This is a genomic window from Streptomyces sp. NPDC002054, assembly GCF_040296685.1.
Classification (GTDB): Bacteria; Actinomycetota; Actinomycetes; order Streptomycetales; family Streptomycetaceae; genus Streptomyces.
The window spans coordinates 1-101201 of the sequence record NZ_JBEOXT010000033.1; the positions used below are offsets into that span (position 1 = coordinate 1).

The 101201-nt window shown below is 68.8% G+C and carries 96 protein-coding genes and 10 pseudogenes; 53 read left to right on the plus strand and 53 right to left on the minus strand.

Annotation, left to right across the window (positions count from 1 at the left end; translation table 11 throughout):
- Window positions 1-759: 759 nt before the first annotated feature.
- The 4 genes from ABT123_RS27215 to ABT123_RS27230 form a co-directional block, all read right to left on the minus strand.
- A complete protein-coding gene (locus tag ABT123_RS27215; RefSeq protein ID WP_351319339.1) occupies window positions 760-1380 on the minus strand; it encodes a lamin tail domain-containing protein in 621 nt (206 codons plus the stop codon).
- 232 nt (window positions 1381-1612) lie between these two features.
- The gene (locus tag ABT123_RS27220; RefSeq protein ID WP_351319341.1) at window positions 1613-3049 is read right to left on the minus strand and encodes a DHA2 family efflux MFS transporter permease subunit; all 1437 of its coding nucleotides are present in this window, start codon (window positions 3047-3049) and stop codon (window positions 1613-1615) included.
- A gap of 273 nt (window positions 3050-3322) precedes the next feature.
- Window positions 3323-4654, minus strand: coding sequence for an alpha/beta hydrolase (locus ABT123_RS27225; protein WP_351319343.1), 1332 nt, complete (start codon window positions 4652-4654; stop codon window positions 3323-3325).
- 506 nt (window positions 4655-5160) lie between these two features.
- Window positions 5161-5733, minus strand: coding sequence for an LSm family protein (locus ABT123_RS27230; RefSeq protein WP_351319345.1), 573 nt, complete (start codon window positions 5731-5733; stop codon window positions 5161-5163).
- Between the two features lie 264 nt (window positions 5734-5997).
- On the opposite strand from ABT123_RS27230, the gene ABT123_RS27235 reads away from it, so the two are divergent.
- From ABT123_RS27235 to ABT123_RS27255, 5 genes are all read left to right on the plus strand, one after another.
- A complete protein-coding gene (locus tag ABT123_RS27235) occupies window positions 5998-6954 on the plus strand; it encodes a HAMP domain-containing sensor histidine kinase (RefSeq protein ID WP_351319347.1) in 957 nt (318 codons plus the stop codon).
- The gene (locus ABT123_RS27240) at window positions 6951-7607 is read left to right on the plus strand and encodes a response regulator transcription factor (protein WP_351319349.1); all 657 of its coding nucleotides are present in this window, start codon (window positions 6951-6953) and stop codon (window positions 7605-7607) included. Before ABT123_RS27235 ends, ABT123_RS27240 begins: the two co-directional genes overlap by 4 nt.
- Window positions 7608-7895: 288 nt before the next feature.
- The gene (locus ABT123_RS27245) at window positions 7896-14102 is read left to right on the plus strand and encodes a DNRLRE domain-containing protein (protein ID WP_351319351.1); all 6207 of its coding nucleotides are present in this window, start codon (window positions 7896-7898) and stop codon (window positions 14100-14102) included.
- 117 nt (window positions 14103-14219) lie between these two features.
- Window positions 14220-14411, plus strand: a complete 192-nt coding sequence (locus ABT123_RS27250) for a hypothetical protein (protein ID WP_351319353.1) — start codon at window positions 14220-14222, stop codon at window positions 14409-14411.
- Window positions 14412-14557: 146 nt separating this feature from the next.
- On the plus strand, window positions 14558-14740 hold the full coding sequence (locus ABT123_RS27255) for a hypothetical protein (protein WP_351319355.1): 183 nt from the start codon (window positions 14558-14560) through the stop codon (window positions 14738-14740).
- A gap of 485 nt (window positions 14741-15225) precedes the next feature.
- On the opposite strand, the gene ABT123_RS27260 is transcribed toward ABT123_RS27255, so the two are convergent.
- Window positions 15226-15843 (minus strand): hypothetical protein, encoded by a 618-nt coding sequence (locus ABT123_RS27260; protein WP_351319357.1) that lies wholly within the window; start codon window positions 15841-15843, stop codon window positions 15226-15228.
- Between the two features lie 162 nt (window positions 15844-16005).
- Here ABT123_RS27260 and ABT123_RS27265 point away from each other — a divergent pair.
- A pseudogene (locus tag ABT123_RS27265) lies at window positions 16006-16707 on the plus strand (IS701 family transposase); the annotation flags it as partial.
- Window position 16708: 1 nt separating this feature from the next.
- On the opposite strand, the pseudogene ABT123_RS27270 reads toward ABT123_RS27265, so the two are convergent.
- The 5 genes and pseudogenes from ABT123_RS27270 to ABT123_RS27290 all read right to left on the minus strand — a co-directional run.
- Window positions 16709-17704: pseudogene (locus ABT123_RS27270) on the minus strand (IS481 family transposase); the annotation flags it as partial.
- Complete coding sequence (locus ABT123_RS27275; RefSeq protein ID WP_351319361.1) at window positions 17701-18210, minus strand: hypothetical protein; 510 nt, start codon at window positions 18208-18210, stop codon at window positions 17701-17703. The gene ABT123_RS27275 and the pseudogene ABT123_RS27270, both read right to left, overlap by 4 nt.
- Before the next feature lie 22 nt (window positions 18211-18232).
- Entirely contained in the window at window positions 18233-19303 is a 1071-nt protein-coding gene (locus ABT123_RS27280) for a DNA polymerase III subunit beta family protein (protein ID WP_351319363.1), read from the minus strand.
- Between the two features lie 192 nt (window positions 19304-19495).
- Window positions 19496-19834 carry a DUF4190 domain-containing protein gene (locus ABT123_RS27285; RefSeq protein WP_351319365.1) on the minus strand — a complete coding sequence of 113 codons (339 nt, stop codon included), beginning with the start codon at window positions 19832-19834 and terminating at the stop codon, window positions 19496-19498.
- On the minus strand, window positions 19831-20184 hold the full coding sequence (locus ABT123_RS27290) for a hypothetical protein (protein ID WP_351319367.1): 354 nt from the start codon (window positions 20182-20184) through the stop codon (window positions 19831-19833). Before ABT123_RS27290 ends, ABT123_RS27285 begins: the two co-directional genes overlap by 4 nt.
- Before the next feature lie 764 nt (window positions 20185-20948).
- Here ABT123_RS27290 and ABT123_RS27295 point away from each other — a divergent pair.
- Together ABT123_RS27295 and ABT123_RS27300 are read left to right on the plus strand one after the other, a co-directional pair.
- A pseudogene (locus tag ABT123_RS27295) lies at window positions 20949-21410 on the plus strand (IS110 family transposase); the annotation flags it as partial.
- 31 nt (window positions 21411-21441) lie between these two features.
- On the plus strand, window positions 21442-22065 hold the full coding sequence (locus ABT123_RS27300) for a Tn3 family transposase (RefSeq protein ID WP_502971071.1): 624 nt from the start codon (window positions 21442-21444) through the stop codon (window positions 22063-22065).
- Here ABT123_RS27300 and ABT123_RS27305 read toward each other — a convergent pair.
- A complete protein-coding gene (locus ABT123_RS27305) occupies window positions 22062-22637 on the minus strand; it encodes a TetR/AcrR family transcriptional regulator (RefSeq protein WP_351319371.1) in 576 nt (191 codons plus the stop codon). The two genes, ABT123_RS27300 and ABT123_RS27305, sit on opposite strands and share 4 nt — an antisense overlap.
- Before the next feature lie 205 nt (window positions 22638-22842).
- On the opposite strand from ABT123_RS27305, the gene ABT123_RS27310 reads away from it, so the two are divergent.
- The 3 genes from ABT123_RS27310 to ABT123_RS27320 all read left to right on the plus strand — a co-directional run bounded on the left by ABT123_RS27310 (window position 22843) and on the right by ABT123_RS27320 (window position 25429).
- Window positions 22843-23991: an FAD-dependent oxidoreductase gene (locus ABT123_RS27310; RefSeq protein WP_351319373.1), complete on the plus strand. Its 1149-nt coding sequence runs from the start codon at window positions 22843-22845 to the stop codon at window positions 23989-23991.
- Window positions 23992-24607: 616 nt separating this feature from the next.
- Entirely contained in the window at window positions 24608-24964 is a 357-nt protein-coding gene (locus tag ABT123_RS27315) for a hypothetical protein (protein WP_351319375.1), read from the plus strand.
- Window positions 24965-25033: 69 nt separating this feature from the next.
- Window positions 25034-25429 (plus strand): hypothetical protein, encoded by a 396-nt coding sequence (locus ABT123_RS27320; protein WP_351319377.1) that lies wholly within the window; start codon window positions 25034-25036, stop codon window positions 25427-25429.
- A gap of 11 nt (window positions 25430-25440) precedes the next feature.
- Here ABT123_RS27320 and ABT123_RS27325 read toward each other — a convergent pair.
- A protein-coding gene (locus ABT123_RS27325; protein WP_351319379.1) for an IS5 family transposase occupies window positions 25441-26326 on the minus strand; the annotation gives its coding sequence in 2 pieces (ribosomal slippage) (window positions 25441-25701 and window positions 25703-26326; 885 coding nt in all).
- Between the two features lie 118 nt (window positions 26327-26444).
- Here ABT123_RS27325 and ABT123_RS27330 point away from each other — a divergent pair.
- Entirely contained in the window at window positions 26445-27674 is a 1230-nt protein-coding gene (locus ABT123_RS27330) for an IS110 family RNA-guided transposase (protein WP_351319381.1), read from the plus strand.
- Between the two features lie 77 nt (window positions 27675-27751).
- On the opposite strand, the gene ABT123_RS27335 is transcribed toward ABT123_RS27330, so the two are convergent.
- Entirely contained in the window at window positions 27752-28300 is a 549-nt protein-coding gene (locus tag ABT123_RS27335) for a putative immunity protein (protein WP_351319383.1), read from the minus strand.
- A 326-nt stretch (window positions 28301-28626) separates the two neighbouring features.
- A complete protein-coding gene (locus tag ABT123_RS27340; RefSeq protein ID WP_351319385.1) occupies window positions 28627-28770 on the minus strand; it encodes a hypothetical protein in 144 nt (47 codons plus the stop codon).
- Window positions 28771-29049: 279 nt separating this feature from the next.
- Between ABT123_RS27340 and ABT123_RS27345 the strand changes: the two genes are divergently transcribed.
- Window positions 29050-29460 (plus strand): RidA family protein, encoded by a 411-nt coding sequence (locus ABT123_RS27345; protein ID WP_351319387.1) that lies wholly within the window; start codon window positions 29050-29052, stop codon window positions 29458-29460.
- Between the two features lie 476 nt (window positions 29461-29936).
- Here ABT123_RS27345 and ABT123_RS27350 read toward each other — a convergent pair whose 3' ends face one another.
- From ABT123_RS27350 to ABT123_RS27370, 5 genes are all read right to left on the minus strand, one after another.
- Entirely contained in the window at window positions 29937-30134 is a 198-nt protein-coding gene (locus tag ABT123_RS27350; RefSeq protein WP_351319389.1) for a hypothetical protein, read from the minus strand.
- Between the two features lie 40 nt (window positions 30135-30174).
- The gene (locus ABT123_RS27355; RefSeq protein ID WP_351319391.1) at window positions 30175-30396 is read right to left on the minus strand and encodes a hypothetical protein; all 222 of its coding nucleotides are present in this window, start codon (window positions 30394-30396) and stop codon (window positions 30175-30177) included.
- A 42-nt stretch (window positions 30397-30438) separates the two neighbouring features.
- Window positions 30439-31374 (minus strand): AraC family transcriptional regulator, encoded by a 936-nt coding sequence (locus ABT123_RS27360; protein ID WP_351319393.1) that lies wholly within the window; start codon window positions 31372-31374, stop codon window positions 30439-30441.
- A 207-nt stretch (window positions 31375-31581) separates the two neighbouring features.
- Window positions 31582-31845 carry an SDR family oxidoreductase gene (locus ABT123_RS27365; RefSeq protein WP_351319395.1) on the minus strand — a complete coding sequence of 88 codons (264 nt, stop codon included), beginning with the start codon at window positions 31843-31845 and terminating at the stop codon, window positions 31582-31584.
- Window positions 31842-32387: an SDR family NAD(P)-dependent oxidoreductase gene (locus tag ABT123_RS27370; protein ID WP_351319517.1), complete on the minus strand. Its 546-nt coding sequence runs from the start codon at window positions 32385-32387 to the stop codon at window positions 31842-31844. Before ABT123_RS27370 ends, ABT123_RS27365 begins: the two co-directional genes overlap by 4 nt.
- A gap of 401 nt (window positions 32388-32788) precedes the next feature.
- On the opposite strand from ABT123_RS27370, the gene ABT123_RS27375 reads away from it, so the two are divergent.
- From ABT123_RS27375 to ABT123_RS27395, 5 genes are all read left to right on the plus strand, one after another.
- Complete coding sequence (locus ABT123_RS27375) at window positions 32789-33751, plus strand: oxidoreductase (protein WP_351319397.1); 963 nt, start codon at window positions 32789-32791, stop codon at window positions 33749-33751.
- A 173-nt stretch (window positions 33752-33924) separates the two neighbouring features.
- On the plus strand, window positions 33925-34794 hold the full coding sequence (locus ABT123_RS27380) for an SDR family oxidoreductase (RefSeq protein WP_351319399.1): 870 nt from the start codon (window positions 33925-33927) through the stop codon (window positions 34792-34794).
- A 137-nt stretch (window positions 34795-34931) separates the two neighbouring features.
- Complete coding sequence (locus ABT123_RS27385; RefSeq protein ID WP_351319401.1) at window positions 34932-35942, plus strand: type 1 glutamine amidotransferase family protein; 1011 nt, start codon at window positions 34932-34934, stop codon at window positions 35940-35942.
- Window positions 35943-36119: 177 nt separating this feature from the next.
- The gene (locus tag ABT123_RS27390) at window positions 36120-37517 is read left to right on the plus strand and encodes an aldehyde dehydrogenase family protein (protein WP_351319403.1); all 1398 of its coding nucleotides are present in this window, start codon (window positions 36120-36122) and stop codon (window positions 37515-37517) included.
- A 220-nt stretch (window positions 37518-37737) separates the two neighbouring features.
- Window positions 37738-37875 (plus strand): hypothetical protein, encoded by a 138-nt coding sequence (locus ABT123_RS27395; protein ID WP_351319405.1) that lies wholly within the window; start codon window positions 37738-37740, stop codon window positions 37873-37875.
- Between the two features lie 791 nt (window positions 37876-38666).
- Here the strand turns inward: ABT123_RS27395 and ABT123_RS27405 are convergent.
- Together ABT123_RS27405 and ABT123_RS27410 are read right to left on the minus strand one after the other, a co-directional pair.
- The gene (locus ABT123_RS27405) at window positions 38667-39212 is read right to left on the minus strand and encodes an EF-hand domain-containing protein (protein ID WP_351319407.1); all 546 of its coding nucleotides are present in this window, start codon (window positions 39210-39212) and stop codon (window positions 38667-38669) included.
- 101 nt (window positions 39213-39313) lie between these two features.
- The gene (locus ABT123_RS27410; protein WP_351319409.1) at window positions 39314-40345 is read right to left on the minus strand and encodes an L-histidine N(alpha)-methyltransferase; all 1032 of its coding nucleotides are present in this window, start codon (window positions 40343-40345) and stop codon (window positions 39314-39316) included.
- Window positions 40346-40401: 56 nt separating this feature from the next.
- Between ABT123_RS27410 and ABT123_RS27415 the strand changes: the two genes are divergently transcribed.
- Window positions 40402-41220: a class I SAM-dependent methyltransferase gene (locus tag ABT123_RS27415; RefSeq protein WP_351319411.1), complete on the plus strand. Its 819-nt coding sequence runs from the start codon at window positions 40402-40404 to the stop codon at window positions 41218-41220.
- 114 nt (window positions 41221-41334) lie between these two features.
- Here ABT123_RS27415 and ABT123_RS27420 read toward each other — a convergent pair whose 3' ends face one another.
- From ABT123_RS27420 to ABT123_RS27435, 5 genes are all read right to left on the minus strand, one after another.
- Window positions 41335-41490: a hypothetical protein gene (locus ABT123_RS27420; RefSeq protein WP_351319413.1), complete on the minus strand. Its 156-nt coding sequence runs from the start codon at window positions 41488-41490 to the stop codon at window positions 41335-41337.
- A 253-nt stretch (window positions 41491-41743) separates the two neighbouring features.
- The gene (locus tag ABT123_RS36775) at window positions 41744-42274 is read right to left on the minus strand and encodes a transposase family protein (protein WP_502971067.1); all 531 of its coding nucleotides are present in this window, start codon (window positions 42272-42274) and stop codon (window positions 41744-41746) included.
- 202 nt (window positions 42275-42476) lie between these two features.
- Entirely contained in the window at window positions 42477-43748 is a 1272-nt protein-coding gene (locus tag ABT123_RS27425) for a hypothetical protein (RefSeq protein WP_351319415.1), read from the minus strand.
- 136 nt (window positions 43749-43884) lie between these two features.
- A complete protein-coding gene (locus tag ABT123_RS27430) occupies window positions 43885-44193 on the minus strand; it encodes a DoxX family protein (protein WP_502971068.1) in 309 nt (102 codons plus the stop codon).
- A 26-nt stretch (window positions 44194-44219) separates the two neighbouring features.
- Window positions 44220-44714, minus strand: a complete 495-nt coding sequence (locus ABT123_RS27435) for a cupin domain-containing protein (RefSeq protein ID WP_351319417.1) — start codon at window positions 44712-44714, stop codon at window positions 44220-44222.
- A 96-nt stretch (window positions 44715-44810) separates the two neighbouring features.
- Here ABT123_RS27435 and ABT123_RS27440 point away from each other — a divergent pair.
- From ABT123_RS27440 to ABT123_RS27460, 5 genes and pseudogenes are all read left to right on the plus strand, one after another.
- Window positions 44811-45646 (plus strand): annotated as a pseudogene (locus ABT123_RS27440) (LysR family transcriptional regulator).
- Between the two features lie 627 nt (window positions 45647-46273).
- Complete coding sequence (locus ABT123_RS27445; protein WP_351319419.1) at window positions 46274-48607, plus strand: tetratricopeptide repeat protein; 2334 nt, start codon at window positions 46274-46276, stop codon at window positions 48605-48607.
- 727 nt (window positions 48608-49334) lie between these two features.
- Window positions 49335-50828 carry an FAD-binding oxidoreductase gene (locus ABT123_RS27450; protein ID WP_351319421.1) on the plus strand — a complete coding sequence of 498 codons (1494 nt, stop codon included), beginning with the start codon at window positions 49335-49337 and terminating at the stop codon, window positions 50826-50828.
- 423 nt (window positions 50829-51251) lie between these two features.
- A complete protein-coding gene (locus ABT123_RS27455; protein ID WP_351319423.1) occupies window positions 51252-52739 on the plus strand; it encodes a vanadium-dependent haloperoxidase in 1488 nt (495 codons plus the stop codon).
- 135 nt (window positions 52740-52874) lie between these two features.
- Window positions 52875-53388, plus strand: a pseudogene (locus ABT123_RS27460) (transposase).
- A gap of 132 nt (window positions 53389-53520) precedes the next feature.
- Here the strand turns inward: ABT123_RS27460 and ABT123_RS27465 are convergent.
- Complete coding sequence (locus tag ABT123_RS27465) at window positions 53521-53922, minus strand: hypothetical protein (RefSeq protein ID WP_351319425.1); 402 nt, start codon at window positions 53920-53922, stop codon at window positions 53521-53523.
- A 301-nt stretch (window positions 53923-54223) separates the two neighbouring features.
- On the opposite strand from ABT123_RS27465, the gene ABT123_RS27470 reads away from it, so the two are divergent.
- The 8 genes and pseudogenes from ABT123_RS27470 (at window position 54224) to ABT123_RS27500 (ending at window position 60303) form a co-directional block, all read left to right on the plus strand.
- The gene (locus tag ABT123_RS27470) at window positions 54224-55555 is read left to right on the plus strand and encodes a sensor histidine kinase (RefSeq protein ID WP_351319427.1); all 1332 of its coding nucleotides are present in this window, start codon (window positions 54224-54226) and stop codon (window positions 55553-55555) included.
- Between the two features lie 4 nt (window positions 55556-55559).
- Complete coding sequence (locus tag ABT123_RS27475) at window positions 55560-56255, plus strand: response regulator (RefSeq protein WP_351319429.1); 696 nt, start codon at window positions 55560-55562, stop codon at window positions 56253-56255.
- A gap of 117 nt (window positions 56256-56372) precedes the next feature.
- Entirely contained in the window at window positions 56373-56564 is a 192-nt protein-coding gene (locus ABT123_RS27480) for a hypothetical protein (RefSeq protein ID WP_351319523.1), read from the plus strand.
- Window positions 56534-56650, plus strand: a pseudogene (locus tag ABT123_RS36780) (helix-turn-helix domain-containing protein); the annotation flags it as partial. The gene ABT123_RS27480 and the pseudogene ABT123_RS36780, both read left to right, overlap by 31 nt.
- A 68-nt stretch (window positions 56651-56718) precedes the next feature.
- Complete coding sequence (locus ABT123_RS27485) at window positions 56719-57480, plus strand: IS30 family transposase (protein WP_502971072.1); 762 nt, start codon at window positions 56719-56721, stop codon at window positions 57478-57480.
- A 156-nt stretch (window positions 57481-57636) separates the two neighbouring features.
- On the plus strand, window positions 57637-58482 hold the full coding sequence (locus ABT123_RS27490; protein ID WP_351319431.1) for a recombinase family protein: 846 nt from the start codon (window positions 57637-57639) through the stop codon (window positions 58480-58482).
- A 77-nt stretch (window positions 58483-58559) separates the two neighbouring features.
- Window positions 58560-59471 (plus strand): hypothetical protein, encoded by a 912-nt coding sequence (locus ABT123_RS27495; RefSeq protein ID WP_351319433.1) that lies wholly within the window; start codon window positions 58560-58562, stop codon window positions 59469-59471.
- 361 nt (window positions 59472-59832) lie between these two features.
- Complete coding sequence (locus ABT123_RS27500) at window positions 59833-60303, plus strand: GNAT family N-acetyltransferase (RefSeq protein ID WP_351319435.1); 471 nt, start codon at window positions 59833-59835, stop codon at window positions 60301-60303.
- A 69-nt stretch (window positions 60304-60372) separates the two neighbouring features.
- On the opposite strand, the gene ABT123_RS27505 is transcribed toward ABT123_RS27500, so the two are convergent.
- The 3 genes from ABT123_RS27505 to ABT123_RS27515 form a co-directional block, all read right to left on the minus strand.
- Window positions 60373-61302 carry a hypothetical protein gene (locus ABT123_RS27505; protein WP_351319437.1) on the minus strand — a complete coding sequence of 310 codons (930 nt, stop codon included), beginning with the start codon at window positions 61300-61302 and terminating at the stop codon, window positions 60373-60375.
- Window positions 61299-61520 (minus strand): hypothetical protein, encoded by a 222-nt coding sequence (locus tag ABT123_RS27510; protein WP_351319438.1) that lies wholly within the window; start codon window positions 61518-61520, stop codon window positions 61299-61301. Before ABT123_RS27510 ends, ABT123_RS27505 begins: the two co-directional genes overlap by 4 nt.
- A 398-nt stretch (window positions 61521-61918) precedes the next feature.
- Window positions 61919-62752 carry a PIG-L family deacetylase gene (locus ABT123_RS27515; protein WP_351319440.1) on the minus strand — a complete coding sequence of 278 codons (834 nt, stop codon included), beginning with the start codon at window positions 62750-62752 and terminating at the stop codon, window positions 61919-61921.
- A 1114-nt stretch (window positions 62753-63866) separates the two neighbouring features.
- Between ABT123_RS27515 and ABT123_RS27520 the strand changes: the two are divergent.
- Both ABT123_RS27520 and ABT123_RS27525 read left to right on the plus strand, forming a co-directional pair.
- Window positions 63867-64055 (plus strand): annotated as a pseudogene (locus tag ABT123_RS27520) (NF041680 family putative transposase); the annotation flags it as partial.
- Between the two features lie 7 nt (window positions 64056-64062).
- Window positions 64063-64623 (plus strand): AAA domain-containing protein, encoded by a 561-nt coding sequence (locus tag ABT123_RS27525; protein ID WP_351319519.1) that lies wholly within the window; start codon window positions 64063-64065, stop codon window positions 64621-64623.
- Between the two features lie 197 nt (window positions 64624-64820).
- Here ABT123_RS27525 and ABT123_RS27530 read toward each other — a convergent pair whose 3' ends face one another.
- The 3 genes from ABT123_RS27530 to ABT123_RS27540 all read right to left on the minus strand — a co-directional run bounded on the left by ABT123_RS27530 (window position 64821) and on the right by ABT123_RS27540 (window position 66731).
- Entirely contained in the window at window positions 64821-65030 is a 210-nt protein-coding gene (locus ABT123_RS27530; protein ID WP_351319442.1) for a hypothetical protein, read from the minus strand.
- 304 nt (window positions 65031-65334) lie between these two features.
- A complete protein-coding gene (locus tag ABT123_RS27535; protein WP_351319444.1) occupies window positions 65335-65568 on the minus strand; it encodes a DUF6087 family protein in 234 nt (77 codons plus the stop codon).
- A gap of 14 nt (window positions 65569-65582) precedes the next feature.
- Window positions 65583-66731: a methyltransferase domain-containing protein gene (locus tag ABT123_RS27540; protein ID WP_351319446.1), complete on the minus strand. Its 1149-nt coding sequence runs from the start codon at window positions 66729-66731 to the stop codon at window positions 65583-65585.
- Window positions 66732-67703: 972 nt separating this feature from the next.
- On the opposite strand from ABT123_RS27540, the gene ABT123_RS27545 reads away from it, so the two are divergent.
- Together ABT123_RS27545 and ABT123_RS27550 are read left to right on the plus strand one after the other, a co-directional pair.
- Window positions 67704-68972, plus strand: a complete 1269-nt coding sequence (locus ABT123_RS27545; RefSeq protein WP_502971070.1) for an NsdA family TPR-like regulatory protein — start codon at window positions 67704-67706, stop codon at window positions 68970-68972.
- Entirely contained in the window at window positions 68969-69520 is a 552-nt protein-coding gene (locus ABT123_RS27550; RefSeq protein ID WP_351319450.1) for a GNAT family N-acetyltransferase, read from the plus strand. Before ABT123_RS27545 ends, ABT123_RS27550 begins: the two co-directional genes overlap by 4 nt.
- Window positions 69521-70100: 580 nt before the next feature.
- On the opposite strand, the gene ABT123_RS27555 is transcribed toward ABT123_RS27550, so the two are convergent.
- Both ABT123_RS27555 and ABT123_RS27560 read right to left on the minus strand, forming a co-directional pair.
- Window positions 70101-70943, minus strand: a complete 843-nt coding sequence (locus ABT123_RS27555) for an SDR family NAD(P)-dependent oxidoreductase (RefSeq protein WP_351319452.1) — start codon at window positions 70941-70943, stop codon at window positions 70101-70103.
- Window positions 70944-71001: 58 nt separating this feature from the next.
- Window positions 71002-71361, minus strand: a complete 360-nt coding sequence (locus ABT123_RS27560; protein WP_351319454.1) for a nuclear transport factor 2 family protein — start codon at window positions 71359-71361, stop codon at window positions 71002-71004.
- Window positions 71362-71479: 118 nt separating this feature from the next.
- Between ABT123_RS27560 and ABT123_RS27565 the strand changes: the two genes are divergently transcribed.
- Window positions 71480-72007 (plus strand): winged helix-turn-helix transcriptional regulator, encoded by a 528-nt coding sequence (locus ABT123_RS27565; RefSeq protein ID WP_351319456.1) that lies wholly within the window; start codon window positions 71480-71482, stop codon window positions 72005-72007.
- 204 nt (window positions 72008-72211) lie between these two features.
- Here ABT123_RS27565 and ABT123_RS27570 read toward each other — a convergent pair whose 3' ends face one another.
- On the minus strand, window positions 72212-72661 hold the full coding sequence (locus ABT123_RS27570) for a Clp protease N-terminal domain-containing protein (RefSeq protein ID WP_351319458.1): 450 nt from the start codon (window positions 72659-72661) through the stop codon (window positions 72212-72214).
- 6 nt (window positions 72662-72667) lie between these two features.
- Window positions 72668-72871 (minus strand): helix-turn-helix domain-containing protein, encoded by a 204-nt coding sequence (locus ABT123_RS27575; RefSeq protein ID WP_351319460.1) that lies wholly within the window; start codon window positions 72869-72871, stop codon window positions 72668-72670.
- Window positions 72872-73057: 186 nt separating this feature from the next.
- Between ABT123_RS27575 and ABT123_RS27580 the strand changes: the two genes are divergently transcribed.
- The 5 genes from ABT123_RS27580 to ABT123_RS27600 all read left to right on the plus strand — a co-directional run bounded on the left by ABT123_RS27580 (window position 73058) and on the right by ABT123_RS27600 (window position 76685).
- On the plus strand, window positions 73058-73777 hold the full coding sequence (locus ABT123_RS27580; protein WP_351319462.1) for a DUF998 domain-containing protein: 720 nt from the start codon (window positions 73058-73060) through the stop codon (window positions 73775-73777).
- Window positions 73774-74121, plus strand: a complete 348-nt coding sequence (locus ABT123_RS27585; protein WP_351319464.1) for a hypothetical protein — start codon at window positions 73774-73776, stop codon at window positions 74119-74121. The genes ABT123_RS27580 and ABT123_RS27585 overlap by 4 nt, the downstream gene beginning before the upstream one ends.
- A 218-nt stretch (window positions 74122-74339) precedes the next feature.
- Entirely contained in the window at window positions 74340-74753 is a 414-nt protein-coding gene (locus tag ABT123_RS27590; RefSeq protein WP_351319466.1) for an SgcJ/EcaC family oxidoreductase, read from the plus strand.
- A 330-nt stretch (window positions 74754-75083) separates the two neighbouring features.
- Complete coding sequence (locus ABT123_RS27595; RefSeq protein WP_351319468.1) at window positions 75084-76217, plus strand: ISL3 family transposase; 1134 nt, start codon at window positions 75084-75086, stop codon at window positions 76215-76217.
- 36 nt (window positions 76218-76253) lie between these two features.
- Window positions 76254-76685: a transposase gene (locus ABT123_RS27600; protein ID WP_351319470.1), complete on the plus strand. Its 432-nt coding sequence runs from the start codon at window positions 76254-76256 to the stop codon at window positions 76683-76685.
- A gap of 8 nt (window positions 76686-76693) precedes the next feature.
- On the opposite strand, the gene ABT123_RS27605 is transcribed toward ABT123_RS27600, so the two are convergent.
- From ABT123_RS27605 to ABT123_RS27620, 4 genes are all read right to left on the minus strand, one after another.
- Window positions 76694-76969, minus strand: coding sequence for an HAD family hydrolase (locus ABT123_RS27605; RefSeq protein WP_351319472.1), 276 nt, complete (start codon window positions 76967-76969; stop codon window positions 76694-76696).
- 386 nt (window positions 76970-77355) lie between these two features.
- Window positions 77356-77781: a hypothetical protein gene (locus ABT123_RS27610; protein WP_351319474.1), complete on the minus strand. Its 426-nt coding sequence runs from the start codon at window positions 77779-77781 to the stop codon at window positions 77356-77358.
- A gap of 617 nt (window positions 77782-78398) precedes the next feature.
- The gene (locus ABT123_RS27615; protein WP_351319476.1) at window positions 78399-78980 is read right to left on the minus strand and encodes a dihydrofolate reductase family protein; all 582 of its coding nucleotides are present in this window, start codon (window positions 78978-78980) and stop codon (window positions 78399-78401) included.
- Between the two features lie 31 nt (window positions 78981-79011).
- The gene (locus tag ABT123_RS27620) at window positions 79012-79320 is read right to left on the minus strand and encodes a helix-turn-helix domain-containing protein (RefSeq protein ID WP_351319478.1); all 309 of its coding nucleotides are present in this window, start codon (window positions 79318-79320) and stop codon (window positions 79012-79014) included.
- A gap of 19 nt (window positions 79321-79339) precedes the next feature.
- Between ABT123_RS27620 and ABT123_RS27625 the strand changes: the two genes are divergently transcribed.
- From ABT123_RS27625 to ABT123_RS27645, 5 genes are all read left to right on the plus strand, one after another.
- Window positions 79340-79936, plus strand: a complete 597-nt coding sequence (locus ABT123_RS27625) for a hypothetical protein (protein ID WP_351319480.1) — start codon at window positions 79340-79342, stop codon at window positions 79934-79936.
- A 68-nt stretch (window positions 79937-80004) separates the two neighbouring features.
- Entirely contained in the window at window positions 80005-81105 is a 1101-nt protein-coding gene (locus tag ABT123_RS27630) for a tyrosine-type recombinase/integrase (RefSeq protein WP_502971073.1), read from the plus strand.
- Window positions 81106-81122: 17 nt separating this feature from the next.
- Entirely contained in the window at window positions 81123-81467 is a 345-nt protein-coding gene (locus ABT123_RS27635) for a helix-turn-helix domain-containing protein (RefSeq protein ID WP_351319484.1), read from the plus strand.
- 37 nt (window positions 81468-81504) lie between these two features.
- The gene (locus ABT123_RS27640; protein WP_351319486.1) at window positions 81505-83364 is read left to right on the plus strand and encodes a site-specific integrase; all 1860 of its coding nucleotides are present in this window, start codon (window positions 81505-81507) and stop codon (window positions 83362-83364) included.
- A 618-nt stretch (window positions 83365-83982) separates the two neighbouring features.
- Window positions 83983-86772, plus strand: coding sequence for a glycoside hydrolase family 2 protein (locus ABT123_RS27645; protein WP_351319521.1), 2790 nt, complete (start codon window positions 83983-83985; stop codon window positions 86770-86772).
- A 43-nt stretch (window positions 86773-86815) separates the two neighbouring features.
- Here the strand turns inward: ABT123_RS27645 and ABT123_RS27650 are convergent, their stop codons facing one another.
- The 5 genes from ABT123_RS27650 to ABT123_RS27670 form a co-directional block, all read right to left on the minus strand.
- Entirely contained in the window at window positions 86816-87685 is an 870-nt protein-coding gene (locus ABT123_RS27650) for a carbohydrate ABC transporter permease (RefSeq protein ID WP_351319488.1), read from the minus strand.
- Window positions 87682-88644, minus strand: coding sequence for a carbohydrate ABC transporter permease (locus tag ABT123_RS27655; RefSeq protein WP_351319490.1), 963 nt, complete (start codon window positions 88642-88644; stop codon window positions 87682-87684). Before ABT123_RS27655 ends, ABT123_RS27650 begins: the two co-directional genes overlap by 4 nt.
- A complete protein-coding gene (locus ABT123_RS27660; protein ID WP_351319492.1) occupies window positions 88638-89987 on the minus strand; it encodes an ABC transporter substrate-binding protein in 1350 nt (449 codons plus the stop codon). The genes ABT123_RS27655 and ABT123_RS27660 overlap by 7 nt, the downstream gene beginning before the upstream one ends.
- A complete protein-coding gene (locus ABT123_RS27665) occupies window positions 89984-90964 on the minus strand; it encodes a GNAT family N-acetyltransferase (RefSeq protein ID WP_351319494.1) in 981 nt (326 codons plus the stop codon). Before ABT123_RS27665 ends, ABT123_RS27660 begins: the two co-directional genes overlap by 4 nt.
- 76 nt (window positions 90965-91040) lie before the next feature.
- A complete protein-coding gene (locus ABT123_RS27670) occupies window positions 91041-92237 on the minus strand; it encodes an exo-beta-N-acetylmuramidase NamZ family protein (RefSeq protein WP_351319496.1) in 1197 nt (398 codons plus the stop codon).
- A 165-nt stretch (window positions 92238-92402) separates the two neighbouring features.
- On the opposite strand from ABT123_RS27670, the gene ABT123_RS27675 reads away from it, so the two are divergent.
- On the plus strand, window positions 92403-92543 hold the full coding sequence (locus ABT123_RS27675) for a hypothetical protein (protein WP_351319498.1): 141 nt from the start codon (window positions 92403-92405) through the stop codon (window positions 92541-92543).
- Between the two features lie 78 nt (window positions 92544-92621).
- Here ABT123_RS27675 and ABT123_RS27680 read toward each other — a convergent pair whose 3' ends face one another.
- From ABT123_RS27680 to ABT123_RS27695, 4 genes are all read right to left on the minus strand, one after another.
- Window positions 92622-93317 carry a ribonuclease H family protein gene (locus ABT123_RS27680; RefSeq protein ID WP_351319499.1) on the minus strand — a complete coding sequence of 232 codons (696 nt, stop codon included), beginning with the start codon at window positions 93315-93317 and terminating at the stop codon, window positions 92622-92624.
- Between the two features lie 166 nt (window positions 93318-93483).
- Window positions 93484-94410 (minus strand): glycosyltransferase family 2 protein, encoded by a 927-nt coding sequence (locus ABT123_RS27685; RefSeq protein WP_351319501.1) that lies wholly within the window; start codon window positions 94408-94410, stop codon window positions 93484-93486.
- A complete protein-coding gene (locus tag ABT123_RS27690; protein WP_351319503.1) occupies window positions 94407-95147 on the minus strand; it encodes a hypothetical protein in 741 nt (246 codons plus the stop codon). Before ABT123_RS27690 ends, ABT123_RS27685 begins: the two co-directional genes overlap by 4 nt.
- A complete protein-coding gene (locus tag ABT123_RS27695; RefSeq protein WP_351319505.1) occupies window positions 95144-95770 on the minus strand; it encodes a 2OG-Fe(II) oxygenase in 627 nt (208 codons plus the stop codon). Before ABT123_RS27695 ends, ABT123_RS27690 begins: the two co-directional genes overlap by 4 nt.
- A gap of 112 nt (window positions 95771-95882) precedes the next feature.
- On the opposite strand from ABT123_RS27695, the pseudogene ABT123_RS27700 reads away from it, so the two are divergent.
- Window positions 95883-96310: pseudogene (locus ABT123_RS27700) on the plus strand (YciI family protein).
- A gap of 503 nt (window positions 96311-96813) precedes the next feature.
- Here ABT123_RS27700 and ABT123_RS27705 read toward each other — a convergent pair.
- Window positions 96814-97110 (minus strand): ArsR/SmtB family transcription factor, encoded by a 297-nt coding sequence (locus ABT123_RS27705; protein ID WP_351319507.1) that lies wholly within the window; start codon window positions 97108-97110, stop codon window positions 96814-96816.
- A gap of 83 nt (window positions 97111-97193) precedes the next feature.
- Here ABT123_RS27705 and ABT123_RS27710 point away from each other — a divergent pair, with 83 nt between their 5' ends.
- Together ABT123_RS27710 and ABT123_RS27715 are read left to right on the plus strand one after the other, a co-directional pair.
- Complete coding sequence (locus ABT123_RS27710) at window positions 97194-97571, plus strand: hypothetical protein (protein WP_351319509.1); 378 nt, start codon at window positions 97194-97196, stop codon at window positions 97569-97571.
- Between the two features lie 603 nt (window positions 97572-98174).
- Window positions 98175-98915 carry a class I SAM-dependent DNA methyltransferase gene (locus ABT123_RS27715; protein WP_351319511.1) on the plus strand — a complete coding sequence of 247 codons (741 nt, stop codon included), beginning with the start codon at window positions 98175-98177 and terminating at the stop codon, window positions 98913-98915.
- Here ABT123_RS27715 and ABT123_RS27720 read toward each other — a convergent pair.
- A pseudogene (locus ABT123_RS27720) lies at window positions 98866-99480 on the minus strand (IS5 family transposase); the annotation flags it as partial. The gene ABT123_RS27715 and the pseudogene ABT123_RS27720 overlap by 50 nt on opposite strands.
- Window positions 99481-99774: 294 nt before the next feature.
- Between ABT123_RS27720 and ABT123_RS27725 the strand changes: the two are divergent.
- Window positions 99775-100164, plus strand: coding sequence for a hypothetical protein (locus tag ABT123_RS27725; protein ID WP_351319513.1), 390 nt, complete (start codon window positions 99775-99777; stop codon window positions 100162-100164).
- A 202-nt stretch (window positions 100165-100366) separates the two neighbouring features.
- Here ABT123_RS27725 and ABT123_RS27730 read toward each other — a convergent pair.
- A pseudogene (locus ABT123_RS27730) lies at window positions 100367-100606 on the minus strand (helix-turn-helix domain-containing protein); the annotation flags it as partial.
- Between the two features lie 95 nt (window positions 100607-100701).
- On the opposite strand from ABT123_RS27730, the gene ABT123_RS27735 reads away from it, so the two are divergent.
- Window positions 100702-101082, plus strand: a complete 381-nt coding sequence (locus ABT123_RS27735; RefSeq protein WP_351319515.1) for a DUF6221 family protein — start codon at window positions 100702-100704, stop codon at window positions 101080-101082.
- The last annotated feature ends 119 nt before the right edge of the window (window positions 101083-101201 follow it).

A 101201-nucleotide genomic window follows, 5' to 3' on the forward strand; every position in this document is an offset into this window, starting at 1 on the left:
CGTCCAATCCCCGCCGCCGCGCCGACGCCGAGAGCAACTCGGATGTCGAGGTGTACTGCGGCGCCAACGCCAGGAAACCATGCTTCGTCACAATCCCTGACAATGCCAGCGATCCAGCCGGACGGTCTACCGCATTCGGGCCCACACCTCGGAGTCAACCAGCCGACCGAAGCGACTCACTGACGCTCGGTCCACCCAAAGCAGTGATCACCGGCCGTTGGTGTCAGGCTCTTGGATCCGGTGGCATCTATCGCGACTCATCACAGCCATTGATCATGAAGCAGGTTCTACCGGCCTCCCGGCCCCCGGCCGAGACCCACTCCGGCCAACTCACCCCACAGGGCGAGCCCGTTCACCGAAGAAACGCCACTTCCACACCCCGATACCGGCCAGGTGTCGTCCATCCGGGGTGCGGTGGGGCCGTCAGAGGCGGTCTCGGGCCCGGGCACGGCACCGTGACAGCCATGCGCCGCTGGTCCCTGCCCCTGCTGCTCCTCGCCGCCCGAAGGATGCATCACCGTCCACCCCACCCCGTGCCGGCCCGCCGACACCCGTGCCGCCCCGGCACCGGCGGACCACAGGCCCCCGGCCCGCGCGGCTCGACTCGAGACGAGCACAACCCGTGAACAAAGCCGGCCGAGCCTACCCGGTCACAGGCACAGGTATGTGCCGGGCAGCCTTCCCAGCCACCCGGCACACCCTCCCCCACAACCAGCCCCTGCTACCGCTCAACGGCGGCGGCCGGCCCGGTCACCCCGTTCAGCGGTGGCGGCGGCCCCAGGACTCGGTGTCAACGACCCGGCCGCGGTCATTGCGCAGGGTCGCGGTGTCGGAGCGGTTGTCCCAGACGTGGTCGTTGCGGTCCTGGAAGAGGTCGGTGCGGGTGTCGCGGCCGTGGCCGGTGTGGATGCGGATGGTGTCACGGCCGCCCAGGCGCACGTCCTTGAACCGGTAGCGGTTGCCGTCCTCGTCCCGCAGCGTCCACCCCTTCAGATTGACCGCGTGGCGGGTGGTGTTGGTGATCTCCACCCACTCCCCGTTCACGGACCGGATCGAACGGTCGTCACGCCCGGGACTGTCAGCCTGGACACGGCTGATCTCAACCTGCGGCCTCTGGTGATGCCGGCCGCCGTCGGCGGAAGCCGGCACAGCGACCGCGCCGACAACGGCGCCAGCCGCGAGCACAGTGGCAGCGATACGGCGGATGGACGATGCAGCAATCATGTGATGCTCCCTCAAGAACAGGTCTCCACCCGCCGATACAAGGTGTGCAGCGGTCCGGGTGCCCGACCCCTCTGGGTGGGGCCGAGGAGGCAAACTCTCGACCCCGGCAGGCACCGGCTGTAGTGCCCCACCAGGGTCGTTGCCGGACACGGACATTTCCGTCACCCTCGCCTGCACACTGCACCCAACCTGCCTGTACGTGACCCTGCCATCCAGTGACCGGTACACCCACCCGGCCCCGGGATGGCCCCCGCAATCACCACGCCCCGGCGCACCACCCGGCGCACACACCCACCCCCTCCACCATCCGGAGCAGTTGAATCCGTAACAAGCGTTCTGCGCGCTTCTTCGCACATACGAACCGAAACCGCCTGGTTGTCCGGTGCGCTCAGCCAGTCTGCGTAGGAGGAGCCGGGCGGACGACGGTGCAGCATGCGAGGCCGATCAGGAGCATGGCTGTGGGGAAGGCCAGGGCGGCCTGGGTGGCGGTGGTGGGGGTGTGTCCGAGGTGGGCTTGGAGGAGGACTCCGGTGGCGGCGCTGCCGAGGGCTCCGCCGAGCTGGCGGGTGGTGTTGAAGACCCCTGATGCCGCGCCGACCAGGGAAGGCTCCAGGGTCCGGGTGGCGATCCCGGCGAGCGGGGCCGATACCAGGCCGATCCCGATACCGGCCACGAGGAGCGACGGCATCAGCGCCCAGAGGCTGATGCCCGGGTACAGCAGCAAGGCGAGAGAGCCGATACCCACGATCAGCAGGGCGAAGCCCAGGGCTGCGAGCGTCCGGGGGCTGGTGGTGTCGGACCACTTGCCTGCCAGGCGCGCGCACAGCGAGGACAGGGCGAACAGGGGGACCGTGGCAGCTCCTGCGGCCAGGGGGGTGTAGCCGAGGTCGCTCTGCATGTAGATCATCAGGGGCAGGAACAGGCCGCCCATGGCGGCTCCCATGGCACCGCCGGCGGTGGCGGCGGCGGAGAAGTTCCGGTTGTGGAAGAGCCGGAGCGGCAGCAGCGGCTCGCGGGGGTTGCGGTGCTGCCACCACACGAACACTCCCAGACACAGGACGCTGAAGGTGAGGATCGTGGGGATCGTGACGGGGCCGGCAACCGTGCCCCAGTCGTAGGCTTCGCCGCTCTGTACGCCGAAGATCAGTGCGGTCAGGCCGAGGGCGCTGAGCGCGATGCCCCACAGGTCGAGGCGGTGTTCCTTGGCGGGCCGCCAGTCGGGCAGCAGCCGGGCTGCGGCGATCCAGCCTGCGATTCCGACGGGGATGTTGACCAGGAAGATGCCGCGCCATCCGGTCCAGGTGATCAGGAGACCGCCGATCACGGGGCCGGCGGCCATGGCCGCGCCGCCGACGGCTCCCCATATGCCCAGGGCCCTGCCGCGGCGCCCGGCGGGGAAGAGGTGGACGATCAGCGACATCGTCTGGGGTGCAATCAGCGCGGCTGCCAGACCCTGGATCGCTCGGGCGGCGATCAGTACCGAAGCGCTCGGGGCGAGCGCGCAGGCCAGCGAGGCCGCGGTGAAGCCGGCCAGGCCGGTGAGGAAGATCCGCTTGGGGCCGTAGCGGTCGCCGAGGCGGCCCGCGAGGATGAGAGGGACGGCGTAGCACAGGGCGTAGGCGCTGTTGACCCAGACGGCCTCGTCGAGGGACGCGCCCAGGGATGCGCGGATGTCGGGGACAGCCACGTTCACGACCGTGGCGTCCAGACAGATCATGAAGAAGCTGACGCACAGCGCGTACAGCGCCGCCTGGGGACCCGCGGGCGAACCGGAAGACGTGAGGTTACGAAACAGGCGTTGCAATTCCAGTCGATTCCTTGGCATGCCCACCCCGGCCACACCACGTGGCGCAGAAAGCCGAAGCGGGGAACGGAAGCCCGTCGTGGGCGATGGCGTTCACACGCACTTCGATTCGCACAACAAACTCCAAAGAAGTCGACAATACGCAGAATGCCTCGATCGGCACTCTTGATCATCGCAGTTGACGCGGCTCAAGACCACAGCCCCAGCCCGGCGTCCGGTCAGGCGGCAACGGCTCAATCCGCGCCCACTCTCGGTCTGCGGAGCAGCCGGCGTGGTCGTCGACCGCTCGGCGTGCTAGTTGCTGTGGTCGGCCGTGGGTTGTGGCGGGGTGTCCGATGCTTGGCATGTCACATCGCCGGCGGGGAGTCGGCCGGTGGTGAGATAGGCGGTGACTGCCTGGTCCACGCACGGCGGGTGCGGGTTGGCGTAGACGCCGTGTCCCTCGCCTCCGGCGACTGTCACCATCCGCGCGCCTTTCATGGCCTTGCGCAGGCCCATGGCACCGGCCAGCGGGGTGGAGTCGTCCCACTCGTACTGGAGGATGAGCGCAGGTGTGTCGTTGTCGACCACGGTGCGCGGTTCGCTGCCCTTGGTCCAGAAAGCGCAGGGCGTGATACCGGCGGTCAGATCACCCACGAGCGGATACCGGGCTTTGTCCCGCGCCGCATCGCGGCGGTACTGCTCGGGGTCACGCGGCCACGTGTCCGCATCGCCGCACTCGATGGACCAATAGCCGGCCGATGACTGGTCGGCCGGTGCCTGGCTGTCCGTGGCGGGCGGGGGTGTGGTGGGGGCTGTGTCGCCGGCGGCATTCTTCCACCGGACGATGTTCTCGGCCGCCTCACGGACCATGGAGAACCCGGCGAAATTGCGGATGTCGGCGCCTGTATAGGTTTGCCCGTCGTCGTCCTTGATGGGTGTGCGGTCGGCCTGGGCCACCAGGTCCCAGAAAGCCTTGCGGACCTTGGCCGGGGTGTCACCGAGGTGATAGGCCGCATCGCGCTGTGCGGTCCATTCACTCCACCGCCGGAACGCGCGTTCAGCGTGGGGTGCTTCGAGGCGATTGTATTCCCGCCAGACACGGTTCGGGTCGACCGCGCTGTCGAGGATAAACCGGTCGGTGCGGTCCGGGAACATCTGCGTGTAGACGGCACCGAGATAGGTTCCGTAGGAGACACCCAAGTAGGAGATCTTCTTCTCTCCGAGCACGGAGCGGATCACATCCATGTCGCGGGCAGTGTTGCGGGTGGTGATGTGGGGAAGCCTGGCGCCGTGTTTGGTCCGGCACTTCTCTGCCACCGTGCGCGCCCATGCGACATTCTGGGCGAACGTCTGCGGATCATAAGGGTGTCTGCGCTTGGCCTCCGCCTCGGTCAGCCCGCAGTGCACGGGGGCGCTGCTCCACATGCCGCGGGGATCGAACCCGATCAGGTCGAACCGGTCACGCACCGAATCGGGCAGCTCCAAGGGCATGAATCTGCCTGAGTCGCCGGGCCCGCCAGGGTTCATCAGCAGCACACCGTGCCGCTTGCCCGGGTCCCGTGCCTTCATCCGGGAGACCGCCAGCTCGATGGTCTCCCCGCCAGGACGCCCGTAGTCGAGCGGCACCTTGATCTTCGCGCACACCAAGTCCTCCGGCGCGCGGTCATCGCATCGCTGCCACGCAGGCGTCTGCTGAGCATATTGGTCCAGAGGAGATGCATCAGAAGCACTCGCAGAGGGAAGGCTCGCTGCTGTCATAACGATCGCGGTCCCGCCCAGAAGGGCACCTATCCATTTGCTTTGCACAGTCCGGTCCTTGTCCTTGGCGCGGTTCTCGGCAGGCAGCAAGGAATACTTCCCGACACCAGTCAACGGAGCATCGGCCCACAGGGCGACTTTCCGTCAGACCCTGGAGGTACACCCAGCGGCGCAATCCCCCCTACGGCGGAGCTCTAGCAAAGTCACGCCTCCGCGAACGCTGCCCTCCGGACGTCATCAGGCAGCAGACTCACCTCACGGCCTTCGTCGTGATCACGTGCATTCCTTGGTCGGAGCACATGATCAGACGAAGGCCGCCCGTACATCCGGCGAATGCCCAGGTGAGCTACGCAGTTCGAGACTTCGTTCGAGACCGGAAGACACAGAACAAGCTAAGGCTGGGCCAGCTTCCGGAAGAGCGCGCCGATCTCCGCCCGGTCGGCGACCAGCGGAAGGGTGTCGAAGTACAACTCCCACTCACCGCCCGGACCGAAGCGCTCCACGATCCCGAACGGGATGTCCTTGCCCTTCGGTCCGGAGACCGTGCCGTGCCACTCCACGTAGGTCGTGGTCCTGCCGAAGGCGACCTGGCCGGCCTTGAAGCGGACGTCCGCCGTGCCGAAGAACCGCTGGAGGTAGGCCCGCTTGCCGGCCTCCGTCCGCAGCGGAGCGTCCAGCCCCGGCCCCGACAGCCGTGCGTTTCCCATCCGGGCGAGTAGGGCGTCGACGTCCTCCCCGTTCCATGCCGCCAGGCGGTCCGGGATCTCCGCAGCCCTCAAGCGCTCAGGCGCCGGGCCCCGGGAGGGAGTCGGGCCGGAGTCCGCGATCCCGTCGAACAGGCCCTCGGGCGCCAGCTCCGGGACCGTGTCCCGGAACAGGGCGTAGCGGTCGTAATAGCGGCGGGCCTGGAGGGTCTTGCCGTCGTCCGCTCCCGCGGGGAGGGCGGTGACACGCCGCGTCGCCACCCAGGGTGTCAAGCCGAATCGGCAGGTCAGCATCAGGTTGGCTTTCCAGGCACGTGGGGCATGTGACCGTATCGTCGGGGTCGCCCTGAAGTGATCGATCTACCCAGCCGCCTGCGCGCTTCCCGGCGGGTGAAAATGGGTGTCAGCATGTATGGACGGTCCGAGCATGATCGCCCAGACTCCCTCTTGATCACCGTCGCAGTACCCGCCAACGATGGGGTGACTGAGCGGATGGATCCACGGGAGCTGAGGGGGAGGACCGCGGTGTCGTTGTTCTGGCGGATCTTCGCGATGAATGCCTTCCTCCTCATTGTGGCCACTGCGCTTCTGCTGAGTCCGTGGGTCACGGTCTCTTACCCCGTTCTCTTCGACGAAGCCGTGGTGGTGATCGCCGGGGTGCTGGCCATGCTCGTGGCCAATGGTCTTCTCTTCCGGCACGGGTTGGCTCCGCTCGAGCGGCTGTCCCGCGCGATGGCGAGGGCAGATCTTCTGAACCCCGGCACGCGGCCGAAGGCCACGGGGCAGCACGAAATGGCAGAGCTGGTTTACACGTTCAACGCGATGCTCGACCGCCTGGAGAACGAGCGCGCCACCAGCAGCGCCCGGGTAGCGGCGGCTCAGGAGGCCGAGCGGCGGCATCTCGCCCGGGAACTGCACGATGAGGTCGGCCAAGCCCTGACAGCCGTACTCCTCCAGTTGAAGTGGCTGGCGGATCAGGCTCCCACGGAGTTGCGGAAAGGTCTACACGGGGCGCAGGAGACGACCCGGGAAAGCCTGGACGAACTGAGGCGCATCGCCCGCCGACTGCGCCCCGGGGTGCTGGAAGACCTGGGACTGGCGAGTGCCCTGCGGGCGCTCACGGCCGACTTCACCACGGCAGGAGTCACGGTGCGGCACGACCTCGACGCGGGGCTTCCGGGCATGACGCCCGAGGTGGAGCTGGCGATCTACCGGGTGGCCCAGGAGGCCCTGGCCAACGCAGCGCGTCACTCGCATGCCGACCGCATCGACCTGGAGCTAAGACACCGGACGCCGGGAGTCGTGGACCTCGTCATCCGTGACAACGGGCACGGTCGTCGAGACGCCGCGGAAGGATCTGGCATCCGTGGCATGCGTGAACGCGCGCTGATGATCGGGGCGGAGTTCTCCATCGGGACCTCACGGGAGGGTGGAACGGCGGTGCGCCTGCGGGTACCGACGGCAGAGGGGGCCGAGCAGTGACCACACCTTCAACTCGCATCCTGCTTGCCGACGATCACGCGCTGGTTCGTCGCGGCGTGCGGCTGATCCTGGACGCCGAACCGGACTTGTGCGTCGTGGCCGAAGCCGGCGACGGGGCCGAGGCTGTCACTGTGGCGCGCCAGATGCCGATTGACCTGGCAATCCTGGACATCGCCATGCCCCGGCTGACCGGCCTGCAAGCCGCACGTGAGCTCTCGCGAGCGCATCCGGGCCTTCGCATCCTGATCCTCACCATGTACGACAGCGATCAGTACTTCTTCGAGGCCCTGCGGGTCGGAGCCAGCGGGTACGTACTGAAGTCCGTGGCGGACCGCGACCTGGTCGACGCGTGCCGTGCGGCCATGCGCGGGGAGCCGTTCCTCTATCCCGGTGCCGAGTCCACTGTCATCCGCAAGTACCTCGACCTGGCAGAGCAGGGCAGAACGCTTCCGGAGAAGGCGATCAGCGACCGCGAGGAAGAGATCCTCAAGCTGGTTGCCGAGGGCCACACCTCGAAGGAGATCGGCGACCTTCTGGTCATCAGCGCCAAGACGGTGGAACGCCACCGGGCGAATCTTCTGCAGAAGCTCGGACTCCGCGACCGTGTCGAACTCACCCGTTATGCCATCAGGACCGGCTTGATCGAGCCGTAACAACAACTCTGCCGCCAAGCCCCCGGCCCCGCTGGCCGGGAGGCGGCCCCGGCATGCCGCCGTCCAATGACAGCGCTGGCGGCCGCCCGATGGACCGCGTCGTCTCACCCCTGGTGGGACGTACGGCGGGACCGGAATCTCACGCCGGCCCCAACGCCATCACCCACAACACATACAGGGAGAAACGTGACAAGCCAGATACCGGAGCCCTCATCCGGGTTCCGCTACCGGCCAAGACTCGACCAACACAGGGGTATCCGCACCACCGCTGTCGGAGTGGCCCTGCTCATGTCGGTGTCGACGATCTACGGCGCCGAAGCCGCCATCGCCGCACCCAGCAGTCCGCGGACGGCCGAGTCCCAGCAGCCGCCCGCTGCGACGTCGGCCGCCGACATCTCCTCCGCCCGTGTGGCGGCACGGCTGTCGGGCAAGCGTGTCGAGGCGTTGTCGGAGCGGACCGAGTCGTCGACGACGTGGGTGAACAAGGACGGTTCGCTCACGACTGAGCTGTCCGCCGGACCTATCCGCTTCCAGGACCCGACCACGGGCGACTGGCGCGATGTCGATGTCGAGCTGGCCGCTGCCTCGGACGGCTCTGTCGTGTCGAAGGCACACCCGCGCGGGCTGAAGCTCGCGGGTAAGTCCGGCACCAAGGCCGCCTCGCTACGCGCCGCGCAGTCTGCACCTGCCACGGATCTGGTGACCCTGGGCAGCGGTGACGAGGCAATCACCTTGCAGTGGCGCGGCGGTCTGCCCGTGCCAAAGCTGGACAGAACCCGTGCCACGTATCAGGATGCGGTGCCGGGTGCGGATGTGGTCGTGGAGGCCACGCGTACCGGCTTCGAGCAGTTCGTCGAGGTCAAGGCCAAGCCTGCAGAAGACTTCTCCTACACGCTGCCGCTGAAGACCAAGGGCCTGAAGGTTGAGCAACAGCCGGACGGCAGCGTGCTCTTCACGGACAGGAAGTCCAAGAAGAGCGCCGTCATGCCCGCCCCCGTCATGTGGGACGCCACCGTCGACAAGGTCTCCGGTGAGCACACCCGCCGGGCCAAGGTCGGCATGAAGGTCGTCAAGACCAAGGGCGGCGTCGACCTGCTCCTCACCCCGGACGCGGCCTTCCTGGCCGACCCGGCGACGAAGTACCCGGTGACCGTCGACCCCTCGACGTCCGCGCTGGGCAATCTCTTCGACACCTACGTCCAGCAAGGTGAGACGGTCGACTGGTCGGCCGACACCGAGCTGGACCTGGGCAACCCTGGCACGAAGAATGCCGACGGCACCTACCGCATCGCGCGTTCCTTCATCACGTGGAACACCGCGCCGGTCGCGGACGCGCTGGTCTCCAGCGCCTCCCTGTCGCTGTGGAACTTCCACTCAGGGAACACCGACTGCACCGCCCAGCCGTGGGAGGTGTGGACGGCGAACAACGCCTCCACGTCCTCGCGGTGGACAAACCAGCCCGCGATGGTCACCAAGATGGCCACCTCCACCCAGACCAAGGGCAACCCGTCCTGCACCGCCGACGGGTGGATCAGCGCGGACGTCACGAACCTGGTGCAGCACTGGGCGAACAACAAGTGGTCCCACGCCGGCATGGGTCTTCGTGCCACGGACGAGAACGACATCAAGGAGTGGAAGCGGGTCAACTCCGCCAACGCCGCCTCGAACGTTCCGAAGCTGACCGTCACGTACAACTACCGACCTCGCACGGGAACGAAGCAGGAGGCGGGCGCTCCGTTCTTCTCCTACGGCGGCGCGTACGTGGTCAACACCACGACGCCGATCCTCCGTGACACGTTCGTCGACGCCAACGGCGACAAGGTCAACGGCACGTTCCAGATCTTCGACTCCGCCACCAACACCCAGGTCGGCAACGTCATCGTGTCCCCCTGGGTGAACTCCGGGCAGGTCGCCTCCGTGACCGTCCCCGCCGGGGTCCTCACAAACGGCAAGACGTACAAGTTCCGTACGTCACCGTACGACGGCACGCACTACAACCTTGGCTGGTCGGCGTGGAAGACCTTCACGGTCGACACCACCGCCCCCTCCGCTCCCACCGGCATCACGTCGACGGACTACCCGTCCACCTCGTGGGTCAAGGGTGCCGGGCAGGCCGGCACCTTCAACGTGACCCCGCCGTCCGGAACGGACCACAACTGGCTTGAGTGGTCCCTGGATGGTGTGACCTGGACCAAGGTCGCCACTGGTGGCGCCTCGGGTGCCAAGGCCATCTCGGTCACCCCGCCCAAGGACGGCACCCACACCCTCCAGGTCCGCGCAGTCGACAAGGCGGACAACAAGTCCGAGGCCATCGACTACACCTTCCACGCGGGCCCCGGCGGCTTCGTCCAGCCGGCCGACGGCGAGCGCACCGCACGCCGCCTTCCGCTCGTCGCCGAGGCCGACGGCGCCAAGTACGACAAGGTGTCCTTCTCCTGGCGCCGCTCCGAGGCTGACGCCTGGGTGCAGATCCCGGCTGGGCAGGTGACCTCCGGTGGTACGCCGCTGACCGCGTGGCCGGTCTCGATGACGGGCGGCAAGAACGCCCCCCTGGTCTGGAACTCAACTGACACCGTCAATCCGGACGGCACGGTCCAGATCAAGGCCGACTTCACCGGTCCCGGTGGGAACGGCGCCACCCAGCCCCTCTCCGTCGTCGTCGACCGCAACGCCAGCGGTGCGGCTGTCGACGAGGTGGGACCCGGTTCGCTGAATCTGCTCACCGGTGACTACTCGCTGTCTGCCGACGACGCCTCCGCCTTCGGGTTGTCCGTGACCCGCACAGCTTCCTCCCGCACCCCGGACAAGGGTGCCAAGCAGGAGGGGCAGGCGCCGATCTTCGGTAAGGAGTGGGTCTCCGGCACCGTTGCCGAGGCCACCGATTCGGACTACTCCCATATCAGGCGGATCTCCGACACGGCCGTCGCCGTCGTCGACTCAGAGGGTGAGGACACACACTTCACGGCGAACGCCGCTAGAACAGGCTGGGTTCCTGAGACGGGCTCCGAGTTCCTGACCCTCACGGGCAGTGTGTCCGGTTCCTTCACGCTCACCGACACCGAGGGGACGGTGACCGAGTTCACCAAGCCCGACGCGGCCGCCGCCACCTGGCAGGTCTCCTCCACGCTGCTGGACGGCCTTGCCAGCACCACCACCACGGTCGTCTCCGAGACGGTGACCGTGGACACCAAGAAACTGGCCCGGCCCAAGCGGGTCGTCGCCCCGACCTCTGCCGCGTCCGCGGCGACGTGTACGGCGACCCCGGCCACCAAGGGCTGCCGGGCGCTGGAGTTCGTCTACGCCACCGCCACCACGGGCACCGACACCGCCTTCGGTGACTTCGCCGGCCAGGTGAAGGAGATCCGACTGTGGTCCACCGAGCCCGGTGCCGCCGCGGCCACCTCCAAGGCCGTGCAGACGTACACCTACGACGCGTCCGGCCGACTGCGCCAGGCATGGAACCCGCAGATCAGCCCCTCCCTGAAGACCGAGTACTCCTACGACGCGGCGGGCCGGGTCACCGGTCTGACCCCTCCTGGGGAACTGCCCTGGACCTTCACCTACGGTAAGGCCGGCAATGCCGCCACCGCCGGTGATGGCATGCTCCTCAAGGCGTCCCGTTCCGGCCTCCAGCAGGGCACCAAGGACGTCGAGTCCGGCACCGCGTCCACCTCGGTCGTGTACGACGTGCCTCTGACCGGCACCACCGCCCCCTACCAGATGGGTGCGGCGGACGTGAAGGCATGGGGGCAGCTGGACGCCCCGACCGACGCGACCGCCGTCTTCCCGGCCGACGCCGTACCCGCCTCCCACGACGGCAGCGCACTGACCTCCGGCTCGTACACCCGCGCCGAGGTCGCATACATGGGCGCCTCCGGTCGTTCGGTCAACAACGCCACGCCCGGCGGGCACATCACCACCACGGAGTACGACCGCTTCGGCAACACCGTCCGCGAACTGTCCGCCGGCAACCGCGCCATTGCCCTGGGCATCGGCGCTGCCGACAAGGCCGCCCAGTCCGAGCTCGGCATCGGCCTGCTCACCAGCGCCGACCGGGCCGACCTGCTGGCCACCAAGTCGGTCTACAACGACACCGGCATGCGCGAACTGGAGGAGCTCGGCCCGCTGCGCCGGATCGAGCTCACCGCCGACCTGAAGTCCGGAACGACGACCCTCGTCTCATCCGGCACGTCGGTGACCGCCCGCTCCCGGAAGGTCAACGAGTACGATGCCGGACGTCCCACCGACGGCACGGCCAAGGTCAAGGACCAGATCACCAAGGTCACCACCGGAGCGGAGGTGCGTGAGTACCCCGGCATCCACGGTGAGACCCGCGTCACCCAGACCGTGTACGACTGGGCCAAGGGCATGCCTACCCAGACGGTCAAGGACCCGGGCGGTCTCTCGATCACCGAGACCACCGAGTACGACGCCCAGGGCCGCGTCATCAAGCAGCGACTGCCCGGAGCCACCGGCACCGACGCGGGCACCCGCGTGACCACGTACTGGTCAGCGACCGGCACCGGCACCTGCCAGGGCCGCCCCGAGTGGGCCGACCTGGTCTGCTCCACCGGACCGGCCGGGGCCATCACCGGCGGCGGCTCCAACCCCACACAGCTGCCGACCGCCACCACCGAGTACAGCTGGTGGGGCGGCCCCGCCAAGGTCTCCGAGACCGCCAACGGCAGCACCCGCACCACCACGACCACCTACGACAATGCCGGCCGCGCCACCAAGGTCGCCGTCACCGGCGGGATCGGCCAGGCGGTTCCGGAGTCGACCAACGAGTACGACCCGGCGACAGGGCGTGCTGTCAAGACGGTTTCCCCGACCGGGGGCACGATCACCAAGGCGTACGACAAGCTCGGCCGCCAGACGTCCTACACGGACGCCGACGGCGGTGTGACCACCACCGAGTACGACCTGCTGGACCGGCCCGTGAAGGTCACGGACAACGCGCCCTCGACCATGACCCACACCTACGATCACGCAGCCGAGCCGCGCGGTCTGGCTACGAAGACCACGGACTCCATTGCCGGCGTCTTCCAGGCAACCTATGACGCGGACGGCTCCGTCGCGACGGAGAAGCTGCCCGGCGGCTACACCCTCACCAGCACCGAGGACACCACCGGCAGCCAGCTCAAGCGCACCTACACGCGTGACAGCGACGGCGCGATCGTCTACGCGGACACCGTGACCGAGTCCGTCCACGGTCAGGTCACCACCCATGCGGGCTGGTCCGACCAGAAGTACGGCTACGACGCCACCGGCCGCCTGACCACCATCGAAGACACCGCAGACACCATCTGCACCAAGCGGACCTACGCCTTCGACAACCGGACCAACCGCAAGTCCCTCACGCGCGCAACGGGCACCCCTGGCGCTGACTGCCCCACGGCCGGGGGCACCACCACCAGCCACACCTACGACAGCGCCGACCGCCTCGTCGACACCGGCTACGTCTACGACGCGTTCGGTCGGACCGCCTCGGTCCCCGGCAACGGGACGGTCGGCTACTACGCCAACGACCTCGCCTACCAGCAGACCGCCAACGGCACGCGGCGGACCTGGCAGCTCGACGCCGCCCACCGCTTCCGCTCCTTCACAACCGAGACGGGCAGCGGCAGCGCCTGGACCCAGACGGGCTCCAAGCTGAACCACTACGACGGCGACGGCGACAACCCCCGCTGGATCGTGGAGGATACCGCCACCGGCGCCCTCACGCGCAACGTCGAATCCGCCTCGGGCGACCTCGCCGCCACCACCAGCAAGACCGGCGACACCGTCCTCCAGCTCACCACCATCCACGGAGACGTGGCCCTCCAGCTCCCGCTGGACACCAGCCAGGCACCCGTCGCCCTCGACAGCGACGAGTACGGCAACCCCCGCACAGGCCAGCCCGCCACGCGCTACAACTGGCTCGGCGCCAAGCAGCGCTCCACGGAGACTCTTACCGGCCTCACCCTCATGGGCGTCCGTCTCTACAACCCGGCCACCGGCCGCTTCCTCTCCCTCGACCCCGTCTACGGCGGGAACGCAAACGCCTACGACTACGTCCACGCGGACCCGCTCAACAGCTACGACCTCGACGGCAAGTGGGGCTGGTTCAAGAAGAAGTGGAATCGCTTCAAGCGCAGCGGCGTCGGACGCTGGGTCAAGAGGAACCGCGTCTGGATCGCGGGTGGCTTGGCCGGCGTCGGCTGTGGCCTCGTGACCTTCGGAACAGCCGCTGCCGCATGCGCGGTCATCGCTGGCGGAGCCGCCAGCGCAGGCGCTCAGTGGGCGGGAAACCGTAGGTCCACCCGAAGCGAGATCATGTGGGCCGGCATCTCTGGTGCCGCGGGCTTCGGCGGAGGCGGCGCGGCTCTCGGTGCCATTGGCAGATGGGGACTCAAGTCGGGGCTGCGACGATGGCTCCCGGGAAGCGGTCGTCACGCCAAGTACAAGCCCGCCTCTCACCGCAAGCGGAACTGGTACTCGCGACGCTGGTGGTAGCACCTACCTGCCGGTCTGATCGAGTCCAGTAACAGCACAGCCATCACGAATCGGGGCGCTGCTGCGCTTCCACTCGCGAGCAGCGCCCCGACGTCTCCGTGCAAGGAGTAGAACAAGGTGAACGAAAGCCGCAGCAACGCCAAGATCATGCCGGTCTTGGCCGTCCTGGCCTTCGCAGCAGGGATCGCGTTCTGGGTCATGAGAGGAGCGCGGGAGAGCGCTGCGATGTTCGCATGCTCGGCGGTCATCTTCGCAGCCTCATGGTTCTTCGCAGTGCGTGCTGCCCGCGACGGCGAAGACCAGAACTGAACCCTGTAGGACGGGCGGGCCTGGTGTGCCGTCGATCGCTCGACGGTTACTGCGCCTACTGGGCCCGCCGACGGGCAGACCGCGAACGGCCAACGGCAGCACCTGGACCCAGACGAGGTCCAGGCTGAACCCCTACAACGACGGCGGTGACAGCCCCAGCTGTCCGCCCCCTGCGCACCTTTCCCCTCAGCGCCTGGGCCCCCGAGGAAGGCCTCGTCTGCGACTTCACCGTGGACCCGGCCACCGGCATCCTCCTCCACGCCCGGACCACCGACACTGCCTCCCGCGTCCTCTTCCGCTGCGAAGTCCGAACGTTCCACCCCGGGTGAGGAGAAACGGCCATGGATGCCGCCGTTCATAGAGGTAGAGCTCGCGAAGCGGCAGCCCTACGGCGAGTGCATCGCGCTTCCGGGAGTGACGGGTGTACGCGTCCATCCGTGGGATTGCTGGAGTCGCCCCGCGGCCCGGATCTCATGAAAATTTCGCGATGGCTCAACGCGCGAGTTTCGAGGCTCTGACCTGCGGCAACGCGCTATGCGTTCCGGAAAGGGTGGGGATGCGTTTTCGACAGCCCGAGCGGCAGGTCTCTGACCTGGGCTTTTGGGGTTTCCATCAAGCCCCGGCAGGGTCCTCGTGGTCGCAGCAGGTGGCACACAAACCGGTTCCCGCGGCGGTGCGACCGACGAGAATCAGGAACGGCCGCAGCCGTTCCCACTCTGCATCACTCAGTTCACCCCGCCCCATATCCACTTGAAACGATGAGTAGCCGGAGCAGTCACGTGATCGACCTGGAGTGGCTGGCGCCGATCGGGAGTCATTCCTGGGGTGGGCCGATGACGGTCTGACCGATCTGCTCTGCCAGCCAGGACGCGTGCCGTTCCTCGGGCCCGTCGCGATTCCTGCGGCGCACGTGGACGAGCACGGTGTGGTCATCGGAGCGTTCGGCGAGGCCTTGGGTTCGGCAGTTGAACAGCAAAGAGACCCGGGCGTTGTTGGGTTCGCCGTGGATGTCACGGTCCGGTACATCGGGCCAGAACAAGCCGGACCACCAGATCTCGCCGATGTTCGAGCCCACCAAGGCAGCGAACTCCTCTTCGACGCTGCCCACGGGCCGGTATTCCATCGATGCCCAGAGCGGCAGGTGCGAGGAGAGGAAGTCCGGATCGCTGGAAAGCTCGGGCGCGTGGACTCCGCCGTGCAAACCCGTCGGGTCGGAAGGATCCCGAGCCCAGTCCTCGACATCCTGTTTCCGGAACCAGGCATCCGGCAGCGCCTCGCGCATCCGCAACACTTCCGGGACGGTGCACAGCTCGACGTCCACTGACACCTCCGCGCACTGCCGGTCGCCCACTGCCACAAGCTGACGCGCCACGCGCAGAGCCAGTACCGGGTCGGTGGTGCGGAAGATCGGGTACGCGATGGGGTTGGACATGCCAGCACCTTGCCACAGCTGACAGCGGACGAAGATCCATCTTCCTGTGGCGGCCAATCAGGACCGCTCTCGACGAACTGTCACATGATCGACAGGACAGGTCCTAATAGTGCTTTGTTAGCTGGTCTTGTCACGGTCAGTGTTCGGTAGTTCGCTGCTTGTATGAGGGCGGGTGAGGTTGCTGAGTGTCGGGGCCGGTTGGTGGAGTTCGCCGGGGAGGTGTTCGCGCCGTTGGTCCGGCGGGATCAGCGGGCGAAGGGCCTGCTGTATCTGCGAGGGCTGCTCCTGGACGGGCGGCGGAAGTCGATGCAGCCGATGGCCGAGCGGCTCGGTATCGATCATCAGCAGTTGCAGCAGTTCATGACCTCCTCGACCTGGCCGGTCGAGGAGGTCCGGGCCCGGCTGGCGTGGCGGGCCGTGCGGGCGGTGCGACCACAGGTGTGGGTCGTGGACGACACCGGTTTCCCCAAGGACGGCCGTTCCTCGCCCGGGGTGGCCCGGCAGTACTCCGGCACCCTGGGCAAGGTCGGCAACTGCCAGATCGGGGTCTCTGTTCACGCTGCCTCCGACACCGCCTCGTGCCCGCTGTCCTGGCGGCTGTTCCTGCCCGAGAGCTGGGACGGGCCCGAAGCAGCCGGCCGGCGCAAGGCATGCCGCATCCCCGCCACCGAACACCACCGCCCCAAGTGGCAGCTCGCCCTGGACATGCTCGACGAACTCGCCGCCACCGGCCTGCGGCCCGCGGTGCTGGTGGCGGACACCGGCTACGGCGCGAATCCCGACTTCCGCCGTGGTCTGGAAGACCGCGGCCTGGCCTACGTCCTCCAGGCGAAAGGTGAGATGACCGCCCACGGGCAGGACGCCTGTAGGAGGTCATGACGTTGGTGACGCCGCCTGGTAGTTGTGCTGCCGGTGGTTGGCTTCCGATCGCGGTGTGGGGTCGGTGGTAGTTGTAGTGGACATTCCAGCGGCCCAGGAGTTGGGCGCGTTGGGCCTCCGATGTTCACGTCCGGGCGTAGAGGAACTCCTCGGCCAGGATGCGGTTGTATCGCTCGACCTTGCCGTTGTGCCGTGGGGTGTAGGGGGCGATGCGTTGGTGTCTGGCGCCGAGGAGAGCGCGGGAGAAGCTCTCGGCGCGGTAGCAAGCGCCGTTGTCAGTCACGATGCGTTCGATGCGTGTGATCCCATGTGCTGCGAGCCAGGCCCGGGCACGATGGAGAAAAGCGATCGCGGTGGTGGCCTTCTCGTCGGGCAGTGCTTCGCTGTAGGCGAGCCGGCTGTACCCGTCGACGGCGGAGTGCAGGTAGACATAGCCACCGCGCTCGGTCTTCTTCTTCCGCCGGTCCACGGCTTTCGCCTGGTCGCTGCCGCGTCCGTGCGCACGCCAGCCTCCGCCGTCGGGGATGCGGCCTACCTTCTTCACATCGACGTGGATCATGTGGCCGGGCCGTCGGGCGTGGATCTTCCGCGGCTGTCGGTTGGCCTCACCGTCGGGGTCGATGAATCGGCGTCGGTTAAGGCCGATCTCGGCCAGGTGTCTGCTCACAGTCCTTCGGCCGATCGGCGTGCCAGCCTGGGACAGCTCGAAGGCGATCCTGGCCGCGGACCACTTGTGAGTGCGGCGTAGTTCTTCTGTGAGGCTGAGGATCTCGGACGGTGTCGCGGTGGGCTGATGGTGAGGTGCGGAGGAGCGGTCCTCAAGCCCGAGTTCGCCGTGTCGCCGGTATCGGTTGACCCACTTCGATGCACATGCCCGGGAGATCCCCATCTCGGCTGCAACGTGGGCGATGGGCCTCGTACGGCATCGCTCGACGAGGCGACGCCGTCCTTCCACCGTGAGGGGTGCGTTCTTGTGCGTCACGCAGCAGAACCAGGCGCAGATGCTCGCCGTGACCGGTCTCGCCCGGCGATAGCCTCAGCGACTTCTTGGATGGCGCCACGAAGAAGGTCACCGTAGGGATCCTGAGGAAGGCTGGGTGCGTGCGTCTTGGCCGCGTTGATGTGCTCGGTGGCGGCTTCGAAGGAGCCGAGCCGTCGGTAGTTGTCGGCGAGGTTGAGGTGCAGGGAGGGGTAGAAGCCAGCGACGTGGAGGCCGGCGTGGTGCTCCTGGACGCGCTGTTCGGTCACGGCGTCGGCGGCGTCCAGGGCCCGGATGTCCCAGGCGAGGGCCTGGGCGGGATCTTCGTGGAGATCTGCCAGGTAGTGGGCGAGCGAGCAGCGGTGCAGCGGGTCACCGGTGACACCGATCGCAGACCACAGGTCCAGCAGTTTCTGGCGGGCGGAGGCACTGTTACCGGCTCGGCCCTCGGCGACGGCGTGGCCTATTGCTTCCATGGTCGGGTCGGGGCTGGCGGGTGCGGTGGTCATGGAGTGTTCCTCATCGTTCTTCTCAGGCGGAGTGGTCGGACTTGATGGGCATGGCCAGGGTGGTGAGATCGCCGCGGTCGGCGGATCGGATCGCGACGGGCTGGTCGTGTCCCCGTAGGTCGAGCAGTACGTCGGGGCCGATCGCCGTGCTCACGGCGGGATAGAGCGTGGTCAGCTCGAACCAGATCCGGAGGGCCTGGCCCGCCACGGTGGCGGGGAGTGGGATCTCGGGGTGCCCGTCGTCCGCTGACACGACGCTCACTCCGTGGTCAGCAACATGCAGCCCGAGGCGTTCGCCGGGGTGTTCTTCCAGGGCTCGCAGGAGCAGATCCTTCGAGACCGTTGCACGCGTCGTGACCTCGCCCAGTGACGCGAGCATCAGTCGATAGTCGGGAAACTCCTCGGGCAGCAGCCGGCAGTGCTGGTCCTCTCGGTCGGCCACGCGGAACCAGATCCCGTTCGAGACCGCTTCCAGTCGCACCAGCGGGCTGCGGCGGCTCGCCGCGACCGCAGCCCGCAGTTCGCCGCCATTGACCGTGCCGGCCCACATCTGACTCGGTGGTTCAGCCGGTACCAGGGTGCGAGTGGAGAGCCGGTATCGGTCCGTCGCGGTCAGGGTGACCGCCTCACGACCTGCCTCGATGCGCAGACCGGCGAGTGCCGGCATCCCGGACCCGTGCGCGGCCGCGGTCAGGACCTGCTCGACCGCATCCGCCAGCACGGGACCCTTCACCACCGCAATGGGAAGGCCTGGCGTATTGCCGAGCGCAGACTTGATGACAGCAGCCTTCTGCTGCACGGTTGCCGCATCCCCAACAATCTTGGCGACATGCTCATCGAGGAGCCGGGAAGCCTCGTCGGCCCCGGAACCAAGTACAGCCTCGACGGCAGCCAGGGGCATGGCGAGCTCGCGAAGCTGACGCACCGCGGTCGCCCGGGCCACCTGGTCAGTGCTGTAGTAGCGGTAGCCCGAGACCGGGTCGACCTCGGCAGGGGGCAGCAGCCCGGAGTCGGCATAGAACCGCAACGCGCTGGAGGTCAGACCACTGCGTTGGGCGAAGGCCCCGATCGGCATCAGCTCATCATTTGGCACTGCGTCATCATCAAGCTTCAACCAACTCGAAGGTCAACACTGACGAACAGCGACACCAACCTCATGGCCAGCAACAACTAGGCGGTGGCAGGCCACCAGCGTGGTCACCACCCTCATCGAAGCCTTCACCCTCCTGGCACGCGACCGCTGGCCGAGCGTCGTACGGCCGGTACCCCGACCCCGGTCACACCGCTAGGGCCGGTCCATCAGGGCCGCGAGCCCGCCGAAGACGATGAGGACGACGGTGGTGAGCGTCGCGCAGGTGAGGAGCACGAGCCAGCCGCTGACGATGCCCAGCAGCGCCATGCCCCGGCCGTCCCGTCGCCGACGCAGGCGTCCGACGTGGCCGGCGACCACGGCGAACAGCCCGCACACCACCGCCCCGGTAAAGGTGAACTGCGGAAACACCCAGCCGTAGAGGGTCAGGAAGCTCATCAGGAGTGCGACGCCGCCCAGGGCGAAGTATGTGCTGAGCCGTGCCGGTCGGTTGACGGGCGGTCTGGTCTCCTCCTTCCCCGTGTTGTCATTCACGCCGTCACCCGCGAGAGCCTGCTGCGGCGGGCCGCGAACAGTCCCGCGCACACCAGCAGCGCCAGGGCGAACAGCGCCCCGGCTGTGACGAACGTCCAGCCAGGCCACCCGGGAGCGGTGTAGTCCGCCTCGTACGGGGACGCCGCGCAGCTCGTGGTCGAGTCACACACGATGTGCTTGCCCGCCCTCGCAGCCAGGCCCCACAGGACGCCGTAGAGAGACAACAGCAGCGCACCGAACGTCATAACGGCCGGTACGGCGTACCACCCGCCGTGCGGGCGACGCCGCCGGGGCGCCGGCGGACCGTACGGATACGAGGGCATCACACGAGCCAGGTGCGTCGGACGCATCAAAGGCCTCCGGTGAATCGAGGTCAGGGACCCGCACATCCTTGCCCGTCTACCACCCGGCGGCATGAGTGCGGATACTCATACGCCCCGGCCGAATCCGGGACGATATCGGGCGCCGAACCGTCGCACAGGTCCTATAAGAGGCAGAAAACGCTGACCTGCACCGCCCATGCCTGCCTCCCCGCCATGGTCTGGTCTCGCCTCACGGGCAGCGAGTGCACCGGAAGGGACTTGACAGTTGTCTGCACGGTTGCACTAGGCGGGGGACCGGAGGTACTGGCGGAGGCGTGAACCCCCGACGCTGGTGATCTTCCGTGCGCAGGTCAGATACCGTGGGCAAGCACCCTTAGGAAAACGACACCTCTAATTCGTTAGTAATTGGAGGTTCTGGATCTCTGATGGGCCCGGGGCGGCGTTGTCCAGCCCAGGGCAGGACGTGTGTGGTCCGGTCGGTGCCGTGGTGACCCCTACGACACCTCCGACCGTGCGAGGTCCTTGAAAAGACTGGTGGCGCTGGGCGCCGGCCGGTCCTCGCACATTCTGCCCCTGCGGGCGCGTTGGGTTCGGGATCCTCGTTGGATGAGCTGCCGTACGGTGACGCGTTTTTCCTCACGAACTTCGAGCTCTGGACACGGCGCGCCCGTGCGGTCTGGCGGTGCCGCGCACGGCTGATGAGGTGGCGGGCCTTGGAGCCCTGGAATTTAGTGCGCCGTGCGGCCCCGCGTGCTCGCCTGCGAGAACAGCACGGGAGAAGGGCGGGATCCATGGACGTGTTCTGCGGGATCGACTGGGCGGAGGGACACCACGACGTCGCGCTCGTCGATGACACCGGCAAGCTGCTGGCGAAGTGCCGGATCAACGACGACCTGGACGACTGCCGCCTGCTGCTGGACCTTCTGGCCGAGCACAGCGATACCGCCGAGACGCCGATCCCGGTGGCGATCGAGACCAGCCGCGGCCTGCTGGTCGCCACGCTGCGGCAGGGCCCCCGCAAGATCTACGCGGTCAACCCGGTGGCTGCCTCCCGCTACCGCGACCGGAACGGAGCCAGCCGCAAGAAGTCGGACCCGGGCGACGCCCGTGTCCTCGCGAACATCATCCGCACCGACGCTCCGGTGCACCGCCCTCTGCCCGCCGACACCGACCTGGCCCAGGCGGTCGCCGTCCTGGCCCGCGCACAGCAGGACGCGGTCTGGAACGGAGTCCAACTACGTCGACACCCACGGTGCCAGCGCGGTCGGGTTCGCCTTCACCGAGCTGCTGAACTTCCCCCTGCTGCCGAGGCTGAAGAACATCGGCAGCATCCGTCTGTACCGCCCGGACGACACCCCGCCCGGCTGGCCCGCGCTCGGAGCCTCCCTGACGCGGCCGATCCGCTGGGAGCTGATTGAGCAGCAGTACGACGAACTCGGCCGCGCCGTTCGTACCATCTTCGCCCGCGACTACCTCGCCAGCCCCGGCCTGCGCCGAGAGATCCACGGAGGGCTCCAGGTCGTGGAGAACTGGAACAGTGCGAACACCGTGCTCCACCACGGCAAGGACGGCGCCCCGACCGGCCCGGACAAAGAGCACGCCGAGGCCTCGATGCTTGCCCTGCATCTGCTGCAGTCCGCGCTCGTCCACGTCAACACCCTGCTGGTCCAACGGGTCCTGACCGAACCTACCTGGGCGAAGAAGCTGAGCGACGAGGACCGGCGTGGCCTGACCACGCTGTTCTGGTCCAACATCAACCCGTACGGCACCTTCCGCCTGGAGATGGACACCCGGCTCGACCTGGAGCCGACCATCATCGTGCCCGGCCCCCGCGCCACTTCGGATATCGCCGGGCGGGTGGCCGCAGGGGCGCGGGGCGCTGACCTCCATCGCCGCGTGATCCGCTAGACGGCGCCCCAGCCGTCCTGGAGGAGAGCGAAGGCGGTGTCCATGGCGCGCTCGGGGTCGTCGGTGCGTTGGGCGAAGGCCGATGTCTCCAGGGCGAAGTGGGCAAGGGCGGCGCACCGGCAGTCGTCGGGCCGGCTGCCGGTGGCCTCGGCGATGGCATGGGCGAGGGCGTCCTGGTGGCGCATCCACATGCGGTGCCCGTACTCGCTCAGAGCCGGCGTGTCGTTGACGAGGCGCGCGAAGGCGGCGAACCGTGTATCCCAGTCGCCAGGCCTGGTCCGTACCCGCTTGATGTGCGCGCACAGCGCCTGGGGGATGCTCTGGCCTTCCGGCCGGTCGCTGACGGCAGCGACGAGGCCGGCCTCCTGCTCGGTGTCCTCGTCGAAGACGAGCGCTTCCTTGGTGGGGAAGTACTTCAGCAGCGTGGTGGTCGACACGTCCACGGCGTCTGCGATGTCGCGGATGGTCACGTTGTCGTAGCCGCGTTCGAGGAACAGGTTCAGCGCGGTGTCGGCCAGCGCCTTGCGGGTGGCGGCCTTCTTGCGCTCACGGCGCCCCACGGTTGCAGTCATGCCCTGCATGATACAGAAGAGATGCTGACATAAAAAGTTGTGTGATTGCACTTTCTTGGCGAGTGTGTTTTTGTGGTTGAACGATCGGCGAGGCGGTGCCCCGGCCCGCCCACTCCGACCCGCCCAGGCCACCGCGCCCACCGGCGCGCACAGCCCTTACCCCCTCGATAAGTTCAAGCGCATCAGCATGAGAGAAGGCGCCACTGTGAACGCCACCAACCCCCGCATCGCGGTCATCGGAGCCGGCCCCGGCGGACTGACCTGCGCCCGCATCCTCCAGCGGCACGACATCCCCGTCACGGTCTACGATCTCGACGCTTCTCCCGCTGCCCGCGACCAGGGCGGCACCCTGGACATGCACCCCGACAGCGGCCAGTACGCCCTGCGTGCGGCTGGCTTGCTGGACGACTTTCTGGCCGTGGCCCGCCCCGAGGGTCAGCAGATGCGTATGGTCGGCGCCGACGGCCGGATCGTGTTCGACGGCATCCCGCCCGAGGCCGACACCGCCGAGGGCAACCCCGAGATCGACCGCGGCCGACTGCGCAGCCTCCTGCTGGACTCCCTCAAGCCCGGCACCGTGCGGTGGGCCAACAAGCTCACTCGCGTCGAGCCCGTCGGCGACGGCGTCCACCGCCTGCACTTCACAGACGGCATCGCCACCGACGCCGACCTCGTCATCGGCGCCGACGGCGCCTGGTCCAAAGTCCGCAGCCTGCTGACGGACGCGACGCCCCTCTACACCGGGGTCACCTTCGTCGAGACCGGCTTCAACGACGTCGACACCCGCCACCCCCACCTCGCGGAACTCACCGCCGCCGGCACCATGATGGCCCTCCACAACCGCCAGGGCTTCGTCGCCCAGCGCAACAGCGGCGGACACATCCGCGTCTACGTCGCCATGCGAACCGATGAGGACTGGCACCGGCAGGCCGGGCTCGACCTCACCGACACCGCCGGCGTGCGCGACGCCCTCCTGGACCGGTTCACCGGCTGGAGCGACCGCCTGCTCGGCTTCATCACCGACACCGACACGGGCTACACCAACCGGCCCCTGTACGCCCTGCCCGTCCCGCACACCTGGACGCACACACCCGGCCTCACCCTCCTGGGCGACGCCGCCCACCTCATGTCCCCGTTCTCCGGGATGGGCGCCAACCTCGCCATGCTCGACGGCGCCGACCTCGCCCAGGCCCTCATCGACAACGCCACCATCGACCAGGCCGTCACCGCCTACGAGGAGATCCTGCTGCCGCGCTCCGTCGCAGCCGCCGAAGGCGCGGCCGGAGCCATCAACGACGCCTTCAGCCCCGACGGCGCCACCCTGGTCCTCGCTCACATGACCCAACACCACTGACCACTCACCCCCGCGCACCTGCGAAGCGTCCCGGACCGGAGAAGGAGACGGCGTTTCATAGGTGGTGGGCAAAGGCCTGCCCGAACGAGGGGGCCGGCGGGACGGATCCGCGAGGGGAAAAGCAGGCAGTCAGCGGGGAGCGGTGGCGGATGATTGCGCGATGAACTACGAGAACGACGAGACGAGCATGAGCCACGAGGCCACGCCCGCCGAGAAGGGCGGCAGCGGACGCCTGACGATCGGCGGGCTTCTTGGAGCAGTGGCCGGTCTGGTCTGGCCTCGGCGCTTCCCTCGACCGGATCGCCCAGGAGGTAGCGAAATCGTTGCCGAGCAACTGGGCCGGGCTGTCGGGCCGGTACGAGGAGATGATCCCCATCATGAGGGAGGAGGGCATACCTCTGGCGTGGGTCCCGTCCTCGCCGGTCGTTCGAGAACTCCTTGATGCCCCTGACGCACCAGCGCGGCGCACTGTCCTGGAGAAGCACCAGCCAGCAGTGTGGGCCGCGTGCAGGGAAGCCCTGGATGAGGTCGAGCGTCCGGAGTTCACCGAGCAGGTGCTGCTGCTGCGTGACTGTGTGGACATGGCGAGGCCGGGCACACCAACGGGGCGCAGGCTTTGGCCGCCGCGGTGTGGGACACGACAGTCCGCGGGTTCGTCCGAGCCACGCCCTCGCTGCAGGCGGGAAGGGGCCGGTTTGCCTACAAGGAGCTGCTGGAGGGACTGCCGAAGGCGGAGGAGCAGGAGAAGATCCGCACCTTCAGGGTTGCCTCCCTGTTCGCCCCCTTTGAGAAGGCATGCCAGCGCTTTGACGAGAGTACGCCGGTACCAGCCTCGTTCAGCCGGCACGCCACCACACACGCGACCGGGCAGACGCAGTACACCCTGGTCAACGCGACCATCGCGGTGATGCTGGCGGTCAGCCTCCTGCGAGGCCTGGAAGCCGATCCCTTTGAGGTCACCATCCACGCCTAGGGGCTGTCCGATGGGTCGTGAGAGCCGATCAAGGCTGTGGCCTAGTCTTCGCTGAATGAAGGGGGTCGCATGTCGCGCTACACAGCCGAAGCAGAGGCGGGCATGAAGGGGATTACGTTTCCCGCCTGGCACGGAAAGCACTACGTGACCCTGGCCGAGCTGCTGGTTCGCCTCGGCAGCTTCGGCCTGGACCTGACGTGGCGCGTCGAGTTCGACGAGATCGTCGATCCTCGCTGTGTCGAGATGGAGAGAAGGTCCGCCGAATCCGGTATGGACACGTTGACGCTGTTGTCGTTGACGACCCCCTTCCTCCAGTTGATCGACGCCGAAGCATGTGGGTTCGCCGGGGACGAGCTGGTGGTCGTCCTGACCGAGTTCGACAGTTCCTTGTGGGAGGTCAGGGCTGTCGACGAGCGCGTACTCGGCGAACTTCGCCACCACTACCCTGGTGCCAAGGACCTCTGAAACGGAGAGCTTCACTCCGGGCGGAGCCATAGGTGGATCGCGGCCACGGTGACCGTTCCGTGGAAGAGGTACGCGCGCTTGTCGAAGCGCGTGGCGATGGCGCGGAAGTTCTTGAGCCGGTTGATGGTCCGCTCGACTTCGTTGCGGCGGCGGTAGATCGTCTTGTCGAACCCTGTGGGCCGGCCGCCCTGGCTGCCGCGGCGCTGGCGGTTGGCCCGCTGGTCTCTCGGCTCGGGGATGGTGTGTTTGATCTGGCGTCTGCGCAGGTGACGCTCGGTTGCGGCGTGAGGAGTACGCCTTATCGCCCCCGACGTGGTCGGGGCGGGTGCGCGGTCGTCCGCCACCTTGTCGGGGTACGCGGATCTCTTCGAGGACGGGAATCATCTGCGGTGCGTCGCCCCACTGGCCGGGCGTGATGACGAATCCGAGCGGGCGGCACCTGCCTTCTCCGGCGAGGTGGATCTTGCTTGTGAGTCCGCCTCGCGAGCGTCCCAGGGCCTCGTCGGAGCGGTGACGTGCCGGGCTCCTGCGCCGACCCGGAATCTTCGGCGCCCGCGTGGAGGCGCCGGCCGCGTGCTGATGAGCGCGGCAGGTCGTGGAATCGACGCTGACCATGCTCCAGTCGATCCGGCCCTCGGCATCGGCGTCGGCCTGGACGGCCCGCAGAATTCTCTCCCACGTGCCGTCCGCCGACCACCTGCGATGGCGATCGTGAACCGTCTTCCAACTACCGAAGCAGGAAGGCGGGTCCCGCCAGGGGAGACCGGTCCGCTGCCGGAACAGAATCCCGTTGATCACACGACGATGGCATTGCCAGCGACCACCCCGCCCGCGATTCCTTGGCAAGTGCGGCTCCAGCCGAGCCCACTCCTCATCCGAAAGATCTCCCCGCCCCATGCCCCACGGAACGAATCCCCGGCAGGAGCGTCACGCGACCCATCGGACACGACCTAGGGCGCCGCGTGACCCGCATGTGCTCGTGACCTGCATAAACGAACAAATCTAGGAGGGCAGCTTGACCGTGTTCTGCGGCATCGACTGGGCGGAGCACCATCACGACGTCGCCGTCGTCGACGACACCGGCACCCAGCTCGCCAAGGCCCGCATCAGCGACGACGCGGCCGGCTACCACAAGCTCCTGGACCTCCTGGCCGAACACGGCGACAGCCCGGAGAACCCAATACCCGTCGCCATCGAGACCAGCCACGGCCTGCTCGTTGCCGCCCTGCGCACCGGCAGCCGCCAGGTCTTCGCGATCAACCCGCTTGCCGCCGCCCGCTACCGCGACCGCCACGGCGTCAGCCGCAAGAAGTCCGACCCCGGCGACGCCCTGGTCCTGGCGGACATCCTGCGCACCGACATGCATGCCCACCGGCCACTGCCCGCCGACAGCGAACTCGCCCAGGCCATCGCGGTGCTGGCCCGCGCCCAGCAGGACGCCGTCTGGAGCCGCCAGCAGGTCGCCAACCAGGGCCGCTCCCTGCTCCGCCAGTACTACCCCGCCGCCCTGCACGCCTTCCAAGGCAAGGAAGGCGGCCTGACCAGGGCAGATGCTCGAGTTATCCTCACTGTGGCGCCGACCCCGGCGAAGGCGGCCCGGCTCACCCTCGCCCAACTCCGGGCCGCCCTCAAACGCAGCGGACGCACCCGGTCCTTCGACACCGAGGCCGAACGCCTGCGCAGCGTCTTCCGCGCCGAGTACGCCCACCACCTCCCGGCCGTCGAAGACGCCTTCGGCCAGCAACTGCTCGCCCTGCTCAAGCAGCTGGACGCCACCTGCCAGGCCGCTGACGACCTCGCCACAGCCACCGAAGCTGCCTTCCACCAGCACTCCGACAGCGAGATCCTGCTCAGCTTCCCCGGCCTAGGTCCCCAGCTCGCAGCCCGCGTCCTCGCCGAGATCGGCGACGACCGCACCCGCTTCGCCGACGGCAGAGCACTCAAGTCCTACGCCGGCTCCGCTCCGATTACCCGTGCCTCCGGCAAGAAATGCTTCGTCGGCCGCCGCTTCGTCAAGAACAACCGGCTCATGCACGCCGGCTTCCTCTGGGCCTTCTCAGCCCTCCAGGCCTCAGCCGGAGCGAACGCCCACTACCGACGTCGACGCGAACACGGTGACTGGCACAATGCCGCCCAGCGCCACCTGCTCAACCGCTTCCTCGGACAGCTCCACCACTGCCTCCAGACCAGGCAGCACTTCGACGAACAACGAGCTTTCGCACCACTTCTCCCAGCGTCCGCGTAATTCAGGAGATGGGCACAAGCTCGGTCAGTGAGCGTTTGGCGGCCCTCGTTGAGGCTGCACCGCCTGGGCGCTCAGAGTTACTCAGTGAGGGTGAGTAAGCGGAGGTCAGCGTCCAACATGCGGATCAACTCGCCAACCCGTCCGCCGCCATCTGGCGCCGTCGGGAAGCGTTTGAGCACGTCAACCACGACCGGTGTTGCACGACGCACCGTCCGTTCAAGGTGTTCAGCACCGACGCTCCGGTCGTCGTCGGCGCCGAGTTCGGCCGCTCTGGCTGCGTAAGCGCCGGCTCCCAGAATGTGCTTGACCTGGGTGGCTTTGGCCAGCGGATGCAGGTAGGCGGCGCCTGCCGCAGACATCGCTGCCCACGCTGCCTCGCGCGCAGCCGCAGTGTGGGCGCTGTTGGCTGCCTTGAGTGCCGCCGACGCTGTGTCGCGCAAAGATTTCCCGCGCTCGCCGCCCCGGGCGAATGCCCACGCGGCACCGATGGCATCTCGAGGCCGCGAGTCGTCCGGCTGATCAGCCTCGAATATCTCCAGCACGACCTCCGCAGAAGCCGCGGCGAACGCGGTGACCGCACGAAGATCCTGCTTGCTCAGAACGACCTCGCTCGCTTCCCCTGTCATGCTGCCATCCTCGTTGATTCCCTCCGGACAGCGCAGCAGGAAGTCAGTCTCGGCCGCTCATACCGACTGGCCTCCGACGCGGACAGGATCGTCGGACTTGACTTCTTGGCCCCCTGAGATGTCTTGACACCGCCGAGGCACTCCCCGGGTTCGGACTATCGGTTCTCTCTCCCGTAGACCGACTGGCCAAACGGCGTCGGCGCACAAACCAGGGTGCCCATCGATGCAGCGTCCACGGGGTACCGGCAGCCCTGCTTCGGCGCGCCGACTGCACAATGAGAAGTGCTCAGGCTGCCGTCACGGCGCGGATACCCGCAAGCAGCCCGTCACCCGTTGGGCCAGCGCAGGCAGCGGAAGAACAGGCGGGGCACAGCCCGAACAAGCGCGGTCGCGGCCGGGCCGATGACTGCGCCGGCCGCGACGTCGAAGGTGTAGTGAGCGCCGCCGCGAACCCGCTCGATCACCACCATCGCGGTCGGTACGCAGCATGCGGCGCCAGCTCCCGGCCAGGTGGGCGTGGCGGGCCGCGGTGAACGCCACGGCGGGGTGGCCGGAGCTGTCGGGGCGGTCCTGGACGCCGTGGTGCGGGATCCACTCTGGATGGCCGCCCGCGACTTTCTCGGACGGCGCACCCAGCAACTTCTAAAACACGCCCTAAAGTTGTTCTTTAACCTTCTGGATGCTGCGAGTGTTGCTCGGTGGAACAAAATGCGATGCGCACCGGCAGTAAGCCGGTCAAACTCGCGGGTATGACTGCGAAGATCACTCGTATCAACCCCGAGCAGCTGCATGAGACGCCCGGCTATCACCACATCACCGTGGTGGAGGCCGGTCGTACGGCCTACCTGGCGGGGCAGTGCCCTCTCGATCGGAGTGGTTCCCTCGTCGGTTCCGGATCGCTTGAGGTGCAAGTCGACCAGGTTGTCGTGAACGCACTCGCTGCCTTGGCTGCGGTTGATGCCGAGCCGAATCATGTGGTGCGCTCGGTAATCTATGTGCGGAGCGACGACAGAGACGTTCTGGGCGTCGCTTGGCGTCGGCTCACCGACTCAGCTCTCGGGCCGGCATTCACCACCGCCAGCACGCTGTTGGGTGTTGCGCAACTCGGCTTCACGGGGCAGCTCATTGAAGTGGACCTCACCGTGGCGCTGCCCGACTGAGCCTCTTCGTCTCCAGGTGTCGAACGTCGTCTCGAACGGGGTAGCTCGCCTGGGGATTCGCCGGACGTGGGAGTGGCCTTCGTCTGATCATGTACTCCGACCAAGGTGCACGTGACCACGACGAAGGCCGTGAGGGTGAGTCTGCTGCCTGATGCCGTCCGGAGGGAAGCGTTCGCGGAAGCAGTCGGCGGTAGTGACGCTCTCTGTCGGGGCGCAAAGAACCGCTCGAGTTCAGAGAAGTCACCAGCCCAAACGACAGAACCCCCGTCCAAACCGGCCTGGCCATCACACCCACCGCCTCAACACCGAGCCACACCCCCTCAGCCAGACGTCTTCCCATACAGAACCCCAGCACCCCTCCCCAGCCGAAAGGCCTGGCCGGCCCCCCTGCACCCGGGGTACGCGGACGCCCAGGCCCGGGGCCAGCCGACCCTCTGCGGGCCCAGCAAGACACCCGGGCCCGGTCCACGCGGTGCCTACTCAACGATGATGTCTGCGTTCAGGTGGATACAAGCTGCCGGCTTCCTGACGATCGGCTGGCCGTTCTCGGCGACCCGACTGGCCCCGGCTACGTCGGACCGCAGGTTCAGGCCGCTGACACTCTGCACCCTCTCCACCTCCTGCTTCCCGAAACCGACGGCGAGCAGGCCAGGCATGAAGTCGGATCGGTGCATGCCGAAGGCTTCCCTTTCCGTGCCTGCGCGCTGCGGCCGGCTACTCGGCCGGGGCGTAGGCGAGGGTGATGTTCGGGCAGTCGGCAGCGTAGCGCAGCAGCGCCTCCCGCTCGACAGGGGCGACGGACAGACCCCACCGCTTCTTCGTGGCCACCCACTCGCCGATGTGCCGGCAGTGCACGGCCGGGACCGGCATCCAGGTGCCGGGGTCCTGGTCGGACTTCTGCCGGTTGGAGCGCGCGGGTAGGGAGGGGAGGCGCACGGCCCCGTCGAGCCGGAGCGCGACGACGAGTGCAAGGCCGTATCAGGCGTCGACGTTGGCTGTGCGGCGGTAGCGGCTTGGTGGGACACCCAGTTCGCGGGTGAAGGCCCGGGAGAAGGCGTACTCGGAGGCGTAGCCGACATTGCGGGCGATGATGCCGAGTGCATCGTTGGTGTCCCGCAGTTGGCGGGCGGCTTGCTCAAGGCGGACCCGGGAGAGGTAGGCGAGGGGGCTGGCGCCGACGGTGGACTTGAACCGGCGGGCGAACGTGGGGCGGGACATGGCCACGGTGCGGGCGAGGCTCTCGACGGTCCAGTCTTCCTGTGGCTGCTCGTGCATCAGTGACAGTGCGGCGCCGATATCGGGGTCACGCAAAGCGGTCAGCCATGATGGGCCCGAGTCTGCGTCGTCGGCGCGCTCCAGCCAGTTGCGGACGGTCAGAATGAACAGCACTTCGGTCAGCCGGGTTGCTACCGCTCGCGATCCCGGCTGACTCTTGGTGGCCTCCGCGGCAAGGAGCCGGACTACGCTCTGGAGCTGAGGGTCCGCTGCCATGCCGGGCACGTGCACCACCTCAGGCAGTACCGACAGCACCGGATGGCGGTCCGTGGACGTCGCGTACTGGAACTTCCCGCACACCACGCGGACCGGCGGGCCGTCACCCCCCATGTCCACGACGCCCGTGCGGCCCGGAGGATTCTCGGCCTCGATGTCCGAGTAGGGGCGGGTCTCGGCGCCTGGACTGCCCAGGAGCTGGTGCGGGGTGCCCCTCGGGAGCAGCACCACGTCACCGGACACCAGCTGTATCGGTGCCATGTTCTCTGTCTGGAGCCAGCATGCGCCGTCGGCGATCAGGTGGAATCCGGCGATGCTCCCCTGGTTGAGGTCACAGCCCCACTGCGATCCGTTGGAGTGCAGCTGTGCGAGGAGTGCTCCTGTAAACCCTGTTGACGCCAGAACGTCGGCAAGTACATCCATATTCGTCACGCTATCCGAGCAAGACACATTTCTGCACCTCGCGTGAGATGCGGAAGCATGAAATGGGGGTTCATCAGTATCAGTGCTCTCACTGCGTGAGACCGATTTTCCCGCCGACAGGGTGACACCGCAGGGAGGCCCTGCAGCGTCACACTGCTCGCGCCTTCCCGCCCGGCGTGTACGAGGCGCTCACATGTGGCGTGAGGGTTACTTCAGGGCGCGGCGGGAGAGGTCAGCCCACTCGTCCCAGGTCTTGAGGCGGTCGGCGTAGAGGGCGGGGAGCCAGTCGAGGCCGGCGTTGCCGAGAAAGACGCGCAGCGGCGGGTTCTCGGCATTGGCGACCTCCACGATGCCCCGGGCGGCCGCGGCGGGGTCGCAGGGGACGATGGTCTTGGCGAACTCCTGGCCGGCGATGCGGGCGGGGTCGTAGGCGGGATCATCTCGACGACGGCCAGCGAGGGACCGGCTCACTCGGTGGTGTAGGCGCCAGGCTCGACCAGCGTGACCTTGATGCCGAGCGGGCCGGCTTCCTGGGCCAGCGACTCGGTGAAGCCCTCCAGCGCCCACTTGGAGGCGTGGTGGCCGCCGAACAGCGGGAACGCCGCGACGCCGAAGGTCGATGAGACCTGGATGATGTGGCCGAAGCCTTGGGCGCGCAGGTGCGGCAGCACCGCCTGAGTGACCCAGAGCGCGCCGAGATAGTTGACCTCGATCTGATCGCGGGCCTGCTGCTCGGCAATCTCCTCGACTGCACCGAACAAGCCGAAGCCGGCGTTGTTGACGACCACGTCGAGACGGCCGAAGTGCGCGATCGCCTCCTGCGCGGCATGGATGGCCGCAGCCCGGTCGGTCACGTCGAGCTGCAGCGGAAGCACGGCGTCTCCGTGCTTGACGGCCAAGTCCTTGACGCCGTCGATGTTCCGGGCTGTCGCGACGACCTTGTCGCCCTGGGCGACTGCGGCCTCGACGAAGTGACGGCCCAGGCCACGGGATGCCCCGGTGACGAACCAGATCTTGCTACGTCCTTGTCATGGCCCTGACATCGGGCCCGCGGCCCGCTGCCGTGCACACTGCGGCCACGGCCATGGCGTGCCGAACTTCCGACGCGCGCCGCATACGGCTCATTGCCGGACAGCGTTTCCCGGTAGCGGAGGCGATGGGGATCGTTCCCGAGGGCTGAGGACTGAATTTCGCACCCCGCGACGATCGGGGTTTCTGACGGCTCACCTTGCTGGCCGCATACCCCCGACTCCAGTGCGATGAGACTTAGGGGTATGAGCGTGAGAGTTTCTGCAATGGATGCTCTCGCTTGGGAAGACGTAGCGTGTTCCCTGAGCGGGGATGTGAGCGGCCCGGAATGGCGCTGTCCCCTCGCTCGGACAGGAACTCACGTACCGGAAATGGTGACAGCACAATGACAAAGGAACAGCAGACTCCCATGGGCAGTGGTTTCGGCCCCGAGAGCACTGTGGCCGATGTACTCGAGGGGATTGACCTCACGGGTCGGTTCGCCGTCGTAACGGGCGGGTACTCCGGCATCGGTCTGGAGACCACGCGGGCCTTGGCCGGCGCCGGCGCCACCGTTGCGGTTCCCGCTCGTCGTCCGGACCTCGCCCTCGGGGAGCTGAAGGACCTTCCCCGAGTAGAAGTCGGTGAGATGGATCTGACCGACCTCAGCACCGTCGCCGCTTACGTCCGCAGCCTCGAGTCCGGCGGCCGGCGCATCGACCTGGTCATCAACAGCGCCGGTGTGATGGCCACACCGCTCACCCGGGTCGGCCCCAAGGGCTGGGAGTTCCAGGTGGCCACGAACCACCTCGGGCACTATGCGCTCATCAACCGGCTCTGGCCCATGCTGAACAGTGACGCCCGCGTCGTTGCAGTTTCCTCGCGGGGGCACTTCTACTCGCCGATGCGGTGGGACGACCCGTTCTTCGAGCACAGCGAATACGACCGCTGGGCCGCCTACGGGCAGTCGAAGACGGCGAACTCCCTCTTCGCCGTCCACCTTGACCGCCTGGCGCGTGACGCCGGCATCCGCGCCTTCAGCCTGCACCCCGGCGTCATCGCTACGCCGCTGGGGCGCTACCTGAGCGATGCCGATCTGGTCGCAGCCGGCGCCATGGACGCCGACGGCAACCTCACCCCCAACTTTGGCAAGTCGCCTCAGGCCGGTGCCGCGACCCAGGTCTGGGCCGCCACCTCGCCGCTCCTGGAAGGCAAGGGCGGTCTGTACCTCAACGACGTCGACATTGCCTCCGCCTTCGACCCCGCTACGGAACAGGGCGACGTCCAGGAGTACGCGATCGACCCCGACGAGGCCGAACGACTGTGGGCCTGGTCAGCGGAACTGACCGGCGTCAACGCCTTCAACTGACCCGCAGACCGCGTCAGCTCCTCGGCTGGTCGGGACGGTCGGTGATCTGCATCCGCCTACCGCTTCCTTCCTCCCCGACAGCCATCTGGTCGCGGGCCCCGGCATCCTCCGGCGGCCAGGGCCCGCGAGTCCGGACCCCCGACGCGGCACCTACCGAACTGCAGGAGATCGAGATGACGAACAAGACGTGGTTCAACACCGGCACGTCGTCAGGCTTCGGGCGCCAGCTCACCGAGCAGTTGCTCACCCGCGGGGACCGCGTCGCGGCCACTGTCCGCAACGCAGCGGCCATGGACAGCCTGGCAGCCAAGCACGGCTCCCTCCTCTGGCACGCCGAACTGGATGTCACCGACACCACCCGGATGCGCAAGGTGGTCGAGCAGGCGTTCGCGGATCTCGGACACATCGACGTCGTCGTGTCCAACGCCGGCTATGGACTACTCGGCGCGGCGGAAGAAGCCTCCGACGACCAGATCGACCGGCAGATCGCAACGAACCTCACCGGGTCCATCCAGCTCGCCCGCGCCGTGATCCCTCACCTGCGCGCACAGGGCGGCGGCCTCATCATCCAGCTCTCCAGCATGGGCGGACAGATCGCACTGCCGGCCCTGTCTCTTTACCACGCCACCAAGTGGGGCATCGAGGGCTTCTGGGAGTCCGCTGCGGCCGACATCGCCCCCTTCGGTATCGGCGTCACCCTCGTCGAGCCGGGCGGCGCCCGTACCGAGTTCGCCGGAGGCAGCGCCGACCTGACCAAGCCCATGCCGGAGTACGCCGATCACGCACCCGGCCTGCTCCGCCGCATGCTCACCGGAGAGATGCCTGCCCTCTCCAGCCCGGGCGACCCGGCCAAGATCGCCGCGGCCATCATTGCCTCCGCCGACCAGGGCGAGGCACCCAAGCGCCTCACCCTCGGCTCCGACGCCTACGAACTCGTTACCGTCGGCCTCCGCGAGCGCCTTACAGCCCTGGAAGCCGCCAGGGATCTCGCCTACTCCACCGACGCCGACGACTTCGCCGAAGCCCGCGCCAACGAGAACTGACACACCGCACAGCGACGGCAGCCCGCCGAAGACAGTCGCCAAAGCGGCCACCACACGCCGTCCCCGCACCCCTTGCCGGACCGGCTTCGGTGTCCAGCCGCCCAGCTGCACCCAGAACTAGACCGGAGACAATCGCCATGTCCAAATCCGCCACCTCCCGGCCCCAAGCCCTCATCCTGCTCTCCTCGGCACGCACGCTCCACCTGAGCGAACCCGTGGACCACCCCGGCCTCCCCACCGGATTCTTCCTCGTCGAGGTCGCCGCGGTCCTGGCCCAGTTCGAGAAGGACTACGACTTCATCCTCGCCACGCCGGACGGCAAGCCGCCACAGATCGACATGAACGGCCTGGGGCTCAACTTCATGGGCGGCAAGAACACGGGCACCGTGGCGGCCCGCACGACCATCCAGAACGCCCAAAAGGGGTTCACTCCCGAGGGCCTGCGCAAGAAGAACCCCAAGCTCGTCAAGCGCCGCAACGCCGAACTCGCCCTGTCCCGGCGCCATCTCGGACGCATCTCCGTCTCCGCCCCTCTGCCCAAGACGGACAAGGAAGCCATCTCCATCCGGGACGAGGTCGTCGCCAGCTTCGAGGCACTGCCGGAGATGAAGTACTTCTCGATCCAGGAACTGATCGAGAAGCACCGCGACCCCAACACACCGTTCTCCCTCCAGGACCTCGCCTTCGTGCACATGCCCGGCGGTCACGGTCCGATGGTCGACTTCCACGACAACCCATGGATGGGTGAACTGCTGCACAGCCTGCGCGAGAACCGTGTCCCGATCTCACTCATCTGCCACGGCCCCGTCGCGCTCACCTCGGCCAAGTACCGCATCACGGGGGACGGCGAGGTCATCACCAACACCGAGCACGCCCTCAAGGGCGCCAAGATCACCACGTTTGCGCAAATGGCCGAACGGATCGTGCTCGCCTCGCAGTACCCCAAGGTTCCCGGGAAGCGCACCCGGCTTCCCTACTTCGTCGATGTGGCACTCAAGGACGCCGGATACAACGTCAGCCTCGCCCTCAACCCCTCCGGGGTCAAAGTGGTCTGGGACGAAAAGCACGGCCTGCTCACCGGTAACGGCCCCCAGGCCATCGACGTGCAGGCCGCCCGCCTCGCCAAGATCGTGCAAAGCCGGTCCTGAACCCCGGAGTACGAGAAGCACCCCGAGCACCGAATTTCGGGTGATGGCCGGGCCACCGGCCATCAATTCCCGGGGTTAGCACGGGTGATATCTGATCCGTGCAATCACAGCGGCCAAGGCGTGTACGGGCCGCGATCAGATACGTCGAGAAATAAAGAAACGCAAAGGACTACTGCCATGACGAAGCGTTATTCACACTGGGTCAACGGTGCGGAAATGGCCCCCGCGAACGGCGAATGGAGGGCCTGGTCGGACGCAGCGGTCGGCGAGATCGCGGTGGGCTCCCCCGAGGATGTGCAGCGTGCGGTGGACGCGGCGGCTGCCGCCCTCGCGGAGTGGCGGGATCGCAGGCCGACCGAGCGGGGCCGGATACTGGCCGAGATCGCCGTACGCCTGCGGGCCGATGCGGACCGACTGGGCGCGCTGGAGGTCGCGGAGGGCGGCAAGCCGAACTGGCAGGGGCCCTTCGAGCTGACCTGGGCGGCCGACTTCTTCGAGTACTACGCCGGACTGGTGAACCTTCCCCAGGGTGACACCGTCGACGTCGGTGCCGGACACCACGCCTTCACCCGGCGGGAGCCCTTCGGCGTGGTCGGCGTCATCACTCCGTGGAACGCGCCCATCAACCAGGCCGCGCGCGCGATCGCCCCGGCGCTGGCCGCCGGCAACACGGTAGTGAGCAAGCCCTCGGAGTTCACCTCGGCGACCACGCTGGAGATGGCCCGGATCGCAACCGAAGCCGGTCTGCCGGCCGGCGTCCTCAACGTGGTCACCGGCGACCGCGACGGCGTGGGCAAAGCCCTGGTCGCGCACCCCCGCGTACGCAAGATCGCGTTCACCGGCTCGGTCGCGGCCGGGCGTTCCATCGCCCGCGACGCCGGGGAGCGGCTGATCCCCGTCACCCTGGAACTGGGCGGCAAGGGAGCCAACGTGATCTTCGCCGACGCCGATCTCCAGGCCGCGGCGAAGGACGTGGTGTTTGCGTTTACCGCGAACGCGGGACAGATCTGCTTCTCTCTGCCCCGTCTGCTCGTGGCCGACGAGATCCACGACCGTTTCGTTGACGCAGTCCTGGCCGAACTGCGCGACGTCACCATTGGTGAGTCCTACGGCCAGACGGTGACGGAGGCCCAGTTCCACAAAGTGCAGGAGTACTTCGACATCGCCCGCAAGGAGGGTGCCACGCTCGCGACAGGGGGAAAGGTCGCCGAGACGGCCGGCCGGTATCTGCAGCCGACCGTCTACACCGACGTCACCAACGACATGCGCATCGCCCGTGAGGAAGTCTTCGGCCCCGTCCTGACCGTTACCCGCTTCAGCGACGAGGACCATGCCGTTCAACTCGCCAACGACACCGACTACGGCCTGTCGGCCGGAGTGTGGACCTCTGACCTCGGCCGCGCCCACCGCCTCGCCGCCCAGCTGGAGGCCGGCACGGTCTTCGTCAACGGCTGGCGGGCGGGCATGGTCGAAGGCCCCTTTGGCGGCTACAAGGACAGCGGATACGGCCGCGAGATGGGCACAGAGGCTCTCCACCACTACACACAGACAAAGTTCGTCGTCGTCACCCTCTGAACGGCCCGGGACGAGTGCGTGCCCAGGCGCGCGTAAGGCCGGTGACAATCGCTGGCCGTGGCGATCGCCGGGTTGCGGAAGCCACGGTCACGGCGTGGACGGTCGGCCTCCTGGCACGCCGCCGCCCGGAGGAGGCTCAGGGCCTGGTCCAGCTCGGCGACGCGCTGCGCACCGCGCACTGGACGCCGGGCTGCTGCGGAGGCTGTCGCATGATCAGCATGTGGTGATCGGCGAGCTCGCGCGTACGGCCCGCGTCTTGGCCGGGGAGGCTGGGCAGGTGGTGAGTGAGCCGGTACCGCACGAAGTCGGGCAGATCCTCCACGCAGTGCTCGCCGATGCCGACGTCGCCGTGCGGTGAAGGGCGGGCCGGCTGGCGAAGGCCCCGGAGGCGGTCTCGGGGTTCCCGGGCCTGGAGCCGGAGCCGACCCCCACTCCGCCGCCGACGTTCGAGGTGCCCGAGGTCCCGGACGTCCCCGAGACCGGCGACGACGATGACCGTGGGCGCGGTAATCCGCGGTTCTGCCGGGGCCGCGTCTGCATCGGCTGACCCCGCCCAGCAGTGCGCCCCCACCGGAACGGATCCGGCGGGGGCGCAGTGATCAGCAAACGGCTACGGGATCCGCCCGTAGCCGTTGAAGGGCATCCACTGGTCCCGGGCTGCCTGATGAACCTGACTTCCCGCGAGCGGCGTTCCGCTACTGCGGGACGGGGGTGTAGGTGACAGTGTTGCTGCCGCAGCTGGCCGCGATGTCGTGCAAGGCGGTCCTGCTCGTTCTGGTCGACGGCGAGCTGCCAGCGGAGATTGGTGGCGGTCTACTCCGAGGCGTACCGGCACAGCGCCTCGGAGGCCGGCGGAAGCCACTCGAAGGGGTCTTGGTCGGCCTTCTGCCCGTTCGAACGGGCGGTGACGGCGACGAGGCTGCTGGCCTGCTGCTGGTCGTTCGCGTACGCCTCACGCCGTGCCGGCGTCCAGGCGGAGGCTCCAGCTGGTGGGGAGCGTCATTCGAACCGTGCGGTATTCCCCGCTCCGCGGGCGGCTGCACCGTGGTTGTGGGCATTCGAGAACACCGCGCCGGCCTGTCGGATCGTGCGCCCGCATCCAGCTGCAGGGTGCCCTGCCGCTCAGGCGGCCATGAGGCGGGAGTTCGGTTACGGGTGTCCGAGCAGGAAGCTTCCCGGCGCGTTGGGGTCTTCGCTGATCAGGTACTCCCGCCAGGCGGTGTAGTACTCGTCGCGGCTGATCCGGCCGTCTCCGTCCTGATCCATGTACCGGGTCGCGGTTTCCGCGTCGGCGGTGGACATGCCCCAGGCATCCCAGACCCGCTGGATTTCCGCTCCACCGAGGACGCCGTCCTCGTTGATGTCGGCCGTGTCGAATTCCGCGTCGAGTGCGGGACGGAACGTCCGGTCCAGGAGGGCGGGGTCTGCGACGTGGCGATGCAGACCGGCATGGAACTCCTGCCGGCTGACGCGTCCGTCCCCGTCGGTGTCCATGGCCGAACAGATCCGCTGGTGGACCAGCTCGTATGCCTGGTGGAGTGCCTTCGCCTGGGGGGATTCTTCGGCGTGGTCGAAGCTGCGCAGGAACGCATCAGCGGTCCTGGTCCAGTCCTGTGGCTCGATGAAACCGTTGCCGTCAGTGTCGAGCAGGTCGAAGAAGCGGTCGAACTTCCGGGTCCGCAAGTCGGTCGTCATCCGTGGGGCCTCTGCGTTTCGTGGATATCGGACCCTGCACAACGCAGTGGCCACCGGCTCCGCTTCGCTTCCGGCTCCAGCTCACCCGAACGAACGATTCATCACCCCTGGAATCGGCTGGCCGTCTCCTCCCGGACAACGGCATAGGGGCCCCGCGGGCACCCTTCGCGTCTGCGCGCCAGCAGAAGTGCATAGCGATCGCTCGGTTCCTGCAGGAGGTGTACGGTCTCGAATCCGCTCTCCGACAACTCGCCCTGGAGCTGCCGTGCCGTGAAGCGGGCGGCCACTACTGCGCGCACGACACTGCCGCAGGCCAGATCCACCCTGTGGGATGTGGGGCGGCCGGGGACCAGGACCCGCTGGTCGCTCAGGGCGCGCAAGCCGATCTCCACGCGGCTTTCCCGGGCTGCCCACGTCACGTGGTGGGCGAAGCCGCCGAGGTCGAAGTCCGTGCCGTGGTCCCGGTTGAGGATGTGCAGGCAGTGGAGGTAGAACGCCTCCATGAGTCCGGCCGCGTCGCGATAGGCGGCCACCATGGTGTCGGGGTCGTGCAGCAGAGGCACGCCCAGCAGCAGGGTGTCGTGCGGGCGCAATGCGGCCGCCAGGCGCTCCAGCAAGGTCCGGCGCTCGGTCGGCAGGAGGTTTCCCAGGGTGCTGCCCAGGAACGTGGCCAGGAGCGGGCCCGGCTCTGTCGAGCGGAGTGCGGGGGGCCAGGGGCGGGTGAAGTCCGCCACGACGGGGCGGACGACGGTGTCGGGCGATGTGGCGCAGAGGCGGGCGGCTAGCCGGCTCATGGCGCTGTTGCTGATGTCGACCGGGGTGTAGCGGGCCGGGGAGTTCATGTGCGCCAGGAGCGGCAGCGCCTTCTCCCCGGTGCCGGCACCGAGTTCGAGGAGCATGCGGGCGCCCGTGGTGGCGATGATGTCGGGCGCGTGGGACCGGAGTAGCTGCATTTCCAGCCGGTTGAGGTAGTACTCCGGCTGTTCGCGGATCCGGTCGTAGAGCGCGGTGTTGTGCTCGTCCCACAGCAGCCCGTACGGCAGGTGCGGCGGGGTGCTCCGCAGCCCTGCCACCAGCTCTGCACAGGTCCCCGCCTGTTCGTCCTGGTGAGGGGAGGGGTCCGTCGTCAACACCGCAGCTCCACAGAGAGTAGTTGGTTGAATCTGTTGCGTGACTATATTGTCCGCTCGTGGAAACCGTGGAACTCGAGAAGTACGGAAGCCGCCTCTACGGCTTCGACCAACCGCTCGAACGCGAACGCATCGCACTGATCGGTGAGGTCTTCGACCCCTTCAGCCGACGCCGGATCGCCGACCTCGGCCCTCTGGCCGGGCTTCGCTGCATGGACGTCGGGGCGGGGCCCGGGACCGTGGCAGCCTGGCTGGCCGGGCAGGCCGGCCCGGACGGCGAGGTCATCGCGCTGGACCGCGACGCCAGTCTGCTGCGCGCGGCCGACCATCCGGGAGTACACATCTGGGAAGCCGACGTGCACACGGCCGCGGACGCCGAACTCCCGGCCCCCGGCTTCGACCTCATCCACGCCCGGCTGACCCTGTGCCACCTGCCACAGAGGGAGGAAGTACTGCCCCGCCTCGTGTCCTGGCTCACCCCGGGCGGACACCTCATCGTCAGCGACGTCATCAACACCATGTCCGCCAGCTCCCCGCAGCCCGCGGTGCGGGCCATGACCAGGGCTTACGACCATGCCCTTGTCAGCACGCTCGACAGCGACCTGAACTACGCCCGCGCCTACCCCACCCCGCTCATCGACGCCGGCCTGACCGACGTCGGAATGGCCGCCGATGTCCCCCTCGTCAGAGCCGACAGCCACACCGCACGCTTCTGGGAACTCACCTTCAGCGCCATGCGTACCGAGATCCTCGCCACCCAGCTCATCAACGACACCGACTTCACCCAGGCCATCGGCCACCTCACGGCCCCGGGCACGCATGAACTCGGCTACACCCTCGTCACCGCCTGGGGCCGCTCCGCCCGCAAGACGACCTGAACAGCCAAACCCAGGCCATCCTCGGCACCGCTGCTACGGATCAGACACCGGCCGCACGAGGCGCCATGCCCGTTTTCCTGCCGTTGCTGCGCTGGTCAGGCTGTCTGTCGGGGGTCAGGCAGCGGGTTCGTAGACGACGGTCGTGTTCGGGCATTCCTCGGCGAGTCCGAGCAGCTGCGGGCCCTGCCCGCCGCCCAGCGCGAGCACGCCGTCCTGGACGAGGACGTCGCCCTGGACGAGGACGTCGCCCGGCTCTCCCCGCTCGAGCACGCCAACCGCAACGTGCTCGGCCGCTACAGCTTCCGCGGCTCCGGCCCGACCGGCGGGGCGCTGCGGCCCCTGCGCGACCCAGCCGAAGCCGAGGACGACGACGCGGACGAATAGGCGTCGGGCAGAGCCATCGAATGCGGAGCAGGGGCGCCCCCGCCTGCCGGGGCCGCCCTCGTGTACTGCCTGCGATCAGGTGCGCGCCCGCATGCGGTCGGCGTCTGGCGCCGCCGCACGAGAACCAGGCCGGGGGTGGTCACGGCAGCACACGGATCAGCCGAAGCAAAGTGTCCTTGCAGGTGTCGATCGCCATTCGCTCGGACAGGCGAGCTCCCGGCCGGCCACCCAGGAACAGGGCCACGTCCGTGAGGTGGGCGGTGAGAGCGTCCGTGCGGCGGGCGTGGCGACGGGTCAGGGCCGGTATCTGCTCAGCAAACGTCCGACGGGCGCAGTGCGCGTTCCCGCATACGAGTCGACGCGCTCGCAGTTCGATTCGTACACGCCGGCCAGCGACCGGACGATCCGCCAGAATCCGCTGGTAGTAGCAGTGCACTCTCGGAGATCTCTGCCCGCATCCGAAACAGGCCGCCGACGCGGCTCGTGATCGCACGGCAACCCGGGCCTCCGTATCCGTCAGCACCAGCTGGTCGACCGTCACCCCGACACCAGGCAGGCAGTCACCTACAAAGCCAGCGGTGTCGAGTCCTCCCCGCCGACAACCTCGATACTCAGTTCCGGAACCAGTGAGCCCCCTCCGACGCAGCACAGCGGTGTTGGGGGGGCTCACTGTTCGTTGTGAGCCGGCTCCGGGTGTCCGGCCGGGACCGATTCGGTGACCCGTAGTCGTGCCGGAGAAGAGTCAAGGCGGTGGCGGGGAGTGGTGGTGGGAGGCCGGGGGCGTGCCGTAACCGAACCTCATCCCGCCGAGTCGTCCCCCGAGCAGGAGGCTGGCGTCAGGGCCTGTCCGGCTGATCAGGGTCGGACGGGCGCTAGAGGCGGAGCGTCCCGGGGAACGCGCCGTGGCCGACGCCCGGTGCGGTGAGGGCCAGCCAGCCGTGGCCCCGCCGCTCGGTGTCCGGGCCGACCTCGCCGGGGTCGACCGAGAGGTGCCCGCAGGCGGACCGTGCGCCCGTGGTGCCCGCGTTGGGCTCGTCGTACTCGGGGTTGAAGCCCGGTTCGTCGGCGGCGAGGGTCTCCCACGGCAGCGGGTCGCCCTCCCATTCGGGGTCGCCCTCGGCGGCGTACCGACGGATCACCCGGCCGTTCTCGGCGACCATCCATATGTCGGAGCCGCCGGCGTCGTCCAGGAAGAAGAACTGGGCCTGGCCGCAGTGGACGCTGACCCGCTCGGCCGTCTCGATCATGCCTTCCCAGAGATCGTCGCCGACGAGCAGTTCGAAGGCACCGAAGACCAGGCGCCAGCCGTTCAGCTCCGGGGTGACGAAGACCCGCCCCACGGTGCGGTCGGCGCCGTCCGGCCCCGGTACCTGGATCCATCGGCCCTCCGCGGCCTCGATGCCGGCCGCGACCGTGAGCGGCCGCGGGTCGTGCAGGCCGAGGGCCTCGAAGACTCCTTCGTACGACGTCCCGGGCACGGCCATCCACCAGCCGCTCAGGGTCGTCGACGGAAGCTCGGGGATCTCGTCCAGGATCTTGACCCGTATCAGCCGCTCGACCGCCGCCCGATCGCGGTCGTCGAGCGCGTCGACGCCGCCGCCCGCCACCAGCGCCGTCCTCGCCGCCCGCCGGATCCCCGGGGGCGCGGCCGGGTCGCGGCGCAGGAAGCGCAGCCTCGGCCGGAAGGAGTCGTGCAGCAGCCGGGCGTAGTCGGATGCCTTGTAGGGGATACGGCCGCCGCGGACGAAACAGCCCACCAGGGCCGTCAGCCCGGCCTCGGAGTCCGCCCGCAGCCTGGCGAGCCCGGCGAAGCCGTTGTCCGACGTCGCGAAGTCCGGATCGGCCGCCAGGGCCGCGTACTGGCCGGCGCAGCGCTCGTCGAACGCCGTGAGGAGCCGGCCCGCCTCCCAGTCCGACACCTCCTTCGCGCGCCAGGCCGCCAGCAGGGCGTCGAAGGCGGACGGCCCGATGCGCCTCAACACCTTCATGACCGGCTTCAGATCAGAAGTCCGCCGCGCATCGCCCGGATTCCGCAGCAGGGTCGGCAGCACACGGTCGGCCTGCTCCGCCAGCCGTGCGGCAGCGGCCTCCACCCGCGCGGCGTCGTCGCTGTTCAGGTCCTCGAGAAGGCATTCGATCTTCATGAGGCAGCACCATAGCCCCGACCTCTGACCACGCCCCGCGAGGGCAAGGGGCCACAGGGCCAGGGCGTCATCGGGCATCCGGCCATGCTGCGGGCTGGGGTTTGACCAGCGCCAGCGACCCGATGACCCTTCCCGGTCACAGCACTAGCAGCACCCGGTCCTGTCCCGGGACAACCGGGTCGAGCGCGGCGATGGCCAGCCAGATGGTCACAGCCGCAGTGGCGGTGAGCCCGACGTTGAGTGCGATCCGGCGGTCTTCGCCGGTCAGGTGGACGGCGATCGCACCTGCCTGGAGGAGTACGAAGCCGATGGCCGCGGCCGGCGCCAGCGGGAGCGCGATGCCCGTCAGCGGCGGCAGGATCAGGCCGGTCGCGCCGAGTAGAAGAGGGCGAACAGTCCCGCGACGATCCAGTAGGCGATGTTCATCGTTCCCGTTCAGGGTCATCGGTTCACGGAGAGCCATCGACTGTTTCAGTCGAGGTCGGTGGCAGGCTCGGTCGCGTAGTGGCTCATCGCGTCGATGTTGGCCTGTGGCGTCATCGGCCGGTCGTCGGCAAGTGCCTCTTGGAGGTCCCGGAAGTACTGCACGTACAGGTCGGGGGTGAATGTGCTGAGCATGACGGCGGGTTGGTCGGTCAGGTTGGCGAAGGTGTGCGGGGTACCGGGCGGAACCATCACGAGCGTGCCGGTGGTGGCGTCGTGGTCCTCTTCCCCGACGGTGAACCGCACGGTCCCGGAGAGGATGTAGAAGCCCTCGTCGTGCTGAGCGTGGCGATGCTGCGGCGGTCCCTGGGTGTGCGGGGCGAGGACGGACTCGGCGATCGCGAGGCGGTGCCCGGTGTGGCTGCCGTCCTCCAGAACCCGCATGCGCGTGGTGCCCAGAACGATGGTCTCGCCTTCGCAGGAACCGACTACCGATACGGCGGGGTCGGACTTCGGCGCTTTGGCCTCTACTTCTTCGGTCATGCTCACAAGTGCACCGCCGTGGACCTGCCCGTGTCCAGGACCCATCCTGCAGCGCTGATACCCCGTGGGTATCGTTGCAGTGTGGAGCTATGGACCTTGCGCTATTTCGTGGCCGTCGCCGAGGAACTCCACTTCGGCCGGGCAGCCTCCCGACTGCACATGAGTCAGCCGCCGCTGAGCCGGGCAATCAAGCGGTTGGAGGCCGAAGTCGGGGCCCGGTTGTTCGTCCGCTCACCCACCGGCGTCACGCTCACTCCGGTGGGCGCAGTGCTCCTCGACGAAGCGCGGGCCCTGCTCGACCATGCCGACCGCGTCCGCGTACGCGTGAGCGCGGCAGCCGACGCCGCGACCACCACCGTCGGCATCCTGGGCGACGGCACCGACCCGGGAGTGTCCAGGCTGGCCGTCGCCTACCGCCGAACCCACCCCGGCATCGACATCCGCATCCGCGACACCGCTCTGACCGACCCGACATGCGGACTGCGCACCGGACTGGTCGACGTCGCCCTGACCCGGGCGCCGTTCGACGAGACCGCCCTGACGGTGCGTGCGCTGCGAACCGATCCGGTCGGCGTGGTCCTGCGCGCCGACGATCCGCCGGCCCGCCGCGACCGGCTGCGGCTGGCGAAGCTGAGCGACCGCCGCTGGTTCCAGTTCCCGCAGGGCACCGACCCCATCTGGCAGTCGTACTGGAACGGCGGCACGCCGCGCGAGGGCCCAGTGGTGCACGCCGTCCAGGAATGCCTGCACGCCGTGCTGTGGAACGGCACGGTCGGCCTGGCCCCCTCGGACACGGCCTGCCCGCGGAGTTGGTCGTGGTGCCGCTGATCGACATGGTGCCGAGCCGAGTGGTGGCGGTGTGTAACGACGGTGACACCAACCCGTTGATCCGATCCTTCATCGAGATCGCGGCAGCCTCCTACCGTCACTGAGCGCCGGCAACCGGTGCTGCCGCTGCTCGTGAACCATTCGTACACAGCGGCCCTCACAGCTGCCTCCCGAAGTGGTGAGCACATGCTGTCCGTTTTCTGGCTCTGGTCCACTTCATGTGATTCATGACAGACCGTTACAGCTTCCGGCGAGTGGACAGCATGGAGTGTGACGTGAACGGGTGCCATGATCGTGTCTTGGCGAACGAGGTGGTGACGGGGAGGGCGAGTGGAGCGGTATAAAATAGATCAGCTTCGGGTGGCTGCGTTCGAGGAGCATGCGCGGGCCCGTCCGGCCATGTACTTCCGTGTCGAGCGGAGTAGTCCGGAGCTTCCCCACTGAGGTGCTTCAGCGGGTGGTTTGGGACGCCTGCCCTCCGAGCCATGACTCCGGCCCCCAGCCTGCCGAACTCCGTACGTACCCACGCCCACCGGGGTCGGGGCCAGGGTCGGCCACATCACGTCGCTCGCGGGCGAACCGGCGATTCCCGTGGCGCGGTCCTCAGTGCCCCGGCAGAGTAGGTGGAGGTGCCGGGGGCGCCGGAGGGGGAAGGGGGCACGTTGCGCGATGCCGTGCGTTGGCTCGTTGCCAGTATCGCGTCGGCTGCACTGTTCTTCGGGGTCTGGGGCGTGTGCCGACTGAGCGACCCGGCCATGGAGCTCGATGTGGCGCTCGCACTGGCCGGACTCGGCACCACCGTCGCGTCGCCGATGTTGGTGATGTGGGCTCATCGCCCCCGTGGTCCGGAACCGGTTCCGCAGCAACCGCGGATCGTCTTTGGGGACATCCCCCGCGAACCGCCGGGCTATCAGCCGCGGGCCGCCGTGCGGGAACGGCTGGAGCAGCTCGACGGGGTGGCCGTGGTCGGTGCGGTGACCGGTGCCCGGGGCTCCGGCAAGACCCAACTGGCCGCGGCGGTGGCACGTACACGCATCGCCGAGGGCTGGCCGGTGGTCGCCTGGATCATTGCCGAGGACGACGACCAGGCCGTGGCCGGCATGGAACGCCTGGCTCGGGCCGTCGGGGTGGCCGACGACCGCGACGACGCCGTCACCGCGGCCAACGCCGCCCGCGAATGGCTCGAGACGCAGGCCGGCGAACGCACCCTGCTGGTCTTCGACAACGTGCCCGCCCCACAGACCGTCCGACCGTGGCTCCCGTCGGCCGGTGCCGCCCGCGTCATCGTCACCAGCACGGACCGATCCTGCGAGTACCTCGGAACGCCGGTGCATGTGGATGCCTTCACCGCGGCCGAGGCCGTGGACTTCCTGCACGCCCGCACCGGGATCGACGACCCGGCCGCCGCCCTCGAACTCGCCGAGGAACTCGGCCGCCTGCCGCTCGCGCTCGCCCAGGTCGCCGCCGTGATCCGCAGCTCAGCCCTGGGTTACACCACGGTGCTCGCACGGCTTCGGGCAACACCGGTGGACCGTCTGCTGCTCCCCCATTCCGGAGATCCGTACCCGCGCGGAGCGGCGCAGGCAACCCTGATGGGTGTGGAGGACGTCGAAGCCGCAGATGCCCTGGCAGGTGTGCTCGCCGGTCTGTTGGCGGTGCTGTCGCCGGGTGGCGTACCCCGCGATGTGGTACACGGCCTCATCACCGGTCCACTCGGGACACGCCTGCGCCACACCCCGTCCGCAGTGGAAGTGGACAGCGAACTGGGGCGCCTCGCCGACGCGTCGCTGCTCACCTTCACGGTCGACGGCGAGTCCGTCCTGATGCACCGGTTCACACAACGGGTGCTACGCGACCGGGCCGCCCGCGCCGGCGACCTCCCCGCCCACGTCGGCCACGCAGCTCTGCTCGTACGCGCCCAGTGCTCGGCGCAGGCAAGCGGGACGAGCCGCGGCCGGGGCCGGCCCTGGCAGCTCCGACTGGCGCTGGGCCAACGCCTCATCGCCCAGATCGACACCCTGTGGGAGGTGTGCCGACCGCACCTCCAAGGCCCCGGCGGCCCTCCGGAGTGGACCGATGCGCGCGACGCGACACTGTTCCTGCGGACCTGGTCGGTGCATCACCTGTGGACTGTCGTGGACAGCTCCCGCGCCATCCGCACGGGGCGTGTCGTGGTCGCCGACCACGAACGGCTGCTCGGCACCGACTGCGAGGCCACCACCGAAGCCCGGTACGCACTGGCCCTGGTCTATGGCGGCCAGCTCCGGCACGACGAAGCCATCGCCCTGAACACCACGGTCGTGGACTGGTATGCCGGCCATCACGGCCCCGACGACCCACGCACTCTGATGCGCCGGAGCATCCTGGCCAACAACTACCTCGAGTCGGGCCAGGACTTCGCCGACCCCGATCGCTACACCACCGCCGTGCGGCTGCACGAACTCGCCTTGCAGGGCTGGGAACGGATCGGCGACCCCGGCTACCACGTGCGTCCTTGGACCGAGTTCAACCTTGCCCACGCCTATGCCCGCATCGGACGCTTCACCGAGGCGATCCGGCTCGCCGACCAGGTCACCGCGCGCTGCGACGCAGAACTGGGCGAAGCCATGGACGTGACGACATCCGCCCGCATCGGACGCACCATGGTGTACGCGCTCGCAGGGCGCCTCGACACCGCCCTCACCGCCAGCAGTCAGGACGTCGAACAGGCGGTCCGAGTCTGGGGCGCCGACGACCCGGGCACACTCTGGGCGCGTATGCGGCGCGGCGAATACCTGGGCCTGGCCGGAGAATACGCCGACGCCATCCGCGAACTGGAACCACTGACCGCCGATCACGTCCGGGTCCTCGGCGAGAACAACCCCAACACATTCCGGAGCATCCGAGCCTTGGCCGAGGTGTACGGCCAAGTCGGTCGCATACCCGATGCCCTGAACGCCTACCAACGCATGCTGCGGATCTGCGAACACCTGGTCGAGCCGGACAGCCCGGTCGCCTGGCTGACACGCGAGCGTATCCGTGAACTCCGACACCAGCACCCGAGCGGAGCATTGCCCCGCCCCTGACGAGCTCGTGCATGGTTGGCGGTGCGGCGCTGGATCTTGATCCCTGATCGCAGGACCTCGACCACGTACTCGGTCGTGTTCGGGTCGGCGTCGGTGGTCACCGTGCCGGCGAGCGATCGAACCACGGCGGTGTGCCCGGTCCCGCCGCTCGCGCCCGCCTCGTACTTGATCGCGAGGATGTCTCCGGCCGCGCGCCCGGTCACCTTGGAGATCTTGTCCATGTGGTCCACGGTGTCGGCGTTGATGCGGTCGTAGTACCGAGCACTGTTGGGACTCGTGCTCCCGAACTCGCTCCTGAAGTACGAGCTCGTCGCCCAGGTGTAGGTGTGCGCGAGCAGCTGAGTGACGAAGTGGGCAACCAAAATGTTATGTCCTTCACGACACGTCAAGAATGAGTGGCTGATACTCAAATCACCTACGTGTGGGCCCACTGCGGCCGGCCTCGTCGTCATGGGCAGCAGTCGGAGATGAGGGCCGCAGCGAGGTTCGCCCCGCCCTCGGGGGTTCCGGAGGAACTGCAGCCCATCCGCGGCCCCGGCACTGCAGTCGTATCACCAGCCAAGCGCATCGGGTTCGCGCTGGAGAGCTACGGCGTCAGCCTCTACGGCCGCGATCGCGAGTGTGTCGGCGCAGTCCACCGCAGTCGTCCTTGCTACTGTCCACTTCGCCCAAATCGCCCGTAAGGGAATTATTGGCGCCTGCCGATGATCGAGAGGAAAGACGGACCATGAACGACTTTTCCCGTCGCAAACTACTCAAGGCGACGGCGGTCGCCGGTGCCGGCGCGATCGTCGCGCAAGGCGTCACGACCGCGGAGGCCCACGGTGCGAGCGCCGTCAACGAGGCCCCCAAGCACACGAAGTGCCCGCCGGCGAAGCTGACCGGCCGCATCGTCCGCCCCGACGACGCCGGGTACACGGACGCCCGCCTCGGCTGGGACCAGCTCTTCTCCCACTACCCGCTGGTCATCGTCTTCGCCCAGAACACCCAGGACGTGGTCAACGCCCTGACGTGGGCCCGGCAGAACGACGTCGCGGTACGGGTCCGGAGTGGCCGTCACAGCCTTGAGGGCTGGTCGAACGTCGACAGCGGTCTCGTGATCGACATCAGCGAGCTGAAGTCGGTCCACATCGACAGCGCCGCCCGTATCGCGACGGTCGGCGCCGGACTCAGCCAGCTGGAAGCAGTGACCACGCTCGCGGAGCAGAACCTCGCGGTGACGACGGGGACCGAAGGCACCGTGGGCCTGTCCGGGGCGACACTCGGCGGCGGTTTCGGCTTCCTCACCCGCTGGCTCGGCATGGCCTGCGACAGCCTGGTCGGTGCTGAGGTCGTGGTTGCGGAAGGCGCCGAGTGCGCCGAGGTGGTCGAGGTCGACCTGCACCACAACCGGGACCTGCTCTGGGCGCTGCGTGGAGCCGGCAACGGCAATTTCGGGATCGTCACCTCACTCACCTACAAAGTGGCCCCGCTGAAGAGCGTCACGTACGTACAGGCCACTTGGGACGGAATCGGCGACCTGCGCAGGATCTTCGACACCTATCAGCGCACTGCGCCGTACACCGACGACCGCCTCGGCACCCAGCTCGAAATCCACCGGAACCAGATCCTCCTGTTTGCCGTCCTCGCGGAAGGAACACCCGCGGAGGCGAAGAAGCTGCTGGACCCGCTCCTGTCGATCGACAGCCCGCAAGTGGCGGTGCAGGTGGGTAACTGGGGCGACGTGTATGCCGGCTTCCAGATCCCGACCGCGGACGAACCCGCGAACTGGAAGTTCTACTCCCAGTTCACTAGAAAGCCGTTCCCGAGCAAGGCGATCGATGTGATCGTCTCGTTCATGCAGGACGCGCCCACGGACGACAGCAACTTCTTCGCGCAGGCGTTCGGCGGGGCGGTCAGGAAGAGCCCCCGTGGCGGCACCGCGTTCCCACACCGCGACGCGCTCTTCTACTCCGAGCCCGGTGCCGGCTGGGGCACCCGCTCCGAAGAGCCGGGCGTCTGCGACCCGCTCACCCCGCAGGCCCAGGCCTGGATCGCCGAATTCAGCCTGGCCCTGCGCCCCTACGTGGATGGCGCCTACGTCAACGTGCCGAACGTGGGCATGCAGGACTGGGAGACCGCCTACTGGGGATCCAACTTCGACCGACTGCGCACGATCAAGGCGGAGTACGACCCGCACAACGTCTTCAAGTACGAGCAGAGCATTCCGCCCGCGTCCTGATGAACGAGCAGGGCTTGAGCCCCCTCCCCCGACCGGGCGGTTTCCAGGGGGCGCAGCCGCGTTGACGGCCTCCGCCGGGCGGAGAACGGGTCCCGCACGGCTCGGCTTGGACGGGCGGGCCCCGTTGCCTGAGTTGTTCGCCGAGGCGTGCGGCTGGTCCGCAGCAGGGAGGGGTCGAAGGCCTGAGCGGGCGGCACAGGTCTTCCAGCGGCGGCAGCGGCATGCGCTTGGGAAGGTGCGGCCGTTCGTGGCCAGTTGGTGCACTGCCTACCCATCGCGACCGCGATCGGATGAGCATTTCCATGTACATAACGATGAAAGCAAGAGCGTCGCCATATCGGCGTAGTTCACCCAAATCTCGACATTTCCGACATTACCATTTCGCCGTTGATCGGCGACGTCGAAAGGAACGCCGTGCCCCCCATGCCCAACCATGGCCGTCAGTCGGCCGCGAAGTCCGTGCTCCCGCGCTCGAAGTCCCGCGCCGGCGGGCGCCTGGGACGGCTCCGGGCCGTCGTCGTGGCCGGTGCCCTGCTTGCCGGGCTGAGTCCGGTGGCGGTCGCTGCGCCGCAGGCCGCCGCCGGGCCGGAGCACAAGGGCGATCCGACGCAGTACTGGAACAAGGTCCTGCTTCAGACGTTCCGCAATGCGCGGGGCTGGGACGCCTCGCCCGGCAAACTCTCCCGATCCGGGGCCATGGTCTTCGCGGCGATCTACAACGCCGAGAGCGCCTACCAGAACACGTACGGAACCATGAAGTACGCGCCATACCTCAACCGGCCGCTCAAGTACGCCACCGACTCGTCGAAGCCGCGTGCGGACGAAGAGGAGCGGCTGATCGACCGCACGGCGTACCGGATGCTCTCCGAGCTGTACCCGGGCGACCAGGCCTTCATCGACGCCCGGTACGAGGCCCGGACCGGCCGCTCCCCCCACGCCCACGACCCCCTCGACCGCCTCGTGGTCGACCGCGTGGTGAGGCAGATCAACAAGGCCCGGGCGAACGACGGTTCGGACAACCCGGAGCTCTACGACGGCGACACCACCACACCCGGAGCCTGGCGGCCGACGGGCGAAGAGGCGACGGCTGACGAAGGGGCCTGCCAGGAACCTGGCGACGCGGTGACCCCGAACTGGGGCAAGGTGAAGCCGTTCGTGCTCCGCTCCGGTTCGCAGTTCCGGCCTCCCAGCCTGCGCGGCTTCACTTCCTACGACGAGATGGTGAACAGCCCGGAGTACGCACGCCAGGTCGACGAGGTGCGACGCGTGGGTGCCGTCGACTCCACCGAGCGCACCCGCGAACAGACTGTCATCGGCTGGTTCTGGGACCACGACCTGAACGGCACCTACCACCCCCCGGGGCAGCTGCTCCAGCTGACCGGGACGGTCGCCAAAAAGTTCAAGCTCGACACGTACGAGACGACCCGCTTGTTCGCACTGTCGGCGCTGACGCTGGCGGATGCCGGGATCGCGGCCTGGGACAGCAAGTTCGACGGCCCGATCAACGAATGGCGTCCGGTGTCCGCGATCCAGGCGCTGGGCGGAGAGAACGCGAACTGGCAGCCCCTCAGCGCGGACCGGGCGGGAAGGCCGTGGACCCCGTGCTTCATCGCCTGGACCTCCGGGCACGCCAACTTCACCGGTGCGTGGGCAGCCGCGATGCAGAACTTCTTCGGCCGTGACGACGCCTCGTTCACCGCGCAGTCCGAGGACCCGCACACCCTCGAGCGGTTCCGCCGGATGAACAGCTTCAGCCAGGTCGCCGAGGAGGGCGAGTTCAGCCGACTGTGGCTGGGCGTGCACTTCCGCTGGGACGCCGAGGACGGGAGGGAGATCGGCACCAACGTCGGCGACTACGTGTTCGCCAACGCGCTGCAGCCGACGCGATCGGGCCGTCCGCATCAGCAGTGAACCGACGCCCTGGCCCGCGCCAGCGGAGAAGCTGCTAAAGGGTGTTGCAGAAGGCTTGGTTCGGGGCATTCTGCCTGTACGGGTGGGGTGTTGCGGGCTGAGCCGGTGTGGGTGGAGACGTTCACGGGCTTGCGGATGGACCGGTTCGCCAAGCTGGTGAAGGCGGTCCGTGAACGAGGCGTGGATGGTCCGGGCGGTGGCCGGCCGTGGTGCCTGCCGCTGGCGGACCGGGTGCCGCTGGTAGCCGTCTGCGGCCGTTGCTCGCGCTGGAGCCGGCGCCGCGGCCTGCCGCCGATGTCGAGCGCTTGTGGATCGTGGACGGCACCCTCATCCCGGTCCGCGACCGGCAGGTCGGCGCCTCCTCCCGCAACTACCGCTTCTCGGCAAACGTGCAGGTCATCATCGACGCTGACACCCGCCTGGTCGTCGCCTCGGCCCGGCCGGCGCCGGAGAACAGGGCCGATGCCCACGTCTGGCGTGATTCGGACCTGCCGGCCGCGGCGGCCGGGACGACGGTCATCGCGGACGGCGCCTACCTGGGCACCGGGCTGATCGTCCCGCACCGCGCGACTGCCGCCAGAAGGGCGACGGCCTCCACCACGCCGTCCAGGCCGTCGCCACCATGCACAACCTCGCCCTGGCAGGGTGAAACAGCAGGTCAAGCACCACTCCGGCCTGCCCGAGACGGACCTTCTGCAACACCCTTTAGGCAGTGTCCCGTTTTTCACGGCGCCGGGAGGCGGCCTGTGCGCTGCCGCCCCCGGTGCGGTTGTGTGCGGGGTTACCTGCCGGAGACGAGCCTGACATCCATGGCCCTGTCTTGTCCGCGCAGCGGGACGTGGACGAACGAGACGGTGTCTCCTCGACGCAGGTTGTAGGGGTGCCTGCTCCAGTCGAAGTAGGTGAAGGCCTTCTCGTAGCGGCCGTTGGGCGCCTTGAAGGTGATGTAGCCGTACTTCTTGGACTTGTTCCACTCGGTGATGCGTCCCAGGCGCCTTTGCTTCTTGGCGGTGTCGCCGGCGGCGGCCTGGCTGGCGGTGGTGGCGTCGCCTTGGGCGGTGGCCTGGCTGGCTACGGGCTTCGTCTGCGTTTGTGAGGGCGCGGCGGTGGCAGTTACGGCTCCTGCGCCGGCCATTGTCAGGGCTACGAATCCGGCGACGATGCTCTTGCGTACTCGGCTCATTTGTTGCTTCCTCCACTTGTGTGACGGTAAGCGGCATACCAGATGTCTTCCCCCACGGCCGGCGGCGGCATTCGCCGAAGGAGTGGGGTCTCCCCGGGGTGGTGTGACATGGCGGATGGCTCCGGTTCAGCGAGGCAAGGGGTGGGGTGCGGGACGGTGGACTCGGCCCCCGTCCCGCAATCCCGATCATCCGGTGGGACAGGGCCGCCGCGGATCAACCGGAATGCCGAACGGCCCGGCCCGCACGCATCGTCCGAAGAGCCGAGGCGGCCCGCCGGATACCGCCGTAACGTGAGGTGGCATGATCCACGCCGTCCGGGGCCGTTCCCGCACACATCAGGTACTGCTCGTGCTGGCGGGTGTCTCCGTCCTCGCCCTGCTCGTCACCGAAGGGCTCAACACCGGCTTCGCCCCCACCACGGCGGCCACCATCGTCACCGGTGGACTATGCGTGGTGGCTCTGTTCGTACCGCCCGCGCGCTTTTCCCTCGTCGCCGGCTGCGCCGTCGCCGCGTCACTCGCGCTGTCGGTGACCGAGCTGCAGCTGACCCAGCGGCCCGAGAACACCCCCGGAATGACGGAACTGTGCGCACTCCTGCTGATGATCGCCCGTACCGTGCGCCTTCAGCCGCTGCTGCGGATCATCGCTTTGGTACCCGCGGCAAGCGTGGCCGCCGGGCTGCTGCTCCTCCGGCTTCCGGAATCCGAGTACGACCTTGTGAAGACCATCGGGGCGCAGGTGATCCTCTTCGGTACCGTGCTGATGGTTGTGCTGGGCCTGTATCTGCGCCTCGTCGACACACTGCGCGACCGCGAGCGTACGGCCGCGGAGCAGGCTGCCCGCCAGGCCGAGCGCCTGGAGCACGCCCGGGAGTTGCACGACTTCGTGGCCCACCATGTCACCGCGATCGTCGCGCAGGCCAAGGCAGCCCGCTATGTCACCGCAGCCGGCAAGGCACCGCCCCCGGCCGACCTGGACCGGATGTTCGCCGGGATCGAGGAAGCCGGTTCACAGGCGATGGAGTCGATGCGCAGCATGGTCTCCATGCTGCGCACTCCGGGGGATCCGGCCGCCACCCGCCCCGGACGCGACCTCACGCGCGTGCGCGACCTGGTTGAGAGCTTCTCGGCCGCGGGCCGGCCGGCTCGGCTCGCCCTCGACCCCCGGCTCGCGAAACGTTCCCTGCCACCCGAGATCAGCATCACCGTGCACCGTCTGGTGCAGGAATCGCTCACCAACATCCGCAAGTACGCCGGCACCGCCGCACAGGTCACAGTGGATATCCGGCTCCGGGCCGACGACCCCAGACGGCTGGACGTCTCGGTGAGCGACGACGGCCGGACCGCAAGCGGCACGGCACACCGCACCCGGGCTGACGCCTCCGGCCATCCGCCGCCCGCCCAGCGCGGCGCCGACGCCACCGGACAGCCCACGCCCGGCCAACAGCGCGGCGGCTACGGCCTCATCGGACTCGCCGAACGCGTCGAGGCCATCGGCGGTCACTTCACCGCGGGCCCCCGACACGGCTGCCCCGGCTGGCAGGTCACCGCCGATATCCCCCCTCCCACCGTCACCCCAGGCGAACCGCCCATGACCACGCAACCGGCAGCCCCACCACCTCTGCGACGATAACGACATGAAGATCCGGGTCCTGATCGCCGACGACCAAGACATGATCCGGTCGGCCTTCCGCATGATCCTCAGCGCCCAGCCGGACATGGACGTCATCGCCGAGGCCGCCAACGGCACCGACGCGGTGGAAACGGCCCGCCGGCTCCGCCCGGACGTCTGCCTCCTCGACATCCGCATGCCCGGACTCGACGGTCTGGCAGCTACCCGCCTGCTGGCCGGCCCCGACGTCCCCGACCCGCTCAACGTCCTGATCGCCACCACCTTCGACCTCGACGAATACGTCTACCAAGCCCTGCGCAACGGCGCCTGCGGCTTCCTCCTCAAAGACGGCGCCCCCGCCCTCCTCGCCGAAGCCGTACGCGCGACAGCCGCTGGCAACTCCCTCATCTCCCCCTCCATCACCGTCCGCCTCCTGCAGCACATGGCACCACCCCCACAAAGGAATTCCGGCTCTCGCCCCGCTCCCCCCGCCACCCGCGCGACCACCCGGCTCACCGAACCCCTCACCCAGCGCGAACTCGACGTCGTCCGCCTGGTCGCCCGTGGCTACACCAACGAAGAGGTGGCGGCCGAGCTCTACGTCACCCACTCCACGGTCAAGACCCACCTGGGCAACATCCAGCGCAAACTCGCCGCCCGCAACCGCGTCGAGATCGCGGCCTGGGCCTGGGAAGCGGGAGTCTGCACCGGCCGGGGCTGAACGGCCCGCCGCCTACCCGGGTTGACGGCGGGCGGGTGGATCAAGCCGCGGCTGCCTGTCGGCAAACGGTGGCGCGCTCAAGGGATCAACGCACCACCCACGGATGATCATGTGGGTATGGAGGTCCAGGTGCGTGATTACGGGTTCTCGTCGGCTCAGCAAGACGAGATCTGGCGGCGATGGCGTCAGGGCGAGTCGTTCAGCCTGATCGGGCGGGCTGTGGGTGTTCCCATGCATCATGTGCGCCGGTTCTTCCAGCAGTCAGGCGGAGTGCGCTGGTGCCGAGACGGCGTTCGTCCCGGCACCTGACCTGCGGCGAGCGTGAGGAGATCTCCCGCGGTATCGCTGCAGGGGAGACTGCACGGCAGGTGGCCAGGCGGCTCGGCCGGTCCGCTTCCACGGTCTCGCGGGAGATCGCCCGAAGCAGGCGAAGCTCGCCCAGCGACCCGCCCTGCGCGTGTTGGTGGAAGCGAAACTCGTCCTGCGCCGGTCGCCCGAGCAGATCGCGGGCTGGCTCCGCCGCCAGTTCCCCGACGACCCGTCGATGCGTGTCTCGCACGAGGCGATCTACCTCACCCTGTTCGATCCGCGACGCCGCCACGCCATCGACCGCGGCCTCACGCAGCAGCTGCGGACGGGTCGGCCCATGCGCCGGCCCAAGGTCGCCGCCAGGCCCACCGGGCGGGGCGTCATCCGCGACATGGTGTCCATCAGCGCCCGCCCAGCCGAAGTCGAGGACCGCACGGTGCCCGGCCACTGGGAAGGCGACCTGGTGATGGGCACACGGCCCTCAGCGATAGCCACGCTGGTCGAGCGGACCAGCCGCTTCACCGCCATCGTCGCGCTCCCGGACGGCATCAAGGCCGAGCAGGTCGCCCCGCACCTCACCCGCCGGCTCCTCGGCATTCCGCCCCAGCTAAGGCGGACGCTGACCTGGGACCGGGGCCGCGAGATGGCCGAGCATCGAGCCATCACCACCGCAACCGGCGTCCCGATCTACCTCTGCAAGCCCCGGAGCCCCTGGCATCGCAGCACGAACGAGAACACCAACAGGCTGCTCCGCCAGTACCTGCCGAAGGGAGCCGATCTCCGCGCCTTCAGCCAGGAGGACCTGGACGCCATCGCCGGCGAGCTGAACGCCCGGCCACGCAAGATCCACGGCTACCGCACCCCGGCAGAGATCCATGCTGGGCTTCTGAACAGCGGTGATGTGCTGACCGCTTGAGCCCGCCATTGTTTGACGACAGGGGGGCGGCGCCGTCCATTGAACCCGTGCAATCCGGGGGCCGCGGGCGGCTCGAATCCAATCAGATCCGATGGTGATTACTGACAGGGTTTGACGACAGATAGGGTCCGATCCTCCGCATGGAAAGGGCCCTCGGTGGCCAACCTGGTCTACAAGCGCGTCTCGACCGACCAGCAGTCCACCGCCCGGCAGAACCTCGTCCTGGGCGAGGCCGGGATCGAGGACCCGGTCGTTTTCGAGGAGGACCCGGGCACCTCCAGCCGCCTCCACCCCCTCCAACGGCCGAAGTTCCGCGAACTGCTCACTTACGCGCGGCCGGGCGACACCGTGCACATCTCCGAGATGTTCCGCCTCGTCCGCGGCACCGGCCACATCCTCGACGTACTCGACGTACTCCACCGCGACCAGGTCGCGCTGCGCTTCCACGACGGCGCGTTCTCCGCGATGGACCTCACCGCCCGCCACCCGCGCACCGGAGAACTGCTGTCCACCGTGAAATTCATGGTCCAGACCCTCGCCGCTGGCGAACTCCAACGCGAGCTGACCTACGACGGACTCCGCGCCGCCGAGGCCAACGGCAGCAAGGGCGGCCGACGCCCCGCCGTCACAGCCGCGAAGACCGACGCCGTGCGCACCGCGTACCTGCAGGGCCGCTCCATCGCCGCCCTCGCCCGCGACCACCGGGCCACCGCGGCGCGATCCGCACGGCCGTCGCCGACCTCCTGCCCGACCACACCGCCACCGAGGAGGACGCCCCCGCCCCAGAGCTGCCGGTCACCCTCGACATGCCGGGCAAGGTCGCCGACTACCTCCACACCACCGACCTGGAGCCCGCCGAGCGCGCCGCACTCGACCAGGGGGCGACCGCACGGCGCGGCCAAGGCGCCCCGGTGGTCCCAGCCCAGCGCAAGGCCCGCCGGGAGTACGAGAACCGCGTCAGCACCCTCACGCCGACCCGGCCATGATCGTTCTCACCGATAACCGCTGTACCGATGTTCCCCGAGGCCGGATCATGAAGCGTTGCATTCCTTCGCCCGCGAGGTGATCTTTTGACGAAGGTGGCACTGCGTCCTTACGCACTATTGCCTCGGCAGTACGACGAGCGGAAGGTACTGGCCTCCACGATTGATCCGTGGGGCCGGGCTCTCTGGCTGATCTGCCCTGACACCCGTTTTCCCTACAGGTGGGCAGGCCGGGACGTCCCGACGCCCGCGGTCCTGCCCTTCGACGCCCTCGTCGTCATCAGCGACCGGGGTGAGGTTCGGGAACGGACCCTGCACGGAGTGGCCGTGGACCCGGACGCCTTCGATGCCCTCCCGGGCGGCGGGTTCGTACTCTCCGGCAACCGAGGGCCGAACGCACGGTCCGGCCAGATTTTCGGCCCCGACGGCCGCTCCCGGCGCCGGTTCCCGCTGGGAACGCACCTCAAGCACCTGGTCGCGGACCACAGGGCCGGCTTCTGGACTGGGTACGCCGACGAGGGGATCTACAGCGGTGATCGCGTCAGCGCGGGCGGGCTGGTCCGCTGGGACGACAGGGGCAACGCCGCATGGGCCCTGCACCCCCCGGAGCCCTACAACCACGTGGCGGACGTCAGCACCATCAACGTCTCCGACTCCGAGGTCCACGCCACGTACTGGCCCGGCGCACCACTCGCCCAAACGGGGCGCAGCGGGACACTCCGCATCCGCGCCCTTCCTGTCTCGGACCCGTTCGGCCTCGCGATCCGTGGGGACCGGCTGCTCCTGCTCGGAGGGAACGAGCAGGGCATCGCCACCACTACCAGGGTGAACGCCCTCCACCACATTCGGCTGACGGACGACGGGGCTGTGGTCGTGGGCCGCGAGGACCTGGCCTTCCCGAACGGCGACCCCGTCAGGCGCTACGCCCGCCCTGTCTGCCGGGGTCCGCACATCTTCCTGCGTACTCTCCGCACGTTGCGGCAGTGGTGGGTGCTGACCGCGCCATAGCCCTCGATAGGGGGTGGTAGCGACCTGGCACCACGACGACACGGGTCGCCGAAGGATTGCGGAGGCTTGCGTGCCGCAGTTGGCCGGACGGGCCAAGTACGGCGCTCAGTCACAGGTGGCTGTGTCTGTCCTGTGCCATCGAACCTTGAGCGCGTGCCATCCAAGTTTGAGTGACACGGTCGTGAGAGGATTTTCGGTGCGCGATCGGGACTGCTTGGCCGACGCGATAACGCACCGTCAAGAGCTGCCTTTCGTTGCGCCTAGTGCTGTGACCGCATAGGTTCACCGGGTTCCGTTCTGGCTCGAGCGTCGCGGAGAACTCGCATGCGGCCACGTCGTGCGTCTGAGAGCATGCGTCGCTGTGGAGATCAACAACTTTGTCGTTCGCCGTGCGGTCGCCTCCGACGCTGCTGCGGTGGCCGAGGTATGGCTGCGTTCCTTCACGGCGGCGCTTCCGAGTGTGCGCCGGGCGCATACGGACGACCAGGTCCGGTCCTGGTTCCGAGAGGTGGTCGTGCCTGGCCAGGAGACGTGGGTGGCGACGGTCGAGGGCTCGGCAGTCGGGATGATGGTGTTGGACGGCGAAGACCTGGAGCAGCTCTATCTCGATCCGGCCTGGCAGGGCCAGGGCATCGGCGGCCGCCTCGTGGACCTGGCCAAGCAGCATCGTCCGGCCGGGTTGGCGCTGTGGACGTTCCAGGTCAACGAGTCGGCACGTCGCTTCTATGAGCGGCATGGCTTCGTAGCTGCCGAATGCACCGACGGTCACCGTAACGAGGAACGCGAGCCGGACATCCGGTATGTGTGGCGACCTGGGAAGCAAGAGTCCTGAGAATGCTCAAGCCACCCGGGCGAGCGGTTGTCCGCCCCAGCGGAAGCAGCCTGCGCACCGAATCCCGCATCACCTCACGCCCCAGTGACCGGCGCCCGGATGGACGACGCCGCAGAGACGACGGCAGCGCACGGACACGCTCCGCTGCCCGCCGCGCCCGCTCAGCCTCCTGCTGAGCGGCCAGGATCTCCTCTTGCCGCTTTGCGCATCCGCGGCCAGCAGAGTGCCGGCCTGCTCCGCGACCGCTGTCTCAGCCCCGGTGCGGTCATGGCTCGCAGTCCCGTTGGCCATCACCAGCAGGTGGCCGATCGCCACGAGGTTTCCCGCTGCGACGGCCTCCTCCAGGAGCAGGAACAATCTGCGTCGTGCCTCGGTCTGGATCTCCAGCCAGCGCTCCGCCTCCGCGACCCCGTCCGACAGCTGCTCCTGGATGTCTCCCTCCACCCCCTCCACCGCGGCGATATCCCGGCACACCTGAGTGACGAGGACCACGGACTCCACCCGGCGGGCATCGGCCGGCTTCCGCAGCAGCAGCTGCGCCCTCGCCTGCGCGTCCGGGGCCTTGCGGACCTTGCCCGCACCCCCGGTCGAGACAGGGCGCGTGCTGCGGGAACGGACGATCCGTTCCACCGCCGGCGTCGACAGCCCGCGCTCGGTCATCTCGTACTCATCCAGCGTGAACCACTCCACGTCCCGCGCGAACGCCTCCGTACCGATCCGCACCCGGCGGTGGGTGCCCTCGCTGTCCAGACGGATGCGGTGGACGTACCAGCGCCGGACCAGCGTCTTGTCGTCCACCGGCACCGACACCCCCAGCACCGGCTCGACGCCGTCCTCGTCCCACACGGGCTCGACTTCCCGGTCCAGGTGCACACGCAGCCCACGGCTCCGGAAACGGATGTCGAGGACGGAGCCGATCGCCGCTCCGTGCGGCCGGGCGAATTTGAAATCGGCCTGCTCCCCGCGGTCGCACAGCCAGGACGCCCTCGCAGACTTCACGTACAGGTGGTCGGCGCTGGCCACTCCCCGCGCGCGCCGGCCGCACTCGTGGCCCACTGCCTCCGCGCCCGGGTGGTGGGCGAAGTGGCAGACCGGTCGGTGTAGAGCTTCGTCGTCAACTGGACGCCGCAGCCGCCCAGGAGCAGTCCGCACCAGAACGTGTCGTCCTCGTGCCTCTGCCGGAAGGCTTCCAGCTCGATCGCCTCCAGCGGCAGCATCAAAGGCTCCTCCGAATCCGCGCCGCCCAGGACCGCCGTCTGAATCTGCCGCCTGTCACCCCGCACGAACCCCCACCTTTCCATCCCAACTCATCTTGACACCAGCGTCGTTGGGCCCGCAGGCCATCGAAGGACCAAGCCGTGGTGCGGAGCACCGGCTGCGGCAGTGTGACCGCTGCGCCGGGTCCGCGCTAAGTCAGCTCAGCGCGGGCCCGGCGAACGGCAGCACCTTGGCCGCACATGCATGCTGGTCGCCGTCCGTGCGTCCGGCCTGGACTCGGCGAGGCGTGGGAGATGGCCGCTCTGGGCGGTCGCTCCCCGCGCGTACGGCCTGGACGATCCGCTCGATCGCGCCGTGCGGCCGACGAGCTTTGCTGGGCCCCGGTCGGACGGGCGGATCAGCGCAGTCCGGCGAAGAGGTCGTTCTCGGGTACGGCCGCGCCGGTGGCGTCCTTGACGCGTACGAAGGTCTCCATGCCCATCAGCTCGCCGAACCTCTCCTTGCCCATCTTGAGGAAGAAGATGTTCTCGCCCTGACTGGCGTGCGCGGCCAGCGCATCGAACTTCTGGCCGCTGAACGCGGCGGTGTCCACCCACGTGGTGATCTCATCGTCGGGGAGGCCGAGATCGGCCATCGCGGCGGCCTCGGCGGGATCCGGCTCCGGCATGTCCTCATGGAACTCGCGCATGATCTCCCCGAACCGCCGCATCCCCGAGCGGGGCATCGTCGTCCAGTACACCTTCGGTGTCAGCTCGGTCATCTCCAGCGCCGCCATCGTGATCCGGTGGGCCTGGATGTGGTCGGGGTGGCCGTAGAAGCCGTTCTCGTCGTACGTGACGACCACATCGGGCCGGTAGTGCCGCATGAGTTCCGCAAGGCGGGCAGCGCCTTCCTCCACGGGGGTCTGCCAGAAGGATCCGGGGGCGTCGTTGCTCGGCCAGCCCATCATCCCGGAGTCGGCATAGTCCAGCATCTCCAGATTGCTGACCTTCAGGACGTCACAGCTCGCCTCGAGTTCTTGACGGCGCATCAAGGCGACCGTTGCCGGATCGTGCCCGGGATCGCCCGGCTTGACACCCCCCGGTCCGTCACCACAACGACCGTCGGTACACGTGACGAGAACCGTGCGGATGCCTTCCGCCGCGTACCGCGCGAGGACCCCTCCGGTTCCGGTGGCCTCGTCGTCGGGGTGGGCGTGCACTGCCATGAGCGTCAAAGGACGGTCAGTCACGAAACAATCCTCCTGCAGAAATACTTCTTGGTCCGAGTGCGCGGCGGGCGTACCGCCATGACGGGACCCGGTTCCTGTGGGGCGGACGACCTTGTTGTCTCCGTGTCCCCCCGCCCGTGGCTCCGGTCCCTCGGTCGATGCAACTGTGCTGGCCGGCCCGGTTGTTCCCGGCGTGGCCGCTCGGCCTTCCAGGACGTACGCGTGGGGACCCCTCGAAGCGTCAATGAGGACCACTACACCCTGGGCCCCGGCCTGGTCTGGACGGACGTCTTGTGACCCCGCAGAGGGTCGATGAGGATCCCTTACGCGGACGTGTCTCGATCAGCCGACCGCGCAGGTCAACGATCAGCTCGGGCCCGTAGACGCTCGCGGCGCTCCGCGGTTCTCATGCCCCTTCGAGGGGTCACAACATGTTGTGCCGCCGGGTGCCGCCGGGGAGAGGGCAGCGTCAGCCGGTCCGGTCCAGACGGTGAGATACGGGCGAGACCCGGGCGGGAAATTGGGCAAGCCCAGCCCGCTCGGCCCTCGCTCGGTGCACCGTCCGCAGGCGTACGGCTTCGGCGTCGCGGCGTCGCTGAACGAGGGCTGCGTCAATCGGTGCCAGCGCATCGTGCGGGACTCGGCGGGTTCGGGAAACGCACGGTGGGACAGCTCACGCATCGCCCTCGTCTGCCGCTCCACCGCCTCCGCGGTGCTCCGATCCACCCGGGACGACGGTGCAGCCTGGTGGTGCGCCGCGATCGCACGGTGGTAGCCCTCCGGCGGTGTCCGGCGTTCCACCGGCGCGACGCGTGCGACCGGCTGCGAGACAGGGGCGGCGGCTGCCATGGCGGGGCCAGCCTTCATGGGCGCGGGCGTCAGGACGTGCACGGCGCGGACGTTTGCGTTCGGCACCTTCTCGTTGGCCGCCGAGATCAGCTTCGGTGTGCTCCAGCGCAGCTGTGTGCCGCAGGCCGGGGCATCGCGGACGACGTCCGGGCAGCCGGTATCCGCGTCGAAGGCGACGGCCTGAACGCGTCCGGAGAGCTCGGGCACGACCGCGGCCACGAGGTCGTCGAAGTGCGCGAGGACGCCACCGCCGGCGGCCGGGACGACCAGGCCGCGCTCGGTCTGGTCGTTCTGCCACACGTTCGGCCGGGGCTTGGGCAAGCACCAGATGGTGCCCGGCTGGCCGTACTCGATCGGCGCCGCGCTGGAGACCGGCTGCACGTCTTGGACCGCACTTCTCGACGCGATCCGGTTGGAGCCTGGCGCCGATGTCGCCGCAGTCACCGCCGTTCAGATTCGGGACGTCGTCGAGCGCCGGCCTGATGGTGCAGGGGGTCGATCCGGGTGCGCGCGAAGCGTACGTGTACCGGCCGGCCAGCAGCTGGGTGAACGTGGTGTCGACGGAGGCGGACGGGCACTGGATCCCGGAAGAGGGTCGGGCGCTGCGGCGGATCCTGGAGCGGCTGCGGGACGAGGGCGATGTGGATCTCGGGCGGGACGTGTTCGTGATCAGCCCGTTCCGGCAGGTGGTGGCGGGCGCGATGCGGGCGTGCCGGGACTTGGTGCCGGCGGACCGAGTGGGGACCGTACACACGACGCAGGGCAAGGAGGCGGACGTCGTCATCCTGGTCCTCGGCACGGACCCGCGGCGCGCGGGCGCCCGCGCGTGGGCCGCGTCCCGGCCGAACCTGCTGAATGTGGCGGTCAGCCGGGCCAAGCGCCGGCTGTTTGTGATCGGCAACAGCGAGCGTTCACGCTCACTCCTTTCGTGGTCGATTGAAGGGCAGGACGGGCGCCGGAGCGAGGTCCTGCGTAGCACATGCCACGGTAAGGACTCGCCATGGGACACCTGCCGTGGCGCACCTGCGGAATGCGGCGATTAGTCCCCACGATGCAGCGAACGGTGGATCGGCTGGGGGCCTTGGGCCCGCTCGTGGGCCGACGGGGTGGATGAGTCAGTGCGGGCCGCCCTGCACAACCGGGTCCCGGCGCCCAACCCCATCCCCAGGCCCGCCCCCGGCCCAAGCCCGTTTCTCGAATGCGCCGTGATTCCGCTGCACGCCCCCGGGCGCCGGCCCGGTCAGGCGACCTGGAGCTTCGGGCGGCCCGTCGGTGCCGGCGGTGCCTGGTGGTACGTCGGCAGCTTCAGGTTCGGCAGGTCCCCCGCCTGAATCCTGGCCAGGGCCGCCCGGAACGCCGCCTCCATGGCTTCCGGGGTCTCGTACTTCGCCGCCAGCGGGTGGAGCCGGTACGAGTGCCCGGTGCGCTCCTCGCTACGCGGTCGCAGCACGATGTTCAGGTCGCACAGCGGCGCCATCAGCCCGCTGACGGCCTGAGGCGTGACCCCGCACTCGGTCCTGATGGGCGCTCTCCGGCCCCACCGCGTAGGGAACGCCTCTCCGCCGCGGCCAGGTCGGCTTCCGGCCATCCGTCACCACTCTCCACGGGGCTCACCCATCGGGCGGCGATGCCGCGGATGAACTCTCAAGCCCCGTTGCGGCTCTCGACCCCTTGGGTGAGAGAGACCGTGAGATCGAACTCTTGTGTCATGCCGGGACAGTAACCCCCTGAGCGGAGCGACTCTTCCAGGCCGTTCAGCTGTTCAGCCAGGCCGTCGCCGCCGCGCGGTCCGCTGCGACGCCGACCGGAGCCCAGCCGCCGGTCGGGCCCTGGCGTTCGAGGAGCAGGCGTGGTGCGTCGGGGTGGAGGTGGGCCGCGCTGCCGCCGTCGGCGAGGACCACCGCGCGGCGGGTGCCGGTGATCCAGTGGTCCGTGGCCCGTCGTCGTTCCCGCCGCGCCGCCCACCACTCCAGGGAGTTCCGCTCCACGCCCGCTCCTTCGCTTACCGCCGGCCGGTACCGGGTATCGGCCGGCCGGGATTGTCCAGCCAAGGTGTAGCACCCGTGGGCGTGATCGTGAGACCGAAGCGGGTGAGAGCGGGCCGGCCCTCGTCCTGCCACCACGTGTACGCGGCTTCGACACGGTCCCACAGCCGGCGCGGCCCGTCCTGCAGGACGATGCCCGGCCCGAGTTCCTCCGGCCAGCGCACCGACGCCCACGAACGGTCGGTGAGGGAGTAGAAGAAGACCGCGTCGGCGCCGTCGGCGGTCCGGTAGGCGGTGTGCGCGATGCCGGGGACCGCGAGGGCGACGGCATGGGCGGCGTCCGTGTCGGCGAGTTCGTACGGCTGCACCGTGGTGCCGGTGGCTCCCGGGGTGCGGGTGACGTACTCGGCATGCTCCGGCCACACCGTACGGTGCGACCGGGCCTTCATGAACTCCACCCCTGCAACGAACGGTCCGCTCGCGGTGCCGTCGGCGTGCACGGTGAGGCGTACGGCCGCATCGCGGCTGCTGTAGTGCGTGCCGTACGGAGCGACGCTGATTCCGCCCGGCCGGACCTGCGCGAGCCACGCGGGCGGGATGGCGCGGACGCCGAAGGTGCACAGCAGCCGGTCGTACGGGCCGCCGCCGCGATGGCCCGCGAGGGCGTCACCGGCGATGACCTCCGCGTCCAGGCCTAGGGCGCACAGCCGTCCGCGTGCGGCGACCGCGACGTCGGGGTCCACGTCGATGCTGGTCACCCGCCGCCGCCCGCAGCGGTGGGCCAGCAGGCCGGCGGTCTCCCCGGTGCCGGTGCCCGCGTCCAGGACCCGCATGCCGGTGTCGGCGTCGAGATGGCGAAGCAGGGTGAAGACGACGGTGGGCATGGAGCTGGACGAGGTCGCCACCGTGCCCGGGCCCTCGCCGCTGTGGGCGCCGTCGTCCCACTGCGTGACGATGGAGACATCGGAATCGGCGTACCGGTGCCAGGCGTCCGGGTCGGATCCCCGGTCGACAGGGACGGCGCCGGCGACGAGGTGCTGCGTACGGTCGGCCGCGGTCAGGGCGGGGGCCGGGAGGAACGGCCACATCAGGGGCGGGAGGAACGCGGCCCGGTCCACGGCGGCGAACGCGGGTGCCCAGTCGGCGGCGAGGGCGCCGGTGCTCATGAGGCAGCGCCCCAGCTCTGTACGGCCGGGGCGCTCCTGGTGTGCGCGGGTGTGGGTGTTCACGGCCTGCGGTGCGTCCCGGTACCGGGGGGCGTGCTGGTATCCGGGTTCGGCGGGGGCGGCGGAGGTGCGGGCTGGCCGGGAGGGTTCGGCGACTGCTCGGGCATGGCTGGGCTCCTTCGGTGGTGCGGTGTCCCGGTCCGCGGGTGCGGGCGGGGGTGTTGTACGGCGGTCAGTGGCTCGGAGGCTCAGTGGCTTGGTGGCTTCGTGGGGGCCTCCGTGTCCGGCTGGGGAGCCGGACGTACGGGGTGCCCCGCGGCTCGGGGGAGCCGGTGCCGTAGGGGGACGGTCGGAATCGACCCCGGCCGCGGGGCAGTCTTACGGCGGTCATGCCTGTGGTCATGGTGGCGGTCCCGTCGGCGACGCTCGCGGCGGGGTGCGCTCGACATCCCGTATCAGGGCCTGTCGCTCACGCCCGTTGGGCAGGCGGATCCACAGGTACGCGTGGTCGGCGTCCACCCCGGCCCATCCGGACCCGACCTGTACGACCTCGCCGGTGACCTGCTCCGGCTGCTCGCGGCCGAGATCCTCGGGGCGGACGTACGTCCACCCGGTGACGGTCTCTCCGACCCGGTACGGGGCGGGGCGGCGACGCGTCGTCCGGGATCACCCCGCCTCCTGAACCGACTGAGCCGACGGGACCAGCCGGCCGGGGCACCTGTGCCGGTGACATCGGGCGCGTGACTCACCGTCTCTCCTTCCGGTCGATGCTCCAGGCTCAAGGAGTGCCGCCCGCGGGGCGGCCGACAACCAGTCAACGCCCTGCCGTCGCAGCCCGGTAGGGCGATCCAGGCCGCCGACGGTTGAGACCCTAGGGCGATTTGACCGCTCCTTTACCTTTCCCGACAGCAGTGCCCGCTCTACGGTGTGGCAGTGGACCGAGGGCGAGCGAGAGCGCGAAACGACGCCTTAGTGGCGTGGATGGGCGAGCACCGTCTCAGTTCCCGTGAACTTGCCGACCTGGTCAATCGCGCCGTCGGCGAGCTGACCGGAAGAGTCGGCGGGCTGGACGACTCCAGCATCCGGGCATGGCGGTCGGGCAGGGTCCGCTGTCCCAAAGGAGCGCAGCTCAGAGCCATGGAAATGATCTCGGGCCTGGACCCCACCGCTCTGGGGTTCGTCCCCCGGGCCCGCCCGTCGGCCGCCACCCCCCACCAGGAGCCACCCTTGGAACGCCGTACCCTCCTGACCGCCGCAGCCTCCACGGCCGCCGGCGCCGTGGCCGGGGCGCCCCGGCCGGCCGCCGCTTCCCCCTACCGGGTCGGCATGTCCGACGTGGCCCGGCTGCACCAGCGGTTCACCGACATCATCGCGTCCGACCACCGCCACGGCGGGCAGGCGGGCATCGAGCAACAGGCCACCCGGCTCGCCGCCGAAGCGCTCGCGCTCCAGGAGTCGGGCTCCGCGTCCCAGCGGGTCCGTACGAACCTCTACGTGTCGGCGGCTTCGTTCATGTCGTCGGCGATGTGGGCGGCCATCGACGGCCGCCGCTTCGGGGACGCCCGCAACCACCTGCGGGACGCGGCGCAGCTCGCCGAACTGTCCGGCGATCAGGCGATCAAGTTCCGGATCTGGTCGCACGCAGGAACGATGTACCGGCACCTGGGCCGCCCCGCCGAAGCCGGAGCCGCGAACGACGTCGCCCGGGGCATGTCTCTGACCCGCCGCGACCCGCTGTTCGCGTCCCTCGGGCTGGCCCGGCACGCGGCGATCCACGCATCGGCCGGCGAACGCAACTCCACCCAGCGCGCCTTCGGACAGGCCCAGGAGGCGATGGGCCGGGCCGCCGGCCGCGGCGAGGTCCGCCCGGTGTGGCTGCTCGCCTTCTACGACCAGGCCGAACTGGACTCCCTCGCCCTCTCGGCGTACCTGGCGCTCGGCGACTGGGCCACGGCCGAGGCACACGGCCACCGCTGCCTCGCTGCGCTCCGTCCGCACATGCTGAGGTCCAAGGCGATCACCACCGTCCGCCTGGCCCGCGCCCAGCTCGAACAGGGCGAGCCGGAAGCGGCGGTCGGCACCGCCACCCAGGTCGCCGCCGACGCCGCCGCCCACCACCCGCGCGTGGCCGGAATGCTCACCCTCTTCGGCCGCCGCCTGGCCGAGACCGCCCCGGCCGGCCCGCATACGACAGCCTGGCGGGAGTTCACCGCCCTCACGCCGAAGGGACACGCACGATGACGACCACCCCGACGCCGGTCCTGCGCCGCCACACCACCCTCACGCCCCAGCTGCGCGAGGTGATCGGCGAGCTGTACACGCAGGTACGTGCCGACCTGCTGGAACACCCCAACTACCGGGTGGAAGTCTTCCTCGGCCGACTGGACCGGCACGCCGCCGAACCAGGCTGGTCGGTGGTCATCGCGTACGCCGCCCCCGACGGCGAGCCGGTCGGCTACGCCTACGCGAACACGGTGACGCCCGGAGACCGGTGGTGGAAGCGGATGAACTCCCCGGTCCCGGGCCGCTTCACCGCCCGGGACGCCGCCGCGGTCAAGGAGATCGGAGTGGTGCCGGCCTGGCGGGGCATAGGCGTGTCCCGGCAGATGCACGATGCACTGCTGGCGGGCCGGGGGGAACCGCACGCGACGCTCATGGTGAACCCGGCCGCGGGCGGCGGAAAGGTGATGCGTTTGTACGAGGGGTGGGGGTACGAGGAGATCGGCGTGATCCAGCCGTCGCCGGACTCGCCGTGGCTCGTGTGCATGGGGTGCACGGTCCGAGCCTGAGCAGTGCGCGACGTGCGAAGCGGTCCAGGCCGCCGGCCTCTCCGCATCCTGCACCGAGCGTCCGGGCGCTAAGGAAGGATCGGATCGGCGTAGCGACAACTGGCCGATCTTGGCCGGCGGCCCGGTCGTGAAGGCGCTGAGGCAGCTGCCGCACCTGATCCACTGCAGGAAGCAGCCTCCCTCGGAGGTCGCGCAGGAGCTGGTGACCGGCTCGTGGCGGCGCCTGGGTCTTCGCCGCCCCTGGCGCGGAGCCGGGCCTGGCGGGCAAGGTGTCGCATACTCGTTCTGCTGCTGGAGCACCTCCACCGGGCCCTGCGCCGGCGGGACGTGTACGTACGGCGGGCGGACCGGTGGGGCGACCCGCCGGTCAAGCTCCTGGCTGGGGACCGGCGGGAGTTGGGGCAGCCGACCGTCCTGCCGATTCTCATAAAGTGACCGTTTGTGAGAGTCATGCTGTGCTGAGTCCGGGGCCTGGACTCTCTTGCGTTCGAACGGCCAGGCCTACGCTCGGAGATGCGACCGATTCAGGCGGGTGCACATCCTGCGGTGTACGGGCTCGCGGGTTGTCCCGCGAGCAGGGCTATGACCCGGGAGGGAAGTCCGCGCTGCGCGAGGCTGCCTGGTGGGCGCGCAGTTCTTCGATCATGGATTCCAGTTGTTCGTGGATGGTTTCGTAGCCGGTGGCGCCCAGCACGAGCCGGTGGGGAGGCTTGTCCTGTTTCGTGGCGTTCACGACGGCTCGCACCCCTCGGTAGGGGTCGCCGGGCTGTCGGCCGTTCTGCTCGATCATGGAGGTGCGGACGGACTCGATGAACGGCTGGTAGGCGTCGACCGTCTCGGACACCCGTTCGTCGGCGAAGGAGGAGTAGGCGCGGGTACGGAAGGCGGCGGGTTCGACGGCCAGGACGTTGATGCCGAAGGGGGCCACTTCCTGCCGCAGGACCTCGGTGAGTCCTTCGAGTGCGAATTTCGCGGCGCTGTAGTAGCCGAAGCCGGGTACGCCCCGCAGGCCGGCGACCGAGGACATGTTGATGATCCATCCGCTGCCGCGGGCGCGCATGCCGGGGAGGACGGCGCGGAGGATCTCGGTGATGGAGAAGAAGTTCAGTTCGAAGGACCGGCGGACGTCGGCGTCGGCCGTGCCCTCGATGGAGCCGTACCAGCCCCGGCCGGCATTGTTGACCAGGACGTCGATTCCGCCGAAGTGCTTCTCGGCGGTGTGGACGGCCTCGCGGATCTGCTGGGTGTCAGTGACGTCCAGCGGCAGGACGAGCGCTCTGCCGCCGTGGGGGCGGGCCCAGTCGTCGAGCAGTTGCGGGCGGCGGGCGGTGAGAACCACGTTGTCGCCGAGCTCCAGGGCGGCGTCGGCGTATGCCTGACCGAAGCCACCCGGGGTCCCGCCGGTGATGAACCAGGTCTTCATGCTTCCTCGCGATCTCGGGGTAGGCGGATTGGTCGACGCGGTGACGGCTCGGCGGCCGTCACGGGGCGATGACGAGCCGGCCGATCAGCCCGTTTTCGTCGAGGTCGAAGCGGTAGCGCAGATCGACGCTGCCGCCGGGGAAGTCCCCTTCGAGGTGCTGTGTGACGGTGTACTGGTCGGGACCGTCGCACACCGCTCCAAGGGGCGTGGTGGTGTAGGTGTACTGGGTGGTGGTCTGCTCCAGCCAGCCCCTGATGGCCGCGGATCCCCGGTAGGTGTGGCCGTCGTCGGTGACGGTGGCCGCCGGTGCGATCGCGGCTGCGGCCACGGGGATGTCATGCGTGTCGTGAGCCCGCAGATAGCGCCCGACGACCTCCGGCAGGTCGGTGAGGGCGAGTGGGCTGGGACGTTCGGTCATGGCTCCCTCTCATGTGCGCTGGATGTCGGGACGCCCTCACGCACGGTGGGCGCACCGCCGGTTACTGCTAAAATTGAAGCAAGTAACTTCTACTTTAGCAGTAACTCGGGAGGGTGCCATGGCGAGCAGGATCCGGCTGGAGGATCGTGAGTGTCCGTTGTCGACCACGGTTCAGCACGTTGGCGAGTGGTGGACGCTGCTGATCCTTCACGACGCCTTCGACGGCTACACGCGCTTCGATCAGTTCCAGCAGAGCCTGGGCATCTCCACCAGCATGCTCACCGCGCGGCTGAAGACCCTGGTCGCCGATGGCCTGCTGGAGCGGCGGCCCTATCAGACGAGCCCGGTCCGCCACGAGTACGTCCTCACCGAGCGCGGACACTCTCTGCGGCCCGTGATCGTGGCCCTGGCCGCTTGGGGCAACCGGCACCTCGCACCGCAGGACCGGTCCATGGTCCTGGTCGACGCCGAGACCGGCCAGGAGGCGGAGCCGGTGGTGGTCGACGCCCGTACCGGCAAGCGCCTCGACGACAGTGGCGCCTATGTGTTCACCGCCGGACCGGCCGCCAGTGCGGCGATGCGCGCACGGTATGCCGAGCTGGAGCGGCAGCGGCGCTCGGGCAGCGCCGAGCCGCCCCATGACTGAGGAGGAACTCGAAAAGCTCTTCCTCGCCCTCGCCTGACATCCCACTGCCAAAACGGCCCGGCCCCTCTCAAGGGGCCGGGCCGTGGTCGTCCGTCACCCTGCCCCATCCCCGCTCAGCGGCAGGCATCACGCCTACCCGTAAGACTGATGCCCTCGTGCAGGCCGGCCCGGCGAGGCGGAGGCATTGGCGAGCCGGCGGCTTCGTCACATGCGGTCGCGTACGGCTACGGGGTCGATGTGCAATTGCTCCATCAGTTCCGCGGCGGGGTCGGGTCGCTCACAGGACAGGATCGCAAGCAGGAGATGGTCCGGTCCGATGCGACGGCTGCCTGCCTCCCTCGCCTCGGTGACGGTGCGTTTGATGACCGAGCGGGCGCCGGAGGTGTAGGGGGTGCGCTTGCGCGAGGCTGGGATCGGGGCCCGCTCGATGCCCTGGACGTCGATGCCGACCGCGGCCAGCGCGGTCCGGTCGAGAGCGTCGAGGGCCGCGCGCGCGGCCACCAGGTCGACACCGAGAACTCGCGCTGCGACCGAGTCCCGCAGCACGCCCAGGAGGAGGTGCTCGGTGCCGAGGCGGCGGTCACCGCGCAGCCGGGCCTCTTCATGCGCTGAGGTGACCGCTGCCCGGGCATCCGCTGTGAACTGTTCGAACACCTTTCCTCACTTTCCGTGCTTGGAGTGAACGGACTGACGAGACACGCCCAAGGCGTCCCCGATCTGTTCCCAGGACCATCCCTGCTGCCTCGCACGTGCCACTGCTGCCGCCTCGACCTGCTCGGCCAGCCGGTGCAGCGCGCCCACCGCCCGCAATCCGACTACGGGGTCATGCGATCCGAGGCTCTTTGAGAGGTCTCCTTCTTTCATGCCTGTCAGTCTGGATTGACAAGCCGGCCTTTGTCAATCCAGACTGACAGGCATCTGAAGGCGGCACCGCGAACCTTCCTCACTCTCCGCCTCCCCGCCTCACCGCCTCACCGGTCGTCCGTTCCTGCGCGCCCAAGCCGCGGGGGTGGTACCTCACGCCGATCACCATCCACTTCTGGAGGAACAATGCCGCCGAAGCCGGCACAGAAGCTCTCCCAATGGGCTGGTGCAGCGCGGACCAGGTGCCTCCTTGTCTGTGGGGCGATTGCCGGACCGCTGTTCGTCGCCACCTTCGTCATCGCGGGTGCCACCCGCGCCGACTACCACCCGTTGCGCCATCCGGTCAGCTCGCTCGCCCTGGGCGGGCTCGGCTGGATACAGGTGGCCAACTTCCTCATGGCCGGCGCCCTTGGGCTTGCCTTCGCCGCCGGATTGCGCCGCGCACTGCGACCCCTTCGCGGCTCAACCTGGGGGCCACTGCTGGTGGGTATCTGGGCGGCAGGGCTGCTCGGTGCGGGGATCTTCGTTACCGACCCGGTCAGCGGCTATCCACTGGGCACCCCCGACAAGCTCGCCCACTACGGCAGCACGCACGCTGCCCTGCACGACGGTGTGTCGCTTGCCGCTTTCGTGGCACTGGCGGCGGCCTGCTTTATCTTCGCTCGACGCTTCGTCGTATGGGGCAAGCCCGCCTGGGCGATCTACTCCGCACTTACCGGCATCGTCTTCCTGGTGACGTTCGCCCTCTCCAACCTGGGCTTCGACCAAGCCGACGGGCTGGTCGACCTCGGCGGGCTGTTCCAGCGGGTGGCGATCACCGTCGGCTGGTCCTGGCTGAGCCTGCTGGCCCTTCACCTGCTCCAACGCGACGCCCCACGGCAACCGGCAGAAGATCAGCGGCAGTGATCTTTTCGTGCCTGCTCCCGGAGGGCACAGGGCTGCCGCCCGCCCGGGTGGTGCCGCTGTCCGCCCCTCCCTCGTCCTACACCGCGGCAGTCGAGCGGTACCTCACCGGCGCCGGCATCGCGAAGTCTTCCGCGCCCATCTACCGAATCTCACTGACGACGTGGGGGTGGATGCTCGCCGGCGAACCGGCGCCGACCGGGCCCGCCCGCCGGGGCGCAAAGTCGCCCGTCTTCCCCGTCGCGGCGATCGCCGACCCGGCACTGCCGGAGGTGCTGGCCGAGCTGGCGGCGTCGCGGGCGGACGAGATGGACGCCGACACCGTCAACCGGGAGCTGGCTACGTAAGTGAGAACGGAGAACGGTTGAAGCTGGCTGCCAGGAATGCTCGGCCACCGCTGATGACCTACTTTGTTGGTGAGTTCCAGGAACGCGCTGCGTGTCGAAGCGGCCGTCGGCCAGAGCCGCGTTCGAGAGGGGAGAGGGCGTCGCCCGTTAGAGGTGAGTGACTTCAGGGAGTCGGTGGTCGGTCACCTCTTGACCTCAATCGCAGTTGAGGTAACAGCATGATCGGCATGAAGACGGAATCCACGGCCCATGCGGCCGATCTCGAAGCTATCCGCCAGGTCGTAGCCACCGTCGAGCACTCCCAGCAGCACAAGGACCCCGATGAGTTCCTCGCTCTCTTCCACCCCGACGCGGTCTGGACGACGGGAGGCGGCAAGGTCCTCATCGGCCTCGGCGCGATCTCCGAGTTCACCCGCAGGGTCCTCCCCGCAGACGACTGGGACGGCAAGGTCACCTACGAGGTGATCCACGTGTTCTTCATCCGCCCCGACGTCGCGGCGGTCAAGGTCCGCCAGCTCTACCTGAGCCCGGGCAACGAGAGTGAGGGCGCCCCGCTGTACGTGATGACCAAGCAGGACGACGGCCGCTGGTTGCTGACCGCCTGCCAGAACACCGGGGTCGTCGCCGACTGATCCCAAGGGATCGGATACGAGCCTGGGGCCAGGGTCGAGTCGGTCAACGCGAGTTTCAACGGCCGGCTCGACCCCGAACGACATCGAGGACGCACCCCGCACGCCGCTCGTGCGAAAGCAAGCCCCCTGGCGTTCTCACAACTGAGGAACATCGATACCCGGTGGGAGAAGGCGTTCTTGCCACTGAGCAACATCTGTTCCTGGAACTCGGGCTTTGGTCCACTTTCTGTGGTCGCGTACGCAGCGTGACGGTTGATCTTCGATGGATGCCGTGCGATGTCGCCCTGAAATCGCCTGCGGTGAGTGGGGGTTGGCCAACAGTGCTTCGGCGTGAACGAAGTACAGATAGTGCTCGAAGAGGTGCTGCTCGCATCGGTTAAGGGCGTCCACGTGGTGGCGGTCGAGGTGGCGGAGACCGGAGTCCGGGTGGAGGCCCGGTCGACGATGGGCGGGGCGTCCTGTCCGAGCTGCGGGCGGTGGTCAGCGCGAGTGCATGGTTCGTATCTGCGGTTTCCTCGTGATCTTCCGGCTGCCGGCCAACGTGTGGTGTTGTCCCTGAGGGTCCGCCGGTTCTCCTGCCCTGAGGCTGCCTGCCCTCGGCGGACCTTTGCCGAGCAGATACCTGGCCTCACCCGCCGGTACGGACGGCGGACCGAGCGGCTGCGCTCGGCTCTCGCGTCCGTCGGTCTTGCCTTGGCCGGCCGTGCCGGTGCTCGGATGGCCCATGTCTTCGGCGCGCCGATCAGCCGCAACACCCTCCTGCGGCTGATCGCGTCGCTGCCGGATCCTGTGGCAGCGGTGCCCCGCGTGGTCGGCGTCGATGAATACGCCCAGCTCAGGGGGCGGATTTACGGCACCGTGCTCGTCGACGTCGAGACTCGACGTCCGGTGGACTTGCTGCCGGATCGCGAGGCCGACACGCTGGCAGCGTGGCTGGCGAAGCGGCCGGGCATCGAGATCATCTGTCGGGACCGTGCCGTCTTCTACGCCGAGGGCGCCACTCGCGGCGCCCCGCAGGCCCTCCAGGTCGCTGACCGGTGGCACTTGTGGCACAACCTCGGCCAGGCCGCCGAGAAATGCGTCTACCGGCACCGCGGCTGCCTGCGGCCTGCACCGGTCCAGCCGACGGAGCCGGACGAGTCAGAAACGATGCCCGATTTACCCTCGCAGCCATGGCCTAATGGCCACCGGTTCGCCGAGCGCACCCGCGCCAAGCATGCGACCGTCCACGCGCTCCTGGCCGCCGGGCATAGCAAGCGGTCCGTTGCTCGGCAACTTGGCATGGGCCACAGCACCGTCCTACGTTTCGCCGGCGCTGCCACACCTGAGGCTCTGTTCACCGGACAGTGGCAAAACCGCCGCACCGCGCTCGACCCCTACAAGCCCTACCTCCATCAGCGCTGGCAAGACGGCTGCACCAACGCCTGGCAACTGTGGGAGGAACTCAAGGAGCAGGGCTACTAGCATGGTTACGCCAGCGTCCGCGACTGCATCCGCTCCGTGCTGCGGGGCAGGCCCCAGCCTATCGGTCCTCGGCCGCCGACGGCCCGCACCGTCACCCGTTGGCTTCTCACCCACCCCGACGTTCTGCAGGAACCAGATCGAATCCAGCTCAAGACTGTCCTGGCCGTGTGCCCCGAGCTCGATGTCCTGGCCGCACACATCCGCTCGTTCGCTCACATGCTCACCCAGCTGGAAGGTCACCGACTGCCTGAATGGATCGAAGCCGCCAGCTCCGCCAACCTGCCCGCCCTTCAGTCGTTCGCCCGCCACCTCGAACGCGACCTAGACGCCGTCGTCGCCGGCCTCTCACTGCCCTGGAACCCCGGGGTCGTCGAAGGTCATGTCAACCGGATCAAGATGCTGAAACGTCAGATGTTCGGCCGTGCAGGATTCGAACTGCTACGAAAGCGCGTCCTGCTCTATTCCTGAAAACCCACTCAAGACGCGTCCTCGACCAGCCCGAATCCTTCCGGGAACCCTTCCAAGAACTCCCGTCGGGCCGGGTCAGGCTCGGCCTCGGCCATCGCCCTGACCAAATCGATCAGCTCCTGCCGCTGATCAGTCGACAGTTGGCTGAACAGGTGGGCGACGCCCTCCAGTACCTTCACGGCATCGTCCGGGTCCATCTGCTCGTTTTCGCTGCCCTCGATGAACCACAGGGCACCGACCAAAGCCTCGGCCAGGGCGCGGGTCAGAGACGGATACACGGGCATCACAGTGGCCTCCCAGCAGGACAACGGCAGAGTCCGGCCATACCACCACACCCCCAATGACATCACTTTCCGTGAGGCTCCACAGAAAGTGGACCAGAGCCGGAACTCGCCTACAAAGCCAGGGAGCTGTCCATCGCACGCAAGGCGATCGGCTGGTGGCAGCGCCAGGGCTGGATCGAAGGCGATCCGACGATCGGCATCGAGCGGCGGCCGGGTCGCCCGACCGCACCAAAGCCTTGGCGGAGAACCAGATCGCCGCCCTGTGGCGGCTGGACGTCGCCCTGGCGGCCAAGCTTGTCAACCGGCTCGCCACCACCCGCGCCCGCGCCGAGCAGCCAACCCCGACGGTCCCGGCGCCGGTCACGGCGGCGCCGGGGCCCTCAGACCTACATCTTCTGACAGGTGACCTTGGCGCCGTGGTACGGGAAGGTGACGGTGTCGCCCTTCCATCCCACGCTCCACGGCGACAGCTTCTCGCTACCGTCTTCGCCGAACTCCATGCCCATCAGCTCTTTCGTCTCTCCGGGCACACCGCTGACGTGGTACGGGCCGTCGTCGCCCTTGACCTCCAGCTTGCCGCCGGAGAGCTGCCACGTCCCGGAGCTGCCCTCGCGGCCGCCATCGCTCACCTGGTAGGTCCCGTCTCCGACGGTCACCGTCGCGGAGATTCCGCGGCCACCGGCGGCGATCGTGCAGTCCCACGTACCCTTCGCGGCCTCCTCCAGGGACTTCTCCCCGGCGCAGGCAACCACGGCGAGTGCCAGCGGCACCCCCACCGCTCCGACGGCCACCCACTTCGCCCAGCGCTTCATAGTCCGGCTCCCCCAAGGTCGTTCTGTCTGTTCTTCAGGCGAGCCGGACCCTACCTGAAATTGATCAAGAAACGCGAAGTCGGCCGTTGAGGAAGCAGGCGCAGACCAGGCAGCCGAGGGCCGCCGTGCGCAGCACCGTCCGGAGGACGTTCGCCGTCACCCAGGTGGACCGAGGCCGAGCGGGAAGGCTGGCTCGGCGAGATCGAGGGGCTCCGCGCCAGCCTCGCCGGTGCCGAAGCCAAGATCAACCAGATCAACGCGGCGGCGCCCGGGGGCTCCCATCCTGCTGGGCCTGCCCGCTCCCCGATCAACCCGGCGAGGGTGACCAGGTCGCGGGTCCGGACCTGGAGCGGTTCTTCTTCCTGGACGACGTGGCCGGGACGACCTGATCGCGCTGCGGTGGACGGAGCGGCTCGGGTCTGCGCTTCAGATGTGGGTCGGCCAAGATACGACGGAAACCGGCAACCAGTGATCTTGGGCGGAACTTGCCGCAGGTGAGGTGCTGGGGCGGATCGGCGTCGGCTGCCCGACCAGGGACAGCGATGCGCAAACGCAGCCGGAGGCCCGACCTTGTGTCACCGCTCGCAGTGGACTTCTTCGCGTACCGCTCAGATCGGTCAACGGCGCACTCGATAGCGCAGGTGAAGCACCCGGTTGCCTTGAATCACCACGTCAGCATCCTCCAGTAGGTGCTGCGCGTGGACCGACCCGAAGTAGCGCTTGCCGGACCCGAACACGACGGGTACGACATCCATGCGCACCTCGTCGATCAGGCCCGCGGCAAGCACCTGGCCACCGACGTCGCCAGCGGCGACCTCGACCATGCGGTCACCGGCAAGCTCCTGCGCCTTGGCCATGGCTGCCTCGACGCCGTTGACGAAGTGAAACGGCGCCTCGGGGTCCCAGCCCTCGGGCATCGGCCGGTGCGACACGACGACCACGTGGTCGATCCCGCCCGGAGGCTTCCCGTCCCAGCCGTCCGTCAGGTCGAAGACGTGGCGGCCGACGATCGTGACTCCGATCTGGTCCCAGTACGGCCGGGTGTAGTCGTAGGACGTCTGCGACACCTTCAGCTCGCCGCTCTCGTCCAACGGGACGTCACCGCTGGACAACCAGTCGAACAGCGGTCCGGGCTGGTCATTCTCGTCCGCGACGAAGCCGTCCACCGACACCGAGCTGTACATGACCACCTTGCCCACGGGGCTCTCCTCTGCTTTGGGGTGCCCCAAATTAGAAATCAATCGGCCGGCAGCGGCCAGCCGTCCAGCGCGTGGCCGGGATGTTCGCGCAGGAACCGCCGCCGGACTTCGACGTACCGGGTCGGTGTGATCCGGTGAACGCCCGGAACTCGTGGCCGAAGTGGGCCTGGTCGAAGTAGCCTGCGCCACCGGCGAGGTCGCCCCAGTCGACCGGTCTGGCAGGGTTGATCGCGAACACGGTGGCGGCGAAACGGTAGGTGCGGGCCAGCCGCTTCGGCGTGACGCCGATGAGCTCCTTGAACCGCTGTGCCAGATGAGTGCTGCTGACACCGGCTGCCACGCTCAGGTCGCCGTCTGGGATGCGCGACAGCGAGATCAGGCACCTGCGCCGCGGCAGCACCCACACCCTGCTCGACGGCTCCGGCCAGCCCTACCGGTGGACGATCACCATCCTCGCCTTCAAAGGCGAGAGCGACCCCGCCGGCACCATCGCCACCTGGATCATCGGCGCCCCGGCCGCCCGCGCCGTCGCCGTCGCCGTCCTCGAACGCCTCCAGCCGCCCGCCACCGACGTGCTCCTGCGCAGCCTCTACCCGGCAGAGCGCATCCGGGCCGGAGCGATGACGCTGCGCTCCAGCAACGAGCTGATCAACCGCGTGATCACCTGGATCAACGCCTACTGCCATCACTACGGCCTCGTCGGCGCGATTCCCGATGTCAACGGCAAGCCCTGGAATCTGACCACCCGGCAGTTCCGCCGCACCCTGGCCTGGTACATCGCCCGCCGCCCCGGAGGCGTCATCGCCGGAGCGATCCAGTACCGCCACCTCGGCATCCAAATGTTCGAGGGCTACGCCAAGGCTCGGGAATTGCATCAGACGGGCGAGAAGTCGCAGGTCGCCAGCTCGGGGCGAGGGCCTGATGGGCTCCAACGCTACTACGAAGCGGCCTCCTGATCAGGAAGTTTGCCAGACAGAACCCATCTGATGCAGGATTTGCCCTCCAGAAGGGATGGCCTGGAGTGGTGCAAGAGCGAAGGGTGGCCCTGGCCGGGGCGGCTCATCTGGAGCTTGTCTCCGGGGTGGTCCAGCTGCGTCCGGAGGACGCGATGGTCGATGCGATGCTGCGGGGCTGGCGGGCCCAGCAGATGTCCCGGGGTTTGAAGGAAGACACGATCGCCGGGCGGGAACGGCTGATCCGGCGCTTCCATGAATTCACCAACGAGTACCCGTGGTCGTGGCTGCCGGGCCACATGGACGAGTGGTCGGCCTCGCTGACGGGCGAGAAGCACCTGGCACCGTCCACGATCCGAAGCTACCAGGGCGACGTTCGGCAGTTCACAGAGTTCCTCGTCGACGGCCGCTACGGCTGGGGGCCGGCCTGCGAGGACGCCTTCGGCACCCATCCCGTGGCGATCTGCCACGAGTGGAACACCATCGCCCATCTCAACGACTACGAGGGCGACCCGGAGGCCAGGCCGTTCACCCGGGAAGAGCTGCAGCGGTTCCTCGACTACGCCGACGATCAGGTCGAACGCGCGGTGAAGTCCAAGCGCAAGGGCGCTCTCGCCGCCTACCGCGACGCCACGCTGTTCAAGGTCATCTACGGGTGGGGCCTGCGTCGGACGGAGACTTCGAAGCTGGATGTCGTCGACTTCGGCCGCAACGCGAAGGCTCGACAGTTCGGCCGGTACGGCACGCTCAACGTCCGCTACGGCAAGGCGAAGAAGGGTCAGCCGCCACGGCGCCGGAACGTGCTGTCGGTGATGGGTTGGGCGGTGGACGCGGTCCAGGACTATGTGGAGAACGTCCGGCCGCGGTTCGGCTGCGAGGACCACCCGGCGTTGTGGGTCACTGAGCGGGGAGGGCGGGTCAAGCCCTCCGAGATCAACGCCCGGTTTGTGGCCTACCGGGACGCGTTGAAGCTCCCGAAGGAGCTCGTCCCCCACTCAATTCGCCACTCGTACGTCACGCATCTGACCGAGGACGGGGTTGACCGGCGGTTCATCCAGCAGCAGGTCGGCCACGAGTGCGACAGCTCCACCGCCATCTACACCCACGTCAGCGACGACTTCATGAACACTGCCCTGAGCAAGGCACTTGCCCCGGCGTTCGCCGGGACGTGACGAGGAAGGACCTGACGATGGCCGCCAAGCTCGACTACCAGTGGCACCTGCGCAAGATCATGGCGGACCGCGGGATGTTCTCCACGACCGACCTGATCGCTCCGCTGGAGGAACGCGGCATCAGCCTGTCCTCCAGCCAGGTCTACCGGCTCGTCGTGGATCGGCCCGAGCGGCTCAGCTTGAAGATCCTCATGGCCTTGTTGGACATCCTGGACTGCACGATGGACGACCTCATCGAGCCGATCGCCGCGGCTGGCGCCGTGAAGAAGCCGAAGAAGGTGGCGGCAGGCGGGGCACCCGCCGCCGAGGGAGTCGGTGACCTGCGGCCCAAGCGGGCCCGGATCGCACCGGTGGACCGTTGAACGGGTACGCGGAGAGGTTCTGGCCGATCCGGTCGGCATGATCGTGCGGCTGGTCGGGAACGTCGAGCGGCACCTGGACGCCGACCGCGTTCGCGAGATCGTCTGCACGGTGATGCGTGAACGAGCCGGTCGTCGGCGCCTGGCCCAGGCCCTGCATGACGATCCGTCGCTGCTGCGGACCGGACGGCCTCCGGCACCGTTCTGCGTCGCGCGGTTGCTGATGGCTCTTCGCGAAGCCGGCGCCCAAGACATCGCGCTTCCCCGCTGCGGTGAGTGCGGCCGCGGACGCCCCTACGTGGGCAGCCGCTCCGGCGGCAGGTGGGGATGCTCGCCCTGCTTCGACAAGCCAGCCGTCTGCGCGGGCTGCCGCCAGCAGCGGCGTGTCGTCAGCCGGGACCGCAACGGCGGCCCTCGTTGCGCGAAGTGCCCGGACACAACCGGCGATCCACTCGCCGAGCTCACCAGACTCGTCACCGCCGTCGATCCCGTGCTGACCGCCGACACTGTTCGATCAGCCCTCGAACGCGCCACCGTCCGAACGGCTGGCCAGCGCCGCCTGGCCTGGGCGGTCATCGCCCAGCCCGACCTGCTGACCGGCGCTGGCTACGACGCCCCGACCCCCGCCGTCCTACGGTTCATCGGCGAACTCGTCCAAGCCGGGGCAACGACGGTGGTCAACCCGGCCTGCTTCCGCTGCCAGGAGGTCAAGACACTGTCGAAGCTGCTGGACGGCAAACGGGTCTGCCGCAACTGCTTCGCCCGCAACTCGGCCGTGCCCTGCATCCGCTGCGGAGCTATCCGCGAACCCGCCGCCCGGGATGCCGAAGGGCACCCGCTCTGCCCCAATTGCCTCGTCAGCGACCCCGTCAACCTGGAGGAATGCCGCGGCTGCGGGCGCCGCCAGAAAGTCGCCGTCCGCCTTCCCGACGGGCCCCGTTGCGCCAACTGCCGACCAAGGAACGCTACCCAGTGCGGCATCTGCGGACGGACAGCGGTCTGTGAGATTTCCCGGGTCACGGGCGACCCCTGGTGCAACCGGTGCCAGCTGCGGTGGACACCTTGCAGCGGCTGCGGCACCGTCGACCACGTCCGCGGCGGAACTTGGGACGCGCCCTTGTGCGCGAAGTGCACCAACCCGGATCCGGACTTCTGGGGCCGCTGCCCGGTCTGCCGCACCACATGGCAGCTCAGTACCCGCCCCTGCCAGCGATGCGCCCTCGACCAGTTGGTACGCGACCTCCTTGGCGGCGACACCGGCACAATCCGGCAGGACCTCGTCCCCCTCTACGAGGCACTGTCCGGAGCCGAACGCCCCACCAGCACCATGTTCTGGCTATCGGGCTCGAAGGTCAGCATCCTGCTCCAGCAGATCGGCCGCGACGAACGACCCGTCACACACAAGACACTCGACGAACTCCCCACGAGCAAGGTCCTCGCACATCTCCGCAGCGTCATGGTCGCCACCGGTGCACTGCCGCCCCGCGACGAACGTTTCGTCGTTCTGGAGGGCTGGATCACCGCGGCGGTTCAGGCCCGCACGGACCCCACCGAGCGCAGGATCCTGCACGGATACGCAGTCTGGCATCATCTGCGGCGACTCCGACGACGCCTCGGCAAGGAACACACCACCCATCTCCAAGCCCTGAACGTCCGCTGCCACGTCACCGCAGCGGCCAACTTCCTCGACTGGCTGGCCGGCAACGGCCTGACGCTCAGCGACTGCACCCAGGCTGACCTGGAGCACTGGACCTCAGGTTCCGAGGCCGCCTACCAGGACGAGACCGGCCACTTCGTCCGCTGGTCGGTACAGCACCACCACGCCCGCGGCCTCACCTACCTCCAGCTGTACGCCTGCCCGGCGAGCGGAGGCCACCCGCACACCGACCTGGTCCAGTGAGGGGCTGCGGAAGGCCCGGAACCGGGTAACGGAAGTCCGCACTCCGCAACAACGGCGTCCGTACGGGGTGACGAAGGGATCCGGCCGCTCCCCCGGCCTGATCCGGCGGGGCCAGGGTGAGTCTTTCGGATCTTGCCGATTAAGCCCGCGCCGTCCGGTGCCGTGCATCGCAGGCGGAGGGTCGCCCGATTACCAGACGTACTTGGGCGGGCCCGACAGCGCAGCGAGGTGCGGTGCCGGGCGGCGCGGGCGTGGGGGCACCTCCCAGCGGTAGCTGGGGGAGCAAGATCCGGAAGACACACCCTGGGCAGCCCGGCCTGATCGTGGGCTCCCTGGGCCGCTGACCTGCTGCTGCGCACTCGGTGCCCCCTACGCCGGGCGCCGCCCGAAGCGACCGCGGCAGCCTCAGCGGCCCTTGGCGTGTGCGACGCGTCAGCGAGCTCCCAGCTCCGCCTCACCCGCCCGCTCGTCGCCGACCTCCGCCGCCCTGAGAGGACCTCGGGCGTACTCCTTCCCGCGTTCCCCGGTTGCTGCGATCGGGCGACGCGCGGCATGGGGAGCGTCGGCTGTCAGGGCTTCGGGGCCATGCTGAATGGCATGCCTCCACAGCTGGGCCGGATGTCGCCGTGCCGCCCTGGAATCCCGTTCCCGTCCAGCCCGGCCGGTGGCCCCTCGCGCCGCCGGGGACGGGTACCCCGCCGGTCCGTCGTCTTGGCCCTCCTCGGCCTGCTCGTCTTCCTGGCCCCCGCCCTCACCCCGGTCGGCGCTGCCGGCCGGGCGGCGGCGATCGGTCCGCCGGCCGCCTCCGTGGCCACCGCCGTGACCGCCGTCGGCCATGACTCCGGCACGGCTCTGGCCGGGTTCGTGATCCAGTCGACCGCCCTGGTGACCGACCCGGCGGCCGACGTGTCCAGCCCCGGCTATCCGACGACGGGCTGGTACCGGGCCGGCCCTCGCTCCACCGTCCTCGGCGCCCTGCTGGCGGCCGGCGTCCACCCCGACCCGTTCCATTCCACCAACCAGAAGCTGATTCCTGCCGCCGACTTCACGGTCCCGTGGTGGTACCGGTCCGACTTCACGGTCGACGGCCGGGCAGCTCGTACGTATCTGGACTTCAGCGGGGTGACCTCTGCCGCCGACGTCTTTGTCAACGGCCGTCAGATCTCGACGGCAAGCAGGGTCGCCGGGACCTACACCCGACACGAGCTGGACATCACCGCTCTGGTCACCCCGGGTACCAACACGGTCGCCTTCCGGGTCCAGCCCAACGACCCGCGCAAGCACCTCACCGTGGGCTGGCTCGACTGGCTGCAGCCGCCACCGGACCGGAACATGGGCATCCTCCGCGACGTCGTCGTCCGCCGCAGCGGCCCGGTGGCCCTCCGTGACGCCCACGTCGTCACCGACCTGGCCGTGCCGTCGCTGACCTCCGCCGACCTGACCGTCAAGGCCCGCCTGCGCAACGACTCACCCCGCACCGTCACGGCGCTCCTCTCCGGCACGGCCGGGCCCGCAGCCCTCAGCCGACAGGTGACGCTGGCGCCCGGGGAGAGCCGGACCGTGGTCTACTCGCCGGCCGACCACCCCGGACTCCATGTGCCGTCGCCACGCGTGTGGTGGCCCGCCGGGATGGGCGAGCAGCCCCTGTACGACCTCGACCTGACCGTGACGGTCGACGGGGTCACCTCCGACACCGCGCACACCGCCTTCGGCATCCGCGACGTGCAAGCACCGATCAATGCCGACGGCGCGCGCCAGTACCGGATCAACGGCCGCCCGCTGCTGATCAAGGGCGCGGGCTGGTCCCCCGACGAGTTCCTGCGCTGGGACCCCGCCTATGTCGAGGACCGCCTGAAGTACGTCCGCGATCTGGGCCTGAACACAATCCGTCTGGAAGGCAAACTCGAACCCGACGAGTTCTTCGACCTCGCGGACCGGTACGGAATCCTCACGATCGCCGGCTGGGAGTGCTGCACCAAATGGGAAGGGGAGGTCAACCGCTCGGAATCCGGGGAGAGGTGGAACGCCGCCGACCATGCCGTCGCCAAGGAGTCGATGGCCGCCGAGGCGGCCCGCCTGCGCCACCACCCCAGCGTGATCTCGTTCCTGATCGGCAGCGACGCGGCGCCCAACGCCGAAATCGAATCGGCATACCTCCAGGCGCTGCGGGACGCCGACTGGAACGTGCCCGTGATCCCATCCGCCTCCGGGAAGCCGACACCCGTCACCGGCCGCTCCGGGATGCGGATGACCGGTCCGTACGACTGGGTGCCGCCCGGCTACTGGTACGACAAGCGCGAGGGAGGAGCCACCGGCTTCAACTCCGAGACCAGCGCCGGCGTGAGCATCCCCACCCTTGACACACTACGGCGGATGATGACCCCGGCCGAGCTGGAGACCCTCTGGAAGCAGCCCTCAGCTCCCCAGTACCACCGCTCCCCCTCAGCCGCCTTCTCGACACTCAAGCTGTACAACGCCGCGCTCGCCGGCCGTTACGGACGCCCGACCGATCTCGGCGACTACGTACGCAAGGCCCAGCTCGCCCAGTACGAGGCCGTCCGCGCGCAGTTCGAGGCGTACTCCCGCAACGCCAAGGACGCCACCGCCCCCGCGACCGGCGTCATCTACTGGATGCTCAACAGCGGCTGGACCTCCCTGCACTGGCAGCTCATCGACCGCTATCTCGACCAGAACGGCGCCTACTTCGGTGCGAAGAAGGCCAACGAACCCCTGCACATCCAGTACGGCTACGACAATCGCGCGGTCAGCATCGTCAACAACGGCGCAACCGGCGCCTCGGGACTGAACGCCCGGGTCACGCTCTTCAACCCCGACGGGACCGAGAAGTACGACCGCACGGTAACCGGTGCCGAGGTCGAGGCCCGCGGCGTGACCACCACCTCGCTGACCCTCCCGGCCACGGTCCCCGGCCTGGCGGGGACGTACCTGGCCCGGCTGCTGCTCACCGACGCCACCGGCCGGGAACTGAGCCGCAATGTCTACTGGCTCTCCAACCGCAAGGACGTCCTCGACTACGCCGCCACCGACTGGTACCACACCCCGACCACTTCCTACGCCGACCTGACCGGACTGAACTCGATGCCGCAGGTCACCTTGGACGTGACAGCCGCCACGACGGTTTCCGGGGCCGGCACGTCGACGACGACCGTGACCCTCCGCCACCCGGGCACCACGAACGCCCCCGCTCTGCTCACCGACGTCGACCTGGTCTCCGCGGACGGGAGGACTCCCGTGCTGCCCGTGCAGTGGAGCGACAACCAGGTCAGCCTGTGGCCGGGTGAATCGGTGGTCCTGAAAGCCTCCCATCGGACCGTCGGTCCGGACCGCACCCCGCACGTGCGGGTCTCGGGATGGAACGCCCGGGCCGTCACCCTCCCGTCCGCCTGACGAGGTGAGAAGCCCCGGCACCGCGCGAGCGTGCCGGGGCTTCTCACTTGAGGCCGCTGAGCATCACTCCGCGGATGTAGTACTTCTGCAGCAGCAGGAAGAGGATCAGGATCGGCATGGTGCTCAGGACGAGGCCGGCCATGACGATCGGCATCGTGCGGGTCGGGTCCACGTGGTCCTGCAGGAGCTGGATGCCGACGGGCAGGGTCATCACGTCCGGGTTGGCGGTCGAGATGAGCAGCGCCCAGATGTACTCGTTCCACGCGGAGACGAAGGTCAGCAGACCGAGCGTCAGCAGGACCGGCTTCGTCTGCGGCAGGATGATCCGCCACCACACGCCGAACTCTCCGGCACCGTCGATGCGCGCGGCCTCCAGGACCTCGTCCGGGATCGAGAGCATGAACTGGCGCATCAGGAAGATTCCGAAGCCGTTGACGAGGAACGGCATGGCGAGCGCCGCGATGCTGACGGTCAGCCCCGCACCCCCGCGTCCCAACAGGTCGTTGCCGCCCGCCAGCGGCCAGTGCACCAGGATCAGGAAGTGCGGGATGAAGAAGAGGAACGGAGGGAACATCATCGTCGACAGCACGAGTCGGAAGATCAAGTTCCGGCCGGGGAAGCGGAGTTTGGCGAGCGCATAGCCGGCGAGCGAGGACGTGAACAGCACCGAACCGGTGATCACGGCGGTGGCGATGACGCTATTGCGGAAGAGCAGCGGCAGATTGAGCTGGTCGATCGCCGCCCGGTAGTTCGACAGGTCGAACGCCTCGGGCATGAACCGGTACGGCAGCGTACCGGCCTCGCCGGCGCCCTTGAACGAGGTCATCACCATGTCGAGGAACGGCACCACCGTGAGCACGGCGCCGGTCACGACCACCAGATACGACAACCACGGGAAACGGCGGCGGATCATGCGTCCTCCCCCTTGTGCCGGAAGATCCACAACTGCACCAGGGTGACCACGAGGATCACCACGAACAGGACGAAGGCGGCGGCGCTCGCAGGGCCCCACCGGCCGTACGAGAATGCCTGCCGGTACATCTCCAGGGCAGCCACGTTGGTCGCGTCCCCCGGCCCTCCCTTGGTCATCACGGTGATCAGCGCGAAGGACTGCAGACCGCTGATGAGCTGGGTGATGCACACCAGCAGCAGGGACGGCCGCAGCAGCGGCAGTGTGATCTTCCGGAAGACGGTGACCGGCCCGGCGCCGTCGAGCGCTGCGGCCTCGTAGTACGAGTCGGGGATGGACTTCAGCCCGGCGGTCAGGACGAGGATCGCCGAGCCGACCGACGCCCATGCCTGAACGACCACGACCGAGGGCAGCGCGGTGTCCGGGTCCTGGAGAAAGGCCACCGAGCCGAGCCCGAGGGCATTGAGTACGCCGTTGACGAGGCCGCCCGGCTCGTACATGTACTTCCACAGGTTGCCGACGGCGACGACGGTCGTCACGATCGGCAGGAAGTAGAGGGTGCGCCACAGACCCTGGAACCGCAGGTTGTCGATGCAGGTGGCGACGACCACGGAGCCGGCGAGCGCGAGGACCACGGTGCCCGCGGCGAACAGCAGCGTGTTGGTGAGGATCGGCGCCAGAAACGTCGAGCCGTCCGCGAAGAGGCCGGTGAAGTTGTCCATGCCGGCCGGCTGGATGCCGCCGAGGTCGAAGCCGGCCCAGTGGGACATCGACAGCAGCACCGCGAAGCCGAGCGGCAGGATCAGGAAGACGGCGAAGAACAGCAACGTCGGCGCCAGGAAGAGATAGGCGGCGATGGCCTGGCGGCGCCGGGCCCGGGCGCGGCCGTCGACGGCGGGCCCGGCGGAGGGCGTGCCGGGCGCCGCCCGCTCGGTCGTTGCCGGCGTCAGCGTGTTCACCATGAGCGCGACACCTCTCGGTCGACCTGACGGCGGGTGGCGCGCAATGCCTGGTCGACGGAGTGCTGACCGGTCCACAGCGCCTCGATGTTCTTGCGCAGCAGCGACTTGGCCTGTTGCGCGCCGGGCACGTTCGGCTCCGGCACCGAGTACGCCAGCGCGTCCAGGAAGGGGTGCAGGTTCGGATCGCTGTGCGCGCCCAGGAGCGTCCGCATGTCGTCGGCGCGGCCGGTCAGGGAGCCGACCGACACCTGCAGGGAGCTCATCCGGGTCGCTTTCCTCGCTTTCCCACCCGCCTGCGCGCTCTTCACGTCCACTTTCTCGGCGTTGAGCCAGCGCAGAAACTCCCAGGCCGCGCTCGGGTGCCTGCCGGCCGCATTGACCCCCAGCATGAAGCCGGTGGAGAGCGTGGCACGCTTGCCGTCCGCCTCGGGAAGGGGCAGCGGCGCGACGCCGACGTCGCGGTAGTCCTTGCCCATGAGGGTCTTCAGGGTCCCGGTCCACCAGCCGGCGCTGACCACCATGGCCACCTGCCCGGACCGGAACGCCTTGTAGACGTTGACACCGGGGGCACTGGCACCGCCGGCGACGAGGCGGTGCTCCAGTTCGAACACGGCCCGTCCGGCCTGCGAGTCGATGGCGGTGCTCCTGCCGTCCTTGGAGACGAACGTGCCGCCGGCGGCGTTGAGCAGGGCGAGTGTCTGGCCGACGGTGGTGGAGTCGTCGGCGGTCGACAGCCCGAAGCCCTGGACGAGTGGGTTGCCGTACCGGTCGCGCCTGGCGGTGCGGTAGGCGGTCTCCTCCAGCTCCCGCCAGGTGCGCGGCGGGCCGTCGATGCCGGCTTCGCGCAGCAGCCGCTTGTTGTAGTAGAGGGCGTACGTCTGCACCTCGGTGGGGTAGCCGTAGACCCGGCCGCCCACCGAGGCGGCGTCGACCGCGGCTTCGCTGTAGCCCCGGGTGATCTCCTCGGCGTGCTCGGACGGAGCGGGCCGCAGGACGCCGGCCTGGACCAGCTGGCCGTTCCACAGGCAGTAGGGGTGGAGGATGTCGGGGCCCTGGCCCGCGGCCTGCCGGACCATGAAGGTGGTCAGCAGGTCCGCGAACTCGACCGCCATGGTCTGCACCTTGACCCGGTCGTGGGTGGCGTTCCACTCGTCGACCGGGCCGTGCAGGGCCTCCTTGAGCACTCCGCTCGCGTAGTGGGTGAGCAGGGTGAGGACGATCGGATCCCCGGGCCGCCCGGTCCCTCGGTGCGGCGCGGAGCATCCGGAGGCGAGCAGCGCCGAGGGGAGCGCGAGCGCGAAGTGACGGCGGCTCAGGCCGCCGGCTCGGGGTGGCTGCATCATCCGGTGGCGTCCCGGCGCATCACGCGGAACACGCGGGTCGTGGTGAAGCCGGTCTTGCGGTACATGTGGCCTGCCGGGGACTGCGCGCCGGTCCACAGGAACCATGCGGAGTGTGCGCGGCGCGCCCGCATCCTCTCCAGGACCAGGTGCAGGAGGACCTCGCCGAGTCCGGTGCCGCGCATCTCCTCCAGCACGCCGATCGGGCCGAACCGCTCGTCCACCGCGTCGAACGCGCCGTGCATCGCCCAGCCGACCATGCGCTCCGTTGGGTCCCGGACGACGACGATCCGGTCGAGCGGCGTGCCGGCGGCCAGAGACGCCCGGATCGTGCACGCCCAGTCCGGGCCGAAGTGGCTCCCGGCGAGCGCGAAGAGATCCACCAGGTCGTCGTCGGACGGGGTGGCGAACCGGTAGCCCTTCGCGGTCAGTTCCTCCGCGCGGCGCGTGACGTCCTCCGGGAGGCGATAGCCCACCAGGCCACGGTCCATCGCCGCCGCTTCGTACAGGGTGCAAAAGCCCAGGGACTCCAGGAGCCGGGCCGCTTCCGGGTATGTCTCGGCGTCCAGGCCCGGGAGGACGTAGTTCGGGGTGTACGAGGAGAAGTCCACCCGGGTGCGGCCGTGGCCGTGCAGCCAGTCGAGGGCGTCGGCCAGCAGCCGGCGGCCGAGGCCGCGCCTGCGGGCGGCCGGGTCGACGAAGAAGAAGGGGATCCAGCCCTGCTCCGGCTCCAGGTCGGTGCCGCTCATCGGTGTCAGACGCCGTACCGCGTAGGCCGCTCCGAGGACACGGTCGCCCTCGACGGCGATCCGGAGTCCCTCCGGATCGAAGTTGGCATCGAGCAGCACCAGGGAGCGGAAGCGGTCCGCAGTGATGGGGTCGGCCGGCGCACTGCGCCGCCACACCTCCACCACCTGCGGTCCGTCGCCCGTGCGAAAGCCACGGATGTCGGCCCGGGATGTCGTTGTGCGATCGGTCATCGGCGGAGTCGTCCTTCCCTACGCAGGTCGGGGACGGTGTCGAGCGTCGCCCCCGGTCGCGGTGCGGCAGCAGGTCTCAGGGGTAGAGCAGCACGTCGTCGCCGGCCCATCGGCCGGGAGGCGCCGGCGGATCGCACAGCGGCAGTGGGTCGTCGCCCGCGTCGACGGCACGCCGCAACCGGTCGGACCCCCAGAGCAGGTCGATGAAGTGGCGCGGGTCGCTCCCCTCCACGCCGGTGTCAGCGGCGCGCCACGCGAAGTGGTCCGGGTACAGCCGCCGCAGCGTACTGAGCATGGCCACGGCGGTGCGTACGGGAGCAAATGCCTCGCGGTCGGTCACATGGAGCTGGACCCCGCGCAGGAGCCGCCCGGCGTGTTTGTGGAACGTCGGTACGAACCGCAGATCGCGGAAGTGCACACCCGGCAGGTCGAGCTCGGCGAGCGAGGGCGCGAACCGCGCGTCGATGTACGGGGCCCCGACGATCTCGAAGGGCTGTGTGGTGCCCCGGCCCTCCGAGAGGTTCGTACCCTCGAACAGGCAGGTGCCGGGGTAGACGGTGGCCGTGGCGGGCGTCGGGATGTTCGGTGAGGGCGCGACCCACGGCAGGGCGGTCGCCTCCGCGCTCATCGCGCGCTGCCAGCCGAGGACGTCGATGACGGTCAGGTCGACGGCGGTGCCTGCCGCTTGGGGCACCGGCGAGGCGTTGAGATACCGGGCGAGCTCGCCGCAGGTGAGCCCGTGCCGGACGGGCACCGCGGCCCGCCCGACGAAGCTCGCCCACGCCGGGTCGAGCAGCGGGCCCTCGCTGACGAGTCCACCGAGGGGGTTGGGCCGGTCGGCGACCGCGAACCGTACGCCCGTACGGGCTGCGGAGACCATCAGGTCGAACATGGTCCACACGTAGGTGTAGAACCTGGCCCCGATGTCCTGCAGGTCATACACCAGGGCGTCAATACCACTGTTGAGCAGCAGTTTGTCGAGGAGCTCGCCGCTGCACCGGTACGTGTCGTGGACCGGCAGACCGGTGGTGGTGTCGGTATGAGCGGCCTCGCTCTCGCCGGCCTGGCCGGTCCCGTAAAGACCATGCTCGGGGCCGAACAGGGCGACAAGCCGCGCACCGGCCTCGATCAGCGCGGGTGCGGCCGGGCGCAGGTCGGGCAGAACGCCGGTGTGGTTGGTCACCAGCCCGAGCCGGCCGGGCCCGGCGAGTCCGGGCGACGCGCGCAGTCGTGCGATCCCGGTCGTCACCGGGACACGCTCGTCGGTGCTCATCCTTTGCCCCGTCTGCCAGTGACATCTCGAAGCCACAGTGCGAAATTTACACTGGTATGTCCAGTAATTCCGCAATCATTTGCCCACAGGTCGTGCGGAGTCCCGCGGCGGCCGGGCAGCGCGGCGAGGCACCCTGCACACAGCGCACGACTGCAAGCGCGTGGGGTGGACCCGCAGCATCAGCTCGTTGAGAGGCTCCGCGCCGCCGCCCTGACCGCGTCCGGGCCAGCGGAGCGGGTCCGGGTCCGGACGGTTCTGTTCTCGGTCCTGGGCGGCTCCGCCGTCGCCACCCTGGTGGCGGAGTGACCGCCACCGCGGCCGGCGCCGCCGGGGTCGCCGGCCACACGGGCCGTTCGGCGGTGAGGCGGTCAGGCGGTCAGGCGGTCAGGCGGCGGGGCAGTCGGGGTGGCCCCACCGGGTTCCGACCTTGGCGATCAGCTCGCCGACACCGTACGGACGGCCGCACGGGCAGGTTCCCTTGAACTTCGCCTTGAGGGTCCGAGATCCGGTGCCCGGGGCGGCCACGGCAGAGGTCTTGCGGGCGGGGACCGTGCCGGGCTTGCGGCGGGCCGGCGTGCTGCGTTCCGGCGCGGGTACGGGAATGTCGGCGGCCCCCAGTGCGGTGCCGGCGGGTTCCTGGGTCACGGCCGCGTCGCTGGCGGCCTGGTCGGCGATGGCGTTGAGGTGGTCGCCGTCCTCGCGGTGGGCGGGTACGTATCGGAACTCGACATCGCGGCTCTCGAGCAGCGCGTCGATGAGCTCGACCAGCTCGCGGTTGGCGACGGGCTTGCCTGCAGCGGTCTTCCAGCCGTTGCGCTTCCAGTTGGGCAGCCACTGCGTGACGGCCTTCATGGCGTACTGCGAATCCATCCGCACCTGGAGGGCGGTTCCCGGCGCCACGGCCTCCAGCAGCCGATGGAGGGCGGTGAGTTCGCCGATGTTGTTGGTGGAGCGGCCCAGCGGGCCGGCCTCCCAGCGCTCGGGACGGCCCTCGGAATCGGCGATGACCCAGGCCCATCCGGCCGGGCCGGGATTTCCCTTGGCCGCCCCGTCGCAGGCGGCGATGATGCGATCAGACATCCCTCGATGATGCCCCACCACCGCACCGCCCAGCGCCGCCCGGCGCCGCCCGGCGGCGAGGGCATCCTCGTCGGACTGGCGCAGCAGCTCGGCCGAGGGCTGCCGAAGGACCGTGCACCAGCGTCCGGGACGTGCCTGGGACGGACGGGTACACGCTTCGCGGGCGTCACCTCCAGTCGCCGAACCTCTCGAAGTACGCCTCGACGGAGCGCACACTGGTCGCCTCGACCGCGGCCCGCTGCGCTTCCCAGTCGCCGGCAAGCGCCTCGACCAGCACCTCGGCGGCTCTCGGCGTACCGATCACCTTGCGCAGGCACTCCTCGCGGCGCGAACCGTCGAAGTGGACGAGCGCGACCCGTGTCACGTTGTACGCACGGCTCGTACGGCTCAGGCGGTACGGCGGACACGGGCGGAACCGGTGTGCCAGCCGCGCCCCCGGGACGGCCAGTACGTCGACCCCGGCGCGCCACGCCCGGAGGCTGAAGTCCACGTCCTCCAGGCCGAGTTCGCGGAAGGCGTCGAAGCCGCCCAACCGGTCGAACGTCTCCCGGTGCACCGCGAGGCAGCCGCCCGGCGCGAGGGGCACGGGGTATGCGGCGGTACCGTCGGGCTCGGGAGGCAGCCAGCGCACCCGCAGGTGGGCGTCGATCAGCCGCGCCCCGCAGCCCGCCGCCGTGCCGCCGGCATCGCGCACGGCGGGCGCGAGGACGGCTTCGGGCCGGGCGTCCAGCGCCGCCCGCAGGCGTGCCAGGCAGTCCCGCTCCAGCCGGCAGTGTGCGTCGAGGAACACCAGGTGCGTACCGCGGGCGAGCCGGGCGCCCTCGTTGCGGGCCGCCGCGACCCCGCTCCGCCGGATGCGACGTACCACGACCCCGCGGGCCCGCCACTCCGCCCGCTCCAGCACGGCGCAGCTGCCGTCGGTGCCACCGTCGTCGACGACGATCGTCTCGTCGGCCACGACGGATCCGGCGAACACGGACTCGAGGGTCGCATGCAGCTCGGCCCCTTCATCCAGCGTCGAGACGACCAGCGAGACCGTCGACGCACGCGTGCCACGCCGCGCGGAACCGGCCGAGGACTCCGTACGGCTCATGTCACCGGCGGCCCGGGAGTGCCCGGCGGGACGCCCCCGGGAGGCAGCGTGGCGACCAGGTCGATCAGGCCGGGCAGGAGGGCCGCGTGCCTGAGCGAGTCCTGGAGATAGGCCGTGAGTCCGGCGGTGAGCGCGAAATGGTAGGAGCCCAGCCGGTCGAGCTCCGCACCGTCCAGGCTGAGGTCCAGCAGGTCGCCGACGCGGAGGCGGGCCAGGCCCAGCGCGTCGATGACCTTCTGCGGTGCGGCGGAGAACTCCAGGTAGTCGGCGAAGTCGGTGGACGACTGGAAGTCCGCCTCGGCGAAACCGGCTTGTTCGAGGGCGCGCTCGAGTGCCCGGTCGCCCTGGCGCACCAGATAGCCGGCCGATGGTAAGTCCGCCTCGCGCAGGTACTCGAGCAGTTGCTTCGTCATGGCGCCGACGAGGCCGATGTTCGTGGCGTTCCTCCGGTCGGTCAGGACCGGTGTGAGGTGGGCCCGGTCCTCGGATCCGATCATGGCCATGCCCACCGCCTCGATCGTCTGTGACCCGATGCCCTTGGGCGGCCACGGCCGCTCCGTCGCGGCCAGTGCCAGGACGAGGCCGTGCTCGGACAGCAGTGGCTCCAGGACCTCGGTGAAGAGGTGCGGGTAGCCGTTGCGGCGGCAGAACGTCGCGAGCGCGGTCCGCGTCTCGAGGTCGACGTCGCCGGACACGCGCATCCGGACCGACTCGTTGGCGAGGGAGTGGCAGGTCATCGCGGGCCTCCGAACGCGGGGGAGCTTGCACTGGACATCCATCCGGCGACCGCATACCGCGTGCCGTCCAGCACGGTCGCCACCTCGTGCATCAGCGAGGACCGGAACAACAGCAGCATTCCCGGCTCCGGCACGACGACCACCCGCCGGTCCCGCAGCCGGGGATCGGTTTCGTACACGGTGAGCGCACCACCGTCGAACGTCGGCAGGGACCCGGCGGCGCGGCGACCGTTGAGATAGAGCAGCAGCGACCAGCGGTGGGCGGCGAGCCGCGGTGGATCGTCCTTGTGGTTGGCGACGTCGCGATGTGCGCGGAAGTAGCTGCCCTTCTCGTACGACATGAAGTACGGGCCGTACAGGAAGTCGGCGTCCGAGTCGAATGCCGCGCGGTGGTCGTCGAAGTAGGACGCCATACGCTCACCGATGCGCCGCTTGTGCTCTTCGGGGAAGTGGTGGTCGAAGCAGAGGCGCAGTGTTGTGTCCAGGACCGATTCGCCCGCTCGGACGACCTGGGCCGGCTCGCGGGGTGACTCGTCCATGGCCCGGATGACGTCGGCGCACTCGGCGGCCGACAGGAAGCCGAGGGCCGACGCCACGTTCTCCGTCCTGAACTGGGGTCGCATGTCCTGATGCCTCCCGGTCTGGTACGTCTCGTGGGGTGGATCCAGACTCCTGCAGGCGGGCCCGGCGCACCGGGACCGGCACGCTGGACTAGCTCGCGCGGCGGAACGCCGGCTGGCGGGGCGTCGGGAAAGCGGCGACAGCTCCGAGGTCTCCTGTGAGAGTTGCCCGCAGGGGGCGGCACGGACCCGAGGGAGCGGAATCATGAAATACCTGGTGATGGCCGTCAACGACGACCTCGCCGAGACTGGCGAGCTGGTGGACGGCCAAGGGCTGGTCGAACCCTCGCAGACCCGCTTCGTGCGGGCGGAGAAGGACGGCCGCCCGGTGATCTCGGACGGTCCGTACAGCGAGACGAAGGAACTGCTTGCCAAGTACTTGCCGGGTACTGGGTGCTGGACTGCGAGAGTCTGGAGCGGGTCACGGAAATCGCGGCGCGCGTCGCCCGGTGCCCGGCCCCAGAAGGCTCGCCCGACTACCCGGTGGTCATCCGTCCGATTCGGAAAGCGGCGGGGATCTGTGCCCGTGAGCGGTGCGAGTGAGGTCGAGGACCTGCTGCGGCTGCACGCACCGCAGGTCCTCGGCGCCCTGGTTGTGTGAGCGCGGTGTTGCGGGCTGGGCGAATTGGAATGCCGTGCGCGGTAAGACGGCGGGCGTGGCTTTGTTCACGAGAACGGGTTCTGGCTCGCATTCCGGATGCTGTTGGTGATCTTCGGCGCCGGCGCGATCGCGTTTAAGGAGCCCCTGGCCGGCCGTCGCTGCCTGGCAAGCCATGGGGCTGGCCGAGGGCAATGTGTGCGTACGTCTGCGGGGCATCGTCCCGGTACGCCGCACACAGAGCGCGGTGCAACAGACTCCGGCAAGATCACCAACAGCATCACTTCTGTGGTGACATCTCGACACTCGTTTCATCGGAACCCTGAAGGATGGAAACCAGCAGGTCCAAAGAGAACGTGCCACGGTGGACGCTCCTCAACGCCGTGGACTCGGTGGGGGCCAGGACGACTGTCGTCCCCACCCTGCTCGGGGCCGAGAGCCGCCGCGCTCATCGGTTGTCTTCGGCCAACACCGCGGCGAGGAGTCCCGGGAAGCGGGCATCGAGATCGGCGCGACGCAGGGTCATCAGACGAGCCTTTCCCGCCCTGCGGGTCTGGGTGATTCCGGCTTCGCGCAGGATCCGCCAATGATTGGAGAGCGTCGATCTGGGCACGTCGACGCCGTCAGGGCTGCATACGCTCTCGCCACCCTCGGCCATCCGGCGGACCAGTGCCAACCGAACCGGATCGCCCAAGGCATGCAGCACAACAGCCAGGTCCAACTCCTCAAGGCCGAGCCGTCCCACTGATCCTCCTCGTCTTCGCCCGCGTGACACCCGTAGTATGCAGATCACTTCGATGTTTCGGGAAAATTGAAATGATCTAGGAGATGGCCGTGCCAGTGCTCGCCACCCTTGCCCGCGTCTACGTCGACGACTTGAACGTGGCCCTGCCGACCTTCATCGAACTTGCCGGAGAGCAGCCGCGACTGCGGTTCACCTATCGCGACCTGGAACTCGCGAGCGTCGGCGGCTATCTGCTTCTGGCAGGTTCGGAGGAAGCTCTCGCTCCGTACCGCGGCACCCATGCCACCACGATCGTGGAGTCCATCGACCAGGTCCTGCGCATCATCGAGCAACATGGTGGGGAGATCCTCGACGGCCCCAACGAGGTGCCGACCGGCAGCAACCTGACCGTGCGACACCCTGGCGGCGCGACCATCGAGTACGTGCAGTTCCACGCGACCGCACGATCAACCTTGGCATGAGCTGGTCCAGTCGACCCGAAGCGGGCCCGCGCGAGTGACGTCAAAACCGGGGTTCTGGCCTAACTTCTGGATGCCGTTGATGATCTTGCCGGCGTCTGTCGCACCGCGCTGCTGTGCCCTGTGCGACGGCTGGCCAGGGGCTCCTGAAACGCGATCGCAGCGGCGCCGAAGATCACCAACAGCACCCTCTCCGTGAACGATCTAGCCAGCACGGCCATGCCATGCTGATCACGGCATTGGGCAGCATACGTATGGGGAGGGTTGAGTGGCCGCCAGGCACTACTGCGCCGACAGCGGAGAACGGCGACCACGTCGACGACCCGCCATAGGACGCCCTGTTCATGCTGATCGGTGACCTGAACGACTCGGACAGCCTTCGTCGTCATCCAACCGGACCAAAACGGCCTCGTCTGGTTCGCCTAAGAACTCCTAACGAAATGATCTCCAAGGTGGTTGGATCACTCCGGGACTGATGATCCGGGGTGCGGGGTGGTTCGGCCGAAGCCGTGGGAAAGCGACGACGAGTTGTGGGCGGTGCACGCTGTGCCGCGGAGAACGTAAATGCGTCGACAGCGCTCCTCGCACCCGGCAATGTGGCCGTCCATGACGAGCAGTGAGCTGTGGACCCGTGCGACCGCCGACCGCTACGACGCCGAGGAGACCGAGGCCTCCTCTGCTGCCGTTCTCGGACCGACTCTCGCCTTCCTCGCCGAGCTCGCCGGAGACGGCCGGGCACTGGAGTTCGCCATCGGGACTGGACGAGTGGGCGTCCCGCTCCGGGAACGTGGCGTGCCGGTAGTGGGCATCGAACTGTCCGAGCACATGGCAGCGGTGCTGCGACGCAAGATCGACGAGGACACGCTCCCGGTAGTCATCGGGGACATGGCCACCACCGTCGTTCCCGGCAAGTTCACCCTGGTCTATCTCGTCTACAACACCATCACGAACCTGCTCACGCAGGACGAGCAGGTCGAGTGTTTCCGCAACGCCGCACGGCATCTGGAGCCCGGCGGCCGATTTGTCATCGAGCTGGGCGTGCCGCCGCTGCGGTTCCTGCCGCCCGGCCAGGTCGCGGTGCCGTTCGACGTCTCTGAGCAGCATCTCGGCTTTGACACCTTCGACCTCGTCGAGCAGATTCTCGTCTCGCACCACTTCACCCGCGACGGCGACGACGGCCTCTACCGCCGCGACAACTCCCGGCACCGGTACGCCTGGCCGGCAGAGCTCGACCTGATGGCACGGATCGCTGGGCTCGAGCTGGAACGTCGCGTCGCGGACTGGAACGGGGCGCCGTTCACCCAGGACTCCGCGAAGCACATCTCCGTGTGGCGCAAGCCAATCTGAGGTCGGCCACCGGGCGGTCAATGCAGGCCGTGCCTGTCTTGAATCTCCTGAGCGGCTTCACGACGGGATCCCAGACGAGGCGGCGGTACGTGTCATGGTCGTAGCCGCGGTCGCCCAACACCACGTCCGGGCGGTGCCTGGGCCAGCCGCGCTTGCCCCGCACCGGCGGCACCGCCTGAAGCAGCGGAATCAGCTGGGTGACGTCGTTGCGGTTGCCGCCGGTCAAGGTGGCGGCGAGCGGGATACCAGTGGCGTCGGTGATCAGATGATGCCTGCCGCCCGTCCTGCCCCGGTCAACAGGGCTTCGTTCCGTCTTGGACCCCCCTTTCAATGCCCGCATGTGGGAGCCGTCGACGGCCGCCCGGGAGAAGTCCAGGGCGTTCGCGCTGCGAAGCTTGGCCAGAAGGACCCCGTGCAGCCGGGGCCAGACTCCAGCCTCGGTCCACTCGGCCCGGCGGCGCCAGCAGGTCATGCCCGAGCCGAGGCCGAGTTCCTGCGGCAGATGTTCCCAGGCAATCCCGGTGTGCAGGACGAACAGGATGCCCTGGAACACCAGCCGGTCCGGGTGCCACTGCCTTTACTGTTGGGCTGGCGGCTAAGAGCTTGCCAGTCGATCGGGGCCTGGGCTGGCCAGCAGTCTCAAGGACGGGTGGTTCGGTGTGCGACAGATGTCGTGCATGGCGGGGGCCCGATGACGGGTACCGCTCTCGGACCTTCAGGGTGGGCGGCGGACCACGACTCCGCGGCGACCGTGCCCTGCCCCTAGCCATGCACTGATTCGGTAACCGATGGCACGCTGCCGGACACAAACTGATGGTATGCCCGAATGATGCTCGGGCGGCCCGCATATCGTGCCGACATGCTGAGTGAATTCCTGCAGGTGGGCGCTATCGTGGCCGGACTCTGGTGCCTCGTGGCGACGGTCAAGCGCGCGGCTGGAGGTGACCGGTGGGCGCGCTGGACCTTGCTGCTGTCCGTCCTGACCTCCGGGCTATACCTGTGGGGCCTGACTCACCTTCTGGTCTTGGACGTCCGCGAGATGTGCGAACTCACCTTGCACACTCACTTCGACCCCGACGAGCACATGGAGACGCTGCTCCCGCTTTCGATGACGTGCAACGCGGATGACGACCTGGTCCCCGGCTACGTGAACCCGGTGCTCGCCGTCCTCGCCACCGGGACCCTGGCGGCCGGGCTCGGGACCGTCACGCGCGCGGTACGCACACAACGCCATCCTGGACGACCGTGACTGCCGTGCGGCCACGGACGCAGCCGCGGGCCCCGGCCGGCCTCGCCGCGGAGCCAATCCCACCCGCGGCCCACGCCACTCCTGCGAGCCCCGAGGTACCCGGCGAGGACCGGCACGCCGGACCCGCGCCCGGCAGGTCAGCGACTGAGGCCAGCAGCAGCGCCTCCCTGCTGTCCCCGTGCATACGCCCGGCCCCAGGGTCGGCGGCCGATTTCGACACTCCGAACAGAGGGGCCAGCTGCCGCAGCGTGAGATTCGTCCGCCAGTACGCAGCCACCAGCAGTACCCGGCCCTCCAGCGGCAGCCTCCACGGTCGGCCCCGGCCTGGCGTGTCCGCGCCCTCACGGCGAAGCTGTCCCACCAACGCGCGGAATGTTCGGGGGCTCAGTCCGGTGAACGGGGCTAGCCAGGACGACCCCGACGCCGTGATCACACCAGCCACGGCAAGATCATTACACTGCCGGCCAGCCGGCCGGAGCCTGTCCGCGTTGTGGAAAACCAGGCGACCGCACCCAGCGCATCGTCCAGGATGACCCCATGAGTCAAGACCTGGTGATGTTCCTCAACGCACGGCTGGATGAGGAGGCCGAGCTGGCCCGACGCTGCGATGGTGACGGATGCGGGGAGTGGACCGCTCGCGGGCACACGGTCGACTTCTGCCAAGGGGAACTCCCCGGGTTCCATCCCACGATCGCACTGCACGTGGCACTGCACGACCCGGCTCGCGTTCTGCGGGAGGTCGAGGCCAAGCGGCGCGTGCTGGCCCGCCATGTGCTCAGTCCAGCCACGGGCGACCCGGAACTACCGTGGGACAACCGCGATGACTGCCAGTACGACGGCGAGATCTGGCCATGCGACGACCTGCTCGACCTCGCCTCACCCTACGCCGACCATCCTGACTACCCCCGACGAGCCTGAGACGGAGATCGTTTACGGGACAGTCCTTAGCTTGATCTTTAACGTCCGGCGTCGAACGGTGCGTCGTACTTGATCACTCGGTTCGGTAACCGCCGTACACGGAAGCGGCCTTCGACTGG

Coding starts and splice junctions, on each gene's coding strand:
- ABT123_RS27215 (WP_351319339.1), bottom strand. CDS start 1,380: ATGTCCGTGTCCGGCAACGACCCTGGTGGGGCACTACAGCCGGTGCCT.
- ABT123_RS27220 (WP_351319341.1), bottom strand. CDS start 3,049: ATGCCAAGGAATCGACTGGAATTGCAACGCCTGTTTCGTAACCTCACG.
- ABT123_RS27245 (WP_351319351.1), top strand. CDS start 7,896: ATGTCGGTGTCGACGATCTACGGCGCCGAAGCCGCCATCGCCGCACCC.
- ABT123_RS27260 (WP_351319357.1), bottom strand. CDS start 15,843: ATGTCCAACCCCATCGCGTACCCGATCTTCCGCACCACCGACCCGGTA.
- ABT123_RS27275 (WP_351319361.1), bottom strand. CDS start 18,210: ATGACCACCGCACCCGCCAGCCCCGACCCGACCATGGAAGCAATAGGC.
- ABT123_RS27290 (WP_351319367.1), bottom strand. CDS start 20,184: ATGCGTCCGACGCACCTGGCTCGTGTGATGCCCTCGTATCCGTACGGT.
- ABT123_RS27305 (WP_351319371.1), bottom strand. CDS start 22,637: ATGACTGCAACCGTGGGGCGCCGTGAGCGCAAGAAGGCCGCCACCCGC.
- ABT123_RS27320 (WP_351319377.1), top strand. CDS start 25,034: ATGTCGCGCTACACAGCCGAAGCAGAGGCGGGCATGAAGGGGATTACG.
- ABT123_RS27335 (WP_351319383.1), bottom strand. CDS start 28,300: ATGACAGGGGAAGCGAGCGAGGTCGTTCTGAGCAAGCAGGATCTTCGT.
- ABT123_RS27340 (WP_351319385.1), bottom strand. CDS start 28,770: ATGGTGGTGATCGAGCGGGTTCGCGGCGGCGCTCACTACACCTTCGAC.
- ABT123_RS27345 (WP_351319387.1), top strand. CDS start 29,050: ATGACTGCGAAGATCACTCGTATCAACCCCGAGCAGCTGCATGAGACG.
- ABT123_RS27350 (WP_351319389.1), bottom strand. CDS start 30,134: ATGCACCGATCCGACTTCATGCCTGGCCTGCTCGCCGTCGGTTTCGGG.
- ABT123_RS27360 (WP_351319393.1), bottom strand. CDS start 31,374: ATGGATGTACTTGCCGACGTTCTGGCGTCAACAGGGTTTACAGGAGCA.
- ABT123_RS27375 (WP_351319397.1), top strand. CDS start 32,789: ATGACAAAGGAACAGCAGACTCCCATGGGCAGTGGTTTCGGCCCCGAG.
- ABT123_RS27380 (WP_351319399.1), top strand. CDS start 33,925: ATGACGAACAAGACGTGGTTCAACACCGGCACGTCGTCAGGCTTCGGG.
- ABT123_RS27385 (WP_351319401.1), top strand. CDS start 34,932: ATGTCCAAATCCGCCACCTCCCGGCCCCAAGCCCTCATCCTGCTCTCC.
- ABT123_RS27390 (WP_351319403.1), top strand. CDS start 36,120: ATGACGAAGCGTTATTCACACTGGGTCAACGGTGCGGAAATGGCCCCC.
- ABT123_RS27405 (WP_351319407.1), bottom strand. CDS start 39,212: ATGACGACCGACTTGCGGACCCGGAAGTTCGACCGCTTCTTCGACCTG.
- ABT123_RS27425 (WP_351319415.1), bottom strand. CDS start 43,748: ATGAAGATCGAATGCCTTCTCGAGGACCTGAACAGCGACGACGCCGCG.
- ABT123_RS27430 (WP_502971068.1), bottom strand. CDS start 44,193: ATGACCCTGAACGGGAACGATGAACATCGCCTACTGGATCGTCGCGGG.
- ABT123_RS27435 (WP_351319417.1), bottom strand. CDS start 44,714: ATGACCGAAGAAGTAGAGGCCAAAGCGCCGAAGTCCGACCCCGCCGTA.
- ABT123_RS27450 (WP_351319421.1), top strand. CDS start 49,335: ATGAACGACTTTTCCCGTCGCAAACTACTCAAGGCGACGGCGGTCGCC.
- ABT123_RS27455 (WP_351319423.1), top strand. CDS start 51,252: ATGCCCAACCATGGCCGTCAGTCGGCCGCGAAGTCCGTGCTCCCGCGC.
- ABT123_RS27465 (WP_351319425.1), bottom strand. CDS start 53,922: ATGAGCCGAGTACGCAAGAGCATCGTCGCCGGATTCGTAGCCCTGACA.
- ABT123_RS27470 (WP_351319427.1), top strand. CDS start 54,224: ATGATCCACGCCGTCCGGGGCCGTTCCCGCACACATCAGGTACTGCTC.
- ABT123_RS27475 (WP_351319429.1), top strand. CDS start 55,560: ATGAAGATCCGGGTCCTGATCGCCGACGACCAAGACATGATCCGGTCG.
- ABT123_RS27480 (WP_351319523.1), top strand. CDS start 56,373: ATGGAGGTCCAGGTGCGTGATTACGGGTTCTCGTCGGCTCAGCAAGAC.
- ABT123_RS27510 (WP_351319438.1), bottom strand. CDS start 61,520: ATGCTGCCGCTGGAGGCGATCGAGCTGGAAGCCTTCCGGCAGAGGCAC.
- ABT123_RS27525 (WP_351319519.1), top strand. CDS start 64,063: ATGGTGCAGGGGGTCGATCCGGGTGCGCGCGAAGCGTACGTGTACCGG.
- ABT123_RS27540 (WP_351319446.1), bottom strand. CDS start 66,731: ATGAGCACCGGCGCCCTCGCCGCCGACTGGGCACCCGCGTTCGCCGCC.
- ABT123_RS27550 (WP_351319450.1), top strand. CDS start 68,969: ATGACGACCACCCCGACGCCGGTCCTGCGCCGCCACACCACCCTCACG.
- ABT123_RS27555 (WP_351319452.1), bottom strand. CDS start 70,943: ATGAAGACCTGGTTCATCACCGGCGGGACCCCGGGTGGCTTCGGTCAG.
- ABT123_RS27560 (WP_351319454.1), bottom strand. CDS start 71,361: ATGACCGAACGTCCCAGCCCACTCGCCCTCACCGACCTGCCGGAGGTC.
- ABT123_RS27565 (WP_351319456.1), top strand. CDS start 71,480: ATGGCGAGCAGGATCCGGCTGGAGGATCGTGAGTGTCCGTTGTCGACC.
- ABT123_RS27575 (WP_351319460.1), bottom strand. CDS start 72,871: ATGAAAGAAGGAGACCTCTCAAAGAGCCTCGGATCGCATGACCCCGTA.
- ABT123_RS27580 (WP_351319462.1), top strand. CDS start 73,058: ATGCCGCCGAAGCCGGCACAGAAGCTCTCCCAATGGGCTGGTGCAGCG.
- ABT123_RS27590 (WP_351319466.1), top strand. CDS start 74,340: ATGATCGGCATGAAGACGGAATCCACGGCCCATGCGGCCGATCTCGAA.
- ABT123_RS27605 (WP_351319472.1), bottom strand. CDS start 76,969: ATGCCCGTGTATCCGTCTCTGACCCGCGCCCTGGCCGAGGCTTTGGTC.
- ABT123_RS27610 (WP_351319474.1), bottom strand. CDS start 77,781: ATGAAGCGCTGGGCGAAGTGGGTGGCCGTCGGAGCGGTGGGGGTGCCG.
- ABT123_RS27625 (WP_351319480.1), top strand. CDS start 79,340: ATGCGCGACAGCGAGATCAGGCACCTGCGCCGCGGCAGCACCCACACC.
- ABT123_RS27635 (WP_351319484.1), top strand. CDS start 81,123: ATGGCCGCCAAGCTCGACTACCAGTGGCACCTGCGCAAGATCATGGCG.
- ABT123_RS27640 (WP_351319486.1), top strand. CDS start 81,505: ATGATCGTGCGGCTGGTCGGGAACGTCGAGCGGCACCTGGACGCCGAC.
- ABT123_RS27645 (WP_351319521.1), top strand. CDS start 83,983: ATGTCGCCGTGCCGCCCTGGAATCCCGTTCCCGTCCAGCCCGGCCGGT.
- ABT123_RS27650 (WP_351319488.1), bottom strand. CDS start 87,685: ATGATCCGCCGCCGTTTCCCGTGGTTGTCGTATCTGGTGGTCGTGACC.
- ABT123_RS27655 (WP_351319490.1), bottom strand. CDS start 88,644: ATGGTGAACACGCTGACGCCGGCAACGACCGAGCGGGCGGCGCCCGGC.
- ABT123_RS27660 (WP_351319492.1), bottom strand. CDS start 89,987: ATGATGCAGCCACCCCGAGCCGGCGGCCTGAGCCGCCGTCACTTCGCG.
- ABT123_RS27665 (WP_351319494.1), bottom strand. CDS start 90,964: ATGACCGATCGCACAACGACATCCCGGGCCGACATCCGTGGCTTTCGC.
- ABT123_RS27670 (WP_351319496.1), bottom strand. CDS start 92,237: ATGAGCACCGACGAGCGTGTCCCGGTGACGACCGGGATCGCACGACTG.
- ABT123_RS27680 (WP_351319499.1), bottom strand. CDS start 93,317: ATGTCTGATCGCATCATCGCCGCCTGCGACGGGGCGGCCAAGGGAAAT.
- ABT123_RS27685 (WP_351319501.1), bottom strand. CDS start 94,410: ATGAGCCGTACGGAGTCCTCGGCCGGTTCCGCGCGGCGTGGCACGCGT.
- ABT123_RS27690 (WP_351319503.1), bottom strand. CDS start 95,147: ATGACCTGCCACTCCCTCGCCAACGAGTCGGTCCGGATGCGCGTGTCC.
- ABT123_RS27695 (WP_351319505.1), bottom strand. CDS start 95,770: ATGCGACCCCAGTTCAGGACGGAGAACGTGGCGTCGGCCCTCGGCTTC.
- ABT123_RS27710 (WP_351319509.1), top strand. CDS start 97,194: ATGGCCGTGCCAGTGCTCGCCACCCTTGCCCGCGTCTACGTCGACGAC.
- ABT123_RS27715 (WP_351319511.1), top strand. CDS start 98,175: ATGACGAGCAGTGAGCTGTGGACCCGTGCGACCGCCGACCGCTACGAC.
- ABT123_RS27725 (WP_351319513.1), top strand. CDS start 99,775: ATGCTGAGTGAATTCCTGCAGGTGGGCGCTATCGTGGCCGGACTCTGG.
- ABT123_RS27735 (WP_351319515.1), top strand. CDS start 100,702: ATGAGTCAAGACCTGGTGATGTTCCTCAACGCACGGCTGGATGAGGAG.